Source organism: Pantoea sp. B_9, assembly GCF_008632015.1.
GTDB lineage: Bacteria > Pseudomonadota > Gammaproteobacteria > Enterobacterales > Enterobacteriaceae > Pantoea > Pantoea dispersa.
This window is the reverse complement of the sequence record NZ_VWVL01000004.1, coordinates 229,403-344,745: the sequence shown is the minus strand read 5'-3', so window position 1 is coordinate 344,745 and position 115,343 is coordinate 229,403. Positions and strand designations below refer to the sequence as shown.

Here is a 115,343-nt window from a genome sequence, read left to right as displayed (position 1 = left end):
GGAATGATGTTGATAAAAAACAGCCAGTGCCAGCTGAAGTTATCGGTGATCCAGCCGCCAACGGTCGGGCCAAGCGTCGGCGCCAGCGACGCCAGCGCGCCGACGGTCGCGGCAGCAATCACCCGCTGCCGGCCCTGGAAAAAGGCGAAGGCGGTAGTGAACACCAGCGGGATCATCGAGCCCCCCGCCAGCCCCTGCAGCGCACGGAACGCGATCATGCTCTGAATGTTCCACGCCCAGCCGCACAGCAGGCTCATCAGCGTAAAGCCGCAGGCCGAAGCGGCGAACAGCCAGCGCGTAGACAGCACGCTGGCCAGCCAGTCGGAGAGCGGGATAATAATGATCTCGGCGATCAGGTAGCTGGTCTGCACCCACACGGTTTCATCATCCCCCGCCGACAGGCCACCGCCAATGTCGCGCAGCGAAGCTGAGACAATCTGGATATCCAGCAGCGCGATAAACATGCCTATGCACAGGGTGGCAAAGGCGAAGACTTTCCGGCTGACCGGCATCTGCGCGGGCGCGATTGGCGCGGCGACCACGCGGCTCATTGCGCGCTGCGCTCATCGACGGTCACGGTCACCGACAGTCCCGGACGCAACAGCCCGAGCGTGGCCGCATCGCCGTCCAGCGCAATGCGCACCGGTACGCGCTGGACAATTTTGGTGAAGTTACCGGTGGCGTTTTCCGCCGGCAGAATGCTGAAGCGCGAACCGGTCGCAGGCGACAGGCTGGCGACATGCCCGCTGAAGGTGCGGCCTGGCAGCACGTCCGCGACAATTGTTGCCGTCTGGCCTGGCTGCATGTGCGCCAGCTGGCTCTCTTTAAAGTTGGCGTCAATCCATAGCCCCTGCGCCGGCACCAGCGACAGCAGCTGCGTGCCGCTGCTGACATACGAACCGGCCCAGGCGCGGCGATTGCCGATCACGCCATCAAACGGCGCGCGGATAGCGGTGTATTCCAGATTGAGCTGTGCCAGTGCCAGGTCGGCCTGCGCCTGTGCCAGCGCGGCGTGCGTCTGCTGCTCGCGCGCATCCAGCACCTGCAACTGACGTTCGGCGACCGCGCGATCGGCACGGGTTTTGCCTTCCTGCGCCAGCGCCTGATGGTAATCGGCCTGCGCATGATCGCGAATCTGCTGCGACACCGCAGCGCTGCTCACCAGCGCGTCATAGCGGCGCTGGTCGGCAGTGGTTTTCTGCGTTACCGCCTGCGCCGCCAGCAGCGCAGCACGCGCGCCGTCGATGGTGGCCAGCTGGAGCTGGCGCGTGGCGGCGATATCCTGCAGCGCCGCCTGCTGTGCGGCGACTTCGCCCGCCGCACGGTCAACCGCCGCCCGATAGTCGCGGTTATCCAGCTGCACCAGCAGGTCGCCCTTTTTAACCGCCGCATTATCCTGCACCGCAAGCGTCTGGACATAGCCGGACACTTTGGCCGAAATCGCACTGATATCCGCGCCGACGTAAGCATCATCGGTCGAAGGCATAAAGCGCGCGCTGTGCCACCAGTAATAGCCATAGCCGGCCAGCGCCACGCCGCCGCAGGCCAGCATCAGCAGCAGTGCCGTTTTTTTCCGCGTCAGGCTCATGGTTCGTTCCCGGCCACCGTCTGCGGGGCGAATTTTTGCGCCGTATCGCCTGCGCGCTTTCTCGCCAGATACTGCTGGCGGTAGTGCATCATCGGGCTGGCCGCCGGGCCAGGCACCATCTGGTATTTGTCACTGGAGAGCGGCTGGCCGGTGGCGCTGTCGACCATTTGCGGCGTCACCGGGCGCTGAGTGGCGCTTTCAACCAGCTGCATCTGCCGCCCTTCCGGTGAAAAGTGGGTGCTGCCCCACTCGGCCAGCGCCAGTATTACCGTGCGAAAATCGCGGCCCGCCGCAGTGAGCTGGTACTCGTAGCGTGCCGGAGCGTCGCTGTAACACACCTTTTCCAGCAATCCATCCTCCACCAGCTCTTTCAGCCGGCGCGACAGAATATTGGGCGCCACGCCGCTGCTTTTCTGAAATTCATCAAAGCGGGTAAAGCCGGCCAGCGCATCGCGCATGATCAGCATGCTCCAGCCATCGCCGACGCGTCCAAGGCTGCGTGCGATAGGGCACGGCATATTACACAGAGGTTGGTTTTTCATGGGCCAGTTCCCGATGTGAAGTCGATGCGGGATACTGTGGCAGGGTAACTTTCATTTTGCAAGTAACTTGCAGAATGAAAGTAATAAACAGAACGTCAGCGCGCGTTCTGGCGCAGCCTCACAGCCTGTCGATCAATTCCTGCCGGTGGTCATGCAGCAGACGCAGCATTTCACGCAACAGCGGATCTTCGTTGCCCTTCTGCCACGCAATACTCAGCGGCAAGCCTTTGATCTGCTCAGGTAACGTCAGCGCGATATAGCGCACGCTGTCGCTGTTCATGGTGCGATAAGAGGCTGGCACCACCGCCAGACCGAGGCCGGCGGACACCAGGCTGAGAATGGTTTGCTTCTCTTCGGCATATTGCGCGATATGCGGCGTCAGGCCGGCCTGCTTAAACAGGCTGATGGTGAGATCGTGGCTGTGCGGCCGGGTGCGGCGGTCCGGAATGATCATGGCTTCATGCTGAAAATCCGCCACCGTCACCTGCGCTTTATCCGCCAGCGGATGCGTCAGCGGCACTGCCAGCACGCAACTTTCGCGGGTAATAAAACGCAGCGCCAGTGACGCATCCATACGCTGCGGCGCACGGATAATAATCATATCCAGCCAGCCGGATTTTAATTTGGGAATCAGGTTAAGGGTTTTATCTTCGATAATATGGATATCGCTCAGCGGATGACGCGGCACAAATAAATTCAGCAGTGCCGGAACTAAACCGCGCGCGGCGCTATCGATAGCGCCAATGCGTAATGTCCGGCGTTCATCTTTTAATCCGCCTTTAAAACGCAGCGCCAGCGCATCAAACTGATCGATCAGTTTTCCCGCTTCGTCAAAAAACAGGGCTCCCTCGGCGGTTAATGAAACATTGCGCGTTGAGCGGTTTAACAGGCGCACGCCGAGATCCTCCTCCAGCAGGCGAATAAAGCGGGAAAGTGATGCAGGCATCATTTCCATACTTTGTGCCGCCCGGCCGAAATGCAGTTCTTTACCCACCGAGACAAAACAACGCATTTGATTTATATCCACATTTCCCTCACCGCACGATTATTCAAATAGTTTATATAATCCACGCCTGATGATCGCGCAATACAAACCTGCATACTGCATTCGACAACCAGAAAATAATGCTACCCTACACAATCTGGAGCACTTTAATATGAAATCTCACCTCGAAAAAAGGGTGATGCGTAAAGTGACGTTGCGCATTGTGCCCTTCATCATGCTGCTCTATTTCATCGCATTTCTCGATCGCGTCAATATTGGTTTTGCCGCGTTAACCATGAATCAGGATTTAGGTTTCTCGCCCACGGTATTTGGTTTTGGCGCTGGGATTTTTTTCCTCGGCTATTTTCTGTTTGAAGTCCCGTCGAATTTAATTTTGCACAAAGTGGGCGCACGCATCTGGATCGCCCGCGTGATGATCAGCTGGGGATTAGTCTCCGGCTGCATGGCGCTGGTGCAGGGCACCACCAGCTTCTACCTCCTGCGCTTTCTGCTCGGCGTGGCGGAAGCCGGTTTCTTCCCCGGCATCATTCTCTACCTCAGCTACTGGTTCCCGGCGGCGAAGCGCGCGCAGGTTACCGCCATCTTCATGGCTGCCGCCCCGCTCTCTACCGCGCTCGGCTCGCCGGTCTCTGCCGCGCTGCTGGAGATGCACGGTCTGCTGGGCTACGCCGGCTGGCAGTGGATGTTCGTGTTAGAAGCGATTCCGGCGTTGCTGCTGGGCATCGTGGTGCTGTTTTTCCTTACCGACCGTCCGGCGCAGGCTAAATGGCTGAACGCAGAAGAGCGGCGCTGGCTGCAGGAGACCATGCAGGCTGAAGAGCAGGCACGGTCGACGCAGCACGGCCACAGCAGCGCCTGGCGCGGGCTGGCGGACAAGCGCGTACTGGCCCTGGCGCTGGTGTACTTCGGCACGTCGGCCGGGCTGTACACGCTGGGGATCTGGTCACCGCAAATTATTCGCAGCTTCGGCGCCTCCTCGCTGGAAATCGGCTTCCTCAATGCTTTCCCGGCGGTGATCGGCGTGATTGGCATGATCCTGTGGGCGCGTCACTCCGATCGTCGCGGCGAGCGCAGCTGGCACGTCATTGGCGCCTGTTTACTGGCTGCCGCCGGGCTGATTTACGCCGGTAACGTCAGCACGCTGCTGGCGGTGATTATTGCGCTGACGCTGGTCACGGTCGGCATCAGCGCCTCCAAACCGCCGCTGTGGAGCATGCCGACGCTGTTTCTCAGCGGGCCGGCCGCGGCCGCCGGCATCGCCACCATTAATTCCATCGGCAATCTCGGCGGTTTTGTCGGCCCGATGATGATTGGCGTGATCCGCCAGCAAACCGGCAGCTACACCTGGGGACTCTATTTCGTCGCCGCGCTGCTGGCGTTGTCCGCGCTCATCGTGCTGATTCTCGCCGCGCACACGCCAAAACCGCAAAGCGCCGATCTGCCTCATCCTCATACCCATTAATTGACTGGAGAAGACTATGCGTAACTACAAAATTGCCGCGATTCCGGCAGACGGTATTGGCCCGGAAGTGATTTCGGCTGGCGTTGAGGTACTGCAGGCGCTGACGCGGCACGATGAACAGCTGACGTTTGACGTGCAGACCTTTGACTGGGGCTCGGACTACTACAAACAGCACGGCGTGATGATGCCGGAAGATGGCCTGCAGACGCTGAAGCAGTTTGATGCCATCTACTTTGGCGCGGTGGGCGCGCCGGACGTGCCGGATCACATCACGCTGTGGGGGCTGCGCCTGCCGATTTGTCAGGGCTTCGATCAGTACGCCAACGTGCGGCCTACCAAAATTCTGCCGGGCGTGACCTCGCCGCTGCGCAACCGTGGACCGGGCGATCTTGACTGGGTCATCGTGCGCGAGAACTCGGAAGGGGAATACTCCGGCAACGGCGGCCGTGCGCACCGCGGCCTGCCAGAAGAGGTGGGCACTGAAGTGGCGATTTTCACCCGCGTCGGCGTGACGCGCATCATGCGCTACGCCTTTAAACTGGCGCAGTCGCGGCCGCGCAAACTGCTGACGGTGGTGACCAAATCCAATGCTCAGCGGCACGGCATGGTGATGTGGGATGAAATTGCGGCGGAAGTGGCGCAGGAGTTTCCGGATGTGCAGTGGGACAAGATGCTGGTGGATGCCATGACGCACCGCATGACGCTGCACCCGCAATCGCTGGACACCATTGTCGCCACTAACCTGCATGCGGATATTCTCTCCGACCTCGCCGGCGCGCTGGCCGGCAGTCTCGGCGTCGCGCCGACTGCCAATATCGATCCGGAGCGGCGTTTTCCGTCGATGTTCGAACCGATTCACGGCTCGGCGTTTGATATCACCGGCAAAGGCATCGCTAACCCGATCGCCACCTTCTGGACGGCGGTGCAGATGCTGGAACATCTGGGCGAACGCAACGCGGCCGCGCTGATAATGCAGGGCATTGAGCATGTATGCGCGGCGGGCATTCTGACGCCGGACGTCGGCGGCAGCGCCACCACCGCTGACGTGACGCGCGCGCTGGTGCAGTTTATTGAGGTCAAATCTCAGGTGGCGGCAACCGCCTGAGTCGAAAGGCGGGGTGTTACAGCGCCGCCGCCAGCCGGTCCAGCGCCAGCAGGATGCCATAGCGCCGCGCCGGTGCTGCATCCGGCAGCGGCAGCCAGTAGTTGGCCTGGCTGGCGAGATCCAGCGCCGCCGGGCACAGCGCCATCACTGGGGTCTGCTGGATGTGAGCGTGATGCACCGCGCTGAGCACGCTGCTGTTGATGGTATCCGGCGCGAGGATCAGCAGCAGATCGTCCGGCTGCAAACGGCTGAGCGTCAGGCGCAGCAGGTTGTCGTCCTGGATCCACGCCAGCGCCAGCCCGGCCTCACTCAGCCGCTGCTGCACTTCCCCCACCAGCGGCGTGTGCTGGCCGGCGGCACCGATCAGCAACACGCTGCGTGCCTGACGCAGCGCCTGCGCCGCCTGCTGCCAGCGGCTGTCATCCAGCTGCTGCCACTGCTGGGTCAGCGCCTGATGCAGACTCACCAGCTGCGGCACCGCACCGTGGCTGGAAGTAGCCGGTTCGGCGCTGGCGCGTGCCAGCCGCATACGCAGATCGCGAATATCGTCGCAGCCGACCGAACGGGCAAAGCGGGTAATGGTCGCCGCACTGACTTCCGCCCGGCTGGCCAGTTGTTCAATGGTGGCCGAGGCCGCGAACGCGGCGTCACGCAGGATGGCGCGCGCCACCCGCTGCTCCTGCTGGCTGAGGGAAGCCTGCCGCTGACGAATCACCGTCATAAACGCACTTTCCTGCTGGCCGGCCTGGCGCACCTGGTGCAGAAAATCATCCAGATCGCGGTAGCCCGCCGAGGCAGCAAAGCGCTGGAGTACAGCCGGGCTGACACCCGCCTGCGCCGCCAGACTCTCCATGGTGGCCTGCGCGCTGGCGTGCAGGTTATCCAGAATAAATCGCGCCAGCTTTGATTCCTGCGCATCAAAACGCGCCGACTGCTGCTGCAGTTGCCAGACAATATCCATTAGCTCATCACATCCTCAGTAACGAACCCTCATGATGCATGAAAATATTTTTCATGGTGAGATTTTTTTCAGCTGAGCGCACTGAATTTTCCTGGAATTAAAGCACTCGCAACAGAAAATCATCGTGCCGATCACATCAATGAAAATTATTTTCATGGCAATTTGATGATTAAACTACTGATAAATAATATTTTAAATTATTTTCATCACAAAATCATCTGGCCGCAGGGTATTTACAGTGCGGCCGAGACAGGTCTTAAATGCCGGAGTCAATTCACAGGAGGATAAATTATGCGCATTGTTCTTTGCTGTGCCGCTGGCATGTCTACCAGCATGCTGGTGAATAAAATGCAGCACGCTGCACAAGCGCGCGGGCTGGCGATCAACATTCAGGCCGTCCCGGTGGCCGATTTCGAACGTATCCTGCCGGATGCGGATGTGGTGCTGCTCGGCCCACAGGTGCAGTTTGAAGCTGCCCGCCTCACCGCCATCGCGGCCCCGCAGGGCAAGGCGGTCGCCGTGATCGACATGATGGATTACGGCATGATGCGCGGCGAACAGGTGCTGGATAAAGCGCTGGCGCTGCACGCTTCCTGATTCTTCGTTTCCCCTAATCTGACTGATAACACACGGCGTTGCGCTGTGGGAGATTCTGCATGCCTGAAGATGACGTAATGGTGGTTCCGGAAGAGGAGATCATGCTGCTGCTGGTGCAGGCCGGTGCCGCGCGCAGCGCCGCTCTCAGTGCCCTGCGGCTGGCGCGCGCCGGCCAGTTTGAGGCGGCACAGCAGCAGCTGGCGGCGGCGCGGGAAAACGTGAGCAGCGCGCATCAGCAGCAGACGGCGCTGATTAGCCTGGACGAAGGCAGCGGCCGGCTGCCGGTTACTCTGATTCTGGTTCATGCCCAGGATCACCTGATGAACGCCATGCTGATTCAGGATTTAGCGGGCGAAATCATTGAACTCTATCGCCGTACCACGGCAGGAGAAAACGATGCTTAAGATAGCAATCATTGGCGGCGGCAGCAGCTATTCGCCGGAGCTGGTGGAGGGAATCATTAACCGTTATGCGCAGCTGCCGGTAACCGAACTGGCGCTGGTGGATGTGGCGGCAGGACGCGAAAAGGTGCAGATCATCGCCGACCTCACGCGGCGCATGCTGCAAAAGAACGGGCTGGAGCAGGTTAAGGTCAGCGTGCACTTCGCGCTGGATGAGGCGATTCGCGGCGCGCGCTTTGTGCTGACACAGCTGCGCGTCGGCCAGCTGGCGGCACGCGCCGCCGATGAACGGCTGGGCCTGAAGTATGGCCGTCTCGGTCAGGAAACCACCGGTGTCGGCGGCTTCGCCAAAGCACTGCGCACCATTCCGGTGATGCTGGAGATTGCGCGCAAAGTGGAACAACTGGCACCGGACGCCTTCATCATCAACTTCACCAATCCGGCGGGCATCGTTACCGAAGCCGTGGCGCGCTACAGCAACGCGAAGATCATCGGCCTGTGTAACGTGCCGGTGAATATGCACCATATGATCGCCGGCATGTTACAGGCGCCGTTTGACGAGGTGGCGCTGCGCTTTGCCGGGCTGAATCATCTGGTGTGGGTGCATCAGGTGCTGTGCCGCGGCGAGGACGTGACCGCCGGGGTGATCGAACAGCTGTGCGAAGGCCAGGCGCTGACCATGAATAACATCAAAGAGATGCCGTGGTCGCCGGCGTTTCTGCGCGCGCTGCAGGCGATTCCCTGCCCTTATCACCGCTACTACTGGCAAACACCGCAGATGCTGGCCGAAGAGCAGGAGAAAGCACAGCACGGCCAGGCCGGAACGCGCGCCGAACAGGTGATGAAAGTGGAAGCCGAGCTGTTCGCGCTGTATGCCGATCCGCAGCTGGCGCACAAGCCGGAGCAGCTGAGTTTTCGCGGCGGCGCATATTACTCCGAAGTGGCCGTTGAGCTCATCAGCGCCATCCATAACAATAGCGGGCAAAATCTGGTGGTGAACTGCCAGAACCGTGGGGCGATTCACGGTCTGCCGGACGACGCGGTGGTGGAAGTGAACTGTGTGGTCGATACGCAGGGCGCGCACCCGCTGGTGTTTGGCGCGCTGCCACCGCTGATGCACGGGCTGACGCAGCAGATCAAATCCTTCGAGCGATTGACCATCGACGCGGCGGTGCACGGCGATCGCGGTGCCGCGCTGCTGGCGCTGGTCGGCAACCCGCTGGTCGGCGATGTCGCCAGCGCCGAAGCGCTGCTGGACGAAGTGCTGACGTTGAATCAACCGTGGCTGCCGCAGTTTGCGTGATATCCCTGTCGCAAACCGCACCCTGGCCGGCGCGGCGCGCTTCATCGCGCAATAAATTGCGCCGCGACGGCCGGGTGCAGGTATCCGCTGCCGCGCCGAAGTGACACGCATTGACCTGTTAATTTGTTGCGCCATTGTGCCCAAGGAGGCCCTATGTCCAACCGTAATATCATCGAACGTTATGTGCTGCCCGCCGCGCTCAAGGTGGCCGGGCAGAAGCATGTGCTGTCCGTGCGGGACGGCATCATTCTCAACATGCCGTTCATGCTGATCGGCAGCTTTTTTCTGATCTTCGCCTACCTGCCGATCCCGGCGTGGGGCCATCTGATGGCCGACCTGTTCGGCGACAGCTGGCGCAATAAACTGCTCTATCCGGTACGTGCCACCTACGACATCATGGCGCTGATCTCCAGCTTCGGCATCGCCTACCGGCTGGCGGAGAAATACCGCACGCTCGATCCGCTGACCAGCGGCGCGATGGCGCTGGTAGCGTTTGTGATGACCATTCCGCAGCAGACGCTGTTCGCCCCGGTTGAAGGCGCGCCCGCGCAGCTGGTCACCGGTGTGCTGCCGATTTCGCTGATCGGCAGTCAGGGCCTGTTCGTGGCGATTGTGATTGCGCTGCTGTCCACCGAAATCTACCGCTTTGTGCACAGCCGTAACCTGGTGATTAAGATGCCGGAAGGCGTGCCGCCGGCGGTGGCGAAATCGTTCCTCGCGCTGGTTCCCGGCTTCTGCGTGCTGGCCGTGGTGCTGCTGCTGCGCCTGGCCGTTGAAGCCTCACCGTTCCACGACATCAACAACCTGATCGCCACGGTGATTGGTCTGCCGATGCACCACGTCGGCGGCACGCTGCCGGGGATGATTTTCTCGGTGTTGCTGATTGGCATTCTGTGGACGCTCGGCCTGCACGGCGATGCCATCGTGCTGGTGTTCATTCAGCCGGTATGGCTGTCGAACATGAGTGAAAACCTCGAAGCCTTTCAGCATAACCAGCCGATTCCGCACATCTTTACCCAGCAGTTTTACGATTTATGGATTGCGCCCGGCGGCACCGGCGCGCTGCTTGGGCTGGTGATCTTTATGCTGATCCGCGCACGCAGCCGCCAGATGAAACAGCTGGGGAAAATCGCCGCGCCGGCGGCGCTGTTCAACATCAGCGAGCCGCTGGTGTTCGGTATTCCGCTGGTGATGAACCCGTACCTGTTCCTGCCGTTTATCCTGACGCCGGTGCTGCTGGTGATTGTCTCGTGGGCGGCAATGAGCAGCGGTCTGGTGGCGCCGCCAGCTGGCATCGCCCTGCCCTTCACCACGCCGATCTTCGTCAGCGGCTATCTCGCCACCGGCGGCCATATCTCCGGCACGGTGTTGCAGGTGGTCAACCTGACGATTTCGCTGGTGGTCTACTATCCGTTTTTCCGCGTGTGGGATCGCCTGAAGCTGCGCGAAGAGCAGCAGAATGAACAGCAGGCGCAGGCCGCCAGCAGTAGTGCCGTCGTACCTTCCTGAACCATTCCCTGCCGGGTGCGCCCTGCTGCGCACCCGGCCGCATCCTTCCACTTTTTGCAATAATGACTTCGCAGATCTGGCTATTCTGCCAGCAATACGGCTGTGCGAACCTTAGGCCACGGCTCGGGATCACCCCGGCCACTACCTGAGGAATCGCATGATGAAACTGTACAATTTAGCACTCTCCGGCCACGCTCACCGCGCACTGCTGGCACTGTCACTGCTCGGCATAGCGCATGAAACGGTCGAAGTCGACCTGCCTGGCGGCGAACATAAAACCCCGGCGTTTCTCGCCATCAACCCGTTCGGTCAGGTGCCGGTGCTGGAAGACGAAGGCGTTTATATCGCGGATTCCAATGCCATTCTGGTGTACCTGGCGAAGAAATTTAACCGCAGCGACTGGCTGCCGGAAGATGCGCTGGGCGCCGCTCAGGTGCAGCGCTGGCTGTCGGTGGCGGCCGGTGAACTGGCTTACGGTCCGGCGGCGGCGCGCCTGATTACCGTGTTTGGCGCCAAATTCAACGCGGAAGAGGTGCTGGCGCGCGCGCATCTGATTCTTTCCCGGCTGGAAAGTCATCTCAGCCAGCGTGAGTGGCTGGTGGGCGACCATCCCACCATTGCTGACATCGCTTTATATAGCTACCTGGCCGGTGCGCCGGAAGGCAACGTCGAGATGTCCGGTTACCCTGCGGTGAATCAGCTGCTGCGCCGGATTGAAGCGCTGCCCGGCTTTGTGCCTTTTCCGCAGACCGCCGCCGGCCTGCGCGCCTGACAGGAGCCAGCATCATGGGCGAGAAACTGATTACGCTGCCGGTATGGCATGACGGTGAAATTGCGCTGCAGCAGCAGGCGGGCGTAGCGGAAAGTATGGCCGATGTCGGGCAGCGCGTGATTCGCGATTACATGCCCGATCAGCATCGTGACTTTTACGCGCAGCTGCCGTTTATCGTTGCCGGCAGCGTTGATGCACAGGGTGATGCCTGGGCCACGCTGCTGGAAGGCCAGCCCGGTTTTATCTTCTCGCCCAACGCCACCACACTGGATATCGCGGCGCGTCCTGACACCAGCGATCCGGCGGCCGCCGGGATGACCGATGGCGCGCCGGTGGGCCTGCTCGGCATCGAGCTGCACACGCGGCGGCGCAACCGCATGAACGGCGTGCTGACGGCGATTGGCGGCGGCCTGCGCGTGCAGGTTGACCAGAGCTTCGGCAACTGCCCGCGCTATATTCAGCTGCGCGATTTCCGCTTCGACCATGCGCCCGGCAGGGCTTATCAGGGCGAAGTTGAGACGCTCAGCGCGCTGGATGACGCCGCGCGCGCCGCCATCGGGCAGGCCGACACGTTTTATGTCACCACTTATGCCGACCAGGCGCGCCGGCAGGTGGACGTTTCGCATCGCGGCGGCAAAGCCGGTTTTGTGCGCATCGCTGCCGATGATGTGCTGACCATTCCTGACTTCAACGGCAACCTGTTCTTCTCCACCCTCGGCAATATCGTACTCAACGGCAAGGCCGGGCTGCTGTTTATTGACTACGCCAGCGGCGATGTATTGCAAATGAGCGGCGATGCCACGGTGATAACCGATTCCGCCGAAATCGCGGCCTTTCAGGGGGCCGAGCGGCTGTGGCGCTTTAGCGCGCGCCGCATCGTGCGCCGGCGCGCTGCCCTCGCCCTGCGCTGGGCCGATCAGCCAGACGGCATATCGCCCGCCTCGCTGATGACCGGCGACTGGCCGTCCGCCAGCGAACGCCTGCAGGCGCAGCAGCTGGCGGCGCAGTGGCGACCATTTCGCATCACGCAAATTGTCGATGAGAGCGCGCAGATTCGCTCGTTTCATCTTATGCCGGATGATGGCGCTGGCGTGCTGCCGCATCTGGCGGGCCAGCATCTGCCAATCCGCCTGACGCTGCCGGGCAGCGCTAAGCCACTGATTCGGCAATATACGCTGTCAGTTGCGCCGTCGGATGGTTATTACCGCATCAGCGTGAAGCGTGAAGGTGCCGTATCACAGTATCTGCACGATGCCCTGCGCGTCGGCGATCGGCTGGAGGTGCGCGCACCGGCCGGCGACTTCATTATTGATGCACACGAAACGCGGCCAGCGGTGCTGCTGGCGGCGGGCGTCGGCATCACGCCGCTGCTGGCGATGCTGCGTCACCTGATTTATGAAGGCCGACGCAAACGCCGGATGCGCCCGGTGTATTTGCTGCAGTCGGCGCGTAACCTGGCCGAACGCCCGTTTGCGCGTGAGATCGATGCGCTGCTGGCAGCCAGTGAAGGTGCGTTGAAACTGGTGCGGGTGCTCAGCCAGCCGGGCGAAGCCGAAGCCGAAGCCGGCGTGGATTACGACGTTGCCGGACGCATCGATATGGCGCTGCTGTCGCAGGTGCTGCCGTTCAACGATTACGATTTCTATCTGTGCGGTCCGCCGTCATTTACTCAGGCGATGTATGACGGACTGCGCGGCCTGAATATTGCCGATGCGCGTATTCACGCCGAAGCGTTTGGTCCGTCGTCGCTGCAGCGTCAGCAGGAGGATGCGCCAGAGCCCGCCGCGCTGCCGCCGGTGGCGACCGAAGCGGTGCCGGTGGTGTTTACAGAGTCGCTGAAAGAAGCGCGCTGGACACCGCAGTCCGGCACGCTGCTGGAGCTGGCCGAAGCACGCGGCCTGAGCCCGGCCTACAGCTGTCGCGCCGGACATTGCGGCAGCTGTAAGACAAAACTGGTGAAAGGTGCGGTGACTTACACCACCCGGCCAGGCATCACGCTGGCGCAGGATGAGGTGCTGATCTGCTGCGCGGTGCCGGCGCAGGTCGAAGACGGGGACGCGGCGGTGCAGCTGGCGTTGTGAGGTGAGTGCCCGGCAAATCCTTTTGTCTTACGGCCAGATCGCCATTCTGGCCGTAAGATCATCATTTACCACTGGAGTTTTTATTTTCTCATCCATGTACCGGTCCCTCTTTTGCCCGCGCGGCCGCTTCCAGCACCCGTTCAGGCGCAGAGGCGAGAAGATCTTTCGGTTTTTGATTTCCCAGCCAGCTATTCGGTGAGCCAAACCAGAGCGCCAGTGACCAGGGGGTTTTTGTTTCACCAAACAGCTGAATAATTTTCTTCATCTGCGGCAGCGGTTGCCCGCCTACGTCCAGCGCGTAAGCAGGATAAAGATCTTTGCCTTCAGAAGTAATGGCAAAAATTTTATCGGCCCGCTTCCAGCGGCTCGGTAGACCGCTGGGATTTTTGATATCCACGGCAGAGCCGCTGCGACGTGAGACTTCCTGAGCAGGCAACCATTCAGCATCATCGAGAATGGTTTGCTTCAACGTCTCAAGTCGTGCCGTGTTAGAACTGCTTGCAGGCTTGCTTTTGCCTGCGCTTTTTATCTTTGCAGCAGGAAGGATTTCGTCCCGTTTTTTACCGGTGAGCTTTTCCAGCCCCACTACCGCACGAAAGGCAGCCTCCAGCGCTACCTGAAATGCGACCTCGTCGATGTAGGCTGGACGCTTCAGGACATAATAGAGCTCTTCCTGCGCGCCACTGAAATCCGGAACCGAGATGGTGATGTCGGCATGTCCGTTGCTGCTCGTTGAGTAAGAAACATTGCCAGAAGACACCGCAATCACTTCAAATTCAGTCGATTTACCCGCACTGACCATGGCTGAATCCTGATTACCACACATATCCAATATCTACAATATAGACAAAATACTGGCTTCAGGTCTCGAATGTTAATAGGGATTTCTGGCAGCGAGGGAGGGGTTGTGAGTGACGCCGCTGTCTATATTATTCCTTATATTGCAGTAGATTAAATCTATATCTGATGTATGAAATCGGGTTAAATATTTGCCAAACACTCATTAAACTCCTGAGCAGGTTATGTCGTGCTGAGCCTTATAAACTGATAAAAGTACCTAAGATTTAGTGGGCGACTTTCTACCTGCTGTGGGATCACTTTGCTGGTGGGGTACTTTGCACTTACCAGTCAGTGCGGCGAAGCTATCCAGGTTTTATGACGGAATGCTTTTATCCGGCAGGGATTAATGTTTCTGTGTGACTAGTTACCCACTCCTGAAGTAAACATCATGACTGTTACCACCAACAACGCTGCAAAAACACCAACAGCACTTCTACCAAAGCGAAATCCTAAAATCTCAACATTAAGAGCCCGGGTTATCTGAGCAACATTCGCAGAATTAAGACCCTCGCTGGTAGCTTCCTCAGCATGGTGATTAATGCGCTCAGTGGACCTACTGACAGCCCAACCTGTGTGCGATTTGACGCCACTGTCGCCGGTAAGGAAGCAACGGACCTTATAAGCCGCTGCCAGATAGCCTTAGACGAGGACCAGAGAGTGCTGCTTGGGTTTACCTTCAGTAACCTGACGTCAGAAATTTTCACGCTCAACAAAGGTGATCATACAGGCGAACAGCGGGTTAGCTTGAAAGCCAGACTGATTAAGGCTGATTGGATCAAGATTGGTCAGGCGATGGTTTACAAGGCTGAAAAATCGGAAAATCCACCACATTCAAATAAAACTGAAAATCGAAGTTATGTTGATAACTCGTTTTAGAATAAATGCCCCTAATAGGGGCATTTACTTTGAGTTAGTAGTAACTTACATTTGTGCGTGATGAGTCGTTTGTCAGCAACAATATTGGTTGCATAGTTCCTTCTTTGAAATCGTAAACTATCATTTCAGGATGATGTAAATCGAATGCTTGCCCTACAAATACAGATGCGGCATTAGATGCACAAATTAAAAGATGCATCCTTTTAACACCATGGTGCGATTTCAATGTATGAAAGTCGTAATGTAATCTTGATGAAAATAATACTCCATCAGTTGGGTGAGGTATTGCTCCGTTATCAAACTCATCATTCTTAGGTTTGTAAATGATTACTTTTGCATTGAGCTCCTCACTCAATTTATTAGCTGTTTCACGCATAACTTTAGGGAGTGCAGTAAAAGCTATGCATATTACAACATCCTCACTATGATCTAACCCCTCAAATCCTTCGCAATCATAAAATACTCCAGAAGCAGTGAATGAAGGCCACTTCCAGCAAGCACCATCACGGTATCTTAACATTGGAGTATATTGGCTTTTGTTTCCCAGAAGGGCTCCTAATGCAACTAATGCAGGTGATGGGCCAAAAGCAAACAATGCAGCTCGGTGTCCTGAATCTCTGGTTTGCTGAATGATTTTATCTGCAGCATTTTTAATATTAGCTGGCATGATGTGCTTATGAAGATCTGGCATTTCTCGAGTGAAATCGTTACTATCATATATACAATTAATTACACCACTCATTTTATAATTAAGTGTAGCAAGAGATGCCGATATTTCTTTTTTATTGGGAGGTGATGCAACATTCGTATTTATAGGCCATAAAATCGAGTAAACAGGTATTGACTGATATTTAAGACCATCAAGTAATTCATCAGCATCGCGAATGAATTTACTTCTCATACCCGAAAGTATTTCTGCAGTGTAATCACAAGCAGCAACACGATCTATCAACCGGTGATGTTTGTCGCATAACAAGAGGACATTACTTGGTTCGTTTGAAAGCAAATTAGATAGTACAGGTATGCCCCGTTCGCCATTTTCAGAAGAAGCAACATTGTGAGCCAGGTATGAGTAATTTCCATCCTGCCCTGTCAGCTCATCAATATATAAATGTTCGCCACATCCAGTAAACATGCAGCGACTGTGACTAGCCATATTTACCTTTCGTTTGGTTTCAAGTGTAAAATCATTCCCTCGACCTTTATCCCTACAACCTGTCTCAGCTGATTCAATAAACTTAGTCAATTCAGGAAACCCTATTTCACATGACTGCTCCATAGTACGAGCATATATATCTTGGATAGACCCAAGAGTTAATAAATCATTTATGGATAAATTTGCACCCTGAAGATATGACAGAATTAATTTTTTATTAGATGCAACTCTTTTAATACACCCCACAAATCCCGCAGGTGATAAGTTTAATCTGAAGCAAGAGTTAACAACCCCATTATCAACTGTAGTAATAATTATATTCGAACTTCCTTCATCACTGATTACAGCGACGCAATCCCACACTATTTCACTTTCGATAAAAGACAGGAATTCGTCAATTGACTCTGCCTCCTCAAGAGGAGGATAATTAGATTGATTGAGTAAATCGCTTTTATTCATTATAATTCACCTTTTAAATTCTTACCTAAGTCAAATGTTCGTTATTTCACGTTTGATTGCAAGTTTTAGAAATCAATCTTATAAATCATCATGTCACACCTTAAAGAAAACTCAATACTTCAAGAGGGGGGGCAGATATAAACCCAATTAAAAACAATAACTTAATCACATCCAGAGCTCTCGCCCCTTATAATTAATTGACTTTTCATTAAGTTTTGTTATTTTCTCACGCTAGCATATTTAAATTGTATCAAGCGAGGTTGTAATGTCTTCGCCAGAAATTTATATCTCTGTTGATATTGAAACTACCGGCCCAATTCCGGGGGAATATGACCTCATTAGTATTGGCGCTTGCGTAGTAGGAAAACCAGAAGAAAACTTCAGTTGCTTAATTAAGCCACAGGGAGGCTTGGTTGAAGATGAGGCTCTTGCGGTAACCGGGCTAAATATTGATGAGTTAAATGAAAATGGTAAGAACATATCTATTGCCATTGAACTTTTTGATAATTGGCTGAAAGGAGAACAATTCAAAGATAAAAAAATAGTTTTTGTTGGATTCAATGCTGCTTTTGATTGGTCGTTCATTAATTATGCATTTATTAAACAGCTGGGAAAAAACCCTTTTGGTTTTACAGCTCTTGATATTAAGTCATATTATATGGGCAAATTTGGTACACTTTGGCAGGAAACAAAATCTAGCAAGATAGATGTAAAGTTAAAAACCAAAAACTTAGCTACCCATAACGCTCTTCAAGATGCGATATATCAATCAGAAATATTCAATAAAATTTCAAAGAAATAGTTTTTTTAATCAGGAGATTAGTATGAGCTCTCAAGTTTTAGACTATACAGCGCAAGACTCCTCACAGGTTAACAGTTGGGAGAAGATGCTCATTGAAGCCTCTAAAAAAATATCTTTAACTTCTATTCAATATGATTTGATTGAAAGCCGATATTCCCAATTGCAAAAAATATTAGATAAGGCTCAGGAGTTTTGTTTGTCTGGGGCTCATATCTTTATCCAGGGTTCAATTGGCCTTAAGACAACTGTTAAACCTGCACCTGAAGCCAAGGGCGATATGGCGACTATCGATGCCGACGCCATCATCTTATTACCGAATGCTGTTAATTCCAAACCAGAAGATGTATTGCTTGCAATAGAGACGTTATTCAGGGCAGAGTCAACAGTTAAAGCTGATCCACAACAACTTAGACGTGGAATTAGAATTGTCTACTCTGATGAAAACCCAGGTTTTCATATAGATATTACTCCTGCTATTATAGCACCTGGAAATTATGAAAGTGAGGGGTATGGGAAACTACTTGTTCCTGATAGGCAAGATGGTTGGAAAGCTAGTGCTCCGCGTTCTTATTCACTATGGCTTGAAAATGTAAGCACTAAAAAAATTTTGATGATCACTGAATCAACTAGGACTATAGACAGTATCGTTGGTAATGAAGAGTTAGCTAAGTCTACTATGGATCCTATTCCTAACTATCAAGAATACTCAGACTCTCACCCTCTTGGCGCAACTATTAAGCTTTTAAAAAGACACCGCGATCGCTGGGCTATACGTGCTTCGAGAGAAATTCATAGGCCTATTTCAGCAGTTATTACTACGCTCGCAACAAAAGCTTATTATCAAATTGCTTTAAGGTCTGCCTTGACACCAATGAGGCCAATCGATGTGATGTTCTCGATTGTATCTGATATGGCTCAACATGTTGATTATTCTAATAGTGAATATAAGGTTCTAAATCCATGTGATGAAGGTGAAAACTTCGCTGAAAAATGGAATAGAGATAATGGAGAAGGTGATAAATATAGAGATGCATTTTACGATTGGCACGCTGATGCAATCACCGATATCGCACTTGGTTTAAGCGACTGGGGCACTCAGCAGAGATTTGAACAGGAAGTAAGTGATAAGTTTGGTGTACCTCAATCTATGATTAGTGAGATATCCAAAGATTTTGGCACGTCTTGGACATTGCCGGGAAGAACGTCTGGTGTAACATTAAATAAAAATGTATTGAGTGCGTTTGGTACGTTATCTGGTTTAGGTCAAGCTAATGCAGGGACGGTCGAACGCCTTGGATAAGACTAATAATATCACACCTGCTATACAGGCAGGTGTAAACAGACTTCATGAGATATTTAACAATTGTTTTCTAGTTGAAGTTAATACAACAAACTCAAAGGAAGTTATTAGATTTGAGCTGAATCTTCCTGTTGATTATCTAGGAATAAAAAGGAAGTTACAGGTAGGGTTTAGTGAAAGCTTCCCAAGCGTAGCCTTAGCATTATCTATTAAACCAAGCCCTTGGTTAGAATGGCCTCATATCTTGGATGAGTTTGTTTGTTTATTTGGTGGTGGAGATAAGGCTGTATATGGTGATCCCGTTGAAGTTATTGATAACACGTTCTTAAGATTAGGGAAGATGGTCTCCCTTGTATGCGAAAGTCAAAACACTAAAGAAATTAAAAATGAATTTGACAGTGAAGTAATCAGCTATTGGGCTATGCAAGCTAAATTAAGTCAACAGAAATTAACTTTACTGAGCAAACCAAAAGAATCTACACCTCTATACACTTTATCCAAGAGTGGCGAGTTAGGTAATGGAGAAATTTGGGCCTCAGATAGTGACAATAAAATTTTAGAACATTATCAATGGCAGGTATCTCCCACCAAAAAAAAGATTGAGGCAGCAAAAGGGGCGTTTTACTTAAAATTAACATCCACACCAAATGTAAAATTACCAACTGCTTATGGTTTTGTCGATTGGCTCTCAAGTCATGCTGATGAAAGTGATATTCAGGCTCTGAAAGAATGGTTAGAAAATGAATCTAATCACCCCTTAAGGTGGGTAGTTCTTGAAATATTTAATTCAGAGCCAGTGAGTGTTATTTCGTTCCTAATTCAAAGGAAAGGAGTCAGAGATAGTCAGACATTTAACTTTGGGTTAAGAAAGGCTAAAATCCGCTCAGTAAAAAACCCCATAGGTGAAAAGGATAAATTACTAATTACTGATACTTTTTTTCTCGACAACGAAGTTATCTTTTCACGTTCAAAAGATTTCCGCATCGATGAAAATGAACAAAAAAAAGTTCTTCTGATTGGCGCAGGTTCACTTGGAAGTCATGTAGCATCACAATTAATACATTCCGGCATAACAGAACTAACAATTGTTGACCCTGACACTCTCGATGATTCTAATTTAGGAAGACATGTTTTAACAATTGATGATCTAGGTAAAAATAAATCATTAGCACTTAAGAATTACCTTCGATCTTGCATACCAACAGCTGTAATAACTGCAATTCCAAAATATTTTCATCAAGCAGTTTTTCATAAGGATATTAACATCTATTCATATGACTGTATTGTTTCAACCTCTGCAGACTGGCCAACTGAATACTTCCTATGGGAAATTAAGTCAAGAGTAAAAGAGATTTCATTTGTGCAAGCTTGGGTTGAGCCCTACGCATTTGTTGGCCATGTTTTGTGCAGCAATAAAACAAAAGTCGCAGATGCAAGATATCTCTTTGATAAAAAAGGGGACTTTAAGAATAAATTTACTCAATGGGAAAACAATGGTTATTTCAAATTACCAGCCTGTGGTGTAGGGTTCATTCCCGGAAGCTCATTAAATATCCAACTGATTGCAGGTATGGTATCAAAGTCAGTAGTTAAAATTTTGCAGGACACTGAAAACTCAGATAGTAACCTATGGAGTTCATTTGTTACTGAAAGTAGCAGGGTCGTTATGGCTGGAGGAACTTACGTAGGTCCACAGATTGATGAAAACATCGAGACAATGGTAATTAAAAATGAATGGAACAATGAATAACCCTCCTTCTCTCGCATGGACTTGGGTGTGGGAAGAATATGATTTCAAATTGCAGGTTAGCGAAGATGTTTCTGCTATTTTTGATGCTCATAGACAGCACGGTGACAAAATGGAATGTGGAGGGCAATTATTCATCAGCCCTTCATTCGATAATGGCTTATGGCTATCCTCAGCTACTTTGCCGCATTCATCAGACAAATCTTCAAAACATTGGGTAGAACTTAATTCTTACCGATGTGATTATGAGCAAAGCCAAGCCAGGAGCTATGGTTTAGTTTTTGCAGGTTACTGGCACACTCACCCTCAATTAATACCGGCATTATCAAATCAAGATAAAATTAGCATTGAACGTTTCTATCATGCCAATAAGCAAATAATTAAATCTCCAATTTTTGTTATAGTGGGAACATCAGCATGTCAAAATGGAATAAAAGCATGGGCTTATAAAGATGAAGTGTATTTAGAGGCGGTTGCAAAATGAATACTCATGGATATTTTTTTTAAAATTTAACTATTTATTATTTACTTTAGCATCGAAAAGCACATAACGCTCATTATAATCCTTATCAAGTGATTGTTGATGAGAAACGGATCATGATGTTATCAAATGACTATTTCCCGTTAAAGCAAAACCATTTATCTTCTCATTATCCCTACCTAGGTCTATTTACACCGAAGACATACAGAAAAATAAAATTTATATAACTGAATAAAAAGACACCTATTTAATTAATGAGATTAATGAAAGGGAATACAATAAATTCCTTAAAATTAAGAATGGAATTAGAGGTATTCAATGACCAAAAACTGAGCCTGTTACTGCCTTATGCATAGAAGCAGAATCAGACGCCGAACGCCGCCACTACGCCGAACTCTGGGTAAAACAGTAATAAGAACGAACAGAGAAAGAGCTCAAATTCCAGCGCGAAGTTGATGCTGCCTGGAAACCCTGATGCCCAACATGCTACCGGTTAACATGGGCAACGCCGCAGGCATCGCGCATGACTCTGGTGGTCGGCTCGCGCTGCTCGTGCGCGATGCAGATTGCCAGCGCTGCGATGCTCGACTTTCCGCCGTTCTCGCCGATAAACGCCCCGTTGATATCTACCTTGTCGATAGTGAAGGCAGCGATCAGAAACTCCGCAACTGGGCGCAACAGCACCGCATTTCGCCGATCAAGTACGCGAGCGCCGCATCACCCTGAACCACGATGCAGGCCGCTGGATGTGCTACGGCAACGGCATCATGCCGGTTCTTCTCCAGCAAGAGGAAAGCGGATGGCATATCGCAGCGTTCAAACCCTCGCGTTGTAGCTAAGTGCCGCCAGCTCTGTGGCGTCAACCAGTATGCAAAGCGTGCCGTCGGGTTATCAGAAAGCCGCTCTGCAGCATGGCGTTCCAGCTGAGTCGCTTTACTCACTTGCGTTGGCTGAATCATCGCGCCAGCTGCCACATGGCACGCGCCTATAGCCCTGGACAATCAACGTCGCGGGTAAAAGCTATCGCTATGAAAGTCGACAAGCTGCCTGGCAGGCGCTGCAGCAGTTTATGAAAATCCATCTGCTTAAGAGAATCGATGTTGGCATCGCGAAGGTCAATCTCGGCTGGAATGGCCATCGCTTCAGCTCACGAGGGATGCGTTTGATCCGTATACCAACCTGAGCGCAGCGGCGCGCATTCTTCGCGAGTGCTGGGAGCGTAGTCCCGGCAGTTGGTTGAATGCGGCTGGCTGCTATCACCATCCGGCTTGAGGTAAACCGGCTGCGCGCTATCGGCAGATTGTCAGCCAAAAGCTGGCTTCACTAACGCCTGCTCAACCTGGTCCAATCGCAACACAGGCACCCGCTAACCTCGCGAGCAATCAAACACCTTCAACCGAAATTATCTGGACAGAACCACGGAGGCAGCAATGAACAAATTGATGCTGGCTGGCGCGATCGCCGCACTGCCATTTATCTCACATGCGGAACTCAACGTTATCGCGGATCTCGGCGGACGATCGGCATCGCCGTTCTATGAGGGAATCAACGCTGAGCCTCAGTCGCAACAGCAATCAATCCAACCTGATTACAGTGAAGGTTCAGTGTTGCCAGTGGCAACACCTGAACTCACTCCCGGCATCACTGAGCCGCGCGCGCTGAAACTACCAGGAGTTGGTGCGCTGTTTCTGGTTGGCGATGATGCTCAATCGCAAAATGGCTATCACGTAACGCTGAACCGCTCAGCCGTCGTGGTGCGGTTGGAATGGTGGTGAACGTTAGCAGCTCAGCTTCACTACAGCAGTTGTGCCAGATTGCGCCAGATCTACAGCTCGCATAGGTATCAGCTAGCGATCTGGCGCGTCGCCTATAGTTGGAACATTACCCGGTGCTGATCACAGAGCATTCACTGAGCCAGCAGTTATCAGCCCAGTGATGGAATTCGCCGGATTGCATGGAATGCCTCATGCATCGCAGATGCTGCTTCCACTGTTCTTCATCCTTTCTCTGGCACTGCTGCGCGCTTACTTGTGCTGGCGCAATCTGCATCACTCGGCACGCAGCAGGTATGAATCCTGCCAAAAGTGAGGCAATACTATGAGCGATCACTATGTTATCGAAGCGCTATTACGTCCCGCAGTTGAGTTCAACACCACGCTGGTACCGGCTGTTTACCAAAATCTGCTGGTGCTACCTGCGGCGCTGATGTTGGGCATGGCGCTGGCGGTGCTGACAGCCTCGTTCAAGAAGTATTTGTAAGCTGGACGATAGCGTGCAAAGCTCGACTTTGCGCCCTATCGTCAGCATGCAAGGCGCTTGCGGCGCGGCAGATGTAAACGATATGAAATTTTATTGGTAATATTACAAAGTTAACATTCTATTTTTATAGAGATTAGATTTTTATAAGTTAACAATCATTACATTATGGAGGGTATATGAAAGATTTTGAATTGTCTTGTCTGAAAAATGCTAAGACACCAGAAGATTTGAAGCGAATTGGAGATTTCGAGAAGGCTTATAGTTTCCTTCAAAACTTAGTCAAACCATTTAAAATAGAGGCCGAAAATTTCGAGGAGTTATTTCCCTTCGTTGAAAAACTCCAAGAAAACTGGATGTCATTATCAAAAGAAACTTTCACAAATGAATTTCAGAAATATAAGTATATACTGACCCATATCGATGGTGAACAAAGAAACCATCTCCTTAATTTAAAGGATGATTTTTACGACAATCCTAGAAAAGCTAAACGCTGGTATTATAACTTATCAAGAATAATTAGAGAAAATGATGATGAGAATACTGAGGCATTTTCAACTTTGAATGAAATCTACCTTAATGTAACTGATAAGGGCGATGAAGATGAGTAAAAAACTACCATCTTTAACGTTAGCTAAAGATTTGAATATTGAACTGCCAGAAAATAGTAAAAACTTAACTGAAGCAGAGAACTCAAAGATAAAAAATGCCGTAATTAACGGAGGCGCACTTGGTTCTGATGGAAATACATTTATTAATAAGAAAAAAATAGGAACTTTGTTAGCATGCGATAATGGAGGAGTTAATAAGATTTATAATAACCTTTCTGATAAAGATAAGTTAATCTTTGATAATGAAAGATATGCTTCAGTATCAGCTATATTGCATACTGTTTCAGACAGAGTACAAGAACCTCGTGATTCTATTATACGTGAAAAGCTGCGGCAATCTGAAAAAGTCTTAATAGCGTTACGAGACTCCCCAACCGCTGAAAAAAGCCGTGAAATCCTGAAGTCTAGAATTGAAAATGCACTTCCAAATTTAAAAAAAGATAAAATTAAAAGAGATGGAATAGAAAGCTGCCAACTCTCAGGGAAGGCACTTGAAAAGGATGCCCACGCTCATCATGTGAATAGAAAATCAGATGATCCTCACAATGCGCTTAACCTGGATGATATCTTAGTCGTAAACCCTGACATTCATGACGAGATTCACAAAAACAATGCCAACACCCGAGAGGAGCTGGAAGAATTGATAAAAATAAAAGGCTGGAACGACCCATTCTCATCTGCGAGTGGAAATGAGAATTAATTGCGAGCTTTCTTTAGGTTTCATCAACATTTCTAAATAACATCACCCCCATAAAAATAAATAAAATGGGGGTGTTTGGTCACTGCAGAAAAAATCACATCATTATTAAAGTAATCACGCATGAGATTTATTTAGCCCTATTCGTCCTATTTATTAATTAGTGAATACACCCTCCTAGTCACTGAGGAGGAAATCATGGTTAATTGTTTCGTTCAAACTTCAATAAATACACTTCTATTGGTTACAGTCTTAGTCAATCCAGAAATTACTTTTGCTTCAGAACTCGACGAACTCGCCACCACCCAACACCTACCAGACTAAGTCCAGCTCTCCCTCGACCGCGCCCGCACTGTCGCCACGCAGTCCGATCCCAATAATCGCCGCCGTTACCTGTTCGACTACAAGAAAGCCAGCGAAGACCTCAACACCATGCGTGCTGGCATCGACCGCTACACGCAGCCTTCGCGTGCGCAGCCGCTGGATTACGGTAAGGTCAGCGGCGATTACACGCGAGGCCGTCCGCTATGGCGATGATTACCGCGCAGATCAACGCATTTAAAACGGCATCCGGCAAAATCGATATTGGCGTTCTGTATCTGGTGACCGTTGGTCTACTGCTGTGCGTGCTGTTTCTCTGGGCAGCCTGGGCTGCAGTGGATGTCAGGCATGGACGGGCAAATACCAAAGTCAGGGATGCCGCGCTTGCCCGATTTGTTATCGGTTCTATGGCTTAACCGATCGTCTGCATCTGGATGTTCGCCAGTTAACGCAGACATTTTCGAAGTGCTTTTACCCGTCAGGTTGCTTAAGAGGAAGGCTCATACTGGATAGCTGAAGCATTACAGTGACCTCAGCAGTCAAAGTGACCAGAAATCATTGGTGCTTCAAAAAGCAAAAACCCAGCCATAAAGGCTGGGTTTTCAGAATGTTGGTGCCCGGACGCGGAATCGAACCACGGACACGGGGATTTTCAATCCCCTGCTCTACCGACTGAGCTATCCGGGCAACGGGGCGCATTAAACCTTACTCGCGCCGTACCGTCAAACGCTTTTCGGTAAAAATCAGCTGACTGCTGCCTTTTGCAGCAACCGCCGGACCCGATGGTAAAAACCTGCGCAACCGGGTTATTTAGTGGTGAATTTTTAGCCACTCACGCCGATAACCGTGCTGACATCCCATAACCATAATAAGGTCCACCATGTTCAGCACGATTACATCGGGAATCCTGTCGCGTCTCGCGTGGCAGAAACGCAGTCACAGCAGCGCAACGCTCAGTTCGCTGCAGGAGGCCATCGCCATGGTTGAGTTTACGCCTGATGGTCACATACTCACCGCTAACACGCTGTTTCTGGAGCGCATGGGCTACACGCTGGCAGAAATTGTCGGCCAGCATCACAGCCTGTTCTGCACGCCGGATATGGTGCAGTCACCGCAGTATCGCGAGTTCTGGCAGCGTCTGAATCGCGGCGAAGGCTTCAGCGATAAGTTTTTGCGCGTGGCGAAGCACAGCCGTCCGATCTGGCTGGAAGCCAACTACGTACCGGTGCAGGATCGCCACGGCCGGGTGATCAAAATCGTCAAGCTGGCGAGTGATATCACCGCGCACATCATGGATGCGCAGGAGCAGCGCGCCATGACCACCGCCATTGAGCGCTCGATGGCGGTGATTGCTTTCAACCTCAAAGGTGAAGTGCTGATGGCCAACGATAATTTCTTCAATACCATGGGCTATCGCGCTGATGAGATCATCGGTCGCCATCACAGCCTGTTCTGTCCGCCCGAAATGCGCACCAGCGAGGCCTATCGCCGCTTCTGGCACAAGCTCAATCAGGGTGAATATATCTCCGGCCAGTTCGAGCGCGTCAATAAGCAGGGCAACACCGTCTGGCTGCGCGCCACCTATAATCCGGTGTTTAACAGCGCCGGCGAGCTGTACAAAGTGGTGAAGTTCGCCACCGACGTTACCGCGCAGGTGGAAAAAAACCAGCTGGAGCGCGAAGCAGCGCAGCAGGCATGGCAAACCGCGCTGCATACCAGTGAAAGTACGCAACAGGGAGCGGCGGTCATTGAAAACAGCGTGCAGAATATCAATGCGCTGGCCAGCGAACTGCACGGTATTTCTAGTGATATCAATGATCTGAGCGACTCTTCCGATCGCATCGGCGCCATCGTGGAGAGCATCCGCCGCATTGCCGACCAAACCAATCTGCTGGCACTCAATGCGGCAGTGGAAGCCGCGCGCGCCGGTCAGCACGGCCGCAGCTTTGCGGTGGTCGCCAGTGAAGTGCGCACCCTCGCGGCAAACATCAATCGCGCCACCAGCGAAATCGAGAATCGGGTGAGGCATAACCATCTGCTGGCGGATAAGGCGCAGAAAGGCATCGCGTCGAACCTGAAACGTGCCGATCAGGGCGTAGTGCTCGCGCAGCAGGCGGGCGGTGTGATTGCCGAAATTCGCGGCAGCTCCAGTGAGGTGGTGCGCGCCATCAGCCACGTCGCCGATACACTAAAAGCTCCGCAATAAGCGCAGCAGCGAGCGCTGGCCGGCGGTGACATAAAAGTGTCATCGCCGTGCCGTAACCTAAGATTATTCCTAATCAACGCCAGACTCTTTCTCATGCAGCAGCCTGATTTCCGCACCGGGCTTAGCGCCCTGACGGGTCGTGCCCGCGCGCGTTCGCTGTGTATTGCGGTGCCGTTCGTCACGCCAGCGATGGACAACACGGCGGTAATGGCGCTGTTTAGCGAACACAAAGATTTGATTGGCCTGCCGGTGGTGGAAAACGGCACGCCGTTCGGCATGATCAACCGCCACATCTTTCTGTCGCAAATGACGCGCCCGTTCTTCCGCGAGCTGTACGATCGTAAAAGCTGTATCGCCTTTATGGATAAACAACCGCTGGTGATCGATGCCGAAACCGAACTCGATCGGGTCGCGCAGCAGGTGGTCGCCAGCGGAGATAAATCAGTGACCGATGGCTTTATCGTGACTGAACAGGGCCGCTATATTGGCATCGGCCTCGGTATCGACCTGATTCGCACCGTCTCCGATTTGCAGGCGCAGCAGCATCAGCAAATTTTACAGAGCATCGATTACGCGCGAGTGATTCAGGACGCGATGCTGGACCGCTCGCGGCAGCAAATGGCGCAGCAACTAAGCGACTGGTGCCTGCACTGGCAGCCGCGCGATGGCGTGGGCGGCGACTATTACGCCTTTCACCGCGACGAGCACGGCTGGCTGGCGCTGATTGCCGACTGCACCGGTCACGGCATTCCCGGCGCGTTTATGACGGTGATTCTGCATGCGGCGCTGGAGCGTGCGCTGCAGCACAACCATCGTACGCCGTCTGCCCTGCTGCAGGCGCTTAACCGCCACATCAAACAAACCCTGGGCCAGCTTAACGCCTCGCAGCAGACTTCGCTGTCCAACGACGGCTGCGATGCGATTGCGCTGCGGCTGGAGACGGCCAGCCATCAGCTGAGCTGGGCCAGCGCGCGCATGCACGCCGTGCTGCAGCCGCTACAGGGTGAAGCCGCCGCGCTGCAGGCCGATCGCGTCGGCGTTGGCTACACCGATACACCGCACGACTATTGCTGGCCGCAGCAGCAGCGCACACTGCAGCCCGGCGATGTGCTGCTGGTGATGAGCGACGGCGTGACCGATCAACCCGGCGGCGCGCGGCAGATTATGTTCGGTAAAAAGCGGATTCAGACGGTCATTGCACAACATAAAACCCTGCCGATGGCCGAGCTCTCCACGGCGTTTGCGCAGGCATTTCTTCACTGGCAGGGCAACCAGCCGCGACGCGATGACGTCACCTGGTTTGGCCTGCGTTATTAACGAGCCTCTTATGCATCCAGCTTCCACCGGCACGCACCTGCCGCCCGACAGCGTTGCGCTGCACTATACCGGCTTCTTTTCGCCGCAGAACATCACCGCGATGGGTGAAGTGATCAAAGTGTTTCTGGAAAACCAGCAGGCCCCGCTGAAAGTGCGCCGCCGGCTGTTCTCCAGCTTTGTCGAGATTGTGCAGAACATTCTGCGCTATTCGCAGGACAGCCGTACCCTGAGCCATGCCGAACAGCACTATCGCTTTGGCACCGTAACGCTGCACGTGGACGGCGATAACTACGTGCTGGAGAGCAGTAATCAGGTCGAACAGGCCGCCTGCGAGCAGCTGCGAGACTGGCTCGATCTGCTGCGTACCATGAGTAACGACGAAATTAAGCAGGCCTACCGTGTCGGTCTGCGCACCGAGAGCCCCGCCACCAGCAAAGGGGCCAATATCGGTTTGCTGACGCTTGCCCGTGATGTCAGTGAACCGCTGGAGTATGAACTGCGTCCGCTGCCCGCCAGCGGCTACGCCACGTTTTGGCTTAAAGCCACCATTCACCAGGATTGAGGTTGTATGCAAAACCTGATTATCTCTGCCACTGAGAGCACGCCCGAAGTGAGTTTTGATTTTGCCACCCGCCAGTTTGCGCTGCGCGGCGAGTCGTGGCCGGAGAACGCGGCGGCGTTTTATCGCCCGCTGCTGGATGCCCTTGAGCAGTGGCAACCCACCGACAACGACGCGGTGGTCGTCACTATCGCGCTGCGCTACTTCAACAGCTCCAGCACCAAGATGCTGTTCAGCCTGTTCGATCTGTTTAACCAGCTGGCGCAGCGCGGTCAGCGCGTCACGCTGAACTGGCTGTTTGATGCGGAAGATGACATCGCGGAAGAGTTTGGTCAGGAACTGGCGCTGGATTTTACCGATCTGCAGGTTAATCTGCAGGCGGAACTGGCGTCATGATGGACCTCAATGAGCTGTTCCGTGAAGAGAGCGAGGTGCTGAATCGCTCACAGCATGTGGCGGCGCAAAACACGCTGAGCGCGCAGGATTACCGCGAGGCGCTGCTGCACCTGAATCGCCACTATCAGCGCCTGATGCGCGAAACCTGGCGGCTGATCTCCCGCAGCGATCGCGCGGAGCGCGAGCTGAACCGCGTGAATGAGCAGTTAAACCAGCTGGCGCAGGAGCTGGAGTACAAAGCCAGCCACGATCCGCTAACGGCGGTGTGGAATCGCGGCGCGATTATTCAGCGCATCAGCCAGACGCTGGAGAGCGGTCCGGCGGCGCTGATCATTCTGGATATCGATCACTTCAAGAAGATCAACGACGAATACGGCCATCCGATGGGCGATAAGGTGATTTGCGGGCTGGTGACGCGCATTCAGGCGCACTGCCCGGCCGGTGCCAGCATTGGCCGCATCGGCGGCGAAGAGTTTACCGTGCTGCTGCCGCACTATCGTCTGTCCGACGCGGTGATTGTCGCCGGTGCGATCCACGCCTCGCTTAACGCCTCGCCGCTCGCGGTGCTGCCGCAGCAACTGGTGACCGCCAGCCTCGGCGTGAGCTACGGTAAGCCGGGCTCCGATTTCGACACGCTGTACAGCAATGCCGATGCTGCGCTCTACGATGCCAAACACCACGGCCGCAACCGGGTATTTTTCCGCTGATCAGCGCGCCTGCGCGGTGCTGGCCGTCTGCATCGGCACGCTGCTATCCGGCGGCGGCAGGAAGATGTGGTCGAGGATATTGCGCATCACCGGCGCGGCCGTAATGCCTTCGTTACCGCCGTTTTCCAGAATCAACGCCACCGCCACCTGCGGGTTGTTAAACGGCGCAAAGGCGGTGTAGAAAATGTGGTCGCGCAGGCGCACCGGGATCATCTTCGCGTTGTAAGTCTGGTTCTGCTTCAGGCTAAACACCTGCGACGTACCGGACTTGGCGGCGATGCCGTACGGCGCGGTATGGAAATATTTATAACCGGTGCCGTTTGGCGCGTTAGCCATACCAAACATGGCGTGGCGCACCAGCGACCAGTACGGTGATTTCGCATCGCCAATCTGCGGCTGCGGCGCGGTCGGCTGATAAACCTGCTGCCAGGTGCCGCGCTGTGCTTTAGCCAGCAGGTGCGGATTAATCACCCGGCCGTTATTGATCAGCGCCACCATGGCTTTCACCATCTGAATCGGCGTGGCGATCCAGTAGCCCTGACCGATGCCCACCGACACCGTATCGCCCTGATACCACGTATGTTTATGCACTTTCTGCTTCCATTCGCGGCTTGGCAGCAGCCCGGCGTACTCTTCATTCAAATCGATACCGGTAGGTTTGCCGTAGCCGAACTGGCTGAGCATGCTGTGGATGCGGTCGATACCCATCATGAACGCCACCTGATAGAAGAAGGTGTCGGCGGACTCTTCAATCGCTTTGGTGACGTCGAGCATGCCGTGGCCGGACTTTTTCCAGTCGCGGTATTTGCGATCGGTGCCCGGTAGCGTCCAGGTCGGCGCGCCAAAGAAGGTGGTGCCCGGCGTAATCACTTTGCTCAGCAGCGCCGACATCGCCATGTAGGGTTTTACCGTCGATGCCGGTGGATACAGCCCCTGGGTAACGCGATTGATCAGCGGCAGGTTTTTATCCTGCAGCAGCGTTTTATAGGCTTTGTAGCTGATGCCCTTCACGAACGGGTTGGGATCGTAGCTCGGGCTGGAGACCATCGCCAGCACGCCGCCATCGTGCGGATCCTCAATCAGCACCGCTGCACGCTGCCCGGCCAGCTGGCTCTCCACATACTGCTGCAGATGCAGATCCAGCGTCAGCCAGATGTTTTTGCCCGCCACCGGCGGCACCTCTTTCAGCACACGCACAATGCGGCCGTGGTTATCCACTTCCACTTCCTGATAGCCGGTTTTGCCGTGCAGCAGAGATTCGTAGTAGCCCTCAATACCCTGCTTGCCGATGTTGTGGTCGGCGGCATAGTTTTCGCCCACGCCCTCGGCATTGAGCCGCTTGTAATCGTTATCGTTAATCTTCGACACGTAGCCGACCACGTGCGCCAGATCGGCGCCGTACGGGTATTCCCGATCCTGATAGGTATCAATGGTGACGCCGGTGAAGCGGAACTGATTGACCGAGAAGCGCGCCACCTCTTCATCGGTGAGCTCGGCTTTCAGCTCCACCGGTTTATAGCGGCTGCTCTGCTTCAGTTCGTGCTCAAAGGTTTCGATATCATCCGGTGTCAGATCGACGATAGGCGTTAGCGCCTTCAGCGTCGCCTGCATGTTGTCGATTTTGTACGGCGTGACGAGGATGTCGTACCAGGTGACGTTGCGCACCAGCGGGATGCCGTTGCGATCGAAGATCAGCCCGCGCGTCGGCGCGATGGGGATCATTTTGATGTCGTTCTCGTTGGAACGCGTCTGGTAATAGCTGTGCTGATCCACCTGTAAGCGATACAGGTTGATGCCAAGAATGGTGAAGCAGATAACAACCAGGGCAAACGCCACCAGCGCGCGGCGCACAAACAGTTTCTCTTCGGCTTCGAAATTGCGGAAATTCATTAGGGGCTTAGTCTCTTCATTATCACGCTAATGATAGGGAGAGATTCCGGCAGAGCCAGCAGGAAGATGCACAAGCCTGGGTAAAAGTGTGTCAGATGTTTACGGTGGGGCTGCTGTGTCAGGAATGCGGGACAGGGCGTTTACCGGCTAATAAACGTTGCCCGATCGGTCCCCTCTCCCGCGCGCAGGCATTAACCGTTGCTCGATCAGTCCCCTCTCCCGCGCGGGAGAGGGTTAGGGTTAGGGTTAGGGTTAGGGTTAGGGTGAGGGTGAAAAAAAGCGAGGAAAATCAATCCCCCAGCAGCACCGACTCCAGCGCGATCTTAATCATATCGTTGAACGTCGTCTGACGCTCTGCCGCGGTGGTTTGCTCGTGCGTACGGATGTGATCCGACACGGTACAGATGGTCAGCGCTTTGGCACCAAACTCTGCCGCCACACCGTAGATGCCGGCCGCTTCCATCTCCACGCCGAGGATGCCGTACTTCTCCATCACGTCGAACATCTGAGGGTCCGGCGTATAGAACAAATCAGCGGAGAAGATGTTACCGACGCGCGCGTCCACGCCCAGCGCTTTAGCCGCGTCAACCGCGTTACGCACCATGTCGAAATCCGCGATGGCGGCAAAATCGTGATCCTTGAAACGCATGCGGTTAACTTTTGAATCGGTGCAGGCACCCATACCAATCACCACATCACGCAGTTTCACGTCTGCACGCACGGCACCGCAGGAACCGACACGAATGATCTTCTTCACGCCGAAATCGGTGATCAGCTCTTTGGTGTAGATCGAGCAGGATGGAATACCCATACCGTGGCCCATCACGGAGATTTTGCGGCCTTTGTAAGTCCCGGTGAAGCCCAGCATGCCGCGCACGTTGTTCACTTCGACCACATCGTCGAGGAAAGTCTCGGCAATGTGTTTTGCACGCAGCGGATCGCCTGGCATCAGCACCACGTCCGCGAAATCGCCCATTTCGGCATTAATATGAGGAGTTGCCATTGTTGTTCTTCCTTATCAAAAAGTGGTGGCTGTTTTACAGCAAGCTTTTGCCGTAGTCCATGCTGGACAGGCCAAAATAGCTGGCGATGGTCTGGCCGATATCGGCGAAGGTATTGCGGTAACCCAGCGAGCCCGGTTTTACTTTTGGACCGTAGATCAGAATCGGGATGTGCTCGCGCGTGTGCTCGGTACCATGCCAGCTCGGATCGCAGCCGTGGTCAGCGGTGAGAATCAGGATATCGCCCTCTTTTACCAGCGCCATCAGCTCCGGCAGACGACGGTCAAACAGCTCCAGCCCACCGGCATAACCGGCGATATCGCGGCGATGGCCCCAGGTCGAGTCAAAATCGACGAAGTTGGTGAACACAATTGAGTTGTCCGGCGCCTTCTTCATCTGCTCAATGGTGGCGTCAAACAGCGCATCCAGACCGGTGGCTTTAACTTTTTGCGTGATGCCCTGCTCCGCGTAGATATCAGCGATTTTACCCACTGAAATCACTTCGCCGCCCTTCTCATCCACCAGCTTTTTCAGCATGGTTGGTGCCGGTGGTTCGACCGCCAGATCGTGACGGTTACCGGTGCGCTGGAAGTTACCGGCTTTATCGCCGACAAACGGACGCGCGATCACACGGCCAATGTTATAGCCGCCGTTGGTCAGCTCTTCACGCGCAATTTCACACAGCGCGTACAGGCGATCGAGGCCAAAGGTCTCTTCATGACAGGCAATCTGGAACACCGAATCTGCCGAGGTGTAGAAAATCGGCTTGCCGCTTTTCATGTGCTCCTCGCCCAGCTGGTCAAGAATTACCGTGCCGGAGGAGTGGCAGTTGCCGAGGTAGCCCGGCAGATCGGCGCGTTTTACCAGCGTATCCAGCAGCTCCTGCGGGAAGCTGTTCTCTTTGTCGCTGAAGTAGCCCCAGTCAAACAGCACCGGCACCCCGGCGATTTCCCAGTGGCCGGACGGCGTATCTTTGCCCGACGAGAGTTCGCTGGCGTAGGCGTACGCGCCGATGATTTCCGCCTGCGGATCCAGTCCCGGCGGGAAGCGGCCGGTAGAGAGTTCCGCCGCTTTGCCAAGGCCGAGCGCGGTCATGTTGGGCAGATGCAGCGGACCTTCGCGGCCTTCATTGGCGCGGCCTTCAAAGCACGCTTCGGCGATATGGCCGAGCGTATCCGATCCTTCATCACCGAATTTATCGGCGTCTTTGCTGGAACCGATCCCGAAGGAGTCGAGAACCATAATAAAAGCACGTTTCATGCAAGTCTCCTGCGCCATAGCGCGATGACAAGTCAAAAAAAAGCGATCAGATCAGTATACCCGAACGGCCGCTGCCTGGCACGCAGTTACGCCACTATTCGCTGATGCGGCGATACACCACCGGCGTGGCCTCCGGAGCGTGGTCGCTGAGCGTTATCGCCGCTTTCACTGCCGCAGCGGCCTGCTGCCACTGTGCTTCCGACGCGGCATGAATCACCGCCAGCGGCTGCTGCGCATTGACCTCACTGCCCAGCGTGATCATGTCGCTGAGGCCCACGCTGTAATCAATGCTGTCGCTGGCGCGCTGACGGCCACCGCCCAGCGCCACCACCGCCATGCCCAGCGCCCGCGTGTCCATGGCGCTGACGATGCCGGGACGATCGGCGTACACCGCTTTGCTCAGCATCGGTGCCGGCAGGTAGCGGTCCATCTGCTCGATGAAATCCGTCGGGCCGTTCTGCGCCGCCACCATGCGGGCAAACACCTCAGCCGCTTTACCGTTATCCAGCACCTGCTGCAGTTTTTGCCGCGCTTCGGCTTCGTTCGCCGCCAGTTTGCCGGAGATCAGCATCTCAGCGCACAGCGCCAGCGTGACCTCCAGCAGCCGCGGATTGCGCGCCTCACCGGTGAGGAAATGCACTGCTTCGCGCACTTCCAGCGCATTACCGGCGCTCGATGCCAGCACCTGATTCATGTCGGTGAGCAGCGCGGTGGTTTTGCATCCCGCACCGTTGGCGACGCCGACAATCGCCTGCGCCAGCTGCTGCGAGGCCTCAAAGGTTGGCATAAACGCCCCGGATCCGACTTTGACATCCATCACCAGCACGTCTAATCCTTCGGCTAATTTTTTGGCGAGGATCGAGGCGGTGATCAGCGGAATAGAATCCACAGTGGCGGTGATATCGCGCGTGGCGTAGAACCGCTTATCCGCCGGCGCCAGCGAATTGGTCTGACCGATAATGGCAACGCCGACCTGTTTGATGATCTGACGGAAGCGATCGTCGCTGGGGAAGATATCGAAGCCGGGAATGGCTTCCAGCTTATCCAGCGTGCCGCCGGTGTGGCCGAGGCCGCGCCCGGAAATCATCGGCACGTAGCCGCCGCAGGCCGCCACCATCGGACCCAGCATCAGCGAAGTGACATCGCCCACGCCGCCGGTCGAATGTTTATCAACAATCGGTCCGTTGAGGTTCAGCGCCTGCCAGTTGAGCACCGTGCCGGAATCGCGCATCGCCATGGTCAGCGCCACGCGCTCTTCCAGGTTCATGTCGTGAAAATAAATCGTCATCGCCAGCGCGGCGATTTGCCCTTCAGACACGCTGTTATCACGCACGCCATTGATGAAAAAGCGGATTTCCGCTTCGCTCAGCGGCTGGCCGTCGCGTTTTTTACGAATAATTTCTTGTGGCAGGAACAAGGTTGCCTCCCCGGAAAAGCGATGTATCGCTGAATGACAGCCGCCAGCTGCGCAGCAATGCGCACCTGACGGCAGTAACACCGTGGGCCGCCATTTTGGCGACCGCGTGGATTAATAACCGGCTTTGCTGGTCGCCGTAGCGTGGCCCAGGGTATTCAGCAGGCTGGCTAACAGGCTGGAAGCGCCGAAGCGGAAATGACGCGCATCCGCCCAGCCGCTGCCGAGGATATCGTCGGCCAGCTGCAGGTAGATAGCGGCATCTTCCGCCGTGCGCACGCCGCCAGCCGGTTTGAAGCCCACCTGCTGCTGCACGCCTTTGTCACGGATTACCTGCATCATGATCGCCGCCACCTCTGGCGTGGCGTTGACCGGCACTTTACCGGTAGAGGTTTTGATGAAATCCGCACCGGCATCGATCGCGATTTCGGACGCTGCACGAATCAGCGCTTCCTCTTTTAGCTCGCCGGTTTCAATGATCACTTTCAGCAGCACGTTCGCCGCCGCGCAGGCCTCTTTACAGGCTTTTACCAGCGCAAAGCCGACGTCACGATTACCGGCAATCAGCGCACGGTACGGGAACACCACGTCAACTTCATCCGCGCCATAGGCGATTGCCGCACGGGTTTCCGCCAGCGCGATGTCGATGTCGTCGTTACCGTGCGGGAAGTTAGTGACGGTCGCGATACGAATTTCCGGCGTGCCCTGCTCGCGCAGCGTCTTACGTGCAATCGGGATAAAGCGCGGATAGATACAGATCGCCGCCGTGTTACCGGCCGGTGATTTCGCCTGATGGCACAGCGCGATCACTTTTTCATCGGTGTCGTCTTCGTTCAGGGTGGTCAGGTCCATCAGTTGCAGCGCGCGCTGCGCGGCCGCGTTCAGATCGGTCATGGTGCTCTCCAAAGTCAGGCCGGTGAAATCTGCTCACCGGAGAATGTGATAATTATAACAACCCACGCCGCGTGGAATTGCGAGGTTTGTCACAAGGAAAAGGAAACCGCGCTCTGATATACATGCATTTAGCGATTTTAATCACATTAAATCGCTATTTTGCCGAACAGCGCGGCATGATGCGATTGTGATTATTATCACAAATGTTGCCGCAAAAAGGTATCGGATATCGTTAAAGCGTAGTTAATTTGCGACAGAGCGGAAGTTGTCAGCACATCATCAGAAGTGGCAGAGGCGTTGCAGCGACGCGATTCATCGCGCAAGAAATTGTGCCGCTGGCAAAACTGCAACGGCGATTAACCGTGACGGCGCTATTAGATGAAGTGAAGGGGCGGCAGGCGCAGGATCAATACTCAATCCGGCAGCGCGAACAAACGCAGGCTGTTGTGCCACAGCGCGTCGGCGATCTCATCGGGCGGTTCCGGGCGCAGCTGGCACAATACTTCGAACACATTACGCGCGCGCTCCGGGCGATTTGGCTGGCCCTGAAAACCGTGCAGCGGCATATCCGGCGCATCGGTTTCAAGCAGCAGCGCCTGCAATGGCAGGCTGGCGATGGTGTGGCGGGTTTTGCTGGCGCGCGCATAAGTGATAGTGCCGCCGACACCAATCGCGTAGCCAAGGGCGATGAAACGCTCCGCCTGCTGCTGGCTGCCGGCAAAGCCGTGCACCACGCCACGCCGCGGCACATCGTGACGGCGCAAATACTGCGCCAGCTGATCGTGCGTACGTCGCGAATGCAGGATCACCGGCAAATCATAGCGCTTTGCCAGCTTCAGCTGGGCCTCCAGCAGCCGGGTTTGCCGCGCAAAATCCGGCGCTTCCATATACAGATCCAGCCCGATTTCCCCGATCGCCACGCGTTTTGCATCCGGCGTTTGCAGGTACTGCTCAAGGCGATCGAGATCGTCATCCTGATGTTGCGCAATATTGATCGGGTGCAGCCCGAGCGCGCTATACAGCGCCGGATGCTGCTGCGCCAGCTGGCTCACCACGGCAAAACGGCTGGCATCCACGCACGGCACGATGATGCGTTCCACGCCCGCCTGCGCCGCCTGCGCGATACTGTGTTCGGCAGCGGTGACAAATGGCGGAAAATCAAAGTGGCAGTGGGTGTCGATAAATCTCATGCCAGCGATCCTGCATCGTAGTCGGCGTCATTACCCGCCAGCGGCGGCGTGCTGACCGGCCGGTTATCCGGCGCGTTGGCGACGGCGGCTGGCGGCGTCACGGCAATCGGTCGCGCCAGCGGTTCAGCATCGCTCAGCCACTGGCCCAGCGTCGCCAGGAAATAGCGCCCGCTACGGCGCCCCAGATGATAATCCTGATTCAGTGACGCCAGACGACTGCCCAGCGCCATGCTGGCCAGCGGCTTTGGCGGAAAGATCTCAATGATGCGCAGATTATCCGGCGGCTGTTCAATAAACTGCTGAATCTGGCGGTAGCTCTCTTCGTGCTGATGCAGGATATTGATCATCGGCTGCAGGGCGCTGTCGCTCAGCCAGCGCTCCATGCGTTTAAACCACTTCGGCGTATACGCCATCTGTGACGGCACGGTACGGATCACCACGATAGTATCGGCGCCACGCCGCGCCGCTTCGCGCACCGGAATAGCATCACTGATGCCGCCGTCGAGATAGCTCACGCCATCCATCAATACGCCGCTGCGGTAGAAACCGGGGATCGCGCTGGAAGCCTTAATGATGTCATGCCAGGTCAGGTTGGTGGGATTGAAGTACTGCGCGCTGTAATCATCGCTGCGGCAGGCGCACATGTAAAATTCGCTGCCTTTGGCAAACAGGCTTTCGGCGCTGCTCAGCGCCAGCGGGAACTCCTGTTTAGTGATATCCACCAGCCAGTCGAGATCGATCAGGTGGCCACCGCGCACAAAACGCAGCGGATCGAAAAACAGTTTACTGGTGGTGTAACGGGTAATTACGCGCCGCGCATAACCGGGCTGGGCACAGACAAAGGCTGAGAGGTTTTGTGCACCGGCCGAGGTGCCGAGCATCAACTGAAAGGGGTTGAAGCCTGCGCGCTGAAATTCATCCAGTACGCCCGCCGTGAAGATGCCGCGTTGCCCGCCGCCTTCGCAGACCAGGGCGATTTTTTTGGATTTGAATGGCGTGAGTGCCAGTGGCTCAAAGGTGTCCAGCGACACCGGGATGCGTATTCCCAATGGATGTCCCTCAGTGTTTGCTGCTCTGAGGGAGGCGCTCAATCAGCATCCCGGAGAACCAGTCATTGTCGTTCCCTGACCAACCGCATCCTGCAATCGTCGCGGCGCACCTTCAATGGTGGCAATGACTGGCCTCCGCTTTATGTGACTAGCGGGTTAACATGGTTAACGCAGTGGGTCAGGGTCGTTTGCGCCCGGTAAACAGGCTCACGAGGAACAGAATAATACCGACAATAAAGACAATTTTAGCTGCCCATGCTGCCGTACCCGCCAGACCGCCAAAACCTAATGCTGCAGCAATCAGAGCGATGACCAGAAAGATAATACCCCAACGAAACATAAGCCTCTCCTTTACCATAGTGAAAATCGAACTGCTTATTCTTCACATCACTGTTTTTAATACGGAACGGCACCGTTGGTGATGCCGTTCCGGTTGCGTTAAGATTTCACCTTGAGGTCATTCTTCACGCTTTTCACGCCTTCAATGGCTTTGGCGATCTTCTCAGCCCGATCGGACTGGGCCTGATTCGCCACTTCCCCGGACAGCTGTACCACGCCATCGGTGGTTTCCACCTTCACGTTGCGCGATGGCACAATGTCATCTGCTAAAAGTTTAGCTTTTATTTCACTGGTGGTTGCTGCATCACCTGCATAACCTTTCAATGAACTCTGTTTGCTGTCTCTGACGTGTAGTTTGTCGCTGACGGATTTAACCCCTTCCACCTTCTGCACCAGCGCCACAGCCTTCTCGGCCTGGTCCTGCGAGGTGACAAAACCGCTCAGCGTCACCACGCCCTGCTGCGTTTTGACGGAGATATCCGTACTTTTAATCGCTTCATCGTCCACCAGCGCGGCTTTGGCTTTGGCGGTGATGCCGCTGTCATCCATAAAGCCATCGACTTTTTTCATAGAACTATCGATTTTGGAACCCGCGCTGCTGCTGGTATCAGCCGCCATTGCCGCGCCGCTTAACAGCGCAGTACCGGCCAGTGCAGCAATCAGGGTTTTAGCAATCTTAGTCTTATTCATCGATATCATCCTTCTATCAGTTAACCCACTCGCAACCGCGAATGCGCCAGCAACACACCACGTTGCTGCGTGATGGACGTAATCAGACCTACAGGTCCGTTTTCTCGTCCGACAGAATAATCATAGTAGGGATTACAGCTTTTGCTGGCTTTTGTGGTTGATATCTCGCCAAAAAGCGATAACCGCAGCGCAATTAAGAGGAGTCTGTATCGGAGAAAACCGGGCGGCAGAAAGCAGCAGCCCGGTGAAGACGGCGAACTTAGTGTTCGCGCGTTTTACGGAAGGTCACGTCAGGATAGCGCTCCTGCGTGATGTTGAGGTTGACCATGGTCGGGGCGATATACGTGAGGTTGTCACCGCCATCGAGCGCCAGGTTGATCTCGTTTTTGCGCTGGAAATCGTCGAACTTCTTCGCATCGCTGCATTCAACCCAGCGGGCAGTCGACACGTTGATGGCCTCGTAAATCGCCTCAACGTTGTACTCGCTCTTGAGACGCGCCACGACCACATCAAACTGCAGCACGCCCACCGCACCCACGATCAGATCGTTGTTGTGCACCGGACGGAACACCTGCACGGCGCCCTCTTCCGACAGCTGGACCAGCCCTTTCAGCAGCTGTTTCTGCTTCAGCGGATCGCGCAGGCGAATGCGACGGAACAGTTCCGGGGCGAAGTTCGGAATACCGGTGAACTTCATGGTTTCGCCCTGGGTGAAGGTGTCGCCAATCTGGATGGTGCCGTGGTTATGCAGGCCGATGATATCGCCCGGATAAGCTTCTTCAACGTGCGAACGGTCGCCCGCCATGAAGGTCAGCGCATCGGAGATCACCACATCTTTACCGGTGCGCACCTGACGCAGTTTCATGCCCTTCTCATATTTGCCGGACACCACGCGCATAAAGGCCACGCGGTCACGGTGTTTCGGGTCCATGTTGGCCTGAATCTTAAACACGAAGCCGCTGAACTTCTCCTCTTTGGCTTCGACTTTGCGGGTATCGGTCTGGCGCGGCATGGGCGCCGGCGCCCAGGCAACCAGACCATCCAGCATGTGATCGACGCCAAAGTTGCCCAGCGCGGTACCGAAGAACACCGGCGTGATTTCGCCGCTCAGGAACAGCTCTTTGTCGAACTCGTGCGATGCGCCCTGCACCAGCTCCAGCTCGTCGCGCAGCTGCTGCGCCAGCTCTTCGCCGACGGCCGCGTCCAGTTCCGGGTTCGCCAGCCCTTTTACCACGCGCACTTCCTGAATCGTGTGGCCTTTGCCGCTCTGATACAGGTAAGTTTCATCGTTGTAGAGGTGATACACGCCTTTAAACAGCTTGCCGCAGCCAATCGGCCAGGTGATCGGCGCACAGGCGATTTTCAGCTCGCTCTCGACCTCATCCAGCAGCTCCATCGGATCGCGAATATCACGGTCCAGTTTGTTCATAAAGGTGATGATCGGCGTGTCGCGCAGACGGGTCACTTCCATCAGCTTGCGGGTACGATCCTCAACCCCTTTCGCGGCGTCGATCACCATCAGGCAGCAGTCCACCGCCGTCAGCGTACGGTAGGTATCTTCCGAGAAGTCTTCGTGCCCGGGGGTATCCAGCAGGTTAACCAGGCTGTCGCGATACGGGAACTGCATCACCGAGGTGGTGATGGAGATACCGCGCTGCTTCTCCATCTCCATCCAGTCTGATTTGGCATGCTGGCTGGAGCCGCGACCTTTAACGGTACCGGCGGTCTGGATCGCCTGTCCGAACAGCAGGACTTTTTCGGTGATTGTGGTTTTACCGGCGTCCGGGTGCGAGATGATCGCAAAGGTACGACGGCGCGCCACTTCTTCTAAAAAGGGAGCAATAGACATGAGTGAATTCTTCTTCAGGGCAACGCGCGAGCGGCGCGCTGCGAATAAATCATTCCGGAGCCAGTCCGGCGGATAACGGTGCCAATGGCGACGCATGCGCGTCGGGTCACAGCAGGGTGTGTGCGATCTACATTGGCGGCAGTCCGGTTATCCCATCAGCATTGAGGCGGCATAGCATACAATATTTCAGCAGGCGGGGGAATCTGCGGCAGGATGAGACGATGCTCGCGCAGTTCAGGACATGTCTTGTAAACACTAAGCGATGTCTGGCTGAGAATGCCTGTCCGGAACCGTCACCCCGGCAAGGACAGCAAAATGACTCTACAGCTTAACCCACATACCTACAGCCCGTCGCACCGAAACGCCGCCCTGTCGTCGCCCGCGCAGATGTACCGCAAACCCGGCGAGATGCTGCTGATCAACGCGCCGGATAACGCCGCCGTGCCAGCCATCGGTCGCGCTGATTTTTCCCGCAGCAGCCTGCCGGCGCACCTGCATTATCTGCTCACGCCGCGTCCCGGTTTTTCTGCCGGTCAGCATTTTGTCCCGGAGTATCCGTACATGCTGGACGCCGCGCTGTCGGTCACTGCCCGCCGGGGCGCGGTGTCGTTAGCACCGTATCACGCCGACAGCGACAAGTGCGCGCTGGTGATTGAGCGGCAGACGTTGGTGAAGTTTGATCTGCCGCCGCTGCACGATTTGGTGCTGAGCTACATCGGTCTCAACACCTACTTTAGCGAAGTGCGCTTCTACAACCGTGCCGGACGCATCGTGGCGTTTCGTCGCCTGAACGCCAGCAAAAAGCGCCACGAAGTGTTCTGCTTCGCCGGCATGAAGCCGGTCTCACTGGTGATTGAGACCAGCCAGCACAGCTCGATTTTGCTCGATGAGATGGTGTGGAACCAGACCGTGGGCGCGGGCGCGCGCTGAGGCGCCTTACCCCAGCATGCGCACCACTGCCGCCTTGAAGATTTTCACACCAATCTCCAGCGAACTCAGCTCAAAGCGCATCTGCGGATGGTGCAGTCCCGGCACCAGATTGGTTCCCAGCCCCCAGAAACCGGCTTTCACCTGCGGATTTTTCACCGGATAGTAGAAGAAATCCTCGCTGCCCGGCGTGGTTTTCGCCGCCAGTAATCCCTGCTCGCCGAGCACATCGACAATCGCGGCGCTGAGCAGCGCGGTGGCATCGGCATCAATTTCCGCCGCCGGCATCTCTTTCAGCACCACCACTTCAGCGGTTGCGCCCAGCGCGGCCACGCTGTGCTGAATCGCCTGGCTGACTTTCTCTTTAAGCAGTTCCATCGGCGCGTTCTCCTGCGAACGCAGATCCCACACCACGCGCGCCTCGTCCGGCACCGAGTTGGTCACGCCGGCGTCGCACAGGAAGCGCGTCGCTTTTACGCTCCAGGTGAGGCCCGGTGCCAGATGAATGCTATTCACCGCCTGCACCGCCTGGACTGCCGCATCAAGCGCGTTGACGCCAAGATGCGGTCGCGCGGCATGGGCCGGAACACCTTTAATGGTGGCCTCCAGCGTGCTGCACGCTGAATAGATCACCGCAGGCGTCGCCTGCCCGATCTGGCACTCCTCCAGCGGGCGCAAATGGAAGCCAAGAATCATCTCCACGTCATCCAGCGCGCCGCCCTCAATCATCGCCAGCGCGCCGGCCCCCAGCTCTTCAGCCGGCTGGAACAGCAGCTTCAGCCGTCCTTTTTTAATAGCGCCTTCCTGCAGCAACTCCTGCGCGGCGGTCAGCACCACCGACGAGTGGCCGTCATGGCCGCAGGTATGGCGGGCGCAGGCAACGCCGTCGATCACATGCCCGAGCGCATCCATGTCGGCGCGCAATGCCAGCACCGGGCCCGGCACGCCGCTGTCGATCTCCGCCACGATGCCGGTGGTCTGGTTGATGCCGCGCGTGACCTTAATGCCAGCCTGTTCCAGCTGGCCGGCGATGTAGGCCGAGGTTTTAACTTCCTGAAACCCCAGCTCGGGTATTTCATGCAGAAAATGGTAGTGATCGAGAACTCTGGACACCGTTTCGCTCCTAAACAAAAAAACGCATCACGAACATAGCGATAACCGCATTGATAATGCTGGTGAGCATCAGCAGCGGCCAGTATTTTTTCGGCACATCAGCAACGCCCAGCAGGCGGCCCATGTACTGCAACTGCGAACCCATAAGAAAAATCGCCGGTGCCAGGATAGTGATGTCGGTACCGCTCAGCAGGCCTTTCGCCATCAGGCTTACCGCCACACCGACGCTGGCCGAGGATGACAGCCACGCGGTCAGCAGCACGGTGATCGCCTCGCCGGGCAAACCGAAAATCCCCATCAGCGGCGCAAACGCGTGGCCAAGAAACTGCATGATGCCGAGCAGATTCAGCACTTCCGCCAGCACATAGGCCATCACCACATTGGGCATCAGATTGTGAATAGCAATATGGAAGCCTTTACGCGCGCCGACAATAAAAATATCAAACGGATTATTATTGACCCGCGTCTGTACGTTATTTGACATCAGCAAAATCCTTCTTATAAACACTGTTTAACACAAAACGGACAAATGCCGCACCGACGAATTTCAGCACAAACATCAGCAACAGCGGAATAATGATTGGTGCACTCATGGACGCAAATAGCGCCGAGCCAATGGCAAAATAATTATTGATCAGTCCGGCACCGGAATATTGCCAGGCGCTCATCACCACCAGCTCTTTTTTACCGATTTGCTGCTGATCGGCCATCTCTTTGGTGAGCGCCGCGCCGGCATCGGTACTTTGCAGATCGGTAATCAGCGCCAGGCCGCAGCGTCCCGGCAACCCCATCAGCGGTTTCAGCAGTGGCGTCAGCAGCGTGTGGGCGGCACGAATCGCACCGTAGTGGGTGAAAATCTCCAGCACGCCCAGTGCCAGCATCACAGTGGGTGCCAGCGACAGCGCGAACAGGAAGCCGGCTTTGGCGCTGATGCCGCCGGCGCCGAGAAAGGTGGAACCTGATTCTTTGATGGTGCCAAAGCTGCCGCCCAGCGTGGTGAAATCAAACGCGCCCAGCCAGCTAAAGCCTTCGACCTTATAAAGCAAACCGGAAAAAAACAGTATTGCCAGTATCAGCGCGAGGTAATTTCCGGCGCTCGCCGTGACCGTTTGTGGCGCGGCCATGATTTTTTCTTCAGACATCTTTTCTCCTGCTGACCCTATTTCTGCCAGACGTGGTTGCAATATACGGAACTATTAACCAAGCAGGATTTATGCCAATGCGCACTTTCTTTAATTTCGCTATGGCTAATTTTGTTCAGTAACAAGCAGCAGCCGGAATAAGCGTTTATATCGCCGTGCCAGGTTTATTGCTGGTCGCGCCAGTGCTTATTTTATCGGCGGGTTGACTGGCGAAGAAGTGATCGGTGCGGTTGTGCGCTGCACCGCCAGCAGGCAACACAGCTGCACTAAAACAGTGCTGCGGACTGTGAATGAAAATTAGTCAAAGTTGAGAATTCTTCGCATTCAACTAGCGGAATAATTCCATTTATAATCAATAAGATAAATTCAACTTTTTTACGAAAAAACCTTCACAAAAAAGTATAGATTGATGCATAATTCGCCGTACTTCACCTGACAAATTAAAAAGGACTCAGCCATGTTAACCGCTGAAATGACCTCACGCCTGAACGACCAGCTCAATCTCGAATTCTTCTCCGCCAACCTCTATCTGCAGATGAGTGCCTGGTGCAGCGACAAAGGCTTCGAAGGTGCCGCCTCCTTCCTGAAAATGCACTCGCGCGAAGAGATGCAGCATATGCAGAAGCTGTTTGATTACGTCAGCGATGCCGGTTCACTGCCGGTGCTGGGCAGCATCGCCGCGCCGGCGATAAGCTGGAACTCGCTGAATGACGTACTGGAAGAAGCGCTGAAGCACGAGCAGCTGATCACCAGCAAAATCAACGAGCTGGTTCACGCCGCGCTGACTTCGCAGGATTACTCCACCTTTAACTTCCTGCAGTGGTACGTTGCCGAGCAGCACGAAGAAGAGAAGCTGTTCAAAACCGTGCTGGACAAACTGGCGCTGGTGGGCAACAAAGGCGAAGGTCTGTTCCTGGTGGACAAAGATCTGGGCCGCATGAACGTCGAAGGCCACGACCAGTAAAAATAATAAAGATTATGCACAGCAGCATGCACAACGCCCGACCCTGTCGGGCGTTTTTTTGTGCTTACTCCAGCGCCTTCAGTCTGAGCTCCGACGGCTGTGGCCGGCCAAACAGGTAGCCCTGAAACAGCGTACAGCCCTCTTCGCGCAGGCGGACAAACTGCTCATTACTCTCCACGCCCTCTGCGGTAATCTGAATATCCAGGCTGCGGCTCATGCCGGTAATTGCGCGGATGATCGCCAGCGCCTCGCGGCTGTCGCCCATATCATTGATAAATGACTTGTCGATTTTGATCTTATCGAACGGGAACGAACGCAGATAGCTGAGCGACGAGTAGCCGGTGCCGAAGTCATCGAGCGCAATCTGCACGCCCAGCGTTTTCAGGCTCTGCAGCGTGCGGATATTGCCGAGCGTATCATCCAGCAGCACCGATTCGGTGATCTCCACCTCCAGCCGATGCGGCGCCAGGCCGGATTCGCGCAGCGCGCCCTCCACCACCGACACCAGCGAGCTGTTCTTAAACTGCAGCGGCGACAGATTGACCGAGACCGACTGTTCGGTTTCCCAGCTCTGCGCTTCGCGGCAGGCTTCGTACAGCGCATAGGCGCCGAGCATATGGATCAGCCCGGTCTCTTCCGCAATCGGAATGAAGTCATTCGGCATGATCAATCCTTTGATCGGATGATGCCAGCGCATCAGCGCCTCATAGCCAATGATGCCGGTCTCGTTGGTGATCGGCTGATAGTAGAGCTTGAGCTGCCGTCCGGTAATTGCCTCGCGCAGATCGTTCTCGATCACCCGGCGGCTGCGCGCCACATTATCCATCTCCAGCGTAAAGTGCTCATAACGGTTACGGCCGTTACGCTTGGCTTCATACAGCGCCATGTCGGCGCAGCGCAGCATGTGTTCCGGCGTATTGGTGGCCTGCGAGGTCAGCGCGATGCCGACGCTAAGCCCGACCGACAGGTTGTGGCCTTCAACATTCACCGGCGGGCGGATCGCCTCGATCAGGCGCTGCGCCACAATCGCAGCCTCATCGGCATTCCGCACGTTGGGCAGCACGATGGCAAACTCATCGCCGCCGATGCGCGCCAGCGTGTCCTGATCGCGCAGTACGCTGCGCAGCCGCTTCGCCACCACCCGCAGCAGATCGTCACCGATTTGATGCCCCAGCGCATCGTTCACGTTCTTGAAGTTATCCAGATCGAGACACAGCGTGGCGCTGGTCTGGCCCTGCTGCTGATCGACGCGCAGCGCCTCGCTCAGCTTCTGGCGAAACAGGATGCGGTTTGGCAGGCTGGTAAGATTATCGTGATGCGCCATGTGACGAATGCGCGCATCGGCTTCACGCTGGTCGGTGACATCTTCCACAATTAGCATCACGTAATTCTGCCGCATGTCTTTGCCGCTGATGGTGGTGGCGCGCGTGTGCAGCACCCGCTCACCGCCAGCGGTCAGCAAGAGTTGCTCGCGCGTGTGGATGCCTTCGCTGCGCAGCGCGATATCCGCCAGGCTGTTGAAGTAGTCACTCAGTTCCGCCGACATACATTCGTGCGGCCGCTTATGCATAATCAGCGACTTACTGAAGCCAAACAGCTGCTCGGCTTTGTCATTCACCATCAGGATTTCGCGGCTGATGGCGTCTTCGACGATCACGCAGGAGGGAATGTTGCTGATGATGGTGTCGAGGAAGCCGGAAAGCTCCGACATTTTGGCGCTCTGCGCCTGCGCCAGATCGCGCGCACGCAGCAGCTGCTGCTCGTGCTCACGCCGCTCGGTGACGTCGCGGGTGATCTTGGCGAAGCCGATCATTTTGCCCTCTTCATCATGAATCGCGTCAATCACCACATGCGCCCAGAAGGCGGAGCCGTCTTTGCGGTAGCGCCAGCCCTCGTCCTCAAAGCGACCGGTTTTCAGCGCGATGCCCAGATTGGCATCCGGCGTACGCGCCTGACGTTCCGGTGAGCCGTAGAACACGGAGAAGTGCTGGCCCACGATCTCGTCAGCCATGTAGCCTTTGGCGCGCTGCGCGCCGGCGTTCCAGTTCACCACCCGGCCCTGTAAATCCAGCATGTAGATGGCGTAATCCGTCACGCCTTCCACTAACAGGCGGAAGGTTTTCTCGTATTCACGCTGCTTGCGCAGCAGCGCCTGCTGTTCGGTGCAGTCGCGGGTGATTTTGGCATAGCCGATCAGTTTGCCGGCGTCATCGCGAATCGCGTCGATGATCACATGCGCCCAGAAGGCGCTGCCATCTTTGCGATAGCGCCAGCCTTCGTCTTCAAAGCGACCGGTTTTAAACGCGGTGGTCAGGTTGCGTTCCGGGATATGGTTCAGGCGATCCTGTGCGCTGTAGAAGCGCGAGAAGTGCTGGCCGACAATCTCTTCAGCCACATAGCCTTTGGCGCGCTGCGCGCCGGCGTTCCAGTTTTCGACATTGCCGTCAAGGTCGAGCATGTAGATGGCGTAGTCCGTTACGCCTTCAACCAATAAACGGAAACGCTGCTCCTGTTCCTGTTGTTTACGCTGCTGCGCCTGCTGTTCAGTACAGTCGCGGGTGATTTTGGCAAAGCCCAGCAGTTCGCCGTACTCATCGCGGATGGCGTCAATCACCACGTGCGCCCAGAAGGCGCTGCCGTCCTTGCGATAGCGCCAGCCTTCGGTTTCATAGCGCCCGGTGGCGGTGGCGATGGCCAGACCGCGCTGCGGCGCGCCGTTGCGCCGATCCTCTTCACTGTAAAACAGCGCAAAATTCTTCCCGACGATCTCTTCGGGGGTATAGCCTTTGGCGCGTTGCGCCCCGGTGTTCCAGTTAGCCACCGTGCCATCCGGCTTAATCATGTAGATGGCGTAATCCACCACGCTCTGCACCAGTAGCCGGTACATTACGTCAGAGTTATTGTTCATTGTTGTTCGCCTATGCTGGCCTGGTCTCGATGCGCAGTTAAGATAATTCTTAATCTTCAGGCAGACTTAAACGCAAAAGCGCATCGCTTACAAGCGCAAATCATCCGCAGACAAAAGTTGGTAGTGTGGTTATCGGCAGTGGCGAGAAAATGTTCAGTGGGATAGTGGATTTATTGCGCAAAGTTGACAGCACGCCGCGCGGAGATTTTCCGGCGGCGTGCTGTCAGGTGGCATTAACTGACGTCATCTGGCGCGTTCAGGTTAAATGCATGCCGATATAGCGTTCATAACGCGCGGGTTTTACGCGTGACAGATCGACCAGCACCAGACCATCAATACAGTGATTGAAATCCGGATCGCTGCCGAAATCGATAAACTGCACGCCGCCCGGCTCGCACACTTCCGAATACTGTTTGTACAGCGTCGGAATCGCGGTACCGAGATTAGCCAGCAAATGCTTGAGACGCCGCAAATCGTCGGCATAGTTATCGCCGGTGAACTGCGCCAGCACCTCCGGCAGCGACGCCGGATAAGGGCGGCGCGATTTCGCCAGCGGCAGGTCGGTCGGAAAATAGAGACGGTAAAACGCCACCAGCAGATCGCGCGCCGCCAGCGGCATGGTGCCGGAGATTGATACCGGGCCAAACAGGTAGCGCGTCTGCGGATAGCGCGCAATGTAAGCGCCGATGCCCATCCATAAATAATCCAGCCCGCGCTTGCCCCAGTAGGCCGGCTGAATGAAGCTGCGTCCCAGTTCCAGCCCCTGCTGAATAATCGGCAGCATGCGCTCGTCATAGTGGAACAGGCTGTCGCTGTAGATGCCCTGCAGCCCGCGCCGCGCCAGCTGCTCGGCGCCGGGGATAAAGCGGTAGGCACCGACAATCTCCAGCGCCTCGTCATCCCACAAAATCAGGTGATAGTAATCATCGTCATACTTGTCGAGATCGCGCCGCCGGCCACTGCCCTCGCCCACCGCGCGGAAAGCAATTTCTCGCAGCCGGCCCAGTTCACGCAGCAGCGGCACCCAGCTGGCCCCGTTGCGCCGCCACAAATAGATCTGTTTGCCGTCCGGCAGCGTCCCGAGCCGTTCACTCTCCAGCAACGCTTTTTTCAGCTCAGCGCGATCTTCCGGGCGGGCGATGGCGGCTTCGGTGAGAAACAGACCACGTCGTCCCTGGCCGATGCGGTACAGATGCTTGCGCAGCCGCTTCGCCAGCTCTTTGCCCGGCGTATGGCCATCGTGCCAGTTGGCGAAGGGAATCTGTTCGCCGATATGCAGTTTGATGCGCGTGCCGCGCTGGCGGAACATTTCGCGCACCAGCATCAGCAGCGCCAGCGGTGCCGCCACCTTCGCCGCGGCGTAAAACGCCAGGCTGTTACGTCCGACTACGTGCACCGGCACCAGCGGCGCGCGGGCGCGGGCGGCGAGGCGCAGAAAGCTGTGGTGCCAGTGACGGTCACGCACGCCGCGGCTGGACAGGCGCGAGACTTCACCGGCCGGGAAGATGATCAGCGCGCCCTGGTTGTCGAGATGCTGCTGCATGCGCGTCAGCTGCTCGCGGCTGGTGCGGTTGCCCATGTTATCCACCGGCAGCATCAGGTTGTTGATGGGTTCCAGCATCATCAGCATGCGGTTGGCAACGATTTTCACGTCGCGCCGCACCTGCGATACCGCCGCCAGCAGCGCCAGGCCGTCCAGCGCGCCAAGCGGATGGTTGGCGACGATCACCACCGGCCCATGCGTCGGGATCTGTTCAAGGTCGCGTTCGCTGAGCTCACAGCGCACATCCAGGTGTTCCAGCACCTGCTCCACCATATCCACCCCTTTCAGATGCGGATAGCGCTGGGCAAAGTCCTGAAACTCCTGTTCACGCACCGCCCACTTCAGCAGGCTTTTCTGCCAGTGCGCTGGCTGCTGGCCTGGCCAGTAAGTATTGAGAAGCTGATCAACGGAAAACATGGTGCACCTTTTTATACGCAGCGGTTTATTCCCCTGACGTTAAAACGGCTTGTTTTCAGATTTATGACCACGGCAGATGCGGACAGGAAAAAGTATCGGCGCGCTTTGTGCTGGCGCATAAAAAAGTCAATTTTACCTTAAATGAGAATTTTCCAGACAGGACTTAAATCTTATTCTTAAGACCCGTGAATTAATCTGGTCACACCTCTGCTAATGAATTTTCATCGGTGTTTATTCCTTGCATTCTTTTTTTTGTTTATTTTTGGACTACACATATGATTCATTCGGTATTTATAGTTGATGACCACCCATTAATCTGTGCGGGTATTCAGGCACTGCTGCACGCTTATGACTATTCGGTTGCGGGCATTGCCAACAAAGGCGATTTATTGATTAGCGAATTACATCATGCGCAGCCAGACGTGGTGCTGCTGGACCTGACCATGCCCGGCCGCGCGGGCATTCCGCTGATTGCCGACATTAAGCGTATTTTGCCGCAGCAAAAAATCATTGTTTTTACCGCCTCAGAAAGCCTGTTTTATCAACGCTGTTGCCTGCAGTTAGGGGTAGAAGGCTATGTGTGTAAACGCGGCGATTTGGAAACTTTATTGACAGCAATAAAAGAAGTCGAGCGCGGAAAACGTTTTTATCCGGTCACGCACAGTGCGGCGGATGCCGCCGAGCTGATTGAAAGCGAGAAATTGATGAGTTTAACGCGCCGCGAATTGATTGTGCTGGTGAAACTGGCCTCCGGGATGAGTAATAAAGAGATCGCCTCGCAATTACAGCTGAGCAGTAAAACCATCAGCACTTATAAAATTAAAATTCTGCGTAAGCTCGGCCTGAAAGGGATTAGCGGAATTAATACGGCGGCGCGCGCCAATGATCTGGTATGAGTCAAATCCGGCCCGGTCCGCCAGCGTGACGACCGGGCAGCAGATCAGAGCTTGAGCGGCGGCAGCTGAGAGAATACGCTCAGCAACCCTTTGCTCCACAGCTGGCGGATCTGGGAAAAGTAGGGATGCTGTTCGGTGATGTGGTACTGCTCGCTGTCGCTGAAGCTGTCGCTGTGGTAAACCATCGCGTCGAGCGGCAGGCCGACGGAGATGTTACTCGCCAGCGTCGAATCCATGGAGATCAGCGCACACTGCATCGCCTGGCTGAGCGAGGTCTCATAGCGCAGCACGCGGTCAATAATTGGCTTACCGTATTTGCTCTCACCAATCTGGAAGTACGGCGTGTCGACGCTGGCTTCAATAAAGTTGCCCTGCGGATAGATCTGGAACAGCCGCGGCTCTTCGCCGCGAATCTGCCCGCCCAGCAGCAGCGTGCCGCCAAACTCCTCGCCGTCGCGCGCAATCACTTCACGCAGCGTGGCGCCTACCAGCAGCGCAATGTCGTACAGTGAACGCCCGTTGAGCAGATTGGGTTGTTCGCTGTCGTTACAGTTGCGCCGCAGCAGGCTCATCACGCTCTGCGTCGTCGCCAGATTGCCGGCGCTTTGCAGCACCAGCGTGCGCTCATCATCCACCTGAAACACATGCAGTTTGCGAAACGAGGAGATATGATCCACGCCCGCATTGGTGCGTGAATCCGAGACAAAAATCATCCCGGCCGATAAACGCATTGCCACACAATAAGTCATAGTTACGCCTGTTCCGATTACTGCTGCCCGTGCACCTGTTGCACCGCAGCCACCGCCAGCATATCTTCACCGCCGCCGCCCAGACGAATGCCGCGCACCGGACAGGCATCGAGATAGTCGACACCCACCGCCAGCCGCAAATGCTGCCGCGTACTGCGCGTGTTATTGGTGATATCAAAGCTGTGCCAACTGCCATCCAGCCAGGCTTCAACCCAGGCGTGGGTAGCAACGTGTTCAACGTTGTCAGTATACAGATAGCCACTGACGTAGCGCGCCGGGATCCCCAGGCTGCGACAGCAGGCGAGAAACACGTGGCTGTGATCCTGGCAAACGCCGCTGCCGGCAGCAAACACTTTCGCCGCGCTGTCGCTTACCTGCGTGCTGCCGGGCTGGTACGGCATTTTCAGCAGCAGCTCGTCCATCAGTTTTTCCAGGCTGGCGAGCGGTTTTTCCGCCTGCCAGTAGCGCCGGGCGAAGTCGCGGATTGCCCCGTCCGGCTGGGTCAGCGGCGTAGCGCGCAGAAAAACCAGCGGCGACAGCGTCGACTGCGGATCCGGCGCCAGCTCGCTGGCATCCAGAATCTCGACCACGCCGCGCGCGGCAATCTCCAGCAGCTGATGCGGCCTGTCCAGCGTCAGCACGTGCAGCACGTTGCCGTAAGCATCCAGCGTGCGCGTCGCCTCACACGGCAGATCGAGCTGCCACGACAGCACCTGCTGGTGCACCGAATTCTGCGGCGTCAGGCGCAGATACTGGGTGCTGAGTTTTACCTGCTGCTCATAGGCGTACCAGGTTTTATGCTCAATGTTCAGTCTCATTTCGCCTCCAGATAGGTGTGATTGATGCTCTCCGCCAGCGCGTTGATGCGGCTGAGAAAATGGTCCAGCCACGGCTGCAGGCCGTCGCGCGTCAGGCTTTCCCAGGTGCTGAAGCGCATCTCCGCCAGCAGGACCGTACTGAGATAGCGCGGGCGATCCTCGCCGCTGCTGCCAATCTGCTCCAGCTGGCTGGCGATCTCCTCAATGCAGGAGTGCAGCGAGCGCGGACTTTCGCTGCGCAGGATCAGCATTTCGTTGACCAGCGGCGGCATCAGCTGCTGCTTAAAGATGGCGTTGTAGGCCTCGCGCGCCGACACCGCGCGCAGCAGGCTGTCGAGGCAGTAATATTCCCGCACCGTGTCGGGATGCTGCTCCAGCAGTTGCTGGTTAACGCTCAGCAGCCGCGCGGTGCCGTCGCTGCGCTCCATCAGCGTGCCAAGCCGGATAAAACGCAGCGCATCGCCGCGCAGCAGCGTGCCTGACATCGCGCCGCGAAACAGATGCGAACGCTCTTTCACCCAGTCGAAGAAGCTGTCGGCACCGGCCGGCGAGATGCCGCGGCGGCGCGTGTTGCGCATCTCAATCCACGTCGAGTTAATGCTCTCCCACACTTCGGATGACAGGCTGCCGCGCACCGCGTGCGCGTTGTTCCACGCTGCCTGCCAGCAGCTGAAAATACTGCTCGGGTTACGCTCATCCAGCGCGAAGAAGTTGAACAGCTGCGGCATGGTGCAGCGCCCGTTGAGGGTTTCAAACAGCTGACGCGTACCGGTCAGGTTGAGCGGCAACAGCAGTTCGTCGCCCTGACGATTGCGCACCGGCATCAGCGACAGGCGATGGGTCACATCCAGCACCCGGGCAAGTTGTTCTGCGCGCTCCAGATAGCGCGCCATCCAGTAAAGGCCACTGGCCGTCCGGCTTAGCATGATGTGTCATCCTCCAGCACCCACGTGTCCTTGGTGCCGCCGCCCTGCGACGAGTTCACCACCAGCGAGCCTTCGGTCAGCGCCACGCGCGTCAGGCCGCCCGGCACCAGCCGGATATCCGCGCCGTACAGCGCAAAAGGCCGCAGATCGATATGGCGCGGCGCCAGACCGTTGTCGATAAAAGTCGGGCAGGTGGAGAGCGACAGCGTATCCTGCGCGATGTAATTATCCGGCCGCGCCAGCAGCCGCTCGCGGAACTCACTCAGCTGCTGCTGGCTGGCGACCGGACCAATCAACATGCCGTAACCGCCGGCACCGTGCACCTCTTTCACCACCATCTGCGCCAGATTGGCCAGCACGTAGCTCAGATCCTGCGGCTTGCGGCACTGCCAGGTGGGCACATTGTTGAGGATCGGATCTTCATCAAGGTAGTAGCGGATCATCTCCGGCACGTAGGGGTAGATCGACTTGTCATCGGCGACGCCGGTGCCGATCGCATTCGCCAGCACCACATTGCCGGATCGGTATACCGACAGTAATCCCGGCACGCCGAGCATCGAATCCGGCCGGAAGGCGAGCGGATCGAGGAAGGCGTCATCCACGCGGCGATAGATCACATCCACTTTGCACGGCCCGGCGGTGGTACGCATCAGCACCGCACCGTCTTTGACGAACAGATCGGCGCTCTCCACCAGCTCCACGCCCATCTGCTGAGCGAGAAAGCTGTGTTCGAAGTAGGCGCTGTTGAAACGTCCCGGCGTCAGCACCACCACCACCGGATCGTTAACCGGCGAGCTTTCGCGCAGCGTCTGCAGCAGGTGCGAGGGATAGCGCTCCACCGGCGCGATATGCTGCGCGGCAAACAGCTCCGGATAGAGGCGCATCATCATTTTGCGGTTTTCCAGCATGTAGGAGACGCCGGACGGCGTGCGCAGATTATCCTCCAGCACGTAATAGTCGCCGTCGCTGTTGCGTACCATATCGACACCGGTAATGTGCGCGTAGATCTGGCGATGCAGATCGACATCCTGCATACAGGGCTGATACTGATCGTTAACCAGCACCTGCTCGGCCGGCACGATGCCGGCTTTGAGAATATATTGCTGATGGTAGATATCGTGCAGGAAAGCATTGAGCGCCTGAACGCGCTGGCGAATGCCGCGCTCCAGCATCGCCCACTCGCTGGCAGGAATGATGCGCGGCACGCTGTCGAACGGAATCAGCCGCTCGGCACCGCCGTCGTCACCGTAGACGTTGAAGGTGATGCCAACGCGATGAAACAGCAGTTCTGCCTCTTCACGTTTACGCGCCACCGCCTCTTTGTCCGCCTGTTGTAACCATTCCCAGTAATGCTGATAGTGAGCGCGGTGCTGACCGTCGCTCTGCAACATCTCATCGTAGAAGGTTGATGCTATCTGGTCGCGTGCTTTCATGATTTACCCGGCGCTTGTCAGAGGACCTGACTTCTCTCCTGCACAAAGTGTGCCAGAGGCCCGCCGCCGCAACGGCAGGCGCGCCCCAAAAGCGGAGCCGCGCCGGATAATCCTTGCCTTGCACCTTACTGGTGCATCAGCTGCTGCGCCACTGGCAGCCAGATTTCGGTCATTGCTCCTTCGCCGCCGGTAAACGGATCGCGATCCGGCAGCGGCACGCGCTGGATCTGCTCTTTTGACGCGCGAAGCCGGGAAGGTTCGTCGCGCACGGTTTCCGGTGACATCCCTTCAGGATAGGCGCCAACGGTGAAAAAGTCGTCGGAGGCAAACACCTGTTTATGGCCCACGCCGGCCGGGATCAGCACCGCATCCCCCTCACGCAGCGTCACCATGCGACCGCTGTCGCCGCCAAACAGCACTTCCGCCCAGCCCGCGCCGACGCCCAGTACCTCATGGGTGTTGGGATGATAGTGGGTGTAAGGAAAAATCGGCGCGCGCCACGCCGCAGGCCAGCCGCTGGCGCTAAAGGTTTTTTCAAACCAGGCCGCGCTGTCCTCCTCCTCTTCCGGCACCACGCACGGCCAGATGATCAGCGGCAGCGGATTATTGGGTACACCGCCGGACGGCAGCGATAACATTAAATGCTGCGGGTTACCTGACGATCCCGCGGAAAAGGTACCGGCGGCGAAAGACATCAGTAACAGCAGACTGGAAGATTGGGCAGACATACTCTTTCTCCGGATAGCCACATTGCCTAATTGTGGCAAAGCCACCGGGCATTGCAATGTGCGCACACCGGCAAAATTCACATAAAAGAATGATTTAGCTTACTAAAGCCAAATTACTTATTAACATATTTAACATTTCGTGGCATGCCGTGGCGCGCCTCGTTTACCCGGCATCTGCCACAGCAAAAAACAGGCAAAAAAAACCGGTGGATTTCGCCACCGGTAGAATCAACAGTTGATTCAAAGGCACTGACAGGTTATCGCAGGCGGTCAGCGATGGGTTTCACTACGTTCTCCCCTTCACGACCATAAAACTGAAACAGCGTCTCGGCGGCCGCCTCGGTGAGCACCATGATTTCAATGCGGCGGTTACGTGCGCTGAGCGGATCGGCTTTGTCCAGCGGCATACGGGATGACATGGCATTCACCTGCAGCACGCGCGTGCTTTCCAGCCCGCCGCGCTCCAGCGCGCGCCGCGCCGCCAGCGCACGGTCACCGGAGAGATTCCAGTTGTTGTACGCCGCGTTGCCGCTGTACTGCGCGGCGTCGGTGTGGCCGCTGATCATGATTTTGTTGTCGATGCGGTTAAACACCGGACCGAGTTCAGTCAGCAGGCGCTGGTAAAACGGTGTCAGCACCGCGCTGCCGCGCGGGAACATCATGCGATCCTGGTCATCCTGAATCAGGATACGCAGCCCCTGCGGCAGGGTTTCCAGCGTCAGCAGGTTCTGGGCGTGATAGCTGTTGATGATGCTCTGGATCTGCTGACGCAGCTGCGCCAGCTCGGCGTCGGAGCGCGACAGCACGCTGTCCAGATCTTCCTTAGGCTGATTGGCGTTGTTGTCGCTGTTTTCCGCGCTGGTGTCACTGACGGTGGCGCCCTCGGTCGGCGGCGCAATCGCCAGCGTTTCACCAATGATGGCGGAGCCGCGTCCGGTTTCGACATCGAACGGATTAAAGCCGGACCCGTTAAACACCGAGGTGCCGTTAAGCTGCGCGACGATCTCTTTACGCTCGTCTTCGGTGACGGCGCCCATGATCAACTTTGTGGTGGTGACCAAAGGGGCCGAGCGTATTTCTGAAGTGTCGGCGCGCTTTACCCTTGACGCGCTGCCGGGCAAACAGATGGCGATCGACGCCGATCTTAACGCCGGGCTGATTAATCAGGAACAGGCGCGCGTACGGCGTCAGGATGTGGCCAACGAGGCGGACTTCTACGGCGCGATGGACGGCGCCTCCAAGTTTGTGCGCGGTGACGCCGTTGCCGGCATCATGATCCTGCTGATCAACGTGCTGGGCGGCATCCTGATCGGCGTGTTCAAACACGGTTTACCGGCCGGCCAGGCGTTCGAACAGTATGTGCTGCTGACCATCGGTGACGGTCTGGTGGCGCAGATTCCGTCACTGCTGCTGTCGACGGCGGCAGCGATCATCGTGACGCGCATCAGCGACGGCGCTGACATGGGCGAGGAAGTGAAGTCGCAGCTGCTGGCGAAACCGGCCACGCTGTATACCGCCGCGGGCGTGATGTTTGTGCTGGCGATTGTGCCGGGCATTCCGCACATGGTGTTCCTCGTCTTCACCGCCCTGCTGCTGTTCGCCGCGTGGCGCCAGAGCCGCGTAGTGCAGAAGCCGACGCAAAGCCATGTCGACATGGAGGCGATCAATCAGGCGCTGGCGCAGCCGGACGAACAGCCGACCATCAGCTGGGACAATATTCCGCTGGTCGAGCCCATCGGCCTTAACCTGGGCTACAAGCTGGTCACGCTGGTGGACAAAGGCAAAGGCGCGCCGCTGACCCAGCGTATGCGCGGCGTGCGCCAGGTGGTGTCGGAAACCAGCGGCGTGCTGCTGCCGGAGATCGCCCTGCGTGAAGATTTCCACTTAAAGCCGTCGCAGTACGCCATCAAGATCAACGGCGTTCGCACCGCGGTGGGCGAAGTGCACGCCGACCGCCTGATGGCGCTGCCGACGCCGGATCAGTACGGTGAGATCGACGGCCTGCTGGATACCGATCCCGCGTACGGTATGGCGGTGACCTGGATCCTGCCGGAGCAGAAAGCCAAAGCGCTGAATCTGGGGTATCAGGTAGTCGACTGCGCCAGCGTAGTGGCCACGCACGTCAACAAAGTGGTGCGCGAAAACCTGCCGGAGCTGTTCAACTACGATGATATTACTCAGCTGCATCAGCGGCTGGCGAGCGTGGCGCCGAAGCTGTCAGAGGATCTCAACGCCGCAGTGAACTACAGTCTGCAGCTCAAGGTGTATCGTCTGCTGCTCAATGATCAGGTATCGCTCAAGGACATCACCACCATCGCCACCACGCTGCTGGAGAGCGTGGCGATCACCAAAGATCCGATCCTGCTGACCTCCGACGTGCGTTACGCGCTGCGTCGCGCCATGGTGGCGGCGATTGCGCCGGACAACAAACCGCTGTCGGCCTATACGCTGGATAACAGCCTGGAAAACCTGCTGCTGGCAGCGCTCAATCAGGCGCAGCAGGGCGGCAAAGTGGCGCTGGACAGCTTCCCGGTCGACCCTAACATTCTCACCCAGCTGCAGAGCACGCTGCCGGTGATGATGGAACAGCTGAAAGCGCAGAACCTGACGCAGGTGCTGCTGGTGACGCCGCAGTTGCGGCCGCTGATTGCACGCTACGCCCGGTTGTTCGCCAGCGGGCTGAATGTACTGTCGTATAACGAGGTGCCGGACGATGCCAATCTGCAGATTGTCGGGCAGGTGAGCTGATGCGTTGCGGAAAACTGTTATAAAAAAACACCGCTGATCTGTCTCTGCCGCCCTTCACTGTTATGTGGTTTACTGGCAGGCAGTGATATTCAGAGGTGAATAATGGACGCGATTAAACAAATTCTGATCGATGAAATCGACACGCTCAACCGCGAAGAGCGGCGCGATAATCTGCCGCGTTTTAGCTTTAACTTCCTGAAAACCCATCCGGGGCTGTGGGGCGTGATGTACCTGTGCTACGGCCTGTGCGTGGCGCTGATTTTCTCGACTGAGATGCTCGGCTGGCCGGCCTTCTGGTTCGCCACGGTGTTCGTGCTGGTGATGAGTTTTCTGATGCTGCTCGATATCAACCCGAAATACCGCTTCGAGGACATCGATACGCTGGATCTGCGCGTGTGCTACAACGGCGAGTGGTATTACGTGCAGCCGGTCTCACAGCAGGCGCTGGACAAGATCCTGGAGAATCCGGGTACGCCCGAGCGCGTGCGCAGCGGCATCGATCGCCTGATGCAGCAGAAAGGAGAAGTGGATTTTTATGATGTCTACTACCTGACCTGGGGCCATCAGCGCGCCGCGAAAATCTGATCGGGCAGATTCATTCCTGCTTCCATGGTATTTATAAGTCTTTAATGACTCACTGCTTAATTACTACCCCCAGCGTCTTTACACAGAAGGTATGCAAAGATAAGGCGGTTAGTAAGACAACGCCTGAAGGCTGGGTCTGGAAGTTTCGCCGCGCGCACCAAATCAAAACGCCGGCACGCCGCTGTGAAAGCGCAGCTCAGTGTCCGGTTCGCTGATCAAGCGCGCTTCTGCTACCCCGATCGCCCGCACGCGCGGCGCGATATCCTTCGGTGAAATCTGTGCCGCCAGCGTCAGGTAATCCTGATAGTGGCGCGCCTCTGAGCGCAGCAGCGAGATATAAAACTTCTCCAGCTGCGCATCCAGATACGGCGCCAGGCTGGCGAAGCGCTCGCAGGAACGCGCTTCGATATACGCCCCGCAAATCAGTTTATCCACCAGCGTATCCGGTTCATGGGTAGTCACTTCACGCAGCAGCCCTTTGGCGTAGCGGCTGGCGGTGATCTTGCGATAGGGCAAACCGCGCGCCTGCATGATTTCCCACACCTGATAAAAGTGGTGCAGCTCCTCTTTGATCAGCAGCACCATCTTTTCCACCATCTCATCAGCCCACGGCAGTTCATTGCGCACAATAATGCTTTTGCTGAGATTCTTGTGGGCATTGATAAAATCGCTGTCGTGATTCTCGCCGAAAATAAAATCTTCGTACGGCTGCAGCCACGCCAGGATCGCGTCACCACTGGGTTTATCCGCGACGTATTTACGAATCAGCCACACAGCGGTCTGCGCCGCTTTCAACTCGCATACCATGTGATCGGTAAGCAGCAGCGTGAGATTTTCCGGCTTGCGCGCTTCATCAATCCACGCCTGCGGCGTGCGGCACTGTAAAAACTGGTGAATGGGGTCTAATAGCGAAGCGTAATTCATCAGAAGTTCTTTGCTGGCAGGAAAATTACCGGGCGGCATGTGCCGCCCGTCAGGGCTTAGTGACGCACACCGTCATCGTCTTCGTCGTCGATCTCTTCGCCGTCGTCTTCATCTTCGGCATCCGGATCTTCAAAGTAGGTGCCCCAGCCGTCGTAATCGACGTTGTATTTCCCGACCAGATTCACCAGCTGCTCGACCTGCGCGTCAATCAGTTCCGGCTTCAGCGCCGATTCACTCAGGATGTCGACGCACATCACGGTGCTACCGTCTTCCAGCTCCAGCTCTTCCGGCTCGGTGACTTCATAGCCCAGCTTGAACGCGTCAACCGCGGCCTTCTCCAGCGAGTCGAAGTTGTTGCAGGAGAGATGATGCTCGATGGTGTAAAGCGCATCCGGATCGCTGCCGTCTTCCAGCAACTCTTCAATGATCAGGCGCGTCTCTTCGCGCTGTTCTTCCAGCAATGCTTCGTATGCCATGGGCGTGTCCTCAAAATAGTGGCAGTGAATGCAATTATTTTCCCACACTGCCTCGCGCGCCACTACACAAAACAGAAAGTTTCTTAGCGCTGGGGTTGAAAATGCATATTCATACGGTTAGATTGAATTTTAATTCATTATTGATGTAATGCGGAGCGCAGTATGAGTCAGCTGTATTCGAGACATTTCCTGAGATTGCTGGATTTCACTCCAGCCGAAATCACCGATCTGTTATCACTCGCCAGTGAATTAAAACAGGCAAAGAAAAACGCCAGCGAAACCCAGTACCTGAAAGGCAAAAACATCGCGCTCATCTTCGAAAAAGACTCGACCCGTACCCGATGCTCTTTCGAAGTTGCCGCCTACGATCAGGGCGCTAACGTCACCTATCTCGGCCCGAGCGGCAGCCAGATCGGCCATAAAGAGTCGATGAAAGATACCGCGCGCGTACTGGGACGCATGTATGACGGCATTCAGTATCGCGGCTACGGCCAGGCGCTGGTGGAAACGCTGGCCGAATATGCCGGCGTGCCGGTGTGGAATGGCCTGACCACCGAGTTCCATCCGACGCAGCTGCTGGCTGACCTGCTGACTATGCAGGAGCATCTGCCGGGCAAAGCGCTGAACGAGATGACGCTGGTGTACGTCGGCGATGCGCGCAACAACATGGGCAACAGTATGCTGGAAGCAGCAGCGCTGGTGGGGCTGGATCTGCGGCTGGTGGCACCGAAAGGCTGCTGGCCAGAAGAGGAGCTGGTGGCGCAGTGCCGCGCGGCAGCGCAGCACACCGGCGGCAAAATCACCCTGACAGAAGAGATTGCCGAAGGCGTGCAGGGTGCTGATTTCATCTATACCGACGTCTGGGTATCGATGGGCGAAGCGAAATCGGTGTGGGAAGAGCGCATCGCCCTGCTGCGTCCCTATCAGGTGAACAGCGCGATGCTGGCGCTGACCGGCAATCCGCAGGTGAAGTTCCTGCACTGCCTGCCCGCGTTTCATGATGACCAAACCACGCTCGGACGGCAGATGGCCGAACAGTATGGCCTGCACGACGGCATGGAAGTCAGCAACGAGGTGTTTGAATCCGACCATAGCGTGGTGTTTGACCAGGCGGAAAATCGCATGCACACCATTAAAGCGGTGATGGTGGCGACGCTGAGTCAGCGCTAAGCCTGCACGGCGCAAACGTTTACCTCGCGCGTGATTTCTGCTTGATGCGGCTCAATGAATGCGTATAATGCGCCACAATTTGCCGGAGGAAACATGCAACAGCGCAGCGCACAATTTGCCGCTCCCGTACGCCTGAATGCAGGCGGCGCTCCTGTTTCTTTCCGTCATTCATCGATCGCCAGAAAGCCCCTGTAAAGGGGCTTTTTTTTGTCCGCAATCCGGCAGCGCAGAGGAGAGAGCTATGGCCAACCCGCTATATCGCAAGCACATTATTTCCATCAACGACCTCAACCGCGATGAGCTGGAGCTGGTGCTGCATACCGCCGCCCAGCTGAAAGCCCATCCGCAGCCGGAGCTGCTGAAACACAACGTTATCGCCAGCTGCTTCTTTGAGGCTTCAACGCGCACCCGCCTGTCGTTTGAAACCGCGATGCACCGGCTGGGCGCATCGGTGGTCGGTTTTGCCGACGGCAGCAACACCTCGCTGGGCAAGAAAGGCGAAACCCTCGCCGATACCATTTCGGTGATTGGCACCTATGTGGATGCCATCGTGATGCGCCATCCACAGGAAGGCGCGGCGCGCCTGGCCACGGAGTTCTCGGGCGGCGTACCGATCCTTAACGCCGGTGACGGCGCCAACCAGCATCCGACGCAGACGCTGCTCGATCTGTTTACCATTCGCGAAACGCAGAGCCGCCTCGACAACCTCAACGTGGCGATGGTCGGCGACCTGAAGTATGGCCGCACCGTGCATTCGCTGACCCAGGCGCTGGCGAAATTCAGCGGCAACCGCTTCTACTTCATCGCACCGGATGCGCTGGCGATGCCGTCCTACATCACCGATATGCTGGATGAACAGAACATTGCCTGGTCGCGCCACGACAGCATCGAAGAAGTGATGCCGGAGCTGGATATTCTCTACATGACGCGCGTACAGAAAGAGCGTCTCGATCCCTCAGAGTATGCCAACGTGAAAGCGCAGTTCATCCTGCGGGCGGCCGATCTGGCCGGTGCGCGCGATAACATGAAGGTGCTGCATCCGCTGCCGCGCATTGATGAGATCACCACCGATGTCGACAGCACACCGCACGCCTGGTATTTCCAGCAGGCCGGCAACGGCATCTATGCCCGCCAGGCCCTGCTGGCGCTGGTACTGAATAGCGAACTGGCACTGTAAGGAGCAGAACGATGACCCACGATAACAAACTGCAGGTTGAAGCCATCAAACGCGGCACGGTGATCGACCATATTCCGGCGCAGGTCGGCTTTAAGTTACTGTCACTGTTCCGCCTCACTGAAACCGATCAGCGCATCACCATCGGCCTTAATCTGCCGTCGGGCGAGATGGGGTGTAAGGATCTGATCAAAATCGAAAATACTTTTCTGACCGATGATCAGATCAATCAGCTGGCAGTATACGCGCCGCACGCCACGGTGAATCGCATTGATGAGTATGAAGTGGTGGCGAAGATCGCACCGACGCTGCCGGAACGCATCGAGCGCGTGCTGACCTGTCCCAACGGCAACTGCATCAGCCGCAGCGAGCCGGTGTTCTCCAGCTTTGCGGTGAAGCAGCGCGATGACGATGTGCACCTGAAGTGTAAATACTGCGAGAAAGAGTTCGCGCGCCACGTGGTGCTCGGTCACTGGTAATCGCCCGTTTCCTCCCTATAATGGGGCGAACATTTTCGCGGCGGGCAAGGGTTCGCCGCGCATGCCTAAGGAGAAACAATGTCTCGCGAAATCAGTACTGAAAAAGCCCCGGCAGCGATTGGCCCGTACGTCCAGGGCGTGGATCTCGGCAGCATGATCATCACCTCCGGCCAGATCCCGGTCGATCCGGCCACCGGTGCGGTTCCGGACGATATCGCCGCGCAGGCGCGTCAGTCGCTCGAGAATGTGAAGGCGATTGTGCTGGCCGCTGGCCTGCAGGTGGGCGACATTGTGAAGACCACCGTGTTCGTCAAAGACCTGAACGATTTCGCCACGGTCAACGCCACCTATGAAGCGTTTTTCACCGAACATCAGGCCAGCTTCCCGGCGCGCTCCTGCGTGGAAGTGGCGCGTCTGCCGAAAGACGTGAAGATTGAGATCGAAGCCATCGCGGTACGTCGCTGATTTAGCTGTCATCAATCACACAGCATGCAGGGGGCGTATCCGTGCGCACCTGGCGAGATCGCCAGGTCGTCATCAATGACGACCCTGCATAGTTCGTGACTTCCGATCTTCCCTATCTCGACGATCGCAGCAGTTTCTCCAGCGGTCGCACCAGCGCCAGCACCGTTTCATCCTGCACCTGCGCCGCCGCATCCAGCTGGGCGTGCATTTGCGCCACCTCGCCTGCACCGTAGGCCTGGTTGCGCTCCAGCGCATTCACCAGATCCAGCCCCATCCGGCTCAGCTCAGCGACCTGGCGCACCTGCGGCTGCAGTGCTTTCAGCTGATAATTGCCCAGCACCAGCGGCATCACCGCATCGCTGTTGCGCTGCCAGCGCTGCAGCTGATGGCGCAGGGCGCTGGCGGCAGCATGATCGCCGCGATTAGCAATCAGCGCATCCACCTGTTTATCCAGCAGCCGCACCGGCTCGCTCTCGGCCGGCAGCACGTCCGCCAGCCGGTTCAGCGGCTCAAAATAGTCATAATGCCCGGCCTGAAACTTCAGGTGCTGGCGGGTGTAATACTGCGCGGGTTCCAGCACTTCCGCCAGCACGCGCAGCGGAGTGATATCGCTGCTGTTGGCCAGTCGCATCATCTGCACCTCGGCCTGCTGATGCTGCTGCAGGCCGACCGACACCGTCCCCCAGCGATCAATCGCGCTGAGCCGCTGGTACATATTCTCGCTGTCGGTCACATCCTGCGCCGACCACAGCCGCTCCGCCACCACAAAGGCGCGCGGCCACAGCCGCGTATCAATCACCCGGCTATTGACGTTCTCCGCCCACAGCGCCGCTTCACCGCCCAGCAAATCACGCTGCAGCTGAGCGGGCGTGGGCAGTACCGGGGCAATACCGGCCGGTATCTGCGCCAGCCTGCTACCTGTGGTCGGATAGCGCACGTTGCCCACCAGCACGTAGCCGGTCAGGCTGTCACGCGTCAGCGTCACCACCGGCTGAAACGGCCCCATCCAGCTGTCGACGCTGAAGGTCAGCTGCGTCGGTGATAGCCAGCGAATGTCGCTGACCTGGCGTCGCGCCTTGCCGCTGAAATCGATAAAACCGCGCCAGCCGTTTTTGCCCTCAATCAGGGTGAAACTGCCCTGCACCGCGCTGCCTTTCAGACGCGGCATAGTGAACTGCCAGCTTTGCGCCTGATCGTCGGCGCGCAGTTGATCGACGCCGTTCAGCCCCTGCGGCCAGAGCTCGTTGCGATAGTGATACGCGGCGCTCTGCGGCTGGTCGAGATAAAAACCGGTGGAAAGAATGCCGCGATACCCCTGCTTTACCACTTCGCTGAGCGCGTCCTGCCCCTGCCACGACTGAATCACAATACTTTTCGGCAGGTCGGGATGGTACACCTCATCCCAGCCAAGCATGCGCCGCTGATGCGCGGCGAGAATCTTCTCAACCCGCTGGTTGAACCACGCCTGCAAAGCATGGGCGTCCTGCAGGCCGTGGTCGCGCATAAACTGCTGAATCTTCGGTGAGGCGTTCCACTGACTGGGATCGACTTCATCCCCGCCGATGTGAATGTAGGGATCGGGAAAGATCGCCGCGACTTCGCCAATCAGCGTGTCGATAAAGCGAAACACCGCTTCATTGCTGGGATCGAGCAAGGGTTTAAATACCCCCCAGCCGCGCTCCATGGCATATGGCCCCGGCGCGCTCATCAGCTCCGGCATCGCTACGGCCAGGGCAGAAGCATGGCCGGGCAGATCGATTTCCGGCACCACGCGCACGCCGCGCTGAGTGGCATAGTGCACCAGCTCGCGCATTTGCTGCTGGCTGTAGAACAGCCCATCACTGGCCTGTTGCTGCAGCTGCGGATAGTGACTGGAAGCAAAGCGCCAGCCCTGATCGTCGGTCAGGTGCCAGTGAAACACATTCATGCGCGCCGCGGCGATACCATCAATCTGCCGCTTGAGGGTTTCCAGCGGCAGGAAATGGCGCACCGGATCGATCAGCACGCCGCGCCACGGGAAGCGCGGCCGATCGTCAATGGTGACAAAGGGAATTTGCGTGCCGCTGGCGGTGTTGGCGATCAGCTGCAGCAGGGTTTCCATGCCGCGCATCGCGCCAAAACGGGTAGGTGCCTGCAGCAGTACGCCACTGCTGCTGACCTCCAGACGGTAGCTTTCGTCGCTGTCCGGTTGCGGTAGCGGATCGACCGCATCGGCAATCCGGACCTGAATGGCGGGACGATCGCTGGCCGGGCTGGCGGGCAGCAGCGCCCAGCCGGTTTGCCGCGCAATGCGGGCGCGCCAGCGCGCTTCGGCCCCTTCCAGGTGATCGCCGGTGATGTGCAGCGAAAATTGCGGCGTCAGGGTAAACGCGCCACCGCCTGCGGGCTGCGTCACCTGCTGTGGCCACGGCATCAGCGGCAGATCGCCTGCCGGTGCGGCCTGCGTGGAAAACGTCAGGGAACACAAAACGGCCAGCAGCGTACGGGGCAGAAGCATGGTGGGCATCCTTGTAAGGCAAAACGATGGGCCGGAAATGGCGCAAAACGCTCATTAAACCTGTTTCGCAACGCAAAGCAAGTTGCAACCGGCTGAAGTTTGTGCGGCTTAAAACTTTTCAGTGTAGCGGCTGTTGACCACTGCACGGCTTTCAGGCGCTGGCCGCGCTTCTTTGCGACAGGTCAAAAACGGTGCGATTAATTTCCTCTGAAACACCACATGTTGCGATTACACTCCTTAAAATTATCTACATGTAGTTTCCAGCGGGGAAAGGGAAGATGGCAACGGTAGTGATTAAGCGTGACGGCTGCAGGGTGCCGTTTGATGCCCGGCGCATTGAAGCTGCAGTGCGGGCCGCCGCGCAGGCTGCTCAGGTTGACGACCTGGCCTGGTGCACGACGGTCGCTCAGCAGGTCAGCGCGCAGCTGGCAATCCAGGCTGAAGTCGATATTCGCGACATCCAGTGTGCCGTGGAAGAGGCGCTGATGAGCGGACGCTGGCCGCAGCTGGCGCGCGCCTATATTGAATACCGTCACGACCGCGATCTGGCGCGCGAGCAGCGCGGCAAGCTGCACCATGCCATTCGCGGCCTGGTGGAACAGACCAACGCGGCACTGCTCAACGAAAACGCCAACAAAGACAGCAAAGTGATCCCGACGCAGCGCGACCTGCTGGCCGGCATCGTGGCCAAACATTATGCCCAGCAGCAGTTGCTGCCGCGCGATGTGGTGCTGGCGCACGAGCGTGGGGAAATCCATTATCACGACCTCGACTACTCTCCCTTCTTCCCGATGTTTAACTGCATGCTGATCGATCTGCACGGCATGCTGACGCACGGCTTCAAAATGGGTAACGCCGAGATTGAACCGCCAAAATCCATCGCCACCGCCACCGCGGTGACGGCGCAGATCATCGCGCAGGTCGCCAGCCATATTTACGGCGGCACCACCATTAACCGCATTGACGAAGTGCTGGCGCCGTTTGTCACCCTCAGCCTCGAAAAACATCGCCAGATTGCCCGCGAATGGCAGATTGCTGACGTGGAAGCTTACGCGCGCGCGCGCACGGAAAAAGAGTGCTACGACGCGTTTCAGTCGCTGGAGTACGAGGTTAATACGCTGCACACCGCCAACGGTCAGACGCCGTTCGTCACTTTTGGCTTTGGCCTCGGCACCGACTGGGCGGCGCGCCTGATTCAGCAATCGATTCTGCGCAACCGCATTGCCGGGCTGGGCAAAAACCATAAAACCGCGGTGTTTCCTAAGCTGGTGTTTGCCATTCGTGAAGGCGTCAACCGCCGCGCCGGCGACATCAATTACGACATCAAACAGCTGGCGCTGGAGTGTGCCAGCAAGCGCATGTATCCGGATATCCTCAACTACGACAAAGTGGTGGAAGTCACCGGATCGTTCAAAACGCCGATGGGCTGCCGCAGCTTCCTCGGCGTTTACGAGGAAAACGGTGAGCAGATTCATGAGGGCCGCAACAACATCGGCGTGATCAGCCTCAACCTGCCGCGCATTGCGTTAGAAGCCCAGGGAGACGAAGCCCGCTTCTGGACGCTGCTGGATGCGCGCCTGGCGCTGGCGAAGCGGGCGCTGATGACCCGCATTGCCCGGCTGGAAAAAACCAAAGCGCGCGTCGCACCGATTCTTTATATGGAAGGTGCCTGCGGCGTGCGGCTCAATGCGGACGATGAGGTGGGCAAGATCTTCCGCAACGGCCGCGCCTCGATCTCGCTGGGCTATATCGGTCTGCATGAAACACTCAACGCGCTAAGCGGCAACGCCGTGCATCCGTATGATGCCGCGCACCTGCGCGCAACCGGCGTGGCGATTGTGACGCATCTGCGCAAAGCGGTGGATGCGTGGAAAGCGGAAACCGGCTACGGCTTTAGCCTGTACAGTACGCCCAGTGAAAACCTGTGCGATCGCTTCTGTCGCCTTGATGCCGCCGAATTTGGCGTGGTGCCGGGCGTAACCGACAAGGGCTATTACACCAACAGCTTCCATCTCGACGTAGAGAAAAAGGTCAATCCGTACGACAAAATCGACTTTGAAGCGCCCTACCCGGCCATCGCTAGGGGCGGCTTCATCTGTTACGGCGAATACCCCAACATTCAGCACAACCTGCGGGCGCTGGAGGATGTGTGGGATTACAGCTATGACCGCGTGCCCTATTACGGCACCAATACGCCGATCGATGAGTGCTACGAGTGCGGCTTCAGCGGCGAATTCAGCTGTACCAGCAAAGGCTTTACCTGTCCGAGCTGCGGCAATCACGATCCGGCGCGCGTTTCGGTCACGCGCCGCGTCTGCGGCTATCTTGGCAGCCCGGATGCGCGGCCGTTCAACGCCGGCAAGCAGGAAGAGGTGCAGCGCCGCGTCAAACACCTTGATACCGGACAGCTGGGATGATGCACATTCATCGCTACTACGATGTGGATATCGTGAATGGTCCCGGCACGCGCTGCACGCTGTTCGTCGCGGGCTGTGAACATCAGTGTCGCGGCTGCTACAACCAGAGCACCTGGCGGCCTGACTCCGGCGTGCCGTTTACGCTGGCCATGGAGGAGCAACTGATCGCCGATCTGCAGGATCAACGCATTCCACGTCAGGGTCTGTCGCTGAGCGGCGGCGATCCGCTGCATCCGCACAATGTGCCGCATATTCGCCGGCTGGTGAAACGCGTGCGCCGTGACTGTCCGGATAAAGATATCTGGCTGTGGACCGGCTACACCCTGGCGGAGCTGACGGCGGCGCAGCGTGAAGTGATTGCGGAAATCGACGTGCTGATTGATGGACGTTTCATCGAAGCGGAAAAAGATGCGCGGCTGCTGTGGCGCGGCAGCCGCAATCAGACTATCTGGTATCTACGCCAGCCACAGTGCGAGGATGCCGAGCAGCATGCCGCTGACGGCCACGCCGCAGAAGGCGATCCACAACGCGCGCGGCGGGAACGCGCGATGCAGCATCAGTAGCGACGGCACGCTGACCGCGGGCAGCGTCACCAGCAGCGCCAGCGCCGGTGCGATGCCCATGCCCGCCAGCATCATGGTTTGCACGATGGGGATTTCGGCGGCGGTAGGGATCACAAACAGGCAGCCGGCGATGGCCATCAGCATTACCCAGAACAGCGTATTGCCCACCGCGCCGTCCGCGTGCGGAAATAGCCAGACGCGCGCGGCGCCGAGCAGCAGCACCGCCACGATGTAGAGCGGAATGGTGTTACAGAACAGCCGCCACATCACGCGCAGCCAGCGCGTTACAAACCGTTCATGGCTTTCGTGCGGCAACAGCGGCGCGGCAACGGCGGTTTCCGGCACGCTGCGCTGCACCAGCATGGCAATGCCCAGCACCATCACCCCACCCGCCACCAGCCGAATGGCGGCAAACTGCCAGCCGAGCACAAAGCCCATAAACACCAGCGTTGCCGGATTGAGCAGCGGATTCGCCAGCCAGAACGCCATCGCCGCGCCGCTTGAAACCTGCGCCTGGCGCAGGCCGACGGTCACCGGCGCGGCACAGCAGCTGCACATCATGCCCGGCAGGCCAAAACCGGTGCCGACCAGCGTGGCCCCCAGCCGGTTGCTGCCCATCAGGCGCAGCAGCCAGCGGCGCGGAATCAGCACCTGCACCAGCGAGCCCAGCACCACCCCGAGCACCGCAGCTTTCCACACCGCGAGAAAATAGACCATGGCGTAATCCAGCGCGGCGCGCCACGGCGAATCTGCGGCATTGGCAAGAATAGAGCGGCCGATGGAATGGGTTTCTGCGGCCGTGAAGGCTTTGCCATAGTAAGGCTGCCATTTGACGTACCACAGGCCGATAAGCACCACGGCGAGGAACAGCAGCGGTTTCCACCAGGCGAAGCGAGCCGCTGGTGCAGGTGAGGCGAATTGGGTCATAACCGGTTCCGTATTCAACTGAATAACGTATGCCGCGCGGAGGGCGCGACGCAGATCCCACAGTGTTATTCAGGTTATGCCCTTGTGCCAGCGTCGTCACGCTTAAACTTGATCTGTCTCCGGAATTTAACCAATCCCGCCTGTGCCGGCTGGCTTGCGTTTCCGCGCTCAGGGTCCAGACTTGTCTGTTGAAACGTGTCACGCACAGCAGGTGCGTGACCAGCAAGGAGGAGAAAGATGAGCAAGAAAATAGCGGTTCTGATTACCGATGAATTTGAAGACTCAGAGTTTACCTCACCGGCCGAGGCCTTCACCAAAGCGGGCCATGAAGTGGTCACCATTGAGATGCAGGCGGGCAAAACCGTGAAGGGAAAACAGGGCAAAGCCGAAGTCAAAATCGACAAGGATATTGACCATGTCAGCCCGGCCGAGTTTGACGCGCTGCTGCTGCCCGGCGGTCATTCGCCTGACGCGCTGCGCGGTGACGATCGCTTTGTCACCTTCACCAAAGAGTTTGTCGCCAGCGGCAAACCGATTTTTGCCATCTGTCACGGTCCGCAGCTGCTGATCAGCGCGAACGGCGTGCGCGGTCGCAAAATGACCTGCGTGAAAGCTATCGCCATCGATCTGCGTAATGCCGGCGCGGACTTTTACGATAAAGAGGTGGTGGTTGATGATGACAAGCTGGTTACCAGCCGCACGCCTGAAGACCTGCCCGCGTTTAACCGCGAATCCCTGCGCATTCTGAACGCAGCGTAAGGCGGTCGCCCGGTGCGCCTCTGCGCGTGCCGGGCTAACGCTGCCAGACAATCTTTTTGCCAAACCCCAGCGCGTTATCGGTCATTTTCAGCTCATCCAGCGTAATTTCCCACAGCGGCGCGGTGACTTTTTTTGCCACCGGAAAGCGCGACTGATAGGCCTTCAGCGCCTGCGCCTCATCGGTCAGTTGTATACGACCACTATACTGCACGCCTTTAATCAGCAACACCGTTTTCGGCTGGCCGTTCACCGTACCAGCGACGCGTGGATGCCGCGCCATCAGCGCGCCGTGACGCGTATCGGCTTCGGTCATCAGCCAGAACGCCATGCGCGCTTCATCGAACACGTAGAAACAGTTGGCGCACCATAACGCATCACCGTCGCTGGCACATAGCGACAGCACGTGCTGCTTTTTCAGATAGCGAATCAGATGAGAATGGTCAGACAAGAGCAACTCCGTGCGTTGATAGCGATGCGGCCGCAGGCGCGTTACACTGCCCGCCAGCACATGAACGAGGTTTGTAAATGGAACAGGGCTGGCAGCTGTATATGCTGCAAACCGCCGCCGGGATGCTTTATACCGGCATCACCACTGACGTCAACCGTCGCCTGCAGCAGCACCAGCAGGGGCGTGGAGCCCGTGCGCTGCGCGGCAAAGGTCCGCTGACGCTGGTGTTTCACTGCGCGGCCGGCGATCGCGCGGCGGCCTCCCGGCTGGAGTATCAGGTAAAACAGCTGAGCCGGGCGCAGAAACTGCTGCTGGTTGCCCAGCAGCCAGCCTGCTTAACGGCGTGGTTTAGTCGATACGATTGAAAGGTGCCGAGAAGGCGATCAGCCCTTCTGCCCCATCGAACGCATCGTCCGCCAGTTTATACACCTGAAACGCCGCTTCGCTGCCGGGCCAGCGGCAGTGCAGGCCGTGACGCGCCGCCGGTTCAAAGCCGAGCGGATTGTAGAACTGCGGATCGCCCAGCACCACCACGGCGCTGTAGCTGAACTCATTGAGCGAATCGAGCCCTTCATACACCAGCTGTTTAGCAATGCCCTGACTGCGCACCGAGGCATCAACCGCCAGCGGCGCCAGCGCCACCCAGTTACGATCCTCGCCCTGCAACGTCACCGGACTGAAGGCGGCATAACCCAGCACCTGGCCTTCGTCATCGGTGGCCACCACGCCCAGCGTGAGTAAACCGTCTTCACGCAACTGCTGTACCAGTTCCGCTTCGGCTGCGGTGGCAAAACTGCGCTTTAACAGGCTGTCGATGCCTGCCGCGTCCACACCAATTTCAGTACGAATCAACATGAGATCCCCGCGCGCGCCTCAGCGGCCTTCGCGTCCTGTGTCATTCCTGCCTCAACAAAAGCAGCCAGCTGCAGCAACCCCGTGCGCAATGGCGTGGGCATGGCGTCCAGTTCTATGGCATCCATCAGATTCTTCACCTCCAGTCCCAGCTCCGTGTCGCCCTCAATCACCAGACGGCGCTGAAAGAACAACATATCGGGGTCGGCTTTGCGTGCTGCTACCAGCAGCAGATCGTTGGCTTCGCCACGAAACCAGACATCTGCTTCGGCGTCGCGCGAAACGGTCAGGCGCCCGTCCTGCAGCGTGGTGACCCAGCGCAGATTGACGTCCGCGATCTCAATGCCGAGATAGCGCCCTTGCAGAAAGTCTAACTCACCTTCAGCCAAAGCATGACGAAATTGCCAGTTTAGGAGTTGTTGCAAAACCGTTTTTTTCACGGCGAATGGTGTTAGCGACACCGGTAAAGCGAGGAATTCCGGCCCTTTTTCAATTAACAGGCCGCGTAAGCGTGCGAACATGCGCTGCACTCCCTTGAGAAAATTTTATCTATATTGCCACATCCGTCGGCTTTCGCCTCAACCGGGATCAAGGAAATCGCCCCGCGTCTGTGCGAAAATTCTCCATTCCGCCCTGGCAATCCCGCTTTCACTGCCTTAAATCAACATTGCAGCACCTGCGCTTCCTTACACTCAACGGCGTTCAGAATCCGGGGGAGGAAATTGTATGGAACTGCTGTGTCCGGCGGGGAACTTACCTGCGCTGAAATCGGCGGTGGAGCACGGCGCTGACGCGGTGTACGTCGGCCTGAAAGATGACACCAACGCCCGCCACTTTGCTGGCCTCAATTTTACCGATAAGAAACTGGCAGAAGCCGCGCGCTTCCTGCATCAGCACCGGCGTAAACTGCACGTGGCGATCAACACCTTCGCCCATCCCGACGGCCTTAACCGCTGGCAAAGCGCCATTGACGTCGCCGCACAGAACGGTGCCGATGCGCTGATTCTGGCCGATATCGCCACGCTGGAGTATGCCGCCAGCCGCTATCCGCAGGTTGAACGTCACCTGTCAGTGCAGGCGTCCGCTACCAATCTGCAGGCCATTCAGTTTTATCACCGCCACTTTGCACTGAGCCGCGTGGTGCTGCCGCGCGTGCTGTCGATGCACCAGGTGAAGCAGCTGGCGCGCGAAACGCCGGTGCCGCTTGAGGTGTTCGCCTTTGGCAGCCTGTGCATCATGGCCGAAGGCCGCTGCTATCTCTCGTCGTGGCTGACCGGCGAGTCGCCGAACAGCGCGGGCGCCTGTTCACCGGCCAAATTTGTGCGCTGGCAGCAGACGGCACAGGGCATGGAGTCGCGCCTGAACGAAGTGCTGATTGACCGTTACGCCGCCGATGAGAGCGCGGGCTATCCGACGCTGTGTAAAGGGCGCTACGAGGTGGATAACCAGCGCTATCACGTGCTGGAGGAGCCCACCAGCCTCAATACCCTGGCGCTGCTGCCAGAACTGCTGCGCGCCAATATCGCCTCGGTGAAAATTGAAGGACGCCAGCGCAGCCCGGCCTATGTGGCGCAGGTGGCTAAAGTGTGGCGTCAGGCGATCGATCGCTGCATGGCCGATCCGCAACAGTTCACGGTGCAGGCGCCGTGGATGCGCGCGCTCGGTGAACTTTCTGAAGGCAGCCAGACCACGCTCGGCGCCTATCACCGCGACTGGCAATAAGGAGACCGTATGAAATACGCCATCGGCCCGGTGCTGTGGTACTGGCCTACCGATACGCTGGAGCAGTTTTACCAGCGCGCCGCAGAGAGCAGCGCAGAGATTGTCTACCTCGGCGAAGCGGTGTGCAGCAAACGTCGCGCCACCGCGTTCAGTCAGTGGATGGAGATGGGCCGCACGCTGGCGGCCAGCGGCAAACAGGTGGTGCTGAGCACGCTGGCGCTGCTGCAGTCCCCTTCGGAAGTCAAAGAGCTGCGCCGCTATGTTGAAAACGGTGAGTTCTTACTGGAAGCCAACGATATCGGCACCGTGAACATGGCGGCAGAGCGCAAACTGCCGTTTGTCGCCGGTCCTACCCTGAATGTGTATAACGCGCAGACGCTCCAGCTGCTGCTGCAGGAGGGCATGACGCGCTGGTGCATGCCGGTGGAGATGTCACGCGACTGGCTGATTCAGCTGTTGCAGCAGTGCCATGACGCTGGCCTGCGCGACCGGTTTGAGGTTGAAGTGCTCGGCTACGGCCATCTGCCGCTGGCGCTATCGGCGCGCTGTTTTACCGCGCGTTCCGAAAACCGTGCCAAAGATGATTGCCAGACCTGCTGTATTGATTATCCCACCGGGCGCCGCGTGCTGTCGCAGGAGGGCCAGCAGGTATTTGTCCTGAACGGCATTCAGACCATGAGCGGCTACTGTTACAACCTTGGCAACGATCTTGCCGGTATGCATGGCTGGATCGATATTGTGCGCCTGTCGCCGCAGGATGAGAGCACGCTGGCACAGGTTGATCGCTTCCGCGCTAACGAAGCGGGTGAAGCGCCGCTGATGATGGCGCGCGGCAGCGACAGCAACGGTTACTGGCGCCGCCTGGCCGGAATGGCGCTGGATAGCGGCGGTTAAAGGCACATTCCGGCTATATTCCTGCCGTTATTAGCAGTTTTAATATGGGTAATGATGCGTAATACTGACTGGTGCAGGTTTACTTATCACCTGCGCCATCCTTTGCTGGAGTACCCATGTCTGAGAAGAAAACTGTTCGCCTGTCCGTGCTGGATCTGGCCCCCATTCCGCAAGGCTCGTCTGCGCGCGATGCCTTCCATAATTCGCTGGCGCTGGCGCGTCAGGCTGAAGCCCTTGGCTTTCATCGCTACTGGCTGGCCGAACACCACAACATGACCGGCATCGCCAGCGCCGCAACGTCGGTGCTGATTGGCTATCTCGCCGCTAACACCGAAACGCTGCGCCTCGGCTCCGGCGGGATCATGCTGCCCAACCACGCACCGCTGGTGATTGCCGAACAGTTTGGCACCCTGGAATCCCTCTACCCTGGCCGTATCGATCTCGGACTGGGCCGCGCGCCCGGCTCCGATCAGCGCACCATGCTGGCGCTGCGCCGTCATCTTTCGAGCGCCCAGGCCGACAGCTTCCCGGAAGATGTGGCCGATCTGATCCGCTGGTTCGATGCCGAAGAGGGCGAACATCCGCCGGTGCAGCCGGTGCCCGGCCTCGGTCTGAAAATTCCGGTGTGGCTGCTGGGTTCCAGCCTGTATAGCGCGCAGCTGGCGGCGCAGCTTGGTCTGCCGTTTGCCTTTGCTTCGCACTTCGCGCCAGACCTGCTGTTGCAGGCGCTGCACCTGTATCGCGAAAAATTCCAGCCCTCTGCGCGTCTGGCAAAACCTTACGCTATGGTGTGTGTCAACGTGGTGGCGGCAGACAGCGATCGTGATGCGCGCGTCCTGTTCACCTCGATGCAGCAGCAGTTCATTAATCTGCGCCGCGGCAAGCCCGGCCCGCTGCCGGCGCCGGTGGAGAACATGGATAACCTGTGGTCGCCGTCCGAACAGTATGGCGTGCAGCAGGCGCTGAGCATGTCGGTGGTGGGCGATAAAGATAAAGTGCGCCACGGCCTTGCCGCGCTGCTGCGCGAAACCCAGGCGGATGAGATCATGGTCAACGGCCAGATTTACGATCCGCAGGCGCGCCTGCGTTCGTTCGCGCTGGCGATGGAAGCCGCACGCACGCTGTAAGCCTTACTGCGGTGGGGAGAGTCCTTCCGGCCCCACCGCCATCTTGCGCACATCGCGCGCCGGTGACTGGCCATAAAAACGGCTGTACTCCCGGCTGAACTGCGACGCGCTCTGATAGCCCACCCGATAGCCCGCCGTCCCGGCATCCAGCTTCTCAATCATCATCAACCGGCGCGCTTCGTTGAGCCGCAGCTGCTTCTGATACTGCATCGGCGTCATCGCCGTAACCGCTTTAAAGTGGTGGTGCAGCGATGAAATGCTCATGCCAACGCTGCTGGCCAGCTGATCCACCTTCAGCGGCTGATGAAAATTTTCGCGCAGCCAGCGCGCCGCGCGCGCCACTTTGTTGCCCGGGCGCTCGGTCAGCGCCATATTCAGAATGCGCGGCCCTTCCGGCCCGGTCAGCAGGCGATAGAAAATCTCCTGCTCAATCAGCGGTGCCAGCGCGGCGATATCCTGCGGCTGATCCAGCAGCGCCACCAGCCGTATCACCGCATCCACCAGCGGTGGCGCGACTTTATGGACGGTAATGCTGCGTTCGGTGGCGGCACTGCCAATCTGCTGCGGCGGGAAATGCTCCAGATAGCGCAGCAGGCGCGCTTCGTTGATGGTGATGCCGACGCCAAGACAGGGTTTCTCTGGCGTCGCCAGCACCACGCAGGACTGCACCGGCATGTCCATGGTGACCAGCAGCAGATCGCCCGGCCCGTAATGCATCACATCATCGCCCATGCGCAGTGCTTTCTGGCCCTGGGCCATCAGCGCAAACCCCGCCCAGCTGGCAATATGCGCCAGGCTGGAGGGGTGCGAGCTGCGGCCAAAAGAGAGAAAATCAATCGCGCTGGCGGTGCGCCCATCCTGCTGCGCGTGACGGGCAATCATCGCCACCAGCTGCTGCCACTGTTCCTGATGAATCATGCGTTATGCACTCCGCGATGAAAAATCACTGAATCCCCATTCTTACCTGCCGATGCGGTTGCGCCTAGTCCCTGCGCCACAGATTTGCAGGATCGTGCAAAAAGCTTGCAGGATTGCGCTACCGCACAAAGCGGCAACAGCGCATGCTTTACTCACCCGAAATCTCAGGTGGAGAGACACAATGCAAGCACTTGAAGGCAAAATTGCGCTGGTGACGGGCGCGTCGAAAGGCATTGGCGCCGCCATCGCCATGACTTTCGCCGCGGCCGGCGCCCGGGTGGTGGTGAATTATCGTCAGGATGAAGCGGGCGCGGCGGATGTGGTGACCGATATCTGCGCGCTGGGAAGCGACGCCATCGCCGTACAGGCCGATATATCCCGTGAAGCTGACGTGCAGCGCCTGTTCGCCAGCAGTATTGCGCAGTTTGGCGCGCCAGACATCGTGGTCAACAACGCCGGCATGTTCCACCATGGCGACTTCGCCAGCCTCAGCGTCAGCGACATGCAGCAGCAGCTCAACGTCAATCTGCTCGGTACGCTGCTGGTGTGCCAGCAGGCGGCGCAGCATTTTCCGGCGCGCGGCGGCTGCATCATTAACCTCAGCGCGCTGAACAGCCAGCGTAGCCTGCCCGGCTCGGTACTGTGGTCAGCGACCAAGGGCGCGATCGATACCTTAACGCAGGGGCTGGCACGTGAGCTGGGCCCGCGCAACATTCGCGTCAACGCGCTGGCCCCGGGGATCATTCTGACCGAAGGGCTGCTGGCAGCGAAAAAAATGAATGCAGAATTTAAAGCGCAGCTGATCGCGGCCACGCCGCTGGGACGCTTTGGCCTGCCGGAGGATGTGGCACAGGTGGCGCTGTTTCTGGCGTCGGAAGAGTCGGCTTATGTTACCGGTGAGCGGGTGCTGATTGCCGGCGGCGTGTAAAGCCCGCGTTACAGACATAAAAAAAGGACGCTTGCGCGTCCTTTTTATTTTTAAGCGATTAACGCTTATGCATCACGGCGACGTGGTGCAGCTGCACCTTCGTCGCGACGTGGGCCACGGCCACCTTCACGGCTGAAACGTCCGCCTTCACGACCGCCTTCGCGACGCTCAGAGAAACGACGCGGTGCGCCACCTTCACGGTTGCCACCCTCGCGGTTACCACGACGCTCACCACCGAAGTCACGACCGCCGCTACGACGCTCGGTGCGCTCGTGTGGCTGTGCATCGCCCAGCAGCTGCATATTCATCGGCTTGTTGAGAATACGCGTGCGCGTGAAGTGCTGCAGGACTTCACCCGGCATGCCTTTTGGCAGCTCGATAGTGGAGTGAGTACCAAACAGCTTGATGTTACCGATGTAACGGCTGCTGATGTCGCCTTCGTTAGCAATCGCGCCCACGATATGACGCACTTCAACACCGTCATCACGGCCCACTTCAATGCGGTACAGCTGCATTTCGCCAACGTCACGACGTTCGCGACGTGGACGATCGCCACCTTCGCGGCTGTCACGGCTGTCACGACGTGGACGGTCGCCGCCACGCTCATCGCGATCGCGGAATTCACGACGCTGTGGACGTGGTGCATCCGGTGGCAGAATCAGTGGACGTTCGCCCTGCGCCATTTTCAGCAGTGCAGCGGCCAGCGTTTCCATATCCAGCTCTTCTTCTGGCTGCATTTTAGCCAGCAGCGCACGGTACTGATCCAAATCGCTGCTTTCCAGCTGCTGCTGAACTTTCGCAGCGAACTGCGCCAGACGACGCTGACTCAGCAGCTCGGCGTTAGGCAGCTCAACTTCCGGAATAGTCAGCTTCATGGTGCGTTCGATGTTGCGCAGCAGACGACGCTCGCGGTTCTCAACGAACAGCAGCGCACGGCCAGCACGACCCGCACGACCGGTACGGCCGATACGGTGCACATACGATTCGGCATCCATCGGGATGTCGTAGTTAACCACCAGGCTGATACGCTCAACGTCCAGACCACGGGCCGCAACGTCAGTCGCGATCAGGATATCCAGACGACCGTCTTTCAGGCGCTCCAGCGTCTGCTCACGCAGCGCCTGGTTCATGTCACCGTTCAGCGCGGCGCTGTTGTAGCCGTTACGCTCCAGCGTTTCTGCGACTTCCAGCGTGGCATTTTTGGTGCGCACGAAGATGATGGCAGCATCGAAGTCTTCCGCTTCGAGGAAGCGCACCAGCGCGTCAGACTTACGGCCGTAAGCGGTCCAGTAAGACTGAGAAATGTCCGGGCGTGTAGTGATGCTGGACTGGATGCGCACTTCCTGCGGATCCTTCATGAAACGCTTAGTGATACGGCGAATCGCTTCCGGCATGGTTGCAGAGAACAGTGCGGTCTGATGACCTTCCGGGATCTGCGCCATGATGGTTTCAACGTCTTCGATGAAGCCCATACGCAGCATTTCATCGGCTTCGTCCAGTACCAGACCACGCAGGCTGGACAGGTCCAGGGTACCGCGTTTCAGGTGATCCAGCAAACGGCCCGGGGTACCAACTACGATCTGTGGACCCTGGCGCAGTGCGCGCAGCTGCACGTCATAACGCTGGCCACCGTACAGGGCCACGACGTTAATACCGCGCATGTGTTTAGAGAATTCTGTCATCGCTTCAGCCACCTGAACCGCCAGTTCGCGGGTCGGCGCCAGCACCAGGATTTGCGGTGCGCGGACAGAAGGATCAACGTTGTTCAGCAGCGGCAGCGAGAACGCTGCTGTTTTACCACTACCGGTCTGCGCCATACCCAGGACATCACGGCCCGCCAGCAGGTGAGGAATACACTCAGCCTGGATTGGCGATGGCTTAACGTAGCCCATACCGTTCAGTGATTCGAGGATGTCGGCGTTCAGGCCCAGATCAGCAAAAGTGGTTTGAATATCAGTCATGTAGTACACGTGCCTCTTAGATTGCGGCGGCCAGTCTACATAACTCGTCGTGAAAACTTTCAGTCATTTTCATCAAAAAGTGTGAACCGGCTCAAATTAGAAGTTTTGACGAACAGAAAAGCCCTCACCTGTTCAGGCGATGACTTTACGGGTAAATCAGGCAATAAAAGTTCGTCAGCTATTGCTGGTCAGATTCTGATAAATCGTCTTGTGTCTGGCCGAGTTGCGCCAGTTCCAACAATGCGTATCGGTGTTCAACAAAGTTATTGACGTTGTTGGCCACCGCCAGTTTGAACAACGCTTTCGCGTCGTCCTTCTCCCCCAGACTTAGGTAGTACTTACCTAAATAGAAGTTGGTTTCACTGAGATGTTCAGCGAGCGAGGTGTTATCCGTTGCGTCCGCCTTGAGACGTTCCATCAATGTTTTTTCACTGATGTCGCCCAGGTAGAACTCGACAATATTCCATCCCCATTGGTCCTTAGCCGCCTTGTCGTAACGCTGTTGGAGCGTCACTTTTGCCTTATCGGCGTCCATCTCGCGTTCAACGAGGTAGAGCCACAGGCTGCGGAACGGATCGTTAGGATCGTCTTGATAAAACGCCAGCAGATCATCTTGCGCTAACTTGTATCGACCGCCGTAATAGAGGGCGATACCACGGTTTAAATGCGCATAGTTGTAAGTTGGATCAAGCTCAAGTACAGAATCAAACGCTTCATAGGCAGCATCAAAATTGCCTGCCTGCGTTAAGTAAATGCCGAGATAGTTAAACACTTCCGGCATATCCGGTCTGATAGACAGCGCTTGCGAGAAATCGTTTCGCGCTAATGCCCTCAGACCCAAACTATCATACAACACTCCGCGCTCATATAACAGCTGTGCGCGTTCATCATCGGTCAGGGCCCGACTGGCAAGAATTTGTTCCATTCGCGCCAGAATAACCTCTTGCTGCAGTGTGGGCTGCAAAGGTACTGCCAGAACTTCGTTCTTACGCCAATTGGAGTTGCTGCATCCTGCCAGCGTGATAGCTGTCGCAACAAAACACCAGCGCAAAAAAGGCTTCATTTCCCACTCCCGAATACAAACATTGGGATAACCATCCTGTCATCCGCCTGCTATGCACAAGGGTTCCCGCCCTCGCGATGATACCCGTCCTGCTTCAGCTGCACTGACACGCTGACCAGCGCGCCACGCATTCCGGGTATACAAACACCACTCCCCGCCAGCAGGCAGGGAGCGGCTGATCAGGAAAAACGCTTACTCGGCGTCAGGCGTCGTCACCGCAGCGGTTTCTTCTGCTGGCTTCTGCTCTGTCGCTTCTTTGATACTGAGACGAACGCGGCCCTGACGATCCACTTCCATCACTTTAACTGGCACTTCCTGACCCATCTGCAGGTAATCGGTCACTTTCTCTACGCGCTTGTCGGCGATCTGAGAAATGTGTACCAGGCCTTCTTTACCGCCGCCGATCGCCACGAAGGCACCGAAATCAACGATACGGGTCACTTTACCGGAATAGATACGGCCCACTTCGATCTCAGCGGTGATCTCTTCGATGCGGCGAATCGCTTCTTTGGCTTTCAGGCCGTCGGTCGCTGCGATCTTCACGGTGCCATCATCTTCGATTTCGATGGTGGTGCCGGTCTCTTCGGTCAGCGCACGGATAACCGAACCGCCTTTACCGATGACGTCTTTGATCTTGTCTGAGTTGATCTTGATGGTATAGATACGCGGCGCGAACTCGGAGATCTCCTGACGCGGCGTGCTAATCGCCTGTTCCATCACGCTCAGAATGTGCAGACGCGCACCCTTGGCCTGGTTCAGTGCCACCTGCATGATTTCACGGGTGATACCTTCAATTTTGATGTCCATCTGCAGCGCGGTGATACCTTCACGGCTACCGGCTACTTTGAAGTCCATATCGCCGAGGTGATCTTCGTCGCCGAGGATGTCAGACAGCACCACGAACTTCTCGTCTTCTTTCACCAGACCCATCGCGATACCGGCAACGGCCGCTTTGATCGGTACGCCAGCGTCCATCAGTGCCAGCGATGCACCGCACACGGAAGCCATAGAAGAAGAACCGTTCGATTCGGTGATTTCAGACACGACGCGCACGGTGTACGGGAACGCATCCTGTTTAGGCATTACTGCCAGCACGCCACGCTTCGCCAGACGGCCGTGACCAATTTCACGACGCTTCGGTGAGCCAACCATACCGGTTTCGCCCACGGAGTACGGAGGGAAGTTGTAGTGGAACAGGAAGCTGTCAGTACGCTCGCCCATCAGCTCATCGAGATTCTGTGCGTCACGCGCGGTACCGAGGGTGGCAGCGACCAGCGCCTGCGTTTCACCACGGGTAAACAGCGCAGAACCGTGGGTACGCGGCAGTACGCCAGTGCGCACGTCCAGACCACGGATCATATCTTTTTCACGGCCATCGATACGCGGTTCGCCGTTCAGGATACGGGTACGCACCACGTTCTTTTCCAGGCTGTGTACGATGTCACCGATTTCGGCATCATCCAGCGTTTCGTCTTCAGCCAGCAGTGCGGCGATGGTTTCGTCTTTGATGACGCCAACCTGCGCATAGCGCTCCTGCTTGTCAGTGATACGGTAAGCATCGCTGATGCGCGCTTCGGCCAGGGCGGCAACGCGTGCGATCAGCGCATCGTTCGCCGGCTCTGGCTGCCAGTCCCAGCGTGGTTTGCCTGCTTCAGCCACCAGCGCATTGATGTTTTCAATTACAACCTGCTGCTGGTCGTGGCCGAACACCACAGCACCCAGCATCTGGTCTTCGGTCAGGATGTCCGCTTCAGATTCCACCATCAGCACTGCATTCTGCGTACCGGCAACCACCAGATCCAGACGAGACTGTTTGATCTCATCCGCGGTTGGGTTCAGCACGTACTGATCGTTGATGTAACCGACGCGTGCCGCACCGATTGGGCCGTTGAACGGAATGCCAGACAGTGACAGCGCAGCAGAAGCACCGATCATCGCAACGATGTCCGGGTTAACCTGCGGGTTCACAGATACCACAGTCGCGATAACCTGTACTTCGTTAACAAAACCTTCCGGAAACAGCGGACGCACCGGGCGGTCAATCAGACGCGCAATCAGGGTTTCGCCTTCGCTTGGACGGCCTTCACGACGGAAGAAGCTGCCCGGAATACGGCCAGCGGCGTAAGTACGCTCCTGGTAGTTCACCGTCAGAGGGAAGAAGTCCTGACCGGCTTTAGCTTTTTTCTGGCCCACGACGGTAACGAATACCGCGGTGTCGTCCATGCTTACCATTACTGCTGCGGTGGCCTGGCGCGCCATCATGCCGGTTTCCAGCGTGACGGTATGCTGACCATATTGGAATTTGCGTACGATCGGGTTCAGCAAAATTTAAGTCCTTAAATTCGTGGCAAAGCCTGCTCGGCCCGCCGGGGATTACCGATCTTTAGTTGCATCCTCGCGACTAATGACAACCCTTAACCGCCCCTGCGGTAAAGCCTCTCATTAGCCGCGCGAACCTCTGCAAGCAAAGATCACTCTCAGCAACAATACATGAGTTTGGTCCGGATTGCTGCGGATTGCTCGAAAAAAGGGGCCATAAAGGCCCCCTTTTCGCGAAACTCGCACAAATCTGATCGCCAGATGCGGTTTTTTGCATACTGCATGCGCTACATCGTTGATCAGATTCTTCAGACTTAGCGACGCAGACCCAGGCTTTCGATCAGGCTGGTGTAACGTGCAACGTCTTTACGCTTCAGGTAGTCCAGCAGCTTACGACGCTGGGATACCATGCGCAGCAGACCGCGACGGCTGTGGTGGTCTTTCTTGTGCTCAGAGAAGTGACCCTGCAGGTGGTTAATCTGAGCAGTCAGCAGAGCAACCTGAACTTCAGTTGAACCGCTGTCGTTAGCGCCACGACCGTATTTAGCAACGATCTCTGCTTTAGCTTCTACGCTTAGAGACATAATAAACTCCAGTAAAAAATGAATGTATGGGTGCCGATCTCTAATTCAGCAGCCCGCTTTTAAAGCCGCGCTATTCTACTCTTCGCCCGGTAGCAACGCAAATGCGCTGTAACGGCCAGCGGTAATACGCGGTCAGTCGGCAAACTCCACCACCAGACGACGCGGAGCCACGCGACCATCGTCGACGATTTCCGCCATGCCGATAAATTTCTGCTGCTCACCTTCGGTCACCCGCACCAGCCCGCTGGCCGGCGCGTTTTCCGCCTGGACCGGCATGCCCTGTTTGAACCAGGCCGCGACCGGCGTGGGCAGATTGACCGCTGGAAAATCTTCCGCCGGGCTGTCCATCGGCAACAGCAACGCGTCCAGCGGTGCGTAATCCGGCGTTTCCGCCGCATTAACCTGCGCCGCCAGCGCCTGCAGCTGTTCCAGCGTCATCATGCGCGCAATCGGGTAGCGAGCCACCTGCAGACGGCGCAGCATGATCACGTGTGCACCGCAGCCGAGCTTCTCACCTAAATCGTCAATGATGGTGCGAATGTAGGTGCCTTTGGAAACATGGATTTCCAGCTCCAGCTCGTCGGCCTGCCAGCGAATAAACTGCAGTTCAAACACGGTAATCGGTCGCGCTTCACGCGGCACGGTGATGCCTTCGCGCGCATATTCGTACAGCTTGCGGCCCTGATACTTGAGCGCCGAGAACATGGTGGGCACCTGCAGCGTCTCGCCGCGAAAGCTCTCCAGCGCGGCGTCCAGCTCAGCCTGGCTGAAGGTCACCGGCCGCGTTTCGACGATATTGCCGTCCGCATCGGAGGTATCGGTGCGCTGGCCCAGACGGGCAATCACGCGGTAACGCTTGTCCGAATCCAGCAGATAGCGGGAAAACTTGGTGGCTTCGCCGAGACAAATCGGCAGCATACCGGTGGCCAGCGGATCGAGCGCGCCGGTATGGCCTGCCTTGTTAGCGTTAAACAGGCGTTTTACTTTTTGCAGCACATCATTGGAGGATGCGCCCTGGTGTTTATCCAGCAGGAAAACACCGTGGACATCACGACCACGGCGACGAGGACGACTCATCAGTCCTCCTTGTCGTCTTCCGCCGGGCTTTCACCCCGTCGCTCAGCATCGTTTCTGATCACGTTAGACACCAGATTCGACATGCGCATCCCTTCAATCAGCGAGTTATCGTAGAAGAAGGTCAGCTCCGGCACGATGCGCAGACGCATCGCTTTACCGAGCAGAATACGGATGTAGCCAGACGCTTCTTTCAGCGCTTTGAGGCCATTTTTCACCGCTTCTTCATCCTGGTCGTTCAGGAAGGTCACGAACACTTTGGCATACGCCAGATCGCGTGACACCTCAACGCCAGACACGGTGACCATCATACCCAGACGCGGGTCTTTGATTTCGCGCTGCAGGATGATCGCAATCTCTTTCTGCAACTCCTGCGCCACGCGCTGTGGGCGACCAAACTCTTTCGCCATACTATTTCTCCCAAATAATTCGGGAGGCCAGAGGCCTCCCAAATTGCATCACATCGACCAGCAATTACTCGATGGTGCGTTTAACTTCAATCACTTCGAACACTTCGATCATATCGCCAACGCGAACGTCGTTGTAGTTCTTCACGCCGATACCACACTCCATGCCGTTACGCACTTCGTTGACGTCATCTTTGAAACGACGCAGAGATTCCAGCTCGCCTTCGTAGATAACCACGTTGTCGCGCAGTACGCGGATCGGGTTGTGACGTTTGATGTTGCCTTCGGTGACCATACAGCCGGCAATCGCGCCAAATTTCGGTGACTTGAACACGTCACGGACTTCGGCCAGACCGATAATCTGCTGTTTGAACTCCGGTGCCAGCATGCCGCTCATGGCTGCTTTCACTTCGTCAATCAGGTTATAGATGACGGAGTAGTAGCGCAGGTCAACGTTTTCAGCGTCAATCACGCGACGCGCAGAGGCATCAGCACGCACGTTGAAGCCGAGGATGATTGCGTTGGACGCAGCGGCCAGGGTGGCGTCGGTTTCGGTGATACCGCCCACGCCAGAACCGATAATCTTCACCTTCACTTCGTCGGTGGAGAGTTTCAGCAGCGAGTCGGAGATCGCTTCCACAGAACCCTGTACGTCGGACTTCAGAACGATATTCAGCTCGGACACTTCGCCTTCGGTCATGTTGGCAAACATGTTTTCCAGCTTGGACTTCTGCTGACGCGCCAGTTTGACTTCGCGGAATTTGCCCTGACGATACAGTGCCACTTCACGCGCTTTCTTCTCATCACGCACCACGGTCGCTTCGTCACCCGCTGCCGGCACACCGGACAGACCGAGGATTTCCACCGGAATCGATGGACCCGCTTCCAGCACTTCGCGACCCAGTTCGTCACGCATCGCACGCACACGGCCGTATTCGAAGCCGCACAGCACGATATCGCCCTTGTTCAGCGTACCTTCACGCACCAGCACGGTCGCTACCGGACCACGACCTTTGTCGAGGAACGATTCGATCACCACGCCGCTCGCCATACCCTGACGAATCGCAGTCAGCTCCAGTACTTCCGCCTGCAGCAGAATCGCGTTCAGCAGGTCGTCGATGCCGGTACCGGCTTTCGCCGAGACGTTAACGAACATGTTCTCGCCGCCCCACTCTTCCGGAATGATACCGTACTGGGTCAGCTCGTTCTTCACGCGATCCGGATCGGCTTCTGGCTTATCGATCTTGTTCACGGCCACGACCACCGGCACACCGGCCGCTTTCGCGTGCTGGATAGCTTCGACGGTTTGTGGCATCACGCCATCGTCAGCCGCCACCACCAGGATAACGATATCCGTGGCCTGCGCACCACGTGCACGCATTGCGGTAAACGCGGCGTGGCCCGGGGTGTCGAGGAAGGTGATCATGCCGTTATCGGTTTCAACGTGATACGCACCGATGTGCTGGGTAATCCCGCCCGCTTCGCCGGAGGCGACTTTGGTGGAGCGGATATAGTCCAGCAGCGAGGTTTTACCGTGGTCAACGTGACCCATGATGGTCACGACCGGCGCACGGCTTTCCTGCGCAGCATCGGTATCACGATCGTCCATTACCGCTTCTTCCAGCTCGTTCTCGCGGCGCAGGATCACTTTGTGACCCATCTCTTCGGCCACCAGCTGGGCGGTTTCCTGGTCGATAACCTGGTTGATGGTCGCCATGGCACCCATCTTCATCATCGCTTTAATAACCAGCGAGCCTTTCACCGCCATTTTGTTGGCCAGCTCGGCAACGGTGATGGTTTCGCCAATGATGACGTCACGGTTCACCGCCTGAGCAGGTTTGTTGAAGCCCTGCTGCAGCGTGCTTGGTTTACGATGTTTGCCACCTTTACCGCCGCGTACCTGAGCACGCGCTTCTTCACGGTCAGTTTTGGCTTCAGAATGCTTGTTGCCTTTTTTGGCCGGACGCGCTGCCTTGGTGGTGCGGGTGCGACCACGACCGCCTTCGACTTCGCGATCGTTTTCGTCTTCTGCCTGACGGGCATGAGTTGAAGTGGTGACGTGGTAGTCGCCCTTATCTTCTTCCTCTGGTTTTTCCCATTCAGCGGCTTTCTCTTCGGCCAGACGACGGGCTTCTTCCGCCGCGCGGCGCGCATTCTCTTCCAGCTTACGGCGCGCTTCTTCTTCCGCTTTACGCTTCAGTTCGGCGGCTTCAGCTTCACGACGGGCTTTGTCAGATTGCGCAGCCTTGGTCATTTCGTCGGTAGGTTGATTAGTCACTTTCTCATTTTCCGCTGCTTCACGCTTAGCCTTGTCAGCGGCTTCGCGCTTGGCTTTCTCTTCGGCTTCACGTTGCGCTTTTTGTTCAGCTTCGCGACGGGCTTGTTCTTCAGCCTCGCGACGCGCCTGCTCTTCCGCTTCACGCTGCGCCTCAGCTTCTGCTTCCGCCTGAGCTTGCTCAGCGTCGGCATCACCTTTCACGTATGTGCGCTTTTTGCGGACTTCGATTTGCACCGACTTACTTTTACCCCCGGTGCCTGGAATATTCAAGGTGCTGCGCGTTTTGCGCTGCAACGTCAGTTTGCCTGAACCGGTCTGACCGTGCTCACGATTCAGGTGGGACAGTAAGGTCTCTTTCTCTTGCTGGGATACGGCGTCGTTTTCAGACTTACGGATCCCTGCATCAGCAAATTGCTGTACCAGGCGATCGACCGGAGTCTGAATTTCGGCGGCCAGCGATTTTACGGTTACATCTGTCATGCTGTTCCTTCCTGTTATTACGCGTCATCGCCGAACCAGCAGATATTACGTGCAGCCATAATCAGCGCACCGGCTTTCTCATCATCCAGCCCTTCAATATCTGTCAGATCGTCAACACCTTGCTCAGCGAGATCTTCCAGCGTGCAAACGCCTTTTGACGCCAGGCGATACGCCAGCGCACGATCCAGGCCTTCAAGATTCAGCAGGTCCTCAGCAGGTTCCTGATTACCAAGGCTCTCTTCTTTCGCTAATGCCAGGGTGGTTAACGCATTTTTTGCTCGTTCACGCAGGGCTTCAATGGTCTCTTCGTCGAGGCCGTCGATTTCCAGCAGCTCGTTGATTGGCACGTAAGCCAATTCTTCCAGCGAAGAGAAGCCCTCTTCCACCAGAACGGTGGCGAACTCTTCGTCGATGTCGAGATGTTTAGTGAACATATCGATCGCTGCATGGGCTTCGGCCTGATGCTTCGCCTGCAGATCATCGACGGTCATCACGTTCAGCTCCCAGCCGCTCAGCTGGGATGCCAGACGCACGTTTTGGCCATTACGGCCAATCGCCTGAGCCAGATTGCCGGCTTCAACAGCGATATCCATGGTGTGATTGTCTTCATCCACCACAATTGACGCCACATCGGCAGGTGCCATGGCGTTAATCACGAACTGTGCCGGGTTGTCGTCCCACAGCACGATATCAATACGCTCGCCGCCCAGCTCGCTGGACACCGCCTGCACGCGCGCACCGCGCATACCGACGCAGGCACCGACCGGATCGATACGTTTGTCGTTAGTTTTTACCGCAATTTTGGCGCGTGAACCCGGATCGCGCGCTGCCGCTTTGATCTCGATAACTTCTTCGCCAATCTCCGGCACTTCAATGCGGAACAGTTCGATCAGCATCTCTGGTTTGGAGCGGGTAACGAACAGTTGCGCACCACGCGCTTCCGGACGCACGGCATACAGCACGCCGCGAATACGGTCACCCGGGCGGAAGTTTTCACGCGGCAGCATGTCTTCACGCACAATCACCGCTTCGGCGTTGTTGCCGAGATCCAGTGAAATGTTGTCGCGATTCACTTTCTTCACCACGCCGGTGATGATTTCGCCTTCCTGCTCGCGGAACTGATCGACCACCATCGCGCGCTCGGCTTCACGCACTTTCTGGACGATAACCTGTTTCGCGGTCTGCGTGGTGATACGGTCGAAGGTGACAGATTCGATCTGATCTTCAACATAATCGCCCAGATTGAAGGCTTCATCTTCAAAGCGTGCTGCTTCCAGCGTGATCTCGCGCGTTGGCTGCGTGACTTCTTCTACCACCACCCAGCGACGGAAGGTGTCGAAATCGCCGCTGCGACGGTCAATGCTGACGCGCACGTCGATTTCCTGCTCATACTTCTTCTTGGTCGCAGTGGCCAAAGCGCTCTCCAGCGCTTCGAAGATTTTCTCACGCGGCAGGGCTTTTTCGTTAGAAACGGCTTCTACTACAGCTAAGATCTCTTTGTTCATCCTGGTTAGCCTCAATCCGGACTTTTAAAAGTGGGGGACCAGGTTCGCTTTCTGAATGTTGCTCAGCGCGAACACTTCATCGTTACCCTCAACGGTTACCGTGATCATCTCGCCTTCGACAGACTTGATGATGCCCTGCCATTTACGGCGGTTCTGCACGGCCATACGCAGTACCAGGCTCACCTCTTCGCCGGCGAAACGCGCATAGTGCTCCGCGGTGAACAGAGGGCGATCGAGACCCGGTGAGGAAACTTCAAGGTTGTAAGCCACCGTAATAGGATCTTCCACATCCATTACAGCGCTGACCTGGTGGCTAACATCGGCGCAATCATCAACATTGATACCCTCTTCACTATCAATATAGATGCGCAAGGTTGATGTGCGACCACGAATGAACTCGATACCGACCAATTCGTAGCCAAGCGCTTCTACCGGAGCAGAGATCAACTCTGTCAACTTTTGCTCTAATGTGGACAAGCCCACCCCCAAGACATAAAAAAAGGGCCTAAAGCCCAGTGTTACGATTTCCTGATAACAAAAAACCCCGAAAATTCGGGGCTTTTTGTGACTGGACCCTGTATGCCGCGATGCGGCTTCGGCACACCATCCAGCAGAATTTTTTTCAAAACTGACTGCGGATGCGTCCGTCGATGCATACAGTATATTTGAAAAAGAACTCTAAGGGAAAGTGGTTGCGGGGGCCGGATTTGAACCGACGACCTTCGGGTTATGAGCCCGACGAGCTACCAGGCTGCTCCACCCCGCGTCCGAAAACGTGGCGAATATTACGCCGATCTTGCGAAAAATGCAAGTTATACTGAGATTTGGTACCGAGGACGGGACTTGAACCCGTAAGCCCAATCGGGCACTACCACCTCAAGGTAGCGTGTCTACCAATTCCACCACCTCGGCACTTCACTGACTGCGACGATACGATGTCGCTTTAGCGCTGACGATCTTACTGCGGGATATCATTGCCCGGCGTGGCCGGTTTAGCTGGCTGAGTCTGCTGTTGAGACTGAGCCGGCGCGCTGAGGTTTTCCCACTCGCTTCCTTTGGAAGTCTTGTTACTGTTCAGATTGCCCAGAATCAGACTGATAATGAAGAACAGCGTAGCCAGTACTGCGGTCATGCGAGTCATGAAGTTACCAGACCCGGTTGAACCGAACAGCGTACCAGAAGCGCCTGCACCGAATGAGGCTCCCATATCAGCGCCTTTGCCTTGCTGCAGCATGATCAGACCAACGAGGCCAATCGCTACAATAAGGAAAACAACCAACAGAGCTTCGTACATAATCAACCTGTTTCCTTGCGCGTTATCCGCACAGTTAAAGCTTCAACCAATATTGACGGGGAGTCTCGTCATCACCCATCAGAAGCGGGTGTGAATACTAACCAAAGGCGCATACCTCTGCAAGCGCAATTTACACGAAGTTTTGCGATTGCGGAAAAAAGCGCCATCCCGGTGATTTTACAGGCGGAAAGCAGCAAACTAACCGCCCGTAACGCGGTTAAACCGCTTTTACCGCATCGGCAATTTTGTGCGCCAGCTCGGTTACCTGCGCCTCATCCTCGCCTTCCACCATCACGCGAATCAGCGGCTCGGTGCCGGATTTACGCAACAGCACACGCCCGCACCCGGCCAGCGTTTTTTCCACCTCTGCGGCAGCCGCTTTGACGCTGTCGCTCTCCAGCGGATCGTGGCTGCCGCTAAAACGCACATTGACCAGCACCTGTGGCAGCATCTTCATGCCGCTGCACAGATCGTGAAGACTCATGTGGTTGCGCACAATCGCAGTGAGTACTTGCAAACTTGCTACGATGCCGTCACCGGTGCTGATTTTATCCAGCAGGATCACGTGGCCGGAGTTCTCCGCGCCCATGCGCCAGCCCTTCTCCTGCATTTTTTCCAGCACGTAGCGGTCACCCACTTTGGCGCGGGTAAACGGAATCCCCAGCTGTTTCAGCGCCAGCTCCAGCCCCATGTTGCTCATCAGCGTGCCGACCACGCCGCCACGCAGCTGGCCCTGACGCAGCGCTTCACGCGCAATGATGTAGAGAATCTGGTCGCCATCCACCTTCTGTCCAAGGTGATCCACCATCATGATGCGGTCGCCGTCGCCGTCATAGGCCAGGCCGAGATCGGCTTTTTCATCCAGCACGCGCTGCTGCAGCTGACGTAGATCGGTAGCGCCGCACTCTTTGTTGATGTTCATGCCGTCCGGCTGCACGCCAATCGCAATCACCTTCGCACCCAGTTCACGCAGCACATTCGGCGCGATGTGATAGGTCGCGCCGTTGGCGCAGTCCACCACGATCTTCAGTCCGTTCAGGCTTAGCTCGCTGGGAAAAGTGCCTTTGCAGAACTCGATGTAGCGCCCGGCGGCATCGACGATGCGGCTGGCACGGCCCAGCTCAGCAGATTCGACGCAGGTCAGCGGCTTCTCCAGCTCCAGCTCAATGGCGGCTTCAACATCGTCCGGCAGTTTGGTGCCTTCGGCAGAGAAAAATTTGATGCCGTTGTCGTCAAACGGGTTGTGCGACGCGGAGATCACGATGCCCGCCTCGGCGCGGAAAGTACGCGTCAGGTAGGCAATGGCCGGCGTGGGCATCGGGCCGGTGAAAGCCGCAGACAGCCCGGCAGCCGCCAGACCGGCTTCCAGCGCCGATTCCAGCATGTAGCCGGAAATCCGTGTATCTTTGCCAATCAATACCTTGCGCGAGCCGGAACGGGCCAGCACTTTGCCGGCAGCAAAACCCAGCTTCAACACAAAGTCCGGGGTAATGGGCGCTTCACCCACTTTGCCGCGAATCCCATCCGTACCGAAATATTTACGATCGCTCATGCCTTTATCCTTTTGCTCTCCGTGTCGCCTCGACGATGCGCATCGCTTCGACAGTTTCTTTAACGTCATGCACGCGAATAATCTGCGCGCCCTGCATGGCGGCGATCACCGCACAGCTCAGGCTGCCGGTCAGGCGCTGTGCCGGGCCGACGTTTAACAGCTGGCCAATCATCGACTTACGCGACATGCCCACCAGCAGCGGCAGACCGTGATGGTGAAAATCACTGAGATGCGCCAGCAGCTCATAATTGTGGCTGAGATTCTTACCGAAACCGAAGCCCGGGTCGAGCAGCAGACGCTCTTTTTTAATGCCGGCCGCTTCACAGCGGGCAATCTGCGCAGCGAAGTAAGCGTCCACTTCACTTACGATGTGCTGATATTCCGGTGCCTGCTGCATGGTGCGCGGTTCGCCCTGCATGTGCATCAGGCATACCGGCAGACCGCTATCTGCGGCGGCCTGTAACGCACCCGGCTCGGACAGCGAGCGGATATCGTTAATGATGTGAGCGCCCACTCGCGCGGCTTCACGGATCACTTCTGCTTTTGAGGTATCAACTGAAATCCACACTTCAAAGCGCTGCGCAATAGCTTCCACCACCGGGATCACCCGCGCCAGTTCCTCTTCCACTGAGACTTCATCAGCACCGGGACGGGTTGATTCGCCGCCCACATCGATAATCGTGGCACCGGCATTCACCATCTCGTTGGTGTGCGTGAGCGCGTCGACCAGCGTGTTGTGCGTTCCGCCATCAGAAAAGGAGTCCGGCGTGACATTTAATATTCCCATCACATGGGGAAACGACAGATCGAGATGGGTATCACGGGCGTACAACTTCATGGCGAAAATCTCCCTGGGGAATCACTGGATTGTGGAATGTAAAAAACCCCGGACCAGCCGGGGTTTTTGCTTAGGAACAGGCCTGTTACTTGTCGAACTGTTCTGACATGGTGTTGCCTGGGTTTGGCGTACGCGGTTCATCAACCGGACGTGGCGCCTTTGGCGTACCGTTGCTGTCAGAGTTGTTGCTGCCTGGATCTTCCCAGCCTGCTGGCGGACGCACTTCGCGGCGTGCCATCAGGTCGTCGATCTGCGGTGCGTCGATGGTTTCATACTTCATCAGCGCGTCTTTCATCGCGTGAAGGATGTCCATGTTCTCACCCAGAATACGGCGTGCACGCTGGTAGTTGCTGTCGATCAGGTGCTTAACTTCCTGGTCGATGATGCGTGCCGTTTCGTCCGACATGTGTTTGGCTTTCGCCACTGAACGGCCGAGGAACACTTCACCGTCCTCTTCCGCATACAGCAGCGGACCGAGTTTCTCCGAGAAGCCCCACTGCGTCACCATGTTGCGCGCCAGGTTGGTCGCCACTTTGATGTCGTTTGAAGCACCGGTAGAAACGTGTTCCGCCCCGTAGATGATCTCTTCTGCCAGACGACCGCCGTACAGCGTTGAAATCTGGCTTTCCAGCTTCTGACGGCTGGCGCTGATCGCGTCGCCTTCAGGCAGGAAGAAGGTCACACCCAGCGCACGGCCGCGCGGGATGATCGTCACTTTATGCACCGGATCGTGTTCCGGCACCAGGCGACCAATAATCGCATGGCCCGCTTCGTGATACGCGGTGGATTCTTTCTGCGCTTCCGTCATCACCATGGAGCGACGTTCCGCACCCATCATGATTTTGTCTTTCGCTTTCTCGAACTCGACCATCGACACCACGCGCTTGTTGCCACGCGCAGCGAACAGCGCCGCTTCGTTGACCAGGTTCGCCAGGTCCGCACCGGAGAAGCCAGGCGTACCACGTGCGATAATCGCTGCATCAATGTCGGTTGCCAGCGGCACGCGACGCATATGCACTTTCAGAATCTGTTCACGGCCGCGCACGTCTGGCAGACCTACCACCACCTGGCGGTCAAAACGGCCTGGACGCAGCAGCGCCGGGTCCAGTACGTCCGGACGGTTAGTCGCGGCGATGACGATAATGCCTTCATTGCCTTCGAAGCCATCCATCTCAACCAGCATCTGGTTCAGCGTCTGCTCACGTTCGTCGTGACCACCGCCTAAACCGGCACCACGCTGACGACCCACCGCATCGATCTCATCAATAAAGATGATGCACGGTGCCGCTTTCTTCGCCTGCTCGAACATGTCGCGCACACGTGATGCACCGACACCGACAAACATTTCTACGAAGTCAGAACCGGAAATCGTGAAGAACGGTACTTTCGCTTCGCCGGCAATCGCTTTCGCCAGCAGCGTTTTACCGGTACCCGGAGGGCCCACCATCAGCACGCCTTTCGGGATTTTACCGCCCAGCTTCTGGAAGCGGCTCGGCTCACGCAGGTATTCCACCAGCTCACCCACCTCTTCTTTTGCTTCGTCGCAACCCGCAACGTCAGCAAAGGTGGTTTTGATCTGGTCTTCGGTCAGCATACGGGCTTTGCTCTTGCCGAAGGACATCGCGCCCTTGCCGCCGCCGCCCTGCATCTGCCGCATAAAGAAGATCCACACGCCAATCAGTAGCAGCATCGGGAACCAGGAGATGAAGATGGAAGCCAGCAGGCTCGGCTCTTCCGGTGGTTCACCCACAACTTTGACGTTTTTGGTCAACAGGTTATCGAGTAACTTGGGATCGTTGACAGGAATGTAGGTCGTGTATTTATTACTGTCTTTTTTGGTTACGTTGATCTCACGCCCGTTAATACGTGCCTCGCGGACCTGATCCTGGTTCACTTCCGACAGGAAGGTTGAATAATCAACCCTACGGCCATTCGACTCGCTGGGCCCAAAGCTCTGGAATACTGACATCAGCACGACCGCGATGACTAACCAGAGAATCAGGTTTTTCGCCATGTCACTCAAGGGATTAACCTCATATTACAACGGTGTTAACAGACAGCGTAGGGTACTATATATCCTTCATACCTGGAATCGCGGCGCTGATGATTTTGCCTGTTTAGCCTGAAACTCAGAATTACGCATCAGAATAAACGCCGTTTCGCCTTGCTTTGATTCCGGTATGGAGGGCTACAGTTTGCGCCCTGTCGCCACAATGTACACTTCGCGCGAACGTGATCGCGAAGCGTCCGGCTTACGAATTTTCACTTTCGTAAACAGGGAGCGAATTTCCCGCAGGTATTCATCGAAGCCATCTCCCTGAAACACTTTCACTACAAAACTGCCGCCAGGTGCCAGTACATCCCGACACATTTCTAACGCCAGTTCAACTAAATACATGGAACGCGGGATATCGACTGCAGGCGTACCGCTCATGTTCGGCGCCATGTCCGACATCACCACCTGCACTTTCTGGTCGCCCACGCGCTCCAGTAACGCTTTCAACACCGCTTCGTCGCGAAAATCGCCCTGCAGGAAGTCAACGCCGACGATGGGATCCATCGGCAGCAGATCGCAGGCAATAATACGGCCACCCGAACCAATCTGTTGTACCACATATTGCGACCAGCCGCCGGGCGCAGCGCCCAGGTCAACCACGGTCATACCGGGTTTGAACAGCTTGTCACCCTGCTGAATTTCATCCAGTTTAAACCAGGCGCGCGAGCGCAACCCTTTTTTCTGTGCCTGTTGCACATATTTATCGCTAAAGTGTTCCTGAAGCCAGCGACTGGAACTGGCCGAACGCTTTTTACCCGTCATAATATTTCCAGTTAAATCGTCATCGTAGCGATAAATCAGCACGCAATGGGTCGCGTTGATTTGGCGATATACCCGAGATGGCGGTAGAATGAACCGTTTTCAATCCCTGAGTAAGCAAAAAATACGATGAATCTGAGTACCAAACAAAAACAGCACCTGAAAGGCCTTGCCCATCCACTGAAGCCAGTGGTCATGCTGGGCGGCAATGGCCTGACTGAAGGCGTGCTCGCCGAGATCGAACAGGCGCTCGAACATCACGAATTGATCAAGGTAAAAATTGCCTCGGAAGATCGTGAAACCAAGCAGCTGATCGTGGACGCTATCGTGCGTGAAACTAAGGCAAACAACGTTCAGGTCATCGGCAACGTGCTGGTGCTGTATCGCCCTGCCAAAGAGCGCAAAATTACTCTGCCACGTTAAGCGTACCGTTACGGCTCGTCCGACGGGCAGAGAAAGTGCCATGCTCCTGCATGGGATAAAAGGCCGCAGCGCGGCCTTTTTCCTTTCTTTACAATATGCAGCTGCGCATTTCAAAGCGTAGCAATATCTTAGATGTATTCCACTTTCAGCACTTCATATTCCACATCGCCGCCTGGGGTTTTGACAATAGCCACGTCATCGGCCTCTTTGCCCACCAGACCGCGCGCCATCGGCGAATTCACGGAAATCAGGTTCTGTTTAAAGTCCGCTTCGTCGTCGCCGACAATCCGGTAAGTAAACTCTTCATCGGTATCGACATTCAGCACGGTGACGGTGGCGCCAAAAATCACGCGGCCGGTTTTCGGCATGGCGGTCACGTCAATCACCTGTGCATTGGAGAGCTTGGCTTCGATCTCCTGAATACGCCCTTCGCAGAACCCCTGTTCTTCGCGCGCGGCGTGGTATTCGGCATTCTCTTTCAGATCGCCGTGCTCACGGGCTTCGGCGATAGAGGCGATGATGCGCGGACGCTTAACGGTTTTCAGTTCGTTCAGCTCTTCACGCAGCTTCTCAGCGCCTTTCAACGTCATCGGAATCTGATTCATTTTGGCTCCTCGTCATCTATCCTGGTTAACGGCGTCATCCTGACCGGTGACAGCAGAAGATCGGCTTCTGCGGCGCGTAACCTCTTTTCACAAGCAAAAGAATCCTGACCCGGAAAGCTTTCCGGGTCAGGTATCGGTTTTGCATTTTGATACGTATTTTACCCCAGAGTTCCCTGTGGGTCATTGTTTACTTTGCACCGTCCGGGGACATAGTATTGACGCCTTCACCCGTCAGTTACCGCGAGATTATGCGATTTTCACGACTTGTTACCGGATTAACCTGTGCGTTTATGCTGCAGGCACAAGCAGCACCCGTTGAAGAATACATGCAGTATTTGCCAGACGGCGCAAACCTGGCGCTGATGGTACAAAAAGTGGGCGCATCCACCCCGATAATCGACTATCACGGCAAACAGATGGCGTTGCCGGCCAGTACCATGAAAGTGATCACCGCGCTGGCGGCACTGCTGGAGCTGGGCCCGGACTTCCGTTTTCAGACCACGCTGGAGACCAAAGGCGCGGTCAGCGATGGCACCTTAAACGGCGACCTGGTGGCGCGCTTTGCCGGCGATCCGACGCTCAGCCGCCAGGATCTGCGCAATATGGTGGCGGCGCTGAAAAAACAGGGCATCAACCATATCAAAGGCAATCTGGTGATCGACACCTCGGTGTTCGCCAGTCACGATATGGCGCCAGGCTGGCCGTGGAACGATCTGACACAGTGCTTCAGCGCCCCGCCAGGTGCGGCGATTGTTGATAAAAACTGCTTCTCGGTTTCGCTCTACAGTGCCAATACGCCCGGCGAAAACGCCTTTGTGCGCATCGCCTCTTACTATCCGGCGCACATGTTCAGTCAGGTGCGCACAATCGGACGCAACAGCGGTGACGGGCAGTATTGCGAGCTCGACGTGGTGCCCGGCGAGCTCAATCGCTACACGCTGACCGGCTGTATGCGCCAGCGTGCGGAACCGCTGCCCCTGGCGTTTGCCGTGCAGGATGGCGCCGCGTGGGCCGGCGAGATGCTTAAAGCGCAGCTGCGCGACGCCGATATTGATTACAGCGGCCATTTAGTGCGCCAGACGCAGGTGACGTCACCGGGTACGGTGCTGGCCTCGACGCAGTCCGCACCGCTGCACAACCTGCTGCACACCATGCTGAAAAAGTCAGACAACATGATCGCCGATACCGTGTTCCGCACCATTGGCCATCACTATTTTAACGTGCCGGGCACCTTCCGCGCCGGTTCGGATGCGGTCAGGCGTGTGCTGCGCGAAAAAGCCGGCGTCGACCTCGGCAACAGCATTCAGGTGGATGGATCCGGCCTGTCGCGTCACGACCTGATCGCGCCGGATACTATGATGCAGGTGCTGCAGTTCATCGCCAAAAATGACGCCACGCTGAATTATATTTCGATGCTGCCGCTGGCGGGTTATGACGGCACGCTGCAGTATCGCGGCGGTCTGCACGAAGCGGGGCTGGATGGCAAAGTGTCGGCAAAAACCGGTTCGCTGCAGGGCGTCTATAATCTGGCTGGGTTCATCACCACGTCGAGCGGTGCGCGCGTGGCCTTTGTCCAGTTCCTCTCTGGCTATGCGGTACCGCCGGAAGACCAGAAAACGCGGCGGATTCCGCTGGTGCGCTTTGAGAGCCGGCTCTATACCGACATTAACAAGAACAACTAATGAAACTGTTGATCGTTGAAGATGATGCGTTGTTACAATCGGGCCTGGCGCAGGCGCTGAGCAGCGAGGGCTACGCCGTGGATTGCGCTGGCAGCGCGGCGGAAAGCAACGCCCTGCTGCGCAGCAGCCAGTACAGCCTGATCGTGCTGGATCTCGGCCTGCCGGATCGCGATGGCGCCACGCTGCTGCGCCAGTGGCGGCGCGACGGCATCGCGGTGCCGGTGCTGATCCTGACCGCGCGCGATGCGCTGGAGGATCGCGTCGACGGGCTGGACGCCGGTGCCGATGATTACCTGGTCAAGCCGTTTGCGCTGGCAGAACTGCAGGCGCGGGTGCGCGCGCTGATCCGCCGTTATCAGGGGCACAGCGACAACCTGCTGCAGCAGGGCGATCTGACGCTCAATCTCAGCTCGCAGCAGGTGCTGCTGGAGAATCTGCCGCTGGAGATCACCCCCAAAGAGTTCGCCCTGCTCACCCGCCTGCTGATGCGCGTGGGGCAAAATGTGCATCGCGAAACGCTGCAGCAGGATCTCTACAGCTGGAACGACGATCCCGGCTCCAACACCTTAGAAGTTCACATTCATAATCTGCGCCGCAAGCTGGGGAAAGATCGCATCAAAACCGTGCGCGGCGTTGGCTACCGGCTGGAACTGCGCGAATGAACAGCATGCGTCAGCGGTTACTGATTATGCTGGCGCTGATTCTCCTCACCTGCCAGGTGATGAGCGCCATCTGGCTGTGGCACGAAAGCCGCGAACAGATCAGTTTCCTCGTCAACGAAACCCTGTCGGCCCAGGCGCGTAACGATCGCGTGGAGAATGAGATCCGTGAGGCCATCGCTTCGCTGTTGCTGCCTTCGCTGGTGATGGTAAGCCTGACGCTACTGCTGTCGTTCTGGGCCATCAACTGGATTATCCGTCCGCTCAAATCGCTACAGGACAGCCTTGCCCACCGCTCTGCCGACAACCTGACGCCGCTGCCGATTTACTCCGAGATGGATGAGATCGTTGCGGTCACCTCCTCCATCAACCAGCTGTTTTCCCGTCTCGACCACACGCTGCAGCAGGAGCGATTATTCACCGCCGACGCCGCGCACGAGCTGCGTACGCCGCTGGCCGGGCTGCGCCTGCATCTTGAGCTTCTGCATCAGCAGCAGGTGCCGCAAAGCGCCATGCTGATTGAGCGTATCGACCAGCTGATGCACACCGTCGAACAGCTGCTGATGCTGTCGCGCGCCGGTCAGGCGCTGGCGGGCGGCCACTATCAGCAGCTGCAGTGGCAGCGTGACATCATGCAGCCGCTAATGCCGGAGATGGCTGAACTGTATGCCCAGCGTCAGCAGACGCTGCACTGGCCAGACGGCGACGATGTGCCGCAGCAGGGTGAAGCGGTGCTGCTGCGCCTGATGCTGCGCAATTTGCTGGAGAACGCATCGCGCTACAGTCCGGAAGGCAGCAGCGTGCAGGTGAAGCTGCGTCAGGTGCAACAGCAGGTCTGGGTTGAAGTGTGGGATCAGGGGCCGGGTATTGATGCCGATGCGGCAGAAGAGCTGACGCAGGCGTTCCGGCGGCGCGATCAACGCTATGGCGGCAGCGGCCTGGGCCTGAACATTGTGCTGCGTATTGTGCAGATGCATCGCGGCAGGCTGGAACTGGTCAACCGCGAAGACAGCAGCGGACTGGTCGCCCGCTGCTGTTTGCCAACGCAACTGATTGGCTGAACGCCATCAGAAGTGGGTGTTGAGGCTCATATAGTAAGTACGGCCTGATTCGTTATAGGTATTGGCACCGGCACCGTAGAGATAAGCGCCGGTGGTAGCATTACCGGTGGTTTGCGCATTGCCCTCACGGAAGTGGCGCTTATCGAACAGGTTATCGATGCCCAGCGTCACGCTGGCATACTTATTGATATCGTAAGTACCGCTCATGCCGACAATCGAGTACGGGCTCACTTTGTCGGTGGCGCTGCCGGTCACCGGCTGTCCTTTGTAGTCATACTTCTTCGGTGTCTGGGTGCCGTACCACGTCAGGGTGGTTTGCAGCGACAGATCCTGCGTTGCCTGCCAGCTCAGTGTCGAGTTCAGCGTATACTCCGGAATGATCGACAGGCGATCGCCGGTCTCCTTGTTCTTGCTCTGCAGCATGTAGGTAAAGTTGTTATTCCACATCACGCTGTCAGAGAAAGGAACATTGACCGTACCTTCCAGCCCTTCCACCACTGCTTTCGGCACGTTCTCCCAGCGATAGATATCCGTGGTGCCGTTAGAGGCTTTACCTGAAGGCGCATAGCCGGCTTCAATCTTGTTGCGGTAGTCGTTACGGAACCAGGTCAGACCGGCCTGATAACCTTCATGCTTCCACTCCAGCCCAACTTCTTTATTGATGCTGTTTTCCGCTTTCAGATCCGGATTACCCTGCAAATAGCAGGCGCCGGTGCTGGCGGCGCAGCCCTGGCCGTTGCTGTACAGCAGGTAGTTCGGGTTCGTCTGGTACAGACTCGGCGCTTTGTAGGCCCGGCCAATCCCCATCTTCAGCGTGAAGTCATCACCCAGCCCCTGTGACAGGTTAAGCGACGGGCTCCAGTTGTTGCCAACGATGGAGTGATGATCGAAGCGCAGCGCCGGCGTCAGCATGGTGCTGTCGGTCAGCTCCATGTTGTCTTCGGCAAACAGGGAGAAAATCTCCGCCTGGGCATAAGGACTGCGGCCGGTGCTGGCGATGCCTGGCACAGCGCCGTTGCTGGCAGCCTGGGTGGTCGACGAAGGATCTTTCATGCGCTGCTGGTTCCACTCGGTGCCCAGCGTCGCGGTCTGATTGACGCCCAGCTCAAACGGCAGGCTGATTTCACTGTGCAGCAGCACATCGTCCAGCTGAATGGTATTGAACCCGCTGTTGGAGAAAATCCCTTCCGTGCCGCCCGCCAGACCTTCATTAATGCGCGTATTGCGGGTTTTTTCGTAGCGCGCCCAGCTGCTGGTGCTGATGCCGTTATCCCACGCGCCGGTCCATTTCAGTGAAATATTCTGGCGATACAGACGGTTGGTTTCATCGCCGTACAGGCTCTTCACCAGCGCGTTAGTGTTGGTGTTCTGCGTATCGCCCGCGTACAGGTTGCCCTGACGACTGTAACCGGCCTGCAGCTCCAGCGTCTGCATGGGGGCAAACGCCCAGCTCAGCAACGCATTGATGTCTTTGTTTACCGAGCCTTCGCGGCCTGCCGGGTAGCTGCCGGCATAGCTGCCGGTGCGCGCTGCCGCGTGCCCTTCATTGATGTCGTACGCGTCGGCCTGGGTTTTGGCTAAACCGCCATACAGCCGGAAGTTGAAGTCGTCGCCCAGCGGCCCTTCAAGGCTGAAGTTGGTGCGTTTGGTCGCCCCTTCCGATTTGTGTTCCGGCGCGTTGAAGTAGGTATTCCACGAACCGTGCCACTGCTGATCGCTGTACTTTTTGGTGATGATGTTCACTACACCGCCCGCCGCACCGTTACCGTAGCGCACCGCGGCCGGCCCGCGAATCACGTCGATGTGATCAATCATCTCCGGCGGCACCCAGTTGGTATCGCCGCGCGTATCACGCTCACCGCGCCAGCCGAGACGCACTGAGTTACGGCTGGTGATCGGCATGCCGTCCACCATAATCAGGGTATTTTCCGGTCCCATGCCGCGAATATCGATCTGACGGTTGTTGCCGCGCTGGCCGCTGGTCGAGTTACCGGTCAGGTTAACCCCCGGCATGGTACGGATAATTTCTGAAACATCGCGCGCCGGCGGATGCTTTTTGATCTCATCGGCGGTGATGGTGGACACCCCCGGTGCCTGCAGCGTCTGCTGCTGGGCCGTCACCATTAAGGTGCCACCGTCCATTGCGCTGGCGTCGGGAGAAGAGGCGTTGCTGGAAGTCGTCTTGCTGGAAGTCTCTGCTGCCCAGGCGCTGCCGGAAAGCAGTGAGGCGCTGAGCCCCAGTTCGATCAAAATAGCGAAGGTTAACCGCGAGTAATGCTTCATTTTTTTCATTCCTGGAAGGCCAGTTCTGCGCCACAGCGGAGTGACTGGCGAGCCGGTGAGAAGATCCCTGTCTTTATCGCGCAGCCGTTCACACCTGGCAGGGCCATCCTTTGCTGAATCCCATGACTTACCGGGTGCCAGACGGAACGTGCGTGCTCATTTTGAGCGCAGTCACCCTATTGCAAATGCAAATAATTATCAATAGTATTATTTATCAATCCTATGTAAACCTCCCCGTACAGACGGCGACTGGCAGCCCCTATGACCTGGCGAAATGATGGAATTGGTAGCGAAGCCTGGTGGCAGGAGCAACAGACTCAGGGCATTCCGCGCATTGAGCCGCAGCAGGATGGCACCTGTCTGGTGACCTTCTTCTGGCGCGATCCGCAAGGCAGTGAAACCACCTCCCACACCCAGCGCGTGTGGATCAACATCACCGGCGTGACCGATCACCACCAGCGGCGCCCGCCGCAATCGCTGATGCGCGTCGCCAGTAGCGATGTCTGGTACTGGCAAACCGTGCTGCCGTCACACTGGCGCGGCAGCTACTGCCTGATGCCGGATCGGCAGGCCAGCGATTTCAGCGGCGAGCCTGACATGCATGCGCTGCGCCACTGGTGGCGCGAAAAATTCCCTGCCGCGCAGGCCGATGCGCTCAATCCGCTGCGCAGCTGGTCCGGCGGACGCGGCATGGGCGTGTCACCGCTGCACCTGCCTGACGCGCCCGACCAGCAGGTGTGGCGTGCGGTGGATGAGGGCCGCGCCCCGACGCTGACGCTGCAGGAGCAGCAGTGGAACAGCGCGCTGCTCGGCAATCGTCGCCGGGTGTGGCTATACGCCACAGGCGAGGCGCAGCACGGCCCGCGTCCGCTGGCGATACTGCTCGATGGTCAGTTCTGGGCGCAGCAGATGCCGATCGCCGGCCCACTGCAGCAGCTGACCGCCGCGGGCAAGCTGCCGCCGGCGGTCTACCTGTTTATCGACATCATCGATCGCGAACACCGCAGCCGCGAGCTGCCATGCAATCCGCAATTCTGGCAGGCGGTGCAGCAGGAGCTGTTGCCGCAGGTGGCACGCTGGATGCCGTACGATGCGCAGCCGGCGCGCACGCTGGTTGCCGGGCAAAGCTTCGGCGGTCTGGCCGCGGTGTTTGCCGCGCTGCACTTTCCCCACACCTTTGGTAACGCGCTCAGCCTGTCCGGCTCCTTCTGGTGGCCGGAGCGCGGTAACCCGCATGGCTGGCTGTTGCAGGCGCTGGACCATGGCCTGGCACCTCGCCAGCCGCTGCGTTTCTGGCTGGAGGCAGGCCAGCGTGAAGGCCTGATTCTGCAAGCCAATCAACAATTACAACAACAACTTACCGCTGCCGGCTATCAGGTGCATTACCAGCCGGTAGAGGGCGGGCATGACGCGCTGTGCTGGCGCGGTGGCCTGCTCGACGGTCTGCAAGCTTTGTGGCGCAATCCAAATTCATTCATCACGCCAGACGTGAACCGGAGCGACAGTAAATTCTCTGATGAACGACACTATGATTGACCAACAAACTCTGCCGCTGGTGGCGGCGCAGCCTGGCATCTGGATCGCCGACCAGCTCAGCCGCCATCACAACGCCTTCGCGGTCGCGCACTTTGTCGAACTGCGCGGCGACATCAACAGTGCGCTGCTGGCGCAGGCCATCGTCGACGGCATGCAGGAAGCCGATACCCTGAATATGGCGTTCGGCGAAATCGACGGCGAGCCGCTACAGTGGCCGCAGCCGCAGACCTTCAGCCTGCCAGACATTGTTGATCTGCGCGGCGAAGCGGATGCCGCTGCCGCCGCGCGCGCCCTGATGCGTGCCGATATGCGGGGTGACCTGCGTGTGCTGAGTGGCGCACCGCTGTGGCACCATCGTCTGTTCCGCCTCGGCGAGCAGCACTGGTTCTGGTATCAGCGCTATCACCATCTGGTGGTGGATGGCTTCAGCTTTACCGCGCTGACGCGCCGCATCGCCAATCTGTACAGCGCCGCCGTACAGCAGCAGCCGCCTGAGCCGACACCGTTTATTCCGTTCAGCGCCGTGGTTGACGAGTATCAGCGCTATCAGCAATCGGCGTTTTACACCCGTGACGGCGAATTCTGGCGCGAAAAAGGCCGCGCCCTGCCCGCGCCCGCCTCGCTGTCGCCGCTGCCGCTGGCCGGTCAGAGCGCCAGCACCGATCTGCTACGTCACAGCGTTACGCTGGATCGTCACCGCTTCCAGACGCTGACCAGCCAGCATCCACAGCACAGCGCCGCCGATCTGGCCTTTGCGCTGGTGGCGCTGTGGCTGGCTCGTCTCACCGGCCAAAATGATTTTGCTGCCGGCTTCATCTTCATGCGCCGCATCGGCTCCGCCGCGCTGTGCGCCACCGGTCCGGTGATCAACGTGCTGCCGATGGCGGTGCATTACCAGCCGGGACAAACGCTCAGCGATCTCGCCGCTCAGTTGGCCGCGGAAGTGAAAAAAATGCGCCGTCATCAGCGCTACGATGCTGAACAGGTGCAGCGCGATCTCGGCCGCCTCGGCGATAGCGATCCGCTGTATGGCCCGGTGATCAACCTGAAGATGTTTGACTACCAGCTCGATTTCGCCGGCATTGAAGGCATCACGCATCAGCTGGCCTCCGGCCCGGTGCGCGACCTGGAAATCGCGATTTACCTCAGCGAGCACGGCGATCTGACGCTGGAGCTGCTGGCGAACGCGCAGCGCTATGCTGCCGAGACGCTGCAGCGCCATGCCAGCCGCTTTGCCCTGCTGCTCAGCCAGCTGGCCGCGCAGCCGCAGCGCGCGCTGGGCGAGCTCGATCTGCTGACGCCAGCGGAGCAGCAGCAGATTGCGGCCATCAATCAGACCGCCCATCCGCTGCCAGCGGAAACCCTGGCGTCGCTGCTGGCGCAGCAGGCGCAGCGCACCCCGGACGCACCGGCGCTGGCCGATGCGCAGCACCAGCTGAACTATCGCCAGATGCAGCAGCAGGTATTCGCGCTGGCGGCCGATCTCAGTGCGGCTGGCGTGCAGCGGGGTGATATCGTCGCCGTGGCGCTGCCGCGTTCGGTGCAGTTGTCGCTGGCGCTGCAGGCGATTGTGACGCTCGGGGCCGCTTATCTGCCGCTGGATACCGGCTATCCGGACGAGCGGCTCCAGCTGATGCTGGAAGACGCCGCGCCCAAAACGCTGATTACCGCTGCCGCGCTCAGTGCCCGCTTCCGCGCCATCGCGCCGGTCAGTCAGCTGCACTTTGACACCCTGTACAATGCCGAACATGCACCGGCACCGGCCAGCGCGCCGACGCCGCAGGATGGCGCGTACATCATCTATACCTCCGGCTCTACCGGCCGGCCGAAAGGCGTGCTGGTCGGCCATCAGGCGATCGTTAATCGCCTGCTGTGGATGCAGGATCGTTATCCGCTGCAGGCGGATGACGTGGTGCTGCAGAAAACACCGAGCAGCTTTGATGTCTCGGTGTGGGAGTTCTTCTGGCCGCTGCTGGTCGGCGCGCAGCTGGTGATGGCGCCGCCGGATGCACACCGCGATCCGGAAGCCTTACAGCAACTGTTTGCCCGCTACAAAGTCACCACCACGCATTTCGTACCCTCGATGCTGGCGGCCTTTGTCGCGGCGCTCGACCACCCGGCCGCGATAGCGTGCTGCGCCAGCCTGCGCAACGTGTTCTGCAGCGGTGAAGCATTGCCCACCGATCTGTCGCGCAGCTGGGAAACATTGACCCGCGTGCCGCTGCACAATCTGTATGGGCCGACCGAAGCGGCCGTTGATGTCAGCTGGTATCCGGCGTATGGCGCGGCGCTGGCAGCCGTCGATGGCCCGAGCGTACCGATCGGCTTCCCGGTGTGGAACACCGGCCTGCGCATTCTTGATGCGCAAATGCAGCCGGTGCCGCCGGGCGTGGCCGGCGATCTCTATCTTACCGGCATTCAGCTGGCGCACGGCTATCTCAACCGGCCGGAGCTGACCGCCAGCCGCTTTATCGCCGACCCGTACGCCGCTGGCGAGCGCATGTACCTGACCGGCGACGTAGCGCGCTGGCTGGACAACGGTGCGGTGGAGTATCTCGGACGCAGCGATGACCAGCTGAAGATCCGCGGTCAGCGCATTGAGCTGAACGAGATCGATCATGCGCTGTGCGCCCAGCCCGGCATTGAGCAGGCGGTGACGCATGCGGTGGTGCTGGGCAGTGCGGCGGCACAGGGCGATGCGCGTCAGCTGGTGGGCTACGTGGTGGCGCCTCAGCCGGTGGATGGCGATGCGCTGCGTCAGGCGCTGGCACAGCAGCTACCGGCACACATGGTGCCGGTGGCCATCGTCCAGCTGGAGGCGCTGCCGCTCAGCAGCAACGGCAAACTGGATCGCAAAGCGCTGCCGCTGCCGCAGAGCACCACGCAGCGCCAGGGGCGCGCGCCACTGCCCGGTTTAGAGAGCACGCTGGCCGCAGCGTTCTGCCGCCTGCTGGCCTGCGACACGATCGGTGCGCAGGATGATTTCTTTGCGCTCGGTGGCCATTCGCTGCTGGCGATGCGCCTTGCTGCGCAGCTGCGCCGCGAGCTCCAGCTGCCGGTCTCGGTCGGGCAGATCATGATCGCCCCGACGGTGGAAAAACTGGCGGCGCTGCTGAGCGATGGACAATCCCATCAGCAGGCGGGCTTTGAAGCGGTGCTGCCGCTGCGTAAAGGCAGCGGACCGACGCTGTTCTGCTTCCACCCGGCGTCCGGCTTCGCCTGGCAGTTCAGCGTGCTGCAGCGTTACCTTGACCCACGCTGGTCACTGGTCGGCATTCAGTCGCCAGACACGCAGGGACCACTGAACCAGAGCGCGCACCTCGATGAGGTCTGTGAAGCGCATTTGTATACGCTGCGAGAGGTACAACCGCACGGACCCTACTATTTCCTCGGCTACTCGCTGGGCGGTACGCTGGCGCAGGGCATTGCTGCCCGGCTGGAAGCGGCGGGTGAAGAGGTCGCCTTCCTTGGCCTGCTCGACACCTGGCCGCCGGAAACGCAAAACTGGGATGAGAAGCGCGGCGAGAATGTGTTGGATCCGGCGGTGCTGGAGGAGGTGAATCGCGAGCGCGAACAGTTTATCGTCGCGCAGCGCCATCAGGCCGGTGAAGAGATGCAGGCCATGTTCGATACCATCGAAGCCAACTACGCCAGCTCGGTGCGTCTGCTGGCCACGGCGCGCAGCGCACGCTTCGGCGGCCGCGCTACGCTGTTCCTCGCCGAACAGACGCAGCAGCCAGGCCAGGATGCGCGCCGCGCCTGGGCCCCCTATGTCGGTGAGCTGACGGTGTGGCCGATGGATTGCGCCCACGTCGAGATTATCTCGCCTCGCATGTTTGAGCAGATCGGGCCGCTGTTGCAGCAGTTGCTGGCGTAGCGGTTTTGTCCTCACCCTCTCCCGGCGGGAGAGGGAAACGTATGGCAGAAAACGTTTACATCACAGCCCCTTCTCCGCCTTAGCGCCCGCGCCCCAGCGGCACAATCATTGGCGTATGCGCCACCGGATCCTCAACAATCACACAGCGTAACCCGTATACCTGCTCAATTAGTGCTGGCGTCACAATCTCGCCAGGCTTGCCCTCGGCAATGATCTTCCCGTGACGCATGGCGATCAGATGGGTGGCGTAGCGGCAGGCATGATTAAGGTCGTGCAGCACCACCACCAGCGTGCGGCCATGCTGTTGATTGAGCGTCTGCATCAGCTCAAGCAGCTCAATCTGGTGGGTTATATCCAGCCAGGTGGTGGGCTCATCCAGCAGCAGCAGTGGCGTCTGCTGCGCCAGTACCATGGCGATCCATACGCGCTGACGCTGCCCGCCGGACAGGGTATCGACCGCCTGTTGCGCCAGGTCCGCCACGCCGGTGGCCAGCATCGCCTGCTGCACCGCCGCTTCATCCTCCGCGCGCCAGCGGCCAAACAGTGACTGATGCGGATAACGTCCGCGCGCCACCAGCTCGCTCACGCTGATGCCCGCCGGGGCGTTTGAACTCTGCGGCAGCAGGCCAAGACGGCGCGCCACTTCTTTGGTCGGATAACGTGCAATCGCCTCGCCGTCCAGCAGTACGTCACCTTTCAGCGGTGCCTGCAGGCGGCTGAGGGTACGCAGCAGGGTGGATTTACCGCAGGCGTTAGGGCCGATAATCACGGTCAGCTCCCCTTGCGGAATCGCCACCGACAGATTTTCCGCCACTACCTTTTTGTCATAACCCAGCGTCAGGCCTTCGCCATGCAGCCGTGAAGGAATATCGATCATTGGCGTCGCGCCTCCCGCACCAGTAACGCAATCAGATAGAGTCCGCCCAGGCTGACGGTAATCACGCCAACCGGCAGTTGATAAGGCAGGAACAGATGCTGCGCGGCATAATCGGCGGCGCACAACAGCAGCGCGCCGCACAGCGCCGCCAGCCATAATGCGCCTTTTTCCCCGCCGCTCAGCCGGCGCGCAATCTGCGGTGCCAGCAGCGCCACGAACGAGATCGGCCCCGCCAGCGCGGTGGACGCCGCGGTCAGCAGCACGCCCAGCAGCATCAGCCACAGGCGGCTGCGCTCCACCGGCACGCCGAGCGCGCAGGCGGTGTCGTCGCCCATCTCCAGCAGACGCATGCGGCGCGTTAACAGCACCACCAGCAGCAGTGACAGCAGCAGCACCGTCACCACAGGCGGCGTTTTCGCCCAGGTGATGCCGTTGAGCGAGCCGGCGCTCCACAGCCCGGCGCTGAGCGCCGACTCCAGCGAAGCGCTGATAATCAGCCAGGCATTGAGCGCCATCAGTAGCGCGCGCACGCTGATGCCCACGATGATTAAGCGAAACGTGTCCACCCCGTTGCGCCAGGCAAACAGATAAACCAGCGCAGCCGTCGCGATACCGCCGATCAGCGCGGCCCCGGTCATCGCGGTAATACTTTGATTGAACAGCACCAGCGCCACCAGCACACCGCTATAAGCGCCGGTATTGAAGCCAAGAATATCCGGGCTGCCGAGCGGGTTACGCAGCAGCGACTGAAAAATCGCCCCGCTGACACCCAGCGCCGCACCGATCAGCAGCGCCATCAGCACGCGCGGCAGCCGCCACTCCACCACAATCAGCTGCACATTAGCGGCCCCCTGCCCGCGCAGCGCCTGCCACACCTGCTCCGCCGTAATCGGCAGCGCACCGCGCGTCAGCGCCAGCCACGTCAGCAGCGCACACGCTAATAGCAGCCAGCCGCCATGCAACCCGGCACGCCGCGTCATAGTCCACCTCGCCCGCGCTGGCGCCGTACCAGCAAAATCAGCATCGGCGCGCCAAGGATGGCGGTCACAATTGAGACACGCAGTTCGCCTGCCACCATCATCCGCCCCAGAATATCCGCCGCCAGCAGCAGCGCCGGGGTGATCAGCGCCGTCGCCGGCAGCAGCCAGCGGTGATCGTTGCCCACCAGCCAGCGGGCAAAATGCGGTGTCATCAGGCCGATAAAAGCGATCGGTCCGACGGCGGCGGTCGCCGCGCCGCTCAGTAAGGCAATCGCCAGCAGGCCCAGCAGTTGAGTGCGCACCACGCGCGTGCCCAGCGCCGCCGCCATATCGCCGCCCATGCTCAGGCTGTTCAGCGATTGCGCCAGCCCCAGCGCCAGCGCCGCACCGGCCAGCACCGCCGGGCTCAGGGTGCGCAACACGCTGAAATAGCGGATATCCAGCGAGCCGCTCTGCCAGAAGCGCAGGTGATCGTAAATGTCCGGATTGAGCAGCGACAGGCCGGAGGTTAAGCCCTCCAGCACCGCCGCCAGCGCCACGCCTGCCAGCGTCAGACGCACCGGATTGACGCGCCCGCCGCCCATCGCACCAATCACCGTCATCAGCAGCGCCGCCAGCAGTGCGCCGCTGAAGGCCAGCGTCAGCCACTGCAGCGGGGAGTCCGCCCCCAGCAGCGCGATGCCGAGCACGATGGCAAAACCGGCCCCGGCGTTCACGCCCAGAATGCCCGGCTCGGCCAGCGGATTACGCGTCAGGCTCTGCATCAGCGCGCCAGCCAGCCCCAGCGCCACGCCCGCCAGCAGACCGGCCAGCGTGCGCGGCAGGCGCGCATCGCGCACAATGATGCACTCCGCGCTGGAGCAGGAGGCGGTGAGAGCGTGATACACATCGGAAAGCGGTATTGATTTGGCACCCAGCATCAGACTGAGCGCCATGAGGAGCAAAAGCAGAATCCCTGAGCCTGCTAATGCACGGATCTGGCGCATAGCGTTCTAAACCTTCACTGTTCGACGTCGTTGCAGTGCAACGTAATGTGATAATGATATTTGTTATCGTTATTACTCGCGTTTGCCTATGTTACCATGAGTCGCCTCGCGGATGATGAGGAAAATTGGTGCAAAAAGGCGAAACAATGAACAAACCCTCTCACTTTATCGATCTCTCACTGCTGAAAACCCACGCGGCGTTTCGCGCGGTTTTTATTGCGCGTTTTATCTCGATTGTGGCGCTCGGCATGCTGGCCGTTGCCGTGCCGGTGCAGATCCAGCAGATGACCCATTCACCGCTGCTGGTGGGCCTCGCCGTCACACTGTCCGCTGCCGGCATGTTTACTGGCCTGCTGACCGGCGGCGTGCTGGCCGATCGCTATGAGCGTAAGAAGTTGATCCTGTTTGCCCGCACCACCTGCGGGCTGGGCTTTGTCGCGCTGGCGATAAATGCCGCGCTGCCCGCGCCTTCGCTGCTGGCGGTCTATCTGCTTGGCTTGTGGGACGGCTTTTTTGGCGCGATTGGCGTCACGGCGCTGCTGGCCGCTACGCCAGCGCTGGTGGGACGCGAAAACATCATGCAGGCCGGTGCCATTACCATGCTGACGGTGCGCTTCGGCTCGATTTTATCGCCGGCGATTGCGGGTGTGGTGATCGCGCACGGCGGCGTGCTGTGGAATTACGGACTGACCGCCTTCGGCACGCTGCTGACGGTGCTGACGCTGCTGAAGCTGCCTGCGCTGCCCCCGCCTCCGCAGCCGCGCGAGCACCCGCTGCGGGCGCTGGCAACCGGTGTGCAATTCCTGTTCGCCAGCCCGCTGGTCGGCATGGTGGCGCTGACCGGTGCGCTGGTAACGCTGGCCAGCGCCATCCGCGTGCTGTACCCGGCGCTGGCACCGCACTGGTCAGTCAGCGCCGACCAGCTCGGTATGCTGTACGCTGCCGTGCCGCTCGGTGCCGCCGTGGGTGCATTTACCAGCGGCAGGCTGAAACAGGCGGCGCGCCCGGGGCGGCTGGTGCTGGGCAGTGCCGTGGCCGGTTTCGTCGCCCTGGGCCTGTTCAGCCTGATGCCGACGCTGTGGCTGGCGCTGCTGTGTCTGGCGGGCTTCGGCTATTTCAGTGCTATCAACAGCCTGGTGCAATACGCGATGATTCAGCTGCTGACGCCGGATCATCTGCTGGGCCGCATCAACAGCCTGTGGACGGCGCAGAACGTGTGCGGCGATGCCCTCGGCGCCGCGCTGATTGGTGCCCTCGGTTCGTGGCTGTTACCGGCGCAGGCTGCCGCGGCGTTTGGCTGTGCCGCGACACTGCTTGGCGTCATGATGTGGCTGGTGATGAAAGGATTGCGGCGCTATCAGGCGCCCGCGCCGGTGCTGGCGCAGCAAACATCATGATTTGACGAACAGCTGATGCAGACGCGTCAGCAGATTGCTGGCGCTGTAGTAATCCAGGCGGAAGGTGTCGATACCCAGCGCATAGACCTGCTTATCGCGCACCGCCGCGTTTTGTGCCAGGAACGGGTTGCTCAGCACTGACTGCGCGGTTTTGTCATCGCCGGCAAACAGCAGGAAGCTGTGGCCGGTCAGGCTGGCGGCGAGATTCTCGCCCGAGAGCTGAATAATATCTTTGCGCTGGCCCATGCTGTGCCCCTGTTGCGTGCCGGCCGGCGGCTGCGCCAGGGTAAAACCGAGCTGCAGCAGCAGTTTGCCCTGCGCCGATGCGGCGGTCCACAGATTCACCGCCCGGCCATCACCGTTCCATACCATCGCGGAGACCGGCTGCGGCGGCAGCGTAATGGCCTGCTTCAGCGCCGCTTCGCGATCGTCGAACTCTTTAACCCGTTGCGCCGCCTGTGCTTCATGTCCGGTGGCCTGCCCCAGCAGCGTAACCACATCCTGCCAGCTCTTATCGTCGTAGTTGACCACCAGCGTGGGGGCAATGGCGGACAGCTGACTAACCAGCTTCAGGGCGGAGTCATTACCGGTGGCGCTGACGATGATCAGATCCGGGGCTTGCGCCGCAATCGCCTCGGCGCTCGGCTCACCAATGTACAGCCGCTTAACGTGGCGCTGCTTTGCCACCTCGCCCCACTGACGGAAGAAGCCCTGATCGTCGGCCAGGCGGCTTTTCGGTGCGGTCGCGCCTGAGGCGATGACCGGCGCTTCAATCGCCAGCAGCGAGCCGGTCAGCGTGACGCTGGTGGAGACAATGCGCTGCGGTGCCTGGTGAAGCGTTACCGTTCCGGTCGCGCCCTGTACGCTGCGCGGCCAGCCCTGGTCGGCCCGCGCTGTCCCTGACAGCGACTGGAAAATGAACAACAGGACAGCCATGCCCCATAAACCGCATTTATTCATAAGTTTTGATCCACCTTTTAGCTTAATGCCTGGCCCGGCGTCAGCCGCCGCTTACGTCTGACAGCACGGTAAATCCCGCGAATGGATTGACTCTTTGCCCCTTTCGACGTAGGTTACAGAGCCATAATAAAAATGATAATCATTCTTAATAATCTTATCATTTATAGGTGAAAATTATGGTGGAAAGCTCCACGTTTGAAAATGCCTGGCTGAAGGATTTTTCCGCGCTGTGCCGCGGTTTCCTTTTCACCTCGCCATGGCGCAGCCTGGCCACCCAGGGCTGCTATACCACGATCAACACGCCGGTGGGCGATGCCGCGCTGCTGCAGGGCGACTTTCAACAGCAGCTGCGCCAGCACTTTGCCGCGGCGAAAAAGCAGGGGATCGCCAATCCGCTGCTGGTGGGCGCGATTCCGTTTGACGTCAGCCAGCCAGCGTCCCTGTTCATACCCGAATCCTGGCAGAGCTTTAATCGCGCCGACCTGCAACAGGCGCTGCCGGCGCAGCAGAGCGATCTGCCGGCAGTGCGGCGGCGGACGGCAGTGCCAGACCACGCGGTGTTTACCCGCATGGTGGCCGACGCCGTTGCCACCATCCAGCGCGGCGATCCGGACAAAGTGGTGCTGTCGCGCCTGATGGATATCGTCACGGAGCAGCCGGTGGATACCGCCGCGCTGATGCAGCGCGTGATCGCGCAAAATCCCAATAGCTACCATTTCCATCTGCCGCTGGCGGAAGGAGGCGCGCTGGTAGGTGCCAGCCCGGAACTGATGCTGCGCAAACAGGGGCGCGATTTCTCCTCCTGCCCACTGGCCGGCTCGGCGCGCCGCCATCACGACGACGTCAGCGCCGATCGCGCGGCAGGTAACACCCTGATGGCGTCAGCCAAAGATCGCCACGAACATCAGCTGGTGACCGACGCGATGCGCAGTACGCTGCAGCCGCGTAGCCGCCTGCTGTCAGTGCCTACCGTGCCGTCGCTGATCACCACCGCCACGCTGTGGCATCTGGCGACGCAAATCGATGGCGAAGTGCAGGATGAGCGCGAAAACGCGCTGTCGCTGGCGGCGCTGCTGCACCCAACCCCTGCCCTGAGCGGCTTCCCGCACGCCCGCGCGCAGCAGCTGATTCAGCAGCTCGAACCCTTTGATCGCCAGCTGTTTGGCGGCATCGTCGGCTGGTGCGACAGCGAAGGCAACGGCGAATGGGTGGTGACCATCCGCTGCGGAACGGTAAACGGCACGCGCGTGCGGCTGTTTGCCGGCGCTGGCATCGTCGCCGACTCGCAACCGGAATCAGAATGGCGTGAAACAGGTGTGAAGCTGGACACCATGTTGCGCGCTTTTGGACTGCAATAAAGGAACAAGCATGAGCATTCCCTTCAGCCGCTGGCCAGCACATCTGGCCGCGCGCTACCGCGAAAAAGGCTACTGGATCGACGTGCCGCTGACCGACATCATCGACCGCCATCGCGAAAACGACGCTATCGCCGTGATCGACGGCCCTTTACAGCTCAGCTACCGCCAGCTGGCGCAGCGCAGTGATAATCTGGCGGCGGCGCTGCAGCGACGCGGTT

Annotated in this window: 103 protein-coding genes, 3 tRNA genes and 6 pseudogenes (2 of these 112 running past the window's edge); 52 read left to right on the top strand and 60 right to left on the bottom strand. The window is 57.4% G+C overall.

Annotated elements, in window-relative coordinates:
* The 4 genes from F3I21_RS14720 to F3I21_RS14705 all read right to left on the bottom strand — a co-directional run.
* On the bottom strand, positions 1-551 hold the 5' portion of the coding sequence (locus F3I21_RS14720; protein ID WP_223815703.1) for a DHA2 family efflux MFS transporter permease subunit. The gene continues 1,006 nt to the left of window position 1, outside the view; 551 of the gene's 1,557 nt are visible here — the first part of the coding sequence; it begins with the start codon at positions 549-551; the stop codon falls past the left edge of the window.
* Positions 548-1,588, bottom strand: a complete 1,041-nt coding sequence (locus F3I21_RS14715; protein ID WP_150059225.1) for an HlyD family secretion protein — start codon at positions 1,586-1,588, stop codon at positions 548-550. The genes F3I21_RS14720 and F3I21_RS14715 overlap by 4 nt, the downstream gene beginning before the upstream one ends.
* Entirely contained in the window at positions 1,585-2,130 is a 546-nt protein-coding gene (locus tag F3I21_RS14710; RefSeq protein ID WP_058780409.1) for a helix-turn-helix domain-containing protein, read from the bottom strand. The genes F3I21_RS14715 and F3I21_RS14710 overlap by 4 nt, the downstream gene beginning before the upstream one ends.
* A gap of 118 nt (positions 2,131-2,248) precedes the next feature.
* Positions 2,249-3,157 carry a LysR family transcriptional regulator gene (locus F3I21_RS14705; RefSeq protein WP_150059224.1) on the bottom strand — a complete coding sequence of 303 codons (909 nt, stop codon included), beginning with the start codon at positions 3,155-3,157 and terminating at the stop codon, positions 2,249-2,251.
* Between the two features lie 130 nt (positions 3,158-3,287).
* On the opposite strand from F3I21_RS14705, the gene F3I21_RS14700 reads away from it, so the two are divergent.
* Together F3I21_RS14700 and F3I21_RS14695 are read left to right on the top strand one after the other, a co-directional pair.
* Positions 3,288-4,598, top strand: a complete 1,311-nt coding sequence (locus F3I21_RS14700) for an MFS transporter (RefSeq protein WP_150059223.1) — start codon at positions 3,288-3,290, stop codon at positions 4,596-4,598.
* 16 nt (positions 4,599-4,614) lie between these two features.
* Positions 4,615-5,703, top strand: coding sequence for a tartrate dehydrogenase (locus tag F3I21_RS14695; protein WP_150059222.1), 1,089 nt, complete (start codon positions 4,615-4,617; stop codon positions 5,701-5,703).
* A 16-nt stretch (positions 5,704-5,719) separates the two neighbouring features.
* On the opposite strand, the gene F3I21_RS14690 is transcribed toward F3I21_RS14695, so the two are convergent.
* Positions 5,720-6,664: a MurR/RpiR family transcriptional regulator gene (locus F3I21_RS14690; RefSeq protein WP_141496227.1), complete on the bottom strand. Its 945-nt coding sequence runs from the start codon at positions 6,662-6,664 to the stop codon at positions 5,720-5,722.
* A gap of 288 nt (positions 6,665-6,952) precedes the next feature.
* Between F3I21_RS14690 and F3I21_RS14685 the strand changes: the two genes are divergently transcribed.
* From F3I21_RS14685 to F3I21_RS14660, 6 genes are all read left to right on the top strand, one after another.
* Positions 6,953-7,261: a PTS sugar transporter subunit IIB gene (locus F3I21_RS14685; protein WP_058759671.1), complete on the top strand. Its 309-nt coding sequence runs from the start codon at positions 6,953-6,955 to the stop codon at positions 7,259-7,261.
* Positions 7,262-7,320: 59 nt separating this feature from the next.
* Positions 7,321-7,665: a PTS lactose/cellobiose transporter subunit IIA gene (locus F3I21_RS14680; protein ID WP_223815702.1), complete on the top strand. Its 345-nt coding sequence runs from the start codon at positions 7,321-7,323 to the stop codon at positions 7,663-7,665.
* The gene (locus F3I21_RS14675; RefSeq protein WP_150059221.1) at positions 7,658-8,965 is read left to right on the top strand and encodes a 6-phospho-beta-glucosidase; all 1,308 of its coding nucleotides are present in this window, start codon (positions 7,658-7,660) and stop codon (positions 8,963-8,965) included. The genes F3I21_RS14680 and F3I21_RS14675 overlap by 8 nt, the downstream gene beginning before the upstream one ends.
* 153 nt (positions 8,966-9,118) lie before the next feature.
* Positions 9,119-10,474 carry a PTS cellobiose transporter subunit IIC gene (gene celB, locus F3I21_RS14670; RefSeq protein WP_059012181.1) on the top strand — a complete coding sequence of 452 codons (1,356 nt, stop codon included), beginning with the start codon at positions 9,119-9,121 and terminating at the stop codon, positions 10,472-10,474.
* Between the two features lie 160 nt (positions 10,475-10,634).
* A complete protein-coding gene (locus F3I21_RS14665) occupies positions 10,635-11,246 on the top strand; it encodes a glutathione S-transferase family protein (protein ID WP_058759678.1) in 612 nt (203 codons plus the stop codon).
* Between the two features lie 14 nt (positions 11,247-11,260).
* Positions 11,261-13,327, top strand: a complete 2,067-nt coding sequence (locus tag F3I21_RS14660; RefSeq protein ID WP_150059220.1) for a pyridoxamine 5'-phosphate oxidase family protein — start codon at positions 11,261-11,263, stop codon at positions 13,325-13,327.
* 88 nt (positions 13,328-13,415) lie between these two features.
* Here the strand turns inward: F3I21_RS14660 and F3I21_RS14655 are convergent, their stop codons facing one another.
* On the bottom strand, positions 13,416-14,129 hold the full coding sequence (locus F3I21_RS14655; RefSeq protein ID WP_150059219.1) for a hypothetical protein: 714 nt from the start codon (positions 14,127-14,129) through the stop codon (positions 13,416-13,418).
* A gap of 500 nt (positions 14,130-14,629) precedes the next feature.
* Between F3I21_RS14655 and F3I21_RS14650 the strand changes: the two genes are divergently transcribed.
* Complete coding sequence (locus F3I21_RS14650; protein ID WP_150059218.1) at positions 14,630-15,043, top strand: DUF3577 domain-containing protein; 414 nt, start codon at positions 14,630-14,632, stop codon at positions 15,041-15,043.
* 34 nt (positions 15,044-15,077) lie between these two features.
* Here the strand turns inward: F3I21_RS14650 and F3I21_RS14645 are convergent, their stop codons facing one another.
* Positions 15,078-16,658 carry an SAVED domain-containing protein gene (locus F3I21_RS14645; protein ID WP_150059217.1) on the bottom strand — a complete coding sequence of 527 codons (1,581 nt, stop codon included), beginning with the start codon at positions 16,656-16,658 and terminating at the stop codon, positions 15,078-15,080.
* 265 nt (positions 16,659-16,923) lie between these two features.
* Here F3I21_RS14645 and F3I21_RS14640 point away from each other — a divergent pair, with 265 nt between their 5' ends.
* From F3I21_RS14640 to F3I21_RS14585, 12 genes and pseudogenes are all read left to right on the top strand, one after another.
* Positions 16,924-17,460, top strand: a complete 537-nt coding sequence (locus F3I21_RS14640; RefSeq protein WP_150059216.1) for a 3'-5' exonuclease — start codon at positions 16,924-16,926, stop codon at positions 17,458-17,460.
* A 22-nt stretch (positions 17,461-17,482) separates the two neighbouring features.
* The gene (locus tag F3I21_RS14635) at positions 17,483-18,760 is read left to right on the top strand and encodes a nucleotidyltransferase (protein WP_150059215.1); all 1,278 of its coding nucleotides are present in this window, start codon (positions 17,483-17,485) and stop codon (positions 18,758-18,760) included.
* A complete protein-coding gene (locus F3I21_RS14630; protein ID WP_166711270.1) occupies positions 18,753-20,510 on the top strand; it encodes a ThiF family adenylyltransferase in 1,758 nt (585 codons plus the stop codon). Before F3I21_RS14635 ends, F3I21_RS14630 begins: the two co-directional genes overlap by 8 nt.
* Positions 20,503-20,991, top strand: a complete 489-nt coding sequence (locus tag F3I21_RS14625) for a Mov34/MPN/PAD-1 family protein (protein ID WP_150059213.1) — start codon at positions 20,503-20,505, stop codon at positions 20,989-20,991. Before F3I21_RS14630 ends, F3I21_RS14625 begins: the two co-directional genes overlap by 8 nt.
* A 247-nt stretch (positions 20,992-21,238) precedes the next feature.
* Positions 21,239-21,827, top strand: a pseudogene (locus F3I21_RS14620) (TIGR03759 family integrating conjugative element protein).
* Between the two features lie 29 nt (positions 21,828-21,856).
* Positions 21,857-22,422 (top strand): annotated as a pseudogene (locus F3I21_RS23415) (lytic transglycosylase domain-containing protein).
* Positions 22,419-22,924, top strand: a pseudogene (locus F3I21_RS14610) (integrating conjugative element protein). The pseudogenes F3I21_RS23415 and F3I21_RS14610 overlap by 4 nt, the downstream one beginning before the upstream one ends.
* Before the next feature lie 161 nt (positions 22,925-23,085).
* Entirely contained in the window at positions 23,086-23,247 is a 162-nt protein-coding gene (locus F3I21_RS23615; protein WP_370515545.1) for a hypothetical protein, read from the top strand.
* Between the two features lie 176 nt (positions 23,248-23,423).
* The gene (locus tag F3I21_RS14600) at positions 23,424-23,855 is read left to right on the top strand and encodes a hypothetical protein (protein WP_150059212.1); all 432 of its coding nucleotides are present in this window, start codon (positions 23,424-23,426) and stop codon (positions 23,853-23,855) included.
* Positions 23,848-24,555 (top strand): hypothetical protein, encoded by a 708-nt coding sequence (locus F3I21_RS14595; protein WP_150059211.1) that lies wholly within the window; start codon positions 23,848-23,850, stop codon positions 24,553-24,555. The genes F3I21_RS14600 and F3I21_RS14595 overlap by 8 nt, the downstream gene beginning before the upstream one ends.
* Positions 24,556-24,888: 333 nt before the next feature.
* Positions 24,889-25,089: pseudogene (locus F3I21_RS23410) on the top strand (RAQPRD family integrative conjugative element protein); the annotation flags it as partial.
* Positions 25,080-25,289 carry a TIGR03758 family integrating conjugative element protein gene (locus tag F3I21_RS14585; protein ID WP_150059210.1) on the top strand — a complete coding sequence of 70 codons (210 nt, stop codon included), beginning with the start codon at positions 25,080-25,082 and terminating at the stop codon, positions 25,287-25,289. The pseudogene F3I21_RS23410 and the gene F3I21_RS14585, both read left to right, overlap by 10 nt.
* A 195-nt stretch (positions 25,290-25,484) precedes the next feature.
* Here F3I21_RS14585 and F3I21_RS14580 read toward each other — a convergent pair.
* Positions 25,485-25,560 (bottom strand) — tRNA-Phe (locus F3I21_RS14580).
* A gap of 193 nt (positions 25,561-25,753) precedes the next feature.
* On the opposite strand from F3I21_RS14580, the gene F3I21_RS14575 reads away from it, so the two are divergent.
* The 5 genes from F3I21_RS14575 to F3I21_RS14555 all read left to right on the top strand — a co-directional run bounded on the left by F3I21_RS14575 (position 25,754) and on the right by F3I21_RS14555 (position 30,058).
* Positions 25,754-27,079: a PAS domain-containing methyl-accepting chemotaxis protein gene (locus F3I21_RS14575; protein WP_150059209.1), complete on the top strand. Its 1,326-nt coding sequence runs from the start codon at positions 25,754-25,756 to the stop codon at positions 27,077-27,079.
* 93 nt (positions 27,080-27,172) lie between these two features.
* Positions 27,173-28,396, top strand: a complete 1,224-nt coding sequence (locus tag F3I21_RS14570; RefSeq protein WP_058774863.1) for a SpoIIE family protein phosphatase — start codon at positions 27,173-27,175, stop codon at positions 28,394-28,396.
* Between the two features lie 10 nt (positions 28,397-28,406).
* A complete protein-coding gene (locus F3I21_RS14565; RefSeq protein WP_150059208.1) occupies positions 28,407-28,958 on the top strand; it encodes a SiaB family protein kinase in 552 nt (183 codons plus the stop codon).
* Between the two features lie 6 nt (positions 28,959-28,964).
* Positions 28,965-29,351 (top strand): DUF1987 domain-containing protein, encoded by a 387-nt coding sequence (locus tag F3I21_RS14560; RefSeq protein WP_150059207.1) that lies wholly within the window; start codon positions 28,965-28,967, stop codon positions 29,349-29,351.
* A complete protein-coding gene (locus F3I21_RS14555) occupies positions 29,348-30,058 on the top strand; it encodes a GGDEF domain-containing protein (protein ID WP_021507652.1) in 711 nt (236 codons plus the stop codon). Before F3I21_RS14560 ends, F3I21_RS14555 begins: the two co-directional genes overlap by 4 nt.
* Here F3I21_RS14555 and mrdA read toward each other — a convergent pair whose 3' ends face one another.
* From mrdA to prfC, 10 genes are all read right to left on the bottom strand, one after another.
* Positions 30,059-31,948, bottom strand: coding sequence for a penicillin-binding protein 2 (gene mrdA / locus F3I21_RS14550; protein WP_058759549.1), 1,890 nt, complete (start codon positions 31,946-31,948; stop codon positions 30,059-30,061).
* Positions 31,949-32,237: 289 nt separating this feature from the next.
* On the bottom strand, positions 32,238-32,951 hold the full coding sequence (gene deoD / locus F3I21_RS14545; protein ID WP_021507654.1) for a purine-nucleoside phosphorylase: 714 nt from the start codon (positions 32,949-32,951) through the stop codon (positions 32,238-32,240).
* A 34-nt stretch (positions 32,952-32,985) separates the two neighbouring features.
* Positions 32,986-34,209 carry a phosphopentomutase gene (gene deoB / locus F3I21_RS14540; protein WP_150059206.1) on the bottom strand — a complete coding sequence of 408 codons (1,224 nt, stop codon included), beginning with the start codon at positions 34,207-34,209 and terminating at the stop codon, positions 32,986-32,988.
* Between the two features lie 94 nt (positions 34,210-34,303).
* The gene (deoA, locus tag F3I21_RS14535; RefSeq protein ID WP_150059205.1) at positions 34,304-35,626 is read right to left on the bottom strand and encodes a thymidine phosphorylase; all 1,323 of its coding nucleotides are present in this window, start codon (positions 35,624-35,626) and stop codon (positions 34,304-34,306) included.
* Positions 35,627-35,737: 111 nt separating this feature from the next.
* Positions 35,738-36,517: a deoxyribose-phosphate aldolase gene (gene deoC / locus F3I21_RS14530; RefSeq protein ID WP_058770662.1), complete on the bottom strand. Its 780-nt coding sequence runs from the start codon at positions 36,515-36,517 to the stop codon at positions 35,738-35,740.
* 413 nt (positions 36,518-36,930) lie between these two features.
* The gene (locus tag F3I21_RS14525; RefSeq protein WP_150059204.1) at positions 36,931-37,707 is read right to left on the bottom strand and encodes a TatD family hydrolase; all 777 of its coding nucleotides are present in this window, start codon (positions 37,705-37,707) and stop codon (positions 36,931-36,933) included.
* Positions 37,704-38,756: a patatin family protein gene (locus F3I21_RS14520; protein WP_031279725.1), complete on the bottom strand. Its 1,053-nt coding sequence runs from the start codon at positions 38,754-38,756 to the stop codon at positions 37,704-37,706. Before F3I21_RS14520 ends, F3I21_RS14525 begins: the two co-directional genes overlap by 4 nt.
* A 178-nt stretch (positions 38,757-38,934) precedes the next feature.
* Complete coding sequence (locus tag F3I21_RS14515) at positions 38,935-39,096, bottom strand: DUF1328 domain-containing protein (RefSeq protein ID WP_007893192.1); 162 nt, start codon at positions 39,094-39,096, stop codon at positions 38,935-38,937.
* Positions 39,097-39,194: 98 nt separating this feature from the next.
* A complete protein-coding gene (osmY, locus tag F3I21_RS14510) occupies positions 39,195-39,785 on the bottom strand; it encodes a molecular chaperone OsmY (RefSeq protein WP_021507660.1) in 591 nt (196 codons plus the stop codon).
* A gap of 259 nt (positions 39,786-40,044) precedes the next feature.
* Complete coding sequence (prfC, locus tag F3I21_RS14505) at positions 40,045-41,634, bottom strand: peptide chain release factor 3 (RefSeq protein ID WP_021507661.1); 1,590 nt, start codon at positions 41,632-41,634, stop codon at positions 40,045-40,047.
* 315 nt (positions 41,635-41,949) lie between these two features.
* Between prfC and F3I21_RS14500 the strand changes: the two genes are divergently transcribed.
* Positions 41,950-42,564: a hypothetical protein gene (locus F3I21_RS14500; protein ID WP_150059203.1), complete on the top strand. Its 615-nt coding sequence runs from the start codon at positions 41,950-41,952 to the stop codon at positions 42,562-42,564.
* 6 nt (positions 42,565-42,570) lie between these two features.
* Here F3I21_RS14500 and F3I21_RS14495 read toward each other — a convergent pair whose 3' ends face one another.
* The 3 genes from F3I21_RS14495 to F3I21_RS14485 are packed head-to-tail and all read right to left on the bottom strand — an operon-like array spanning position 42,571 to position 44,816.
* Positions 42,571-43,674: a M20 peptidase aminoacylase family protein gene (locus F3I21_RS14495; protein WP_150059202.1), complete on the bottom strand. Its 1,104-nt coding sequence runs from the start codon at positions 43,672-43,674 to the stop codon at positions 42,571-42,573.
* Positions 43,675-43,684: 10 nt separating this feature from the next.
* The gene (locus tag F3I21_RS14490) at positions 43,685-44,158 is read right to left on the bottom strand and encodes a YjiG family protein (protein ID WP_021507664.1); all 474 of its coding nucleotides are present in this window, start codon (positions 44,156-44,158) and stop codon (positions 43,685-43,687) included.
* Positions 44,148-44,816, bottom strand: coding sequence for a nucleoside recognition domain-containing protein (locus F3I21_RS14485; protein WP_021507665.1), 669 nt, complete (start codon positions 44,814-44,816; stop codon positions 44,148-44,150). Before F3I21_RS14485 ends, F3I21_RS14490 begins: the two co-directional genes overlap by 11 nt.
* A 457-nt stretch (positions 44,817-45,273) precedes the next feature.
* Here F3I21_RS14485 and ftnA point away from each other — a divergent pair, with 457 nt between their 5' ends.
* Complete coding sequence (ftnA, locus tag F3I21_RS14480; RefSeq protein ID WP_150059201.1) at positions 45,274-45,780, top strand: non-heme ferritin; 507 nt, start codon at positions 45,274-45,276, stop codon at positions 45,778-45,780.
* A 64-nt stretch (positions 45,781-45,844) separates the two neighbouring features.
* Here the strand turns inward: ftnA and F3I21_RS14475 are convergent, their stop codons facing one another.
* The gene (locus F3I21_RS14475; RefSeq protein ID WP_150059200.1) at positions 45,845-48,688 is read right to left on the bottom strand and encodes a bifunctional diguanylate cyclase/phosphodiesterase; all 2,844 of its coding nucleotides are present in this window, start codon (positions 48,686-48,688) and stop codon (positions 45,845-45,847) included.
* Positions 48,689-48,944: 256 nt separating this feature from the next.
* Positions 48,945-50,648, bottom strand: a complete 1,704-nt coding sequence (locus F3I21_RS14470; RefSeq protein ID WP_021507668.1) for a lysophospholipid acyltransferase family protein — start codon at positions 50,646-50,648, stop codon at positions 48,945-48,947.
* 227 nt (positions 50,649-50,875) lie between these two features.
* Here F3I21_RS14470 and F3I21_RS14465 point away from each other — a divergent pair, with 227 nt between their 5' ends.
* On the top strand, positions 50,876-51,544 hold the full coding sequence (locus F3I21_RS14465) for a response regulator transcription factor (RefSeq protein ID WP_223815701.1): 669 nt from the start codon (positions 50,876-50,878) through the stop codon (positions 51,542-51,544).
* Between the two features lie 44 nt (positions 51,545-51,588).
* Here the strand turns inward: F3I21_RS14465 and F3I21_RS14460 are convergent, their stop codons facing one another.
* The 6 genes from F3I21_RS14460 to F3I21_RS14435 all read right to left on the bottom strand — a co-directional run bounded on the left by F3I21_RS14460 (position 51,589) and on the right by F3I21_RS14435 (position 57,235).
* The gene (locus F3I21_RS14460) at positions 51,589-52,293 is read right to left on the bottom strand and encodes a proteasome-type protease (RefSeq protein WP_031279727.1); all 705 of its coding nucleotides are present in this window, start codon (positions 52,291-52,293) and stop codon (positions 51,589-51,591) included.
* A gap of 17 nt (positions 52,294-52,310) precedes the next feature.
* Entirely contained in the window at positions 52,311-53,111 is an 801-nt protein-coding gene (locus F3I21_RS14455) for a transglutaminase family protein (protein ID WP_058759558.1), read from the bottom strand.
* The gene (locus tag F3I21_RS14450) at positions 53,108-54,037 is read right to left on the bottom strand and encodes an alpha-E domain-containing protein (protein WP_021507672.1); all 930 of its coding nucleotides are present in this window, start codon (positions 54,035-54,037) and stop codon (positions 53,108-53,110) included. The genes F3I21_RS14455 and F3I21_RS14450 overlap by 4 nt, the downstream gene beginning before the upstream one ends.
* Positions 54,031-55,470, bottom strand: coding sequence for a circularly permuted type 2 ATP-grasp protein (locus tag F3I21_RS14445; protein ID WP_058770669.1), 1,440 nt, complete (start codon positions 55,468-55,470; stop codon positions 54,031-54,033). Before F3I21_RS14445 ends, F3I21_RS14450 begins: the two co-directional genes overlap by 7 nt.
* A 125-nt stretch (positions 55,471-55,595) precedes the next feature.
* The gene (locus F3I21_RS14440; RefSeq protein ID WP_021507674.1) at positions 55,596-56,198 is read right to left on the bottom strand and encodes a hypothetical protein; all 603 of its coding nucleotides are present in this window, start codon (positions 56,196-56,198) and stop codon (positions 55,596-55,598) included.
* Between the two features lie 257 nt (positions 56,199-56,455).
* Positions 56,456-57,235 carry an OmpA family protein gene (locus F3I21_RS14435; protein WP_058770671.1) on the bottom strand — a complete coding sequence of 260 codons (780 nt, stop codon included), beginning with the start codon at positions 57,233-57,235 and terminating at the stop codon, positions 56,456-56,458.
* Here F3I21_RS14435 and F3I21_RS14430 point away from each other — a divergent pair.
* Both F3I21_RS14430 and F3I21_RS14425 read left to right on the top strand, forming a co-directional pair.
* A pseudogene (locus F3I21_RS14430) lies at positions 57,234-58,946 on the top strand (flagellar biosynthesis protein FlhA); the annotation flags it as partial. The gene F3I21_RS14435 and the pseudogene F3I21_RS14430 sit on opposite strands and share 2 nt — an antisense overlap.
* A gap of 102 nt (positions 58,947-59,048) precedes the next feature.
* Complete coding sequence (locus tag F3I21_RS14425) at positions 59,049-59,531, top strand: YlaC family protein (protein WP_021507677.1); 483 nt, start codon at positions 59,049-59,051, stop codon at positions 59,529-59,531.
* A gap of 162 nt (positions 59,532-59,693) precedes the next feature.
* Here the strand turns inward: F3I21_RS14425 and F3I21_RS14420 are convergent, their stop codons facing one another.
* Together F3I21_RS14420 and rraB are read right to left on the bottom strand one after the other, a co-directional pair.
* Positions 59,694-60,455, bottom strand: a complete 762-nt coding sequence (locus tag F3I21_RS14420; RefSeq protein ID WP_141496212.1) for a tRNA-(ms[2]io[6]A)-hydroxylase — start codon at positions 60,453-60,455, stop codon at positions 59,694-59,696.
* A 56-nt stretch (positions 60,456-60,511) separates the two neighbouring features.
* On the bottom strand, positions 60,512-60,931 hold the full coding sequence (rraB, locus tag F3I21_RS14415; protein WP_010615961.1) for a ribonuclease E inhibitor RraB: 420 nt from the start codon (positions 60,929-60,931) through the stop codon (positions 60,512-60,514).
* Between the two features lie 162 nt (positions 60,932-61,093).
* Here rraB and argF point away from each other — a divergent pair, with 162 nt between their 5' ends.
* The 4 genes from argF to ridA all read left to right on the top strand — a co-directional run bounded on the left by argF (position 61,094) and on the right by ridA (position 64,219).
* Positions 61,094-62,101, top strand: coding sequence for an ornithine carbamoyltransferase (argF, locus tag F3I21_RS14410; RefSeq protein WP_150059198.1), 1,008 nt, complete (start codon positions 61,094-61,096; stop codon positions 62,099-62,101).
* Positions 62,102-62,342: 241 nt separating this feature from the next.
* Positions 62,343-63,278 carry an aspartate carbamoyltransferase gene (gene pyrB / locus F3I21_RS14405; RefSeq protein ID WP_058770675.1) on the top strand — a complete coding sequence of 312 codons (936 nt, stop codon included), beginning with the start codon at positions 62,343-62,345 and terminating at the stop codon, positions 63,276-63,278.
* An 11-nt stretch (positions 63,279-63,289) separates the two neighbouring features.
* Positions 63,290-63,754 carry an aspartate carbamoyltransferase regulatory subunit gene (gene pyrI / locus F3I21_RS14400; protein WP_150059197.1) on the top strand — a complete coding sequence of 155 codons (465 nt, stop codon included), beginning with the start codon at positions 63,290-63,292 and terminating at the stop codon, positions 63,752-63,754.
* A gap of 78 nt (positions 63,755-63,832) precedes the next feature.
* Complete coding sequence (gene ridA / locus F3I21_RS14395) at positions 63,833-64,219, top strand: 2-iminobutanoate/2-iminopropanoate deaminase (RefSeq protein ID WP_010615965.1); 387 nt, start codon at positions 63,833-63,835, stop codon at positions 64,217-64,219.
* Between the two features lie 112 nt (positions 64,220-64,331).
* Here ridA and F3I21_RS14390 read toward each other — a convergent pair whose 3' ends face one another.
* Entirely contained in the window at positions 64,332-66,716 is a 2,385-nt protein-coding gene (locus tag F3I21_RS14390) for a beta-N-acetylhexosaminidase (protein ID WP_150059196.1), read from the bottom strand.
* Positions 66,717-66,994: 278 nt separating this feature from the next.
* Between F3I21_RS14390 and nrdD the strand changes: the two genes are divergently transcribed.
* Positions 66,995-69,133, top strand: a complete 2,139-nt coding sequence (nrdD, locus tag F3I21_RS14385; protein ID WP_150059195.1) for an anaerobic ribonucleoside-triphosphate reductase — start codon at positions 66,995-66,997, stop codon at positions 69,131-69,133.
* A pseudogene (nrdG, locus tag F3I21_RS14380) lies at positions 69,130-69,594 on the top strand (anaerobic ribonucleoside-triphosphate reductase-activating protein); the annotation flags it as partial. The gene nrdD and the pseudogene nrdG, both read left to right, overlap by 4 nt.
* On the opposite strand, the gene F3I21_RS14375 reads toward nrdG, so the two are convergent.
* A complete protein-coding gene (locus F3I21_RS14375; RefSeq protein ID WP_150059194.1) occupies positions 69,589-70,623 on the bottom strand; it encodes a permease in 1,035 nt (344 codons plus the stop codon). The pseudogene nrdG and the gene F3I21_RS14375 overlap by 6 nt on opposite strands.
* A gap of 237 nt (positions 70,624-70,860) precedes the next feature.
* Between F3I21_RS14375 and F3I21_RS14370 the strand changes: the two genes are divergently transcribed.
* Entirely contained in the window at positions 70,861-71,382 is a 522-nt protein-coding gene (locus F3I21_RS14370) for a type 1 glutamine amidotransferase domain-containing protein (RefSeq protein WP_021507686.1), read from the top strand.
* A gap of 34 nt (positions 71,383-71,416) precedes the next feature.
* Here F3I21_RS14370 and F3I21_RS14365 read toward each other — a convergent pair whose 3' ends face one another.
* Positions 71,417-71,830 carry a YhbP family protein gene (locus F3I21_RS14365; RefSeq protein WP_150059193.1) on the bottom strand — a complete coding sequence of 138 codons (414 nt, stop codon included), beginning with the start codon at positions 71,828-71,830 and terminating at the stop codon, positions 71,417-71,419.
* A 77-nt stretch (positions 71,831-71,907) separates the two neighbouring features.
* Here F3I21_RS14365 and F3I21_RS14360 point away from each other — a divergent pair, with 77 nt between their 5' ends.
* On the top strand, positions 71,908-72,195 hold the full coding sequence (locus F3I21_RS14360) for a GIY-YIG nuclease family protein (RefSeq protein WP_021507688.1): 288 nt from the start codon (positions 71,908-71,910) through the stop codon (positions 72,193-72,195).
* On the opposite strand, the gene F3I21_RS14355 is transcribed toward F3I21_RS14360, so the two are convergent.
* A complete protein-coding gene (locus tag F3I21_RS14355; RefSeq protein WP_021507689.1) occupies positions 72,179-72,685 on the bottom strand; it encodes a GNAT family N-acetyltransferase in 507 nt (168 codons plus the stop codon). The genes F3I21_RS14360 and F3I21_RS14355 overlap by 17 nt on opposite strands.
* Complete coding sequence (locus F3I21_RS14350; RefSeq protein WP_150059192.1) at positions 72,679-73,203, bottom strand: SCP2 domain-containing protein; 525 nt, start codon at positions 73,201-73,203, stop codon at positions 72,679-72,681. The genes F3I21_RS14355 and F3I21_RS14350 overlap by 7 nt, the downstream gene beginning before the upstream one ends.
* Before the next feature lie 205 nt (positions 73,204-73,408).
* Between F3I21_RS14350 and F3I21_RS14345 the strand changes: the two genes are divergently transcribed.
* From F3I21_RS14345 to F3I21_RS14335, 3 genes are all read left to right on the top strand, one after another.
* The gene (locus F3I21_RS14345; RefSeq protein WP_058759571.1) at positions 73,409-74,404 is read left to right on the top strand and encodes a peptidase U32 family protein; all 996 of its coding nucleotides are present in this window, start codon (positions 73,409-73,411) and stop codon (positions 74,402-74,404) included.
* Between the two features lie 9 nt (positions 74,405-74,413).
* Entirely contained in the window at positions 74,414-75,298 is an 885-nt protein-coding gene (locus F3I21_RS14340; protein ID WP_058780386.1) for a U32 family peptidase, read from the top strand.
* Positions 75,299-75,414: 116 nt separating this feature from the next.
* The gene (locus F3I21_RS14335; RefSeq protein WP_150059191.1) at positions 75,415-76,425 is read left to right on the top strand and encodes a luciferase-like monooxygenase; all 1,011 of its coding nucleotides are present in this window, start codon (positions 75,415-75,417) and stop codon (positions 76,423-76,425) included.
* A 3-nt stretch (positions 76,426-76,428) separates the two neighbouring features.
* Here F3I21_RS14335 and F3I21_RS14330 read toward each other — a convergent pair whose 3' ends face one another.
* Positions 76,429-77,343, bottom strand: coding sequence for an AraC family transcriptional regulator (locus tag F3I21_RS14330; RefSeq protein WP_150059190.1), 915 nt, complete (start codon positions 77,341-77,343; stop codon positions 76,429-76,431).
* Positions 77,344-77,524: 181 nt separating this feature from the next.
* Here F3I21_RS14330 and F3I21_RS14325 point away from each other — a divergent pair, with 181 nt between their 5' ends.
* Positions 77,525-78,271: an SDR family NAD(P)-dependent oxidoreductase gene (locus F3I21_RS14325; protein ID WP_021507695.1), complete on the top strand. Its 747-nt coding sequence runs from the start codon at positions 77,525-77,527 to the stop codon at positions 78,269-78,271.
* A gap of 65 nt (positions 78,272-78,336) precedes the next feature.
* On the opposite strand, the gene F3I21_RS14320 is transcribed toward F3I21_RS14325, so the two are convergent.
* The 17 genes from F3I21_RS14320 to rlmE form a co-directional block, all read right to left on the bottom strand.
* The gene (locus F3I21_RS14320; RefSeq protein WP_058759574.1) at positions 78,337-80,232 is read right to left on the bottom strand and encodes a DEAD/DEAH family ATP-dependent RNA helicase; all 1,896 of its coding nucleotides are present in this window, start codon (positions 80,230-80,232) and stop codon (positions 78,337-78,339) included.
* A gap of 16 nt (positions 80,233-80,248) precedes the next feature.
* Positions 80,249-80,305, bottom strand: coding sequence for a protein YrbN (gene yrbN / locus F3I21_RS23610; RefSeq protein WP_098053093.1), 57 nt, complete (start codon positions 80,303-80,305; stop codon positions 80,249-80,251).
* A 105-nt stretch (positions 80,306-80,410) separates the two neighbouring features.
* Positions 80,411-81,295: a lipoprotein NlpI gene (gene nlpI / locus F3I21_RS14310; protein WP_021507697.1), complete on the bottom strand. Its 885-nt coding sequence runs from the start codon at positions 81,293-81,295 to the stop codon at positions 80,411-80,413.
* Positions 81,296-81,487: 192 nt separating this feature from the next.
* Positions 81,488-83,620 carry a polyribonucleotide nucleotidyltransferase gene (pnp, locus tag F3I21_RS14305; protein WP_058759575.1) on the bottom strand — a complete coding sequence of 711 codons (2,133 nt, stop codon included), beginning with the start codon at positions 83,618-83,620 and terminating at the stop codon, positions 81,488-81,490.
* 308 nt (positions 83,621-83,928) lie between these two features.
* Positions 83,929-84,198, bottom strand: a complete 270-nt coding sequence (rpsO, locus tag F3I21_RS14300; RefSeq protein ID WP_010615981.1) for a 30S ribosomal protein S15 — start codon at positions 84,196-84,198, stop codon at positions 83,929-83,931.
* Between the two features lie 132 nt (positions 84,199-84,330).
* A complete protein-coding gene (gene truB, locus F3I21_RS14295) occupies positions 84,331-85,275 on the bottom strand; it encodes a tRNA pseudouridine(55) synthase TruB (RefSeq protein ID WP_150059189.1) in 945 nt (314 codons plus the stop codon).
* Entirely contained in the window at positions 85,275-85,682 is a 408-nt protein-coding gene (gene rbfA / locus F3I21_RS14290) for a 30S ribosome-binding factor RbfA (protein ID WP_021507701.1), read from the bottom strand. The genes truB and rbfA overlap by 1 nt, the downstream gene beginning before the upstream one ends.
* Before the next feature lie 64 nt (positions 85,683-85,746).
* Positions 85,747-88,437: a translation initiation factor IF-2 gene (gene infB / locus F3I21_RS14285; RefSeq protein WP_021507702.1), complete on the bottom strand. Its 2,691-nt coding sequence runs from the start codon at positions 88,435-88,437 to the stop codon at positions 85,747-85,749.
* A 17-nt stretch (positions 88,438-88,454) separates the two neighbouring features.
* Entirely contained in the window at positions 88,455-89,942 is a 1,488-nt protein-coding gene (nusA, locus tag F3I21_RS14280; protein WP_021507703.1) for a transcription termination factor NusA, read from the bottom strand.
* A gap of 24 nt (positions 89,943-89,966) precedes the next feature.
* Positions 89,967-90,419, bottom strand: a complete 453-nt coding sequence (rimP, locus tag F3I21_RS14275; protein ID WP_031279732.1) for a ribosome maturation factor RimP — start codon at positions 90,417-90,419, stop codon at positions 89,967-89,969.
* Between the two features lie 212 nt (positions 90,420-90,631).
* A tRNA-Met gene (locus tag F3I21_RS14270) sits at positions 90,632-90,708 on the bottom strand.
* A 59-nt stretch (positions 90,709-90,767) separates the two neighbouring features.
* A tRNA-Leu gene (locus F3I21_RS14265) sits at positions 90,768-90,854 on the bottom strand.
* Between the two features lie 46 nt (positions 90,855-90,900).
* A complete protein-coding gene (gene secG / locus F3I21_RS14260; RefSeq protein WP_010617340.1) occupies positions 90,901-91,236 on the bottom strand; it encodes a preprotein translocase subunit SecG in 336 nt (111 codons plus the stop codon).
* 217 nt (positions 91,237-91,453) lie between these two features.
* Positions 91,454-92,788, bottom strand: coding sequence for a phosphoglucosamine mutase (gene glmM, locus F3I21_RS14255; protein ID WP_150059188.1), 1,335 nt, complete (start codon positions 92,786-92,788; stop codon positions 91,454-91,456).
* A 4-nt stretch (positions 92,789-92,792) separates the two neighbouring features.
* A complete protein-coding gene (gene folP / locus F3I21_RS14250) occupies positions 92,793-93,626 on the bottom strand; it encodes a dihydropteroate synthase (protein ID WP_150059187.1) in 834 nt (277 codons plus the stop codon).
* Positions 93,627-93,711: 85 nt separating this feature from the next.
* Positions 93,712-95,640 (bottom strand): ATP-dependent zinc metalloprotease FtsH, encoded by a 1,929-nt coding sequence (ftsH, locus tag F3I21_RS14245; protein WP_021507707.1) that lies wholly within the window; start codon positions 95,638-95,640, stop codon positions 93,712-93,714.
* Between the two features lie 174 nt (positions 95,641-95,814).
* A complete protein-coding gene (gene rlmE / locus F3I21_RS14240) occupies positions 95,815-96,444 on the bottom strand; it encodes a 23S rRNA (uridine(2552)-2'-O)-methyltransferase RlmE (protein WP_021507708.1) in 630 nt (209 codons plus the stop codon).
* A gap of 126 nt (positions 96,445-96,570) precedes the next feature.
* Between rlmE and yhbY the strand changes: the two genes are divergently transcribed.
* Entirely contained in the window at positions 96,571-96,864 is a 294-nt protein-coding gene (yhbY, locus tag F3I21_RS14235; protein WP_010617345.1) for a ribosome assembly RNA-binding protein YhbY, read from the top strand.
* 128 nt (positions 96,865-96,992) lie between these two features.
* Here yhbY and greA read toward each other — a convergent pair whose 3' ends face one another.
* Positions 96,993-97,469 carry a transcription elongation factor GreA gene (greA, locus tag F3I21_RS14230; protein ID WP_021507709.1) on the bottom strand — a complete coding sequence of 159 codons (477 nt, stop codon included), beginning with the start codon at positions 97,467-97,469 and terminating at the stop codon, positions 96,993-96,995.
* Positions 97,470-97,717: 248 nt separating this feature from the next.
* Here greA and dacB point away from each other — a divergent pair, with 248 nt between their 5' ends.
* Genes dacB through pmrB form a run of 3 tightly spaced genes read left to right on the top strand, consistent with a single transcriptional unit; the run spans position 97,718 to position 100,871 of the window.
* Positions 97,718-99,151: a serine-type D-Ala-D-Ala carboxypeptidase gene (dacB, locus tag F3I21_RS14225; protein WP_150059186.1), complete on the top strand. Its 1,434-nt coding sequence runs from the start codon at positions 97,718-97,720 to the stop codon at positions 99,149-99,151.
* Positions 99,151-99,813 (top strand): two-component system response regulator PmrA, encoded by a 663-nt coding sequence (pmrA, locus tag F3I21_RS14220; protein ID WP_021507711.1) that lies wholly within the window; start codon positions 99,151-99,153, stop codon positions 99,811-99,813. Before dacB ends, pmrA begins: the two co-directional genes overlap by 1 nt.
* Entirely contained in the window at positions 99,810-100,871 is a 1,062-nt protein-coding gene (pmrB, locus tag F3I21_RS14215) for a two-component system sensor histidine kinase PmrB (RefSeq protein ID WP_021507712.1), read from the top strand. The genes pmrA and pmrB overlap by 4 nt, the downstream gene beginning before the upstream one ends.
* A 6-nt stretch (positions 100,872-100,877) precedes the next feature.
* On the opposite strand, the gene F3I21_RS14210 is transcribed toward pmrB, so the two are convergent.
* Positions 100,878-103,154 (bottom strand): TonB-dependent siderophore receptor, encoded by a 2,277-nt coding sequence (locus F3I21_RS14210; RefSeq protein WP_150059185.1) that lies wholly within the window; start codon positions 103,152-103,154, stop codon positions 100,878-100,880.
* 261 nt (positions 103,155-103,415) lie between these two features.
* Between F3I21_RS14210 and fes the strand changes: the two genes are divergently transcribed.
* Positions 103,416-104,690: an enterochelin esterase gene (gene fes / locus F3I21_RS14205; protein ID WP_150059184.1), complete on the top strand. Its 1,275-nt coding sequence runs from the start codon at positions 103,416-103,418 to the stop codon at positions 104,688-104,690.
* Positions 104,683-108,567 carry an enterobactin synthase subunit F gene (locus F3I21_RS14200; RefSeq protein ID WP_223815700.1) on the top strand — a complete coding sequence of 1,295 codons (3,885 nt, stop codon included), beginning with the start codon at positions 104,683-104,685 and terminating at the stop codon, positions 108,565-108,567. Before fes ends, F3I21_RS14200 begins: the two co-directional genes overlap by 8 nt.
* A 79-nt stretch (positions 108,568-108,646) precedes the next feature.
* Here F3I21_RS14200 and F3I21_RS14195 read toward each other — a convergent pair whose 3' ends face one another.
* From F3I21_RS14195 to fepD, 3 genes are read right to left on the bottom strand one after another with little or no spacing between them, the layout of a single operon-like run.
* Entirely contained in the window at positions 108,647-109,444 is a 798-nt protein-coding gene (locus tag F3I21_RS14195) for an ATP-binding cassette domain-containing protein (RefSeq protein WP_148099269.1), read from the bottom strand.
* Positions 109,441-110,424, bottom strand: a complete 984-nt coding sequence (gene fepG / locus F3I21_RS14190; RefSeq protein ID WP_150059182.1) for an iron-enterobactin ABC transporter permease — start codon at positions 110,422-110,424, stop codon at positions 109,441-109,443. Before fepG ends, F3I21_RS14195 begins: the two co-directional genes overlap by 4 nt.
* Positions 110,421-111,410 carry a Fe(3+)-siderophore ABC transporter permease gene (fepD, locus tag F3I21_RS14185; protein ID WP_136547985.1) on the bottom strand — a complete coding sequence of 330 codons (990 nt, stop codon included), beginning with the start codon at positions 111,408-111,410 and terminating at the stop codon, positions 110,421-110,423. Before fepD ends, fepG begins: the two co-directional genes overlap by 4 nt.
* 146 nt (positions 111,411-111,556) lie before the next feature.
* Here fepD and entS point away from each other — a divergent pair, with 146 nt between their 5' ends.
* Positions 111,557-112,807: an enterobactin transporter EntS gene (entS, locus tag F3I21_RS14180; protein WP_150059181.1), complete on the top strand. Its 1,251-nt coding sequence runs from the start codon at positions 111,557-111,559 to the stop codon at positions 112,805-112,807.
* Here the strand turns inward: entS and fepB are convergent.
* Positions 112,802-113,767, bottom strand: a complete 966-nt coding sequence (gene fepB / locus F3I21_RS14175; RefSeq protein WP_150059180.1) for a Fe2+-enterobactin ABC transporter substrate-binding protein — start codon at positions 113,765-113,767, stop codon at positions 112,802-112,804. The genes entS and fepB overlap by 6 nt on opposite strands.
* A 179-nt stretch (positions 113,768-113,946) precedes the next feature.
* Between fepB and F3I21_RS14170 the strand changes: the two genes are divergently transcribed.
* Together F3I21_RS14170 and F3I21_RS14165 are read left to right on the top strand one after the other, a co-directional pair.
* On the top strand, positions 113,947-115,125 hold the full coding sequence (locus F3I21_RS14170) for an isochorismate synthase (protein ID WP_370515556.1): 1,179 nt from the start codon (positions 113,947-113,949) through the stop codon (positions 115,123-115,125).
* A 10-nt stretch (positions 115,126-115,135) separates the two neighbouring features.
* Positions 115,136-115,343, top strand: the 5' end (the start) of a protein-coding gene (locus tag F3I21_RS14165; protein WP_058770692.1) for a (2,3-dihydroxybenzoyl)adenylate synthase. The gene runs 1,406 nt beyond the window's last position; only the first 208 of its 1,614 coding nucleotides appear in the window; it begins with the start codon at positions 115,136-115,138; its stop codon lies off the right edge, out of view.

Coding starts and splice junctions, on each gene's coding strand:
- F3I21_RS14715 (WP_150059225.1), bottom strand. CDS start 1,588: ATGAGCCTGACGCGGAAAAAAACGGCACTGCTGCTGATGCTGGCCTGC.
- F3I21_RS14710 (WP_058780409.1), bottom strand. CDS start 2,130: ATGAAAAACCAACCTCTGTGTAATATGCCGTGCCCTATCGCACGCAGC.
- F3I21_RS14700 (WP_150059223.1), top strand. CDS start 3,288: ATGAAATCTCACCTCGAAAAAAGGGTGATGCGTAAAGTGACGTTGCGC.
- F3I21_RS14695 (WP_150059222.1), top strand. CDS start 4,615: ATGCGTAACTACAAAATTGCCGCGATTCCGGCAGACGGTATTGGCCCG.
- F3I21_RS14690 (WP_141496227.1), bottom strand. CDS start 6,664: ATGGATATTGTCTGGCAACTGCAGCAGCAGTCGGCGCGTTTTGATGCG.
- F3I21_RS14680 (WP_223815702.1), top strand. CDS start 7,321: ATGCCTGAAGATGACGTAATGGTGGTTCCGGAAGAGGAGATCATGCTG.
- F3I21_RS14675 (WP_150059221.1), top strand. CDS start 7,658: ATGCTTAAGATAGCAATCATTGGCGGCGGCAGCAGCTATTCGCCGGAG.
- celB (WP_059012181.1), top strand. CDS start 9,119: ATGTCCAACCGTAATATCATCGAACGTTATGTGCTGCCCGCCGCGCTC.
- F3I21_RS14665 (WP_058759678.1), top strand. CDS start 10,635: ATGAAACTGTACAATTTAGCACTCTCCGGCCACGCTCACCGCGCACTG.
- F3I21_RS14660 (WP_150059220.1), top strand. CDS start 11,261: ATGGGCGAGAAACTGATTACGCTGCCGGTATGGCATGACGGTGAAATT.
- F3I21_RS14655 (WP_150059219.1), bottom strand. CDS start 14,129: ATGGTCAGTGCGGGTAAATCGACTGAATTTGAAGTGATTGCGGTGTCT.
- F3I21_RS14645 (WP_150059217.1), bottom strand. CDS start 16,658: ATGAATAAAAGCGATTTACTCAATCAATCTAATTATCCTCCTCTTGAG.
- F3I21_RS14640 (WP_150059216.1), top strand. CDS start 16,924: ATGTCTTCGCCAGAAATTTATATCTCTGTTGATATTGAAACTACCGGC.
- F3I21_RS14635 (WP_150059215.1), top strand. CDS start 17,483: ATGAGCTCTCAAGTTTTAGACTATACAGCGCAAGACTCCTCACAGGTT.
- F3I21_RS14625 (WP_150059213.1), top strand. CDS start 20,503: ATGAATAACCCTCCTTCTCTCGCATGGACTTGGGTGTGGGAAGAATAT.
- F3I21_RS23615 (WP_370515545.1), top strand. CDS start 23,086: ATGAGCGATCACTATGTTATCGAAGCGCTATTACGTCCCGCAGTTGAG.
- F3I21_RS14600 (WP_150059212.1), top strand. CDS start 23,424: ATGAAAGATTTTGAATTGTCTTGTCTGAAAAATGCTAAGACACCAGAA.
- F3I21_RS14595 (WP_150059211.1), top strand. CDS start 23,848: ATGAGTAAAAAACTACCATCTTTAACGTTAGCTAAAGATTTGAATATT.
- F3I21_RS14585 (WP_150059210.1), top strand. CDS start 25,080: ATGGCGATGATTACCGCGCAGATCAACGCATTTAAAACGGCATCCGGC.
- F3I21_RS14575 (WP_150059209.1), top strand. CDS start 25,754: ATGTTCAGCACGATTACATCGGGAATCCTGTCGCGTCTCGCGTGGCAG.
- F3I21_RS14570 (WP_058774863.1), top strand. CDS start 27,173: ATGCAGCAGCCTGATTTCCGCACCGGGCTTAGCGCCCTGACGGGTCGT.
- F3I21_RS14565 (WP_150059208.1), top strand. CDS start 28,407: ATGCATCCAGCTTCCACCGGCACGCACCTGCCGCCCGACAGCGTTGCG.
- F3I21_RS14560 (WP_150059207.1), top strand. CDS start 28,965: ATGCAAAACCTGATTATCTCTGCCACTGAGAGCACGCCCGAAGTGAGT.
- F3I21_RS14555 (WP_021507652.1), top strand. CDS start 29,348: ATGATGGACCTCAATGAGCTGTTCCGTGAAGAGAGCGAGGTGCTGAAT.
- mrdA (WP_058759549.1), bottom strand. CDS start 31,948: ATGAATTTCCGCAATTTCGAAGCCGAAGAGAAACTGTTTGTGCGCCGC.
- deoD (WP_021507654.1), bottom strand. CDS start 32,951: ATGGCAACTCCTCATATTAATGCCGAAATGGGCGATTTCGCGGACGTG.
- deoB (WP_150059206.1), bottom strand. CDS start 34,209: ATGAAACGTGCTTTTATTATGGTTCTCGACTCCTTCGGGATCGGTTCC.
- deoC (WP_058770662.1), bottom strand. CDS start 36,517: ATGACCGATCTGAACGCGGCCGCGCAGCGCGCGCTGCAACTGATGGAC.
- F3I21_RS14525 (WP_150059204.1), bottom strand. CDS start 37,707: ATGAGATTTATCGACACCCACTGCCACTTTGATTTTCCGCCATTTGTC.
- F3I21_RS14515 (WP_007893192.1), bottom strand. CDS start 39,096: ATGTTTCGTTGGGGTATTATCTTTCTGGTCATCGCTCTGATTGCTGCA.
- osmY (WP_021507660.1), bottom strand. CDS start 39,785: ATGAATAAGACTAAGATTGCTAAAACCCTGATTGCTGCACTGGCCGGT.
- prfC (WP_021507661.1), bottom strand. CDS start 41,634: ATGTCTATTGCTCCCTTTTTAGAAGAAGTGGCGCGCCGTCGTACCTTT.
- F3I21_RS14500 (WP_150059203.1), top strand. CDS start 41,950: ATGACTCTACAGCTTAACCCACATACCTACAGCCCGTCGCACCGAAAC.
- F3I21_RS14490 (WP_021507664.1), bottom strand. CDS start 44,158: ATGTCAAATAACGTACAGACGCGGGTCAATAATAATCCGTTTGATATT.
- F3I21_RS14485 (WP_021507665.1), bottom strand. CDS start 44,816: ATGTCTGAAGAAAAAATCATGGCCGCGCCACAAACGGTCACGGCGAGC.
- ftnA (WP_150059201.1), top strand. CDS start 45,274: ATGTTAACCGCTGAAATGACCTCACGCCTGAACGACCAGCTCAATCTC.
- F3I21_RS14475 (WP_150059200.1), bottom strand. CDS start 48,688: ATGAACAATAACTCTGACGTAATGTACCGGCTACTGGTGCAGAGCGTG.
- F3I21_RS14470 (WP_021507668.1), bottom strand. CDS start 50,648: ATGTTTTCCGTTGATCAGCTTCTCAATACTTACTGGCCAGGCCAGCAG.
- F3I21_RS14460 (WP_031279727.1), bottom strand. CDS start 52,293: ATGACTTATTGTGTGGCAATGCGTTTATCGGCCGGGATGATTTTTGTC.
- F3I21_RS14455 (WP_058759558.1), bottom strand. CDS start 53,111: ATGAGACTGAACATTGAGCATAAAACCTGGTACGCCTATGAGCAGCAG.
- F3I21_RS14450 (WP_021507672.1), bottom strand. CDS start 54,037: ATGCTAAGCCGGACGGCCAGTGGCCTTTACTGGATGGCGCGCTATCTG.
- F3I21_RS14445 (WP_058770669.1), bottom strand. CDS start 55,470: ATGAAAGCACGCGACCAGATAGCATCAACCTTCTACGATGAGATGTTG.
- F3I21_RS14440 (WP_021507674.1), bottom strand. CDS start 56,198: ATGTCTGCCCAATCTTCCAGTCTGCTGTTACTGATGTCTTTCGCCGCC.
- F3I21_RS14435 (WP_058770671.1), bottom strand. CDS start 57,235: ATGGGCGCCGTCACCGAAGACGAGCGTAAAGAGATCGTCGCGCAGCTT.
- F3I21_RS14425 (WP_021507677.1), top strand. CDS start 59,049: ATGGACGCGATTAAACAAATTCTGATCGATGAAATCGACACGCTCAAC.
- F3I21_RS14420 (WP_141496212.1), bottom strand. CDS start 60,455: ATGAATTACGCTTCGCTATTAGACCCCATTCACCAGTTTTTACAGTGC.
- rraB (WP_010615961.1), bottom strand. CDS start 60,931: ATGGCATACGAAGCATTGCTGGAAGAACAGCGCGAAGAGACGCGCCTG.
- argF (WP_150059198.1), top strand. CDS start 61,094: ATGAGTCAGCTGTATTCGAGACATTTCCTGAGATTGCTGGATTTCACT.
- pyrB (WP_058770675.1), top strand. CDS start 62,343: ATGGCCAACCCGCTATATCGCAAGCACATTATTTCCATCAACGACCTC.
- pyrI (WP_150059197.1), top strand. CDS start 63,290: ATGACCCACGATAACAAACTGCAGGTTGAAGCCATCAAACGCGGCACG.
- ridA (WP_010615965.1), top strand. CDS start 63,833: ATGTCTCGCGAAATCAGTACTGAAAAAGCCCCGGCAGCGATTGGCCCG.
- F3I21_RS14390 (WP_150059196.1), bottom strand. CDS start 66,716: ATGCTTCTGCCCCGTACGCTGCTGGCCGTTTTGTGTTCCCTGACGTTT.
- nrdD (WP_150059195.1), top strand. CDS start 66,995: ATGGCAACGGTAGTGATTAAGCGTGACGGCTGCAGGGTGCCGTTTGAT.
- F3I21_RS14375 (WP_150059194.1), bottom strand. CDS start 70,623: ATGACCCAATTCGCCTCACCTGCACCAGCGGCTCGCTTCGCCTGGTGG.
- F3I21_RS14370 (WP_021507686.1), top strand. CDS start 70,861: ATGAGCAAGAAAATAGCGGTTCTGATTACCGATGAATTTGAAGACTCA.
- F3I21_RS14360 (WP_021507688.1), top strand. CDS start 71,908: ATGGAACAGGGCTGGCAGCTGTATATGCTGCAAACCGCCGCCGGGATG.
- F3I21_RS14355 (WP_021507689.1), bottom strand. CDS start 72,685: ATGTTGATTCGTACTGAAATTGGTGTGGACGCGGCAGGCATCGACAGC.
- F3I21_RS14350 (WP_150059192.1), bottom strand. CDS start 73,203: ATGTTCGCACGCTTACGCGGCCTGTTAATTGAAAAAGGGCCGGAATTC.
- F3I21_RS14345 (WP_058759571.1), top strand. CDS start 73,409: ATGGAACTGCTGTGTCCGGCGGGGAACTTACCTGCGCTGAAATCGGCG.
- F3I21_RS14340 (WP_058780386.1), top strand. CDS start 74,414: ATGAAATACGCCATCGGCCCGGTGCTGTGGTACTGGCCTACCGATACG.
- F3I21_RS14335 (WP_150059191.1), top strand. CDS start 75,415: ATGTCTGAGAAGAAAACTGTTCGCCTGTCCGTGCTGGATCTGGCCCCC.
- F3I21_RS14330 (WP_150059190.1), bottom strand. CDS start 77,343: ATGATTCATCAGGAACAGTGGCAGCAGCTGGTGGCGATGATTGCCCGT.
- F3I21_RS14325 (WP_021507695.1), top strand. CDS start 77,525: ATGCAAGCACTTGAAGGCAAAATTGCGCTGGTGACGGGCGCGTCGAAA.
- F3I21_RS14320 (WP_058759574.1), bottom strand. CDS start 80,232: ATGACTGATATTCAAACCACTTTTGCTGATCTGGGCCTGAACGCCGAC.
- nlpI (WP_021507697.1), bottom strand. CDS start 81,295: ATGAAGCCTTTTTTGCGCTGGTGTTTTGTTGCGACAGCTATCACGCTG.
- rpsO (WP_010615981.1), bottom strand. CDS start 84,198: ATGTCTCTAAGCGTAGAAGCTAAAGCAGAGATCGTTGCTAAATACGGT.
- truB (WP_150059189.1), bottom strand. CDS start 85,275: ATGAGTCGTCCTCGTCGCCGTGGTCGTGATGTCCACGGTGTTTTCCTG.
- rbfA (WP_021507701.1), bottom strand. CDS start 85,682: ATGGCGAAAGAGTTTGGTCGCCCACAGCGCGTGGCGCAGGAGTTGCAG.
- infB (WP_021507702.1), bottom strand. CDS start 88,437: ATGACAGATGTAACCGTAAAATCGCTGGCCGCCGAAATTCAGACTCCG.
- nusA (WP_021507703.1), bottom strand. CDS start 89,942: ATGAACAAAGAGATCTTAGCTGTAGTAGAAGCCGTTTCTAACGAAAAA.
- secG (WP_010617340.1), bottom strand. CDS start 91,236: ATGTACGAAGCTCTGTTGGTTGTTTTCCTTATTGTAGCGATTGGCCTC.
- glmM (WP_150059188.1), bottom strand. CDS start 92,788: ATGAGCGATCGTAAATATTTCGGTACGGATGGGATTCGCGGCAAAGTG.
- folP (WP_150059187.1), bottom strand. CDS start 93,626: ATGAAGTTGTACGCCCGTGATACCCATCTCGATCTGTCGTTTCCCCAT.
- ftsH (WP_021507707.1), bottom strand. CDS start 95,640: ATGGCGAAAAACCTGATTCTCTGGTTAGTCATCGCGGTCGTGCTGATG.
- rlmE (WP_021507708.1), bottom strand. CDS start 96,444: ATGACGGGTAAAAAGCGTTCGGCCAGTTCCAGTCGCTGGCTTCAGGAA.
- yhbY (WP_010617345.1), top strand. CDS start 96,571: ATGAATCTGAGTACCAAACAAAAACAGCACCTGAAAGGCCTTGCCCAT.
- greA (WP_021507709.1), bottom strand. CDS start 97,469: ATGAATCAGATTCCGATGACGTTGAAAGGCGCTGAGAAGCTGCGTGAA.
- dacB (WP_150059186.1), top strand. CDS start 97,718: ATGCGATTTTCACGACTTGTTACCGGATTAACCTGTGCGTTTATGCTG.
- pmrA (WP_021507711.1), top strand. CDS start 99,151: ATGAAACTGTTGATCGTTGAAGATGATGCGTTGTTACAATCGGGCCTG.
- pmrB (WP_021507712.1), top strand. CDS start 99,810: ATGAACAGCATGCGTCAGCGGTTACTGATTATGCTGGCGCTGATTCTC.
- F3I21_RS14210 (WP_150059185.1), bottom strand. CDS start 103,154: ATGAAGCATTACTCGCGGTTAACCTTCGCTATTTTGATCGAACTGGGG.
- fes (WP_150059184.1), top strand. CDS start 103,416: ATGACCTGGCGAAATGATGGAATTGGTAGCGAAGCCTGGTGGCAGGAG.
- F3I21_RS14200 (WP_223815700.1), top strand. CDS start 104,683: ATGATTGACCAACAAACTCTGCCGCTGGTGGCGGCGCAGCCTGGCATC.
- F3I21_RS14195 (WP_148099269.1), bottom strand. CDS start 109,444: ATGATCGATATTCCTTCACGGCTGCATGGCGAAGGCCTGACGCTGGGT.
- fepG (WP_150059182.1), bottom strand. CDS start 110,424: ATGACGCGGCGTGCCGGGTTGCATGGCGGCTGGCTGCTATTAGCGTGT.
- fepD (WP_136547985.1), bottom strand. CDS start 111,410: ATGCGCCAGATCCGTGCATTAGCAGGCTCAGGGATTCTGCTTTTGCTC.
- entS (WP_150059181.1), top strand. CDS start 111,557: ATGAACAAACCCTCTCACTTTATCGATCTCTCACTGCTGAAAACCCAC.
- fepB (WP_150059180.1), bottom strand. CDS start 113,767: ATGAATAAATGCGGTTTATGGGGCATGGCTGTCCTGTTGTTCATTTTC.